This is a genomic window from Candidatus Phytoplasma mali (genome assembly GCF_000026205.1).
In the GTDB taxonomy this organism is placed as follows: Bacteria; Bacillota_I; Bacilli_A; order Acholeplasmatales; family Acholeplasmataceae; genus Phytoplasma; species Phytoplasma mali.
Genome location: NC_011047.1, coordinates 57,672 through 173,014 on the forward strand (window position 1 = coordinate 57,672; position 115,343 = coordinate 173,014).

A 115,343-nucleotide genomic window follows, 5' to 3' on the forward strand; every position below is an offset into this window, starting at 1 on the left:
GAGATGCTTTAAACTTATTAGATCAAATTAGTTCCTATGAAACAGATTTAATCACAGTTACATGTGTTCAAGAAATTAAGGGTGCAGTAGAAGAATCAAATTTAATCAAATTATTACAATATACATTTAATAAAGATTTAAATTCAATAATATCTTTATTAGACAAAATTAATAATGAAGGTAAAAATATTTTAATTTTATTTAATGATTTAATTATTATTTTAAAAAATTGTTTATTAGAAGAATTATTATCGCCTCATGATAAAAAAATTAAATTAGAAAATTTTTCTTTAGAATTAGCAAATTATGTTTTAAAAACTTTAATTGATTATCAACAAAATTTAAAAAATAGCGATTTAAAAGAAAGTTTTTTAGAAATAATTTTTATTCAAATGTTATCATCGAAAATTTTCAAAAATCATGAAAATAAAGTTTTTTTAAATTATAAACAAAATATAGAAATATCACAACAATTACCTTATCAAAAAGAAAAATATCAAAAAAAAATTTTTGATATTTTGTTTAATTCTGATGAATCAAAAAAACAATTAATATTAAATGCTTGGTATAAATTAAAATCATATAAAAATAATACACTCAAAAAAGCAGCTAATTTTTTATTTAAAGGAAAACTAATAGCTGTAGGATTAAACAACGAAATGTTGTTAGTTTATGAAGAGTCTGAAATTTTAGAAAATGTAAAACAAAAAGATATTAAAAAACAAATTTTAACTATTTTAAACAGTAAAAAAAATATCATCAAAGATTTTGTTGTCATTTTACAAAAAAATTGGAAATTATATGAAACTTACTATTTACAACATAAAAATAAAATAGTTTTGTATTCTAATAAAAATTTAACTAAAAATAAAGAAAATTTACTAAATAAAAAAATAAATATTAATAATGAATTAATTTTAAATAAAGAAAAATTACCAAATAATGAAAATCTAAATAAAGCAGAAAACAATTTATCTAATAAATATTTACATAATGAAAAAAAAATAACTGATCAAAATTTACCTAAAAATAAAAGTGTTTTATCTTTAACAGAAAAACTTTTTGATAAAGATATAATAGAAATAAAAGAAGAAATGGATTGATTTAAAAAAGGTTTAAAAATGAGTACAGATACAAACTTTATTAAAAAAATACTTAAATTCCAAATGGAAATTGATAACGTTCGCAGCAAATTAGAAAAAAAAGAGTTTCATAGTGAAATCGGAGATATAATAATAGTGTTACAAGGAACTAGAAAAGTAATTGATGTTCAAATTGTATCACCAATGATTTTAAAAGACAAAGATTTACTACAAGAAAATATTTTATTAGCTTTTAATGATGCTTTAGAAAAAATTGATATAGATTTTAAAAAAATGATTAATAAAATTACAGGGGGTTTTTAATTTTGAAAAATTCGCCAACCGTTGAAAAACTAATAGAAAGTTTTACTTTACTTCCTGGAGTAGGAAAAAAAACAGCTGAAAGATATACATTTTTTTTAATTAATCAAAAAAATAAAAATAAAATTTTATATTTATCAAAGCATTTAAAAGAACTAGTCAATAACATCAAAAGTTGTAATATTTGCGGTTATATTACAGAAAAAAATATTTGTAATTTTTGTTCTGACTCACAAAGAGATCATTCTACTATTATGATAGTGGCTGATAATCGTGATGTTTATTGTTTTGAAAAAATAAATCATTATCATGGTCTTTATCATATTTTAGGAGGATTAATCGATTTTTCTCGTTGTATCAAACCTGAAAACTTAAATTTTAATTCTTTAAAAGATAGATTAAAAACAATTAAAGAAATTATTATTGCCACCAATAGCACTTTGGAAGGTGAAATAACTGCTACATATTCAAAAAAATTTCTTAAAAAATACTTAAAAGATGAAAAAATTAAAATCACAAAATTAGCTTATGGAATTCCAATAGGTTTAGATTTTAATTATCTTGATGAAAAAACATTATGTAACGCTATCAATAACAGAAATAATTTTAAAGGAGAAAATGAATGAAAATTTTAAAACACAAAAATCATTTAGAACTTGCCGAAGAAATTTTAAAAAAAAATAAATTTTCAATGACTATTAATGATTTAATAAATCAAATTTGTGTGATTAATAAAATAGATTCAAAAGATTATGAAAAAATTTCTCAATTATATTTAGATATTACTTTAAGTTCGAAATTTATTTTTTGCGGAGAAGAACTTTGGACTTTAAAAGAAAATAATTTAAAATTATGGGATAAAGATTGTTTTTTTAATGATAAAAAAGATATAATTGAAGAAGAAAATATTGATAGTAAAGATTATTTTTATAATGATGATAATGATGATAGTAGCGAAAAGAAAAAATAATATTAGAAGAAGAACAAGAAGAATATGATGAATACGATAAAGAATTATGGGATATATGAAAAAAAATAAATAATATTTTATTTTTATTCAATTATCAGTATTTTTTTATATGAAAAATGAGGCTATTAAATATGTTGTTAGGAATATATAATTATACAACTATTCTAAGTTATTTAAATTTGTTTATGGGTTTTTTAGGTATTGGTTTGGCTTTAGGCGACAAGTATTTATTGGCTACTATTTGTTTATTAATCGCAGGCATTTGTGATATGTTTGATGGGTTAGTAAGTCGTAGTAAAAAAAATAGAACTATTTTTGAAAAAAAATACGGAATTCAAATTGATTCTTTAGCAGATATCATTAGTTTTGGTTGTTTACCTATTTTTATTAATTATGCTTTAATACAAAATGATGATATTCAAGCACCAAAAAGTTTATTATCAATAAGAGGAGAACCACAAATTTATATTTTATTTTGGTTTATAAGCTCTTTTTATGTATTAGCAGCTTTAATTAGACTTTCTTATTTTAATGCAATCAGTGAAGAAAAATTACAAGATAAAATTCCTAATAATAATCCACAATTTTTTATAGGAATTCCAGTAACTTTTTCAGCTATTATTTTTCCTTTTATTATTTTAATTAAAACCATAATATCAAAAATATTCAAAAGAAATCAAGAAATACTGATTAATTTAAATTATATAATTATTAATATTTATTTTATTTTAGTAATGGTTCTAACCTTCTTATTCGTTTTCCCTAAAATTAAAATTAAAAAACCTACAAAAAAATATATAAATATTTTAAGTTTTTTTTCTTGTTTGGTGATTTTTTTATTAATATTTTTACAATTATTTACAGCAATAGAATAAAATCGATAAATTATGAAAATAGTAAATCGAAAGGGAAAAATTATTAAAAAAGAAGTATCTAGTAAAAATCAAAAATTTTTATATTATAATTTAGAAAAAAATTTTCTAAAAAGATTTTTTTTAAAAGTTTTAACATCTAAAATTATTTCTTTTATTTTTGGTTTATACGCAAAAACACCTTTTTCTAAACTACATATTAAAAAAATCATAAAACAAAATAAAATAGATTTAAATTTATTTGAAAAACAAAAATTTTTTTCTTATAATGATTTTTTTATTCGTAAATATAAAAAAATTAATTTTGAAAAAAATAATAAAATTTTTATTAGTCCTTGTGAATCAAATTTAAGTTTTTATAAAATTAAAAAAAATGATGTTTATCATATTAAAAATAATATTTATAGTCTAAATAATTTATTAAAAAATAAAAAATTAGCTGAAGAATATAAAAATGATTATTGTTTAATTTTTAGATTAGAGCCCAGTGATTACCATCGTTATATTTTTATTGATAATGGTATTTTTAAACATCAAGCTGTTAAAATAAAAGGTAAATTCCATACAGTAAATCCAATTGCTTTTAAAAAATTTAACGTTTTTTGCGAAAATTATAGAGAATATAACGTTTTATTTACAAAAAATTTTGGAAAAATTATACAAATTGAAGTGGGTGGTTTATTTGTTGGAAAAATTTTCAATCATCCATACAAATCTTTTAAAAAGGGACAAGAAAAAGGATTTTTTGCTTTTGGTGGTTCCACTATTATTTTGTTAATTAAAAAAAATATAGTTAAATTTGATGATATTTTTTTTAAAAATACATTAAATAAATGCGAAACTAAAATAAATATAGGTGAAGCAATTGGAGAAAAAAGGTACAGTAAATGAAAAAATTAAAAACTAATAATACTAAATTTATTTTCATTACTGGTGGGGTAATTTCTAGTTTAGGTAAAGGTATTACGGCAGCTTCAATTGGTCAAATTTTAAAAAATAGAGGTTTAAAAATTTTTATTCAAAAATTCGATCCTTATATTAATATTGATCCAGGAACAATGAGTCCTTATCAACATGGTGAAGTTTTTGTAACAAATGATGGTTCTGAAACAGATTTAGATTTAGGACATTATGAAAGATTTTTAGACGAAAATTTATCTAAAGAATCAAGTATAACTACAGGTAAAATTTATAAAGAAGTTATAAATAAAGAAAGAAAGGGAGAATATTTAGGAAATACTGTTCAAGTAATCCCTCACATTACTGACGAAATCAAAAAAAGGTTATTTAGAGCAGCTGAATTTTCCAAAGCAGACATATTAATTGTGGAAGTTGGCGGAACTGTTGGAGACATCGAATCTTTACCTTTTTTAGAAGCAATTAGACAAATGCGTTATGATTGTGGTTATCATAACGTTTTATATATTCATAATACTTTAATTCCTTATTTACCTTCAATTAAGGAAATTAAAACCAAGCCTACACAACACAGTATTAAAGAACTAAGATCATTAGGAATTCAAGCACAAATTTTAGTTTTAAGAAGTCATAGTACTATTTCAGAAAATATCAAAAAAAAAATTTCTTCTTTATGTGATGTAAAAAAAGAAGCTATTTTCGAAAATTTAGATGTAAATATTTTATATCAAATGATTATTAATTTATCTAATCAAGGTATTGATAATTTTATTTTAAAACACTTTAAAATAGAAAAAAAAATATTTTCTTTAGATTTATCTTGTTGGCAAAAACTAATATCACGTATTCAAAATTTAAAAAAAAATATCAATATTGGATTAGTAGGAAAATATGTCCAATTACAAGATGCTTATTTATCAATTGTAGAAGCATTAAAACATGCTGGTTATTTTTACGATGTAAATATTAACATTCAATGGATTAATTCAGAAAATATAAATGACAAAAATATAAAAATAATTTTAGAAAAATGTGATGGTATTTTAGTTCCTGGTGGTTTTGGTTCTAGAGCCACCAACGGTAAATTAATAGCTATAAAATATGCTCGAGAAAATAACATTCCTTTTTTTGGAATATGTTTGGGAATGCAATTAGCAGTTATCGAATATGCAAGAAATGTTTTAAATTTGAAAAATGCTGATTCTACCGAAATTAATGAAAAAACTTCTGAACCAGTTATTAAACCTAAAATAGATAGTCTAAATTTAGGAGGAACTTTAAGATTAGGGTTATATCAATGTAATTTAAAACTTAATAGTAAGATTTTTAATATTTATCAAAATGAAATAATTTATGAAAGACATAGACATCGTTACGAAATGAATTCTAAATATATTAGATTATTTGAAAAAAACGAAAATTTTATAATATCTGGTTTTTATAATAAAGAAAATTTACCTGAAATTATTGAATTAAAAAATCATATATGGTTTATAGGAGTTCAATTTCATCCTGAATTTTTATCAAGACCTTTAAGGCCACATCCTTTATTTAAAAATTTCATTCAAACTATAGTTAAAATTAAAGCATTTTAAAATAAAAAAAAAATACTATTCTAATACTATATTTATTAAAAATAAATATATATTTAGTTAGTATTTTTTTATTTTAAATATTAATATTAAAAATTTATTTCAAATCTAAAGCAGTTTTTATTTGTGTTTTAAATTTTGGGTATTCTTCAATGATAATTTTTATTTCATTTTGAACTGCGGTTTTATTAGTGTCTGCTTTCCAAAAATCGTCGTTATGTTCTACTAATGATTTTTGGTTGTCTGTAATTTTTTTCAATGATTCAACGGCTGAATTATAAGATGTTGTTTTATCGCCTTCAGTAATTTTTGGTGTTATTAATTTATTAGCCAATTCGACCAATTTATTAACTTTTTTATCTATAAATTCTTCTTTAAATTTTTTTCTCTCAGTTGCTGTTTTACTAAAAATGGTATTTGTTTCTGCTACTTCATTTTCAAATGTTATTTTGCTAAGATCATCAAAAATTTCTTGTTTACTTTGTGATGAAAAAGGCCAGAAACTAATAGACCAAGCTAAAATTAAATATAAAACTAAAGCACCAACAACTGAACCAACACCTATAAGTATTTTTTTTTGTTGATTTGCTTCCATTATTTTTTTCTCCTTTTTTTTAAATAATTTTTTATATTAAATTATAATAATCTACTTAGTAAACAATTGTTAATTTAATACACTGTTTATTATAACATAAAACAACATATTAAATTAATTTTTCAAAAAATCAAATAAATATTGCATTTTTTATTTAATTTTTTTAAAAAGTTTATCTAAAATTTGATCAGCTTTATCATTTGGTTCTACGTTTAAAAAATCTTCTTGATTTAATAATTTTTCTATATAATTAACAGAAAATCTGTTTAATTTTTGAGCTTGTTGAATATTTTCTAAAATATTATAATGATTATATTTTTTATTTTGATACCAATCTTTAATAATTTCCAACTCATAAGAAGTTAAACAATTACCTTTAAATTGTTCTATCATTTCAATTGTCTCTGATAACTGATTTTTTTGTTTTTCAAATATTTTTTTATTTTCTTCCTGTAAATAAAGTTGTTTTATTTTATCAAAAGTTTTATCCAAACTAAAAACTTCAATAATTTTATTTCCTTTAGTTTCTGAAAATAAATGAAAAAAATTTTTTTTTATTAATTGCTCTAAAATTTCTTCTAGTTCATTTTTAGAAAAACCAATTTTTTTGGCTAATTCTGATGAAGAAAAAGTTTTTTCTTTATAAGAATTAAATAAAAAAAGTAAAACTGTTAATTCTTTAATATTTAATTTTAATTTATGATATTCTTTAATTAAAATATTTTCAATTAATAAATTACCTTCTTCATAAAGTTTTTTAATCATTTTTTTCTCCTTTAGACAAGATATTCAAAACATATCTAGCTGCATCTTGTTCAGCGGATTTTTTAGTTTTTCCAAAACCACGTCCAACATTTTTTTTTTCTAAAAAAACTTCTGCTGTGAATTCTTTAGAATGATCCAATCCTTTTTCTTCAGTGATATAATAACTAATTGTTTTTTTTTGACTTTGAACTAATTCTTGTAATTGAGTTTTAAAATCAATATTATCAATAATATTGGATAAGCGAGGAATTACAATCAAAATAAATACCTTTTTAGCTATATAATAACCTAAATCTAAATAAATAGCACCAAATAAAGCTTCAAAGGCATTGGCTAAAATAGAGTTATTAATATTTTTATTTTTTTCTCCTTTACCAAGTAAAATATAATTTTGAAGTTGAATACTTTTAGCGTAAATAACTAAAGAATCTTCACAAACAGATTGAGCTCTTTTTTTACTCATAAAACCTTCGTTTTCTTTTTCTTTTTTTGTATATAAATAATCCGCCATCAAAAGATTAATAACAGCGTCACCTAGAAATTCTAACCTTTCATTGTCTTTTTTCTTTAATTTATTTTCATTTGCATAAGAACTATGAGTAATAGACATTTTATATAAAGATATTTGCTTGGGTTTAATTTTTAATTTTTTAATTAGTGTCGATAACATTTAATTTATTATTATCATTAAAATATTTTGATGTTTTATAAATAACATCAGCTTCAATTAATTTTTTACCTTGCAAAATAGCTTTACAAAAAGCATAAGCAGAAGAAGAACCGTGAGCTTTAATTACGATCTTTTTTAAACCTAAAATCATAGCTCCACCTACTTCATTAGGATCAATTTTTTTTTTCATATTTTGAATTCGTTTATGAAAAAATAATTTACTAATAATCTTAACCCAAAAACCATCAGTCAAAATTTTTTTAAAAGCTTTACTTAAATTATTAATAGCACCTTTATAAGTTTTTAAAGCAATATTAGCAGTAAAACCATCACTTAATAAAATATCAGCTGTGGTAGTTAATAAATTTTGTGGTTCTTCATTACCACAAAAATTAATTTTTTTTTCTTGACTAAGTAATTTATAAGTTTCTAATTCTAAACTTCTTCCTTTAGAACTTTCGGAACCTATATTAAGTAATTTTATCTCTGGATTTTTAATATCTAATAATTCTTTAGCTATAACAGTAGCACAAATAGCAAATGATAATAAATTTTCCGGTTTTAAATCAATATTAGCTCCTGCATCTAATAAAATACGTGTTTTATTATCAAAAGAATTATAAATAGGCGAGAAAGCAATTCTTTTCATAAAGTCAAATTTTTTAATAAATAAATGACAAGCTAAAACTAACGCTTGAGAAGGGCCAGCACTAATAACTCCATCTACCTTATTATCATTAGCATCTTTTAAAGCTAAAAACATTGAAGCGTCAGATTTAATTCTCAATTGTTCCCTTAAGTTTTGAACATCCATACTTAAAAAATTATCAGTGTGAATTATTTTTATTTTTTTGGTAATATTTTTAAAAAAATTATTATTTATATTTTCTTTTAATAAAACATCGATTATATTTCGATTTCCATATAAAATAACTTCTAAATTAGAAGTTTTTGATAAAGCCATAATGGTACCTTTAATAATTTCATTTGGTGCAAAATCTCCACCCATGGCATCAATAGCTAATCGAGTCATAACAAAAATATTTACCTCTTTCATTATATTTTTTAATTTAAATTAACTAATTAATATTATTTTTATATTTTAATTAATATAAATCTTCTATATCTTTTTTAGTTTGTTTTAAAATTTTAAAATCTTGCGGTAATCTTAAAAATCTATTTTTAAAATAACCACTTTGTTTAAGGCCTAAAAATTCTCCCGGGCCTCTTTTTTTCAAATCATAGTTACTCAATACAAAACCATCATGTTCTTTTTGTAAAATTTTTAAACGCTCATTTTCTTTTTCAGTAATTAAAAAACAATATCCTTGTTTATATCCACGCCCCACTCTGCCCCTTAATTGATGTAATTGACTTAAACCAAAATAATTAGCACCTAAAATAATAATAGTATTAACATTTGGAATATCAATACCAACTTCTATAATAGTAGTGGCTAAAAGTATACCACATTTATTATTAATAAAATTTTTAATTAATGTTTCTTGTTTTTCTTTATTTTGTTTTCCATGTAAAATATATAAATTATCAATATTAGCCGTTTCTAAATAATCAGTTATTTGGACAATATTAAAATTTTTTTTATTATCTTTAATTGCTGGAACTACTATATAAGTTTGTGAGTTGTTTTGTTGATTTTTTTTTAAAATTTCTAACATTTGCCTTTTTTTAATTTGTTGAGTAATAACTTTTTTATTTAACATTTCATTTTTTTCCACAAAAGAAACTTCAATATTTTCTAAATAAGTTAAAGCTAAGGTTTTAGGAATAGGGGTAGCTGTTAAATAAATAATATTTGCTGTTGGATCTTTAAAAATAGCTTTTTGTTTAATTTCTAAACCAAATTTATGTTGTTCATCAATAATAACTAAACCTAAAGAAAAAAAATCTATATTAGCCAAAATATGAGTTCCAATTATCATTTGAATTTCATTATTTTTAATTTGTTTTTTTAAAATTTCTTTTTTTTTATTTTTAGAAGTTAAAATAACTGATTTTACTCCTGGAAACATTTTATTAAAATTAAGATAATGCTGTTGAGCTAAAATTTCTGTTGGAGCCATCATTAAAACTTGTTTATAAGCAGTAATTACTCCGAAAGCAGATAAAAAAGCTATAATAGTTTTTCCAGATCCTACATCGCCTTGAATTAATCTTTGAACTTGATGTTGTTTTTTAAAATCTTTATAAATAGAATTAATGGTTTTTTTTTGACTCAAAGTTAATTCAAAAGGAATAGTAGTAATAATTTTTTTTACTAATTTAATATTATATTCTAAAGGATCTTTAAATGGCAAATTTTTTTTAATTTGAAATAATTTTTTACTAATTATAAAAGCTTCTTCATATTTTAATCTTTTAAAAGCTAATTTTAATTTTTGATTATTTTCTGGTAAATGTAAATTTTTAAAAGCTTCTATTCGTGTCATAAAATTATATTTTTTTATTATCTTTAAAGGTAAATTTTCTTTAATTAACTGGGGATATTTATTTAATATATATTTAATAATTTTGGTTACATTTTTATCTGAAATATCTTTAAAATTATAAATAGGTTTTATACGAAAATCAATTTCTAAATTAGTACTTATTAAACTAGCTATTATGGTTTTTTTATCATTATAATACTTACCTTTAACTATAATAATTTGATTTATCTTCAATATATCCAACAAATATAAATTATTAAAAGTTATTACTTCAATTAAAATATTATTCTCTAAAAAAATTTTAAAATGAATTCGGAAAACTTTTTTTTTGAATAATTTTGGTAAACTCGCTATTTTACCATAAATCATCACATCTTTTTGATGTTCTAAGTTGTTAATTTCAGTTAAAAGATAATTTTCATATTTTTTAGGCTTTTGTTTTATCAAATCAATAAATTTTTTTATATTATTTTGTGTTAATTTCAAATTTAAAATAAAATTAGAGGAGTTTATTGGTTTATTAAAATAATTAATCACGTTCTAAGCCTCAATATAAAAATTAATATAAATAATTTTTAAAATAATAAAATATTTAAAAATTTTATTTTGATAATTTATATCAATTGAATTCAGATTATTTATATTTAAATTATTTTTAAAAAATATTAATGAAGTTAATTAAAATAAAAAAAATAAATTGTATTATATTTTTTTATTTTAATTAAATTCATTTTTTATTATAACATAATTTAATCATAGTAATTTTTTTAAATATTATAAAAATTATTTAAAAAAATAAAAATCATATGATAAAATGATTATGTATTAATTGTATTAATATTGTTAAAAAATTAATCTAAACAATTGATTATATTAAGAAAATTATAATATTATGTTAATTTAAAATAAATTATTGTTTTTTATAATTTATTTTAAAAAAAAATAAAATTAATAAGATAAAATCATAAAAATAATTTAAATAAAAAAACAAAACAATATAAATCTATTTTTTTAAATAAAATTAAAAAATTATAATCAAAAAATATTTAAAATTTTAATTTTATAAAAGTAAAGAAAGAGAGAATTTAAAAACAACTAAAAATCAAAAAAATATTCATAAACATAAAATAATATTAATTATAATTTTAATCAGTTTATTTTTAATAACTGGTACTTTAATACTAGCAACAAAAGGAAAAAGTAATAACAAACAAAATGATATTGATCAAGAAAATCAAAAAAAAAATATTGAAGTGCCTGATTTTTTAGAAGCTAAACAAGAAGAAATTTTAGGTTTAGAAGTACACGTTGGTTCAACTTTAGAAAATGAAAATAATTTAGATAATTTAAATAATTCAAATGTTGTTACAATAAAAAAAATAAATTCAGAAAAATTTAGTTCTAAAAAAAACAATGAATTAAACTTAAAAAAATTTGAAAAAATAGAAAAAAATAATAAATTAGAAAAATTTATATTCAAAGATAAAATAGTAAAAAGAGAAATAGCTAAACAAATCTATATTCCCAAAAGAGAATTTGTTTTAGAAGAAGATATAATTAAAAATGAATATGAAATTTCTTTAAATCCACAAGTTAAAACAGTTTTAGATGGTAAAAATTTAAAAATAAAACCAATGATTGAACCAAGTGAATGGTTCGTTTTAGAAAAAAATCTTAATGAAATATTAGACAAAAATTTAAAAGTTACATATTTGTTTTATGATGGAAAAGATTTTTTCGAAAATATTAATGAAAACAAAAATCCAAAAATATATTTAATTATATTATATGAATTTTGTTATGATGCATTAAAAAATAATGATGCTTTATTAAAAAAATTGAAAGCATTTAAACCATCAGAAAATAAAATGAATCATAAAGTTACTATTTGTTTAAAAATTACACATGAATAATTAATAAATTAATATTTAAAAATAAAAACTAAGTAAAAAAATATTAAATTAGAACGTTATTAACGTTCTTTTTTTTATTTTAGAAAATAAAAAAAAGAAAAAATATTAATTTGTATTATAATTATCAATTATTTTATCAAATATTAATTAATTTAAAAATTATTTTTTAAATCAAAAAATAAAAGAAATAATTAATATTTTATTAAAAAAAAATTTTAAAATATTATTTTTTAATTTAAAAAACTATAAAAAAGATTAAAATTAAAGTAAATGTATTTAGTAATTAATCATTTTTGTATTACTTAATATATTTATTTTAATTATTTTAAAAATATTACTATTATTTAAAATTTGAAATATTTTTTATATAATTTTTTTTAATTAAAAAATAGTAATAATTTTAAATTAAAAAATAAAAATTATTATAAATAAAAATATAAAACTTGAAAATAATGATGTTATTAAAATTAATTTTTAAAAAAAGTCTTTACAAAAAATTTATTATTCAACTTGAAAATCAAAAATAAACTTTTATCTTTAAATTTTAAAAAATATTTTTAAAATTAATCTTAAAACAAATTAATTCGAACAACAATAAAAATAACGAAAGAAATATAAAATGATTAAAAATCAAAAAAAATTATTAAATTATTTGTTTATTATCATATTTTTACCTTTATTTACTATTAGTTTAATTTATTTAATTTATAATTCATATTCCATAAATGAAGAAAATCAAAATTTTAAAAACTATGTCCATAATATACCTATATTATTAGAAGATAAAAACAGTTTACAATTAATAAACAATAAATTAGAAAAATTAAATAAATCTATTACTACCGAAGAAAAAGTTATCCAAATAAACATTTTAACAGAGCAAAAAACAAAATCAACTGCCGAAATAGAAATTTTAGAAGAAATTAAAGATTTTAAAACTATAAAAGAAATAGAATCAAAAATAAATACATTAAAAATAGATAAAAATAGCATCTCAACTCAAATAGAAACATTAGAAAAAAAATTAACCGCCGAAGAACAAGGTGCTCAAATCAAAAATTTAATAGATTCAAAAACAAAATTAACTGCCGAAATAGAAATTTTAGAAGAAATTAAAGATTTAGAAAAAAACCAAATTGAAAATAAAATTAAAAAATTAACAAAAAATCTAAATGATTTAAAAACTAAAATAAATTTTTTAATTTTACCTAATAAAGATAGAATAAAACATTTTAATGATTTAAAAAAATTAAGAAATAAAAAAATATTAGAAAAAGAATTTTTATCTTTTAATTTAATAGAAAAAAATAATCAAATAAAAGATCTAAGAGAACAAAAAACAAAATTAGAATATCAAATAGATATTTTAAAAGATAATCAATTAGACACAACATCAATCAAAAAAATATTTGAATCAAAAAAAATATTAGAAAAATTAAATTTTGTAACAGAAAGTAAAATAAAATTTTTAAATTCACAAGACCAAGAAGAACAACTAATAAAACTAAAACAACAACAAACCGATTTAGAACATCAAATAGCTATTTTAAATGAATCAGATTTAAAAGATATATTAACAATAGAAGAAATTAAATCAAAAATCAATGAATTAACAGATTTACAAAAAGAAAAAAATATAAAACAGACTGATGAAAAAAAATTTGAAACACAAATAAATTTCTTAAAATCAATTAAAGATGAATTAAAAAATAATAATAATAAAGAAACAATAAAATCAGAATTAGAAATAAAACAAAAAGATTTAAATTTTAAAATAATAAATTTTGAAGAATTATTAGCTTTAAAAGATGAAGATGTTAAAAAATATTTAAAAAACGAATTAGAAAACAATCATCATAAGTTTAACATTCAAATTGAATTTTTAAAATTACACCAAAATAATAATCTTATCGACGAAGAAAATAAAGAAACAACCAAATATGAATTAGAAGAAGAAAAAAACTATTTAGATTTTCAAATACTAAAATTTGAAGAATTATTAGTTTTAACAGATGCATCGGAAAAAAAGTCAAATAAAAATATCTTAGCCCAAAATTTACAAGAATTAACAGAAAAAATGTATCTTTTTAAATCATTAAAAGATTTAAACGAAACAGAAGCAAATTCTAAAAAAACACAATTTGAATTTGAAAATAACAAAATAGAAATTCAGTTATCTATTTTAGAAGAAAATAAAAACTTAGATCCAAAAGATAGAGAAAAAATAAAATATAATTTAGAAGAAAATAAAAAAATAAAAGAAATTTCATTAAAAGAATTAAATAATCAAACAATCAATTTAACCAAATTTATAAAAAATGAACAAAAAAAAAAATTACAAGAAAATGAATTAATTTTAAAATTTAAAATAGAATTTTTAAAAAAAAATACAACTTTAGACCAATTAAATAGAGAAAAAATCAAAATAAATTTAGTTAAAAAAAACAATAATTTATCAGAACAAATAAAATATTTAAAAGATTTGAAAACTTTAACTTCAATGGAAAAAGAAAATAAAGTATTTGAATTAGAATCAGATAAAAAAATATTAAAATCTAAAATAAATACTACCGAAACAAAATTACAATAATAAACAAATGAAATTTTTTAAAAAAAAATAATTTAGTTTATTATTTTTTTTTGTTCAAGTTTGTGATAGTTTTAATTTTTTAAAAAAATAAAAATTAAATTGTCAACATTTTTATTAATCTTTATTAGAAAAGGAATTTTAAAAATAAATAATAATAATATTATATTCACCTTAAATTAAATTTTAAAGACAAAATAATGATGTTTTTTCGTATTAGAATTGAATATTTTAACCTTTAATTTAAATTATTTTTTTATTTTATTAATTTTAGTAATTAAAAAGATTTTTTAAAAATAATAATTTATTTTAGAAAATCGATATTTTTGTATTTTTTTAAAATTAATGAAAAAATAAATAATAAAAGTATTTTTATTTCGAGAATTAAAAATAATAAACCACTATTAGTTTTTTTCGTAACAAAAATTAATAACTTTTTTTGATTTATTAAAAATATGTAGGATCTTAAATTGAAATTTTAGAATTACTTAAACCATTATTTTGATATTGTATACGGAACATACATAAGATTAGTGGTTTGAATATCTAAATAATAAACCTGCTTAATTTTAGTTTTTAAATTAAAAAATTAATTACAATATAGTAAAATTTATCAATACCTCACATTTAAAAATATCTTTAGTTAAGTTACGATTTTGATTTAAAAAATCAAAAATAACATGTTCTAATTCATGACTATTACAATGTTTTTGATGATATTTTTGATATTTTTTTAAATAATCAATTAAAATATTTGGATTATGATTAATAAAACTTTTAAATTAAGTTTCGATTTTTGAAGTTAAATTTAATGGTTTAACTTTATTTTGAATAAATTGGTATTTTAAATTTAATTTTAAAAATTCATTAAAAATTAAAAACGGTTTTAGTTCTAAAATTGCGATTTCTAAAATTGATTTTAATCCTTTTTAAATAAGTTTTAATAATTATAATCTGAAAATAGTACAATTTTTAATTTGTTTAAAACTAGTTAAATATTTTTGTTGATTTGAGGAATTGAATAAATAAAAATTAATTTTATTGTTAGTAAAAATACAAATTAATAAAGTTTTGTTAAATTTAAGATTATTAATATTATGACCAATCATAACTCAGTTTTCAGTACTGAATTTTTGATTTGCTTGATTAATTTGTTTTTGATTTGCTTGTTGTTGTGAATATTGTTTTTGTTTATTAACAATAGTATCGAAATATTTAACTTGTTTATCAGTTAAAAATACTTTATTTTGTTTTTTACCATTATTTTTTTTAAAAAATCCAACTTGTTTACCAGTTAAAAACAATTTAAGCGGTTATTTTTTGTTTGCCATTATTTCACCTCCTCCTTTTTAATAATTTATAGAAAGATAAAGAAAAATAAAAAATTATTTATCTTTATCTTTATCTTTTTTTACTACAGTTTCCTCTGTTGATGTTCTACTTTCTCTTGATATTATTTTTAAAACTTTTGAAGGTGTTAAATCAAAAACAAACCACAAATAAAATAATGTCATAGCACAAAATATACCGAAAAATGTTAAAAGTTGTTTTGTATTTATAAAAACCATTTTTAATCCCCATCCTTTCTTTAATTCTTAAAATTATTAAAAAAAAATAAAAATAAACCAAAAAACCCAAATAATAAAAAAATAGCAGGTAAATACATTTAATATTTACCTACTATTTAAGCACGATTAAATTATATATATATATATATATATATATATTATCAAGGACGCATATTTTTTTTAATAATTCTAATTGTTGTAAAATTATTTTTTTAATATTTTGTAAATCCTCTGTACTTTTAAAAATTAATAAAACATAATCATATATATTTTTTAAAGGGTCAATAGGTCTTAAAAAATATTTAGAGACAATTTTATCAACTTGATTAATAGCGTTATATCTTTTTGAGTCATTATTTTCATCTAACCAATTATCAATCAAATCAATAGCCTCTTTGGTTGTCATTTGTTTATCTTGTTTAAAACTTGTACATAAATCATTTAAAAAAAAATAAAAATCGGCTTCTTGTTCTTTTTGTGTTTTATTTGAAATTTCGACAACGTTATTACCTAATTTACCATATTCTAAAAATTCAATATCATCATCGTCTTTTATTTCTTCATAAAAAGTTTGAGGATAAGCAACATTATCAAAAATAGGTTTATCATTATTAATAATAAATTTATCAACACTTTTAAAATTAGTTTTTTTCTAACAATAACATAACATTTATATTTTTTTCAAAATTATTTTTAGTAACTAATAAATATTTAATTGAATTATTTGAGTAATTTTGTCTAAATAAATTAATAAAAAAAACTTGATATCCGTTAAAGCGACATCAAAGCAATTATTATAAATAATACTAATATTTTTATATTGTATTCTAATCTTTTTCTTTTTATTCATAATAAATGTGGTATTGACTGCTCTTTCTTTTGCTTTATTTCGTTTGTTAAGTGCAATTAATTAGGTAGGCAGCTAACACCACATTAGCACAAAACTAATTAATTCTACTTAACAAATTAACAAAGTAATAACAAAAAACTAAAAAATTAATCTAATTAAAATAATCCCAATTACTTCAATTGTTGAAACTAAACTAATATAACAACCCTCAAAAAAAATTATTTTAGAGATTTGAAAAAGTCAAAGAAAGATTTTCCTACTGATGTAATTATTTGAACTTTAAAAAATTTATAAAATAAAATTCTTAAATAACAGAAAGTTACGATATTAATAGCTATTTGAAAAAATATAATAGTAAGCCAAAAATCCCATTTTTTTTTCATATGTTTTTTAAGATAAAAATAAAAAAATATAATAACAGGCTTTGTCAAAAAAACCGTTACAAATCCAACAAACGCAAAAAATTGAAATTGACTATCAAACAAAAAATCAAAATATCCAGAAGTACTTTCAATCATATTATATTTTACCTTTTTATATCGTTTCATTACTAAAAAAAAATAAAAAAAATGCATGAGGCAAAAAATATATTTTTTGTTTATATCCTCCACCGGCAAATATATAAAAATAAACCAAAAACCCAAATAATAAAAAAATAATAGGTAAATATCATTAAATATTAAATGTATTTACCTATTATTTAAGTACGATTAAATTATATATATATTATTAAAATTAATTTTTTTTTGATTTATTTTTATATTTGAATGATAACATAAATTTTTTAAGATTGCAAACAAAACACTTAAAACAGGAATTTAAAAAATGCCTGCTTTTAATTGATTTAATTTTTTTTAACAATTAATTTTTAATCTTGATAAAAATATAAATTATATTGTTGAAATTCAACGTATTTTAAGGGATTTAATTGATAATCCCTAATAACACGCCGGTCGCCTTGTTTTAAGGTTAAAATGGCGATTTTTTCAAAAATAGTATGACTATCTTTAACAGGAAACAAAGCAAATTTATTATTTTCCGTTAAATAACAATTAATTAAATATTTTTTAATTGGGTTCCGAATTGAGGACTCCACAAAATTATAAACACCATAATAACGACGGTCAACTTGATAACCTTTTAAACTATTGTGGTTAACGATTTCATTGTCAAAACTTTGAAAATAATTAATGGGTGGTTTTTGACAAGCTCGAGAGCTGATAAAAATCCGTTTATTAAATAATTTTAAAATATTATTAGTCGCATTGTTATCCGATTTCGAGATATATTTAGTAATATATTTAATAATTTTTTGCATAAAATTTTTATTAGTAAGTATTTTTTTGGATTAATCACTATACGAATTTTTAAGTTTTTAAATCATAAAGTTTAAAAATTTCATTATATATTTTTTCACTTTAAAAATTTAAGAAAAATTCTTGAACTTTAATTTCAATTATTCAATTTAATTCATTAAACATTTTTGTTCCTTTTATTTTTTTTAAAAAAAAAAATTAACGAAACATTGATCTAATGAATTAAATTATTAATTTTTTAAAAAAGTTTAAATTTTTTAAAAATTATCATTCTATATAATAAAAACCCATATACTCAATTTAGATAAAAAAAAGCTAAACTGTTTATTTTTTTAATAAACAATTTAGCTTTTTTTAAAAGATTAATTTATTTTGTTTTTTTGGCTTTTTAATGGTAATAAAAGCTGATCGCCGCAGTCGTATCGCACACTATAACTCAAACCGCTTAAATATAAAAAAAAATATTAAAAAAATATTAAATAATCACAAGTTATTTTACCAAAATAACTAGTTAATTAAAATTTTTCATTCAATTTTTATTTTAGAAAACACTAAAAAAATATGTAATTATTATCTTTTTAATTTTTTTTCAAAAAAATTCATCCAATTTTAACTTTTTAGAGAAAAAGAATAATTATATAAATATAGCATCTTAAAATCAAAATTAAAATTATTGCCATTCTAAACAAAAAAATCAATTATTTTTCAAAAAATTTAGAACATAAACGCATAAAAAATATAAAAAAAATTAATTTAAATATTAATCATTTATCTTTTTATGATTACTTATAATTTTTTTATTTCTGTTTAAACTCTATTAAAATACGATCAATTTCCACTTTATATAATTTAGATTCAAAAATCATTTTTTGAATAAATTTATCATCTCTAATTACTTCTGTAAATTTATATTCATTATCATTAAAATAAACCAAAAAATAAGCTTTATCGCATTCACTACAAAAAATTTGACATTGAATTTGAACCCAATAATAAATAGGAATAATATCTTTTTTAAAAAAACCTTCCCAAGATTTACTTTCTTTATTAAAAGGACATTTAATTTCTAATAAACTATTAGATTCATTGTGATAACCATCTAAAGAAGCAGAAAAAATATCATTAATAAAAACAGTTGGCACATAATTTTTTCTCATTTTTAAACTAAAAAATAAATTAGCTTTTTTTTCAGTTTTTTTACCATGTTCAATAGCTTCATTAGTTTTAAATTTTATTTCAAAAATCTTTTTTTTAATTAACTCTTCTTTACTTTCGAAAGGATTCAATCCCATTAAACTAGCAACTTCGGAAGCATTAATATAATTTTTACGATGTTCGTGCCATTCTTTAGAATCTTGTTTAAGTTTAATTTCTGTTTTCATAATTTTTTTTATTTTCCTTTTTGTTAAATTTAAAAAAATAATTATTTTTTTAAATTACACGAAATAAAATGATTTTTATTTACTTCAAAAAAATCTGGATCAACTTTTTTATAATTTTTAAAATTAAAAAAATCGAAAACTTTATTTTCAGCGCTAAAAAAATTAGTATCAATCTTATTATTATAATTTAAACCGGTTTTTAAAAAATTAGCAAGTAAAGATTTTGTATAAGGATGTAAAGGATTGTTAAAAATTTTTTTAATATCTGTTTTTTCTACAATTTTTCCTTTATACATAACAATAACATCATCTGATATCTCAGAAACAACACCTAAATCATGAGTAATAAATAAAATAGATGTTTGATGTCGTTTTTGCATAATTTTCATTAAACTTAAAATTTCTTTTTGTACAATAACATCTAATGCTGTTGTAGCTTCATCAGAAATTAAAATTTTAGGTTCACAAACTAGAGCCATAGCTATCATAATTCTTTGACACATGCCGCCAGATAATTGGTGCGGATATAATTCCATAACACGTTCGGCATCATTAATTTTCAATTTTTTTAATATTTCCAAAGTTTTTTGTAAAGCTTCTTCGATTGTCATTAATTGATGACAAATTAAAATTTCTATAATTTGATTTTTAATTTTAAAACTAGGATTTAAACTAACAACTGGATCTTGAAAAATAATAGCTATTTCTTTACCTCTAATTTTCTGCATTTCTTGTTCTGAAAAATCAGAAATTATTTGATTATTAAAAATAATTTCACCTTGATGAATTTTTTGATTTTTAGCAAATAACTTTAAAATAGACATAGCTGTTTGACTCTTGCCTGAACCTGATTCTCCCAAAATGCCCAAAGTTTTACCTTTTTCTAAAGTAAAAGAAACGCCTTGCACTGCTTTAATTATTTTTTTATTAGTTTCAAAATAAGTATGTAAATTATTAACTTTTAATAAACTCATTTTTTTTAATTTTCCTTTTATCTTTTTAATGTACAAGCAATAAAATGATTAGGCTTAATTTCGTACCAATCATTATCATTTAAAAAATTATTAGAAAAAATATAATTTTGTTTTGTTTTTTTTGAAACATTTTTATTTAATATAAAATTTTGATTTTCTAAAGCAGGAATGGAATTAATTAATTTTTTAGTATAAGGATGCAAAGGGTTATTAAAAATTTCTTCTGAACTTGACATTTCTAAAAAACGACCTAAATACATTACAGCAATTCTATCACAAATGTAATTGGCCACTCCTAAATCATGGGTAATAAATAAATAAGTTAAATTATAATTTTTTTTTAATGAATTTAATAAATCTAAAATTTGTGATTGTAAAGTAACATCTAAAGATGAAACTGCTTCATCGCAAACCACAAACTTAGGTTTTAAAATCAAAGAACGAGCAATGTTAATTCTTTGTCTTTGACCGCCACTTAATTCATGAGCATAACGATGATAAAAATTTTTATTTATCCCACATTTTTCCATTATATCTAAAATATTTTTTTTATAAAAAGGATCTTTTTTATTGATAACAATATTATGAATTAATAAACCTTCACCAATAATATCACCAATAGTTAAATAAGGACTTAAAGAAGAAAAAGAATCTTGAAAAATAATTTGTAAATCTTTTCTTAAAAATCTTTTTTCACTTTCAGTTAAAAGTGTTAAATCAATCCCTTTTTCAACAAAAGATTCATATAAATCAAATAAAGTATGATTTTTAAAAATATCTTTTTTTTGTTGAAATTGTTTTTCAATATTTTTTAATTCTTGATTTAATTTTGTTTTGTTAAAACCATCAATTTGTTTTTGAAGTTTTATTTTTAATAACCATAGTTTTTTAATTTCTAATAATTCAGGTGATAAACATAAAATACCTAGTAATTTTAAAAAATGATGATTTTTGACGTCTTTAACATATAATTCTTGTTGGGAAAAATCTTGTAAATTTAAATTTATTTTAGGTAATTGATAAATTATTTTTTTTACATAATAAGGCACAAAATCATCTAAAGTTAAACCATAATAAAAAATATTTCCTTTAGTTGATTTAGACAATTGCAAAATTAACTTACCCAAAGTAGATTTACCAGAACCTGATTCTCCAACAATTCCTAAAGTTTCTTTAGTAAAAATATTTAAATTAATATTTTTATTGACTGTTAAAAAAGTATTATTTTTAGATAAAAAAGCTTTTTTGACAACAAATTTTTTTTGTAAATTTTGAGTTTTTAATAAAATCATATAAACCAAACTTTCTTTAAATATTTTGTTTTTTGGGATCAAAAATATCAGATAAACCATCGCCTATTAAATTAAAAGACAAACTAGTCATTAAAATCATGAAAGCTGGACAAAAAACTAAATTAGGATAAGATTGAATATATTCTTGACCGTCACTTAAAATAGAGCCCCATTCAGGAATGCTTTTATCCAAACCAAGGCCTAAATAACCTAAACCAGCAACTGATAAAATAACAGAAGACATACTAATACTAATAACAATCATTAAATTTGGGATAATTCCAGGTAAGATATGTTTAAAAATAATTCTACTATTACTTGCACCCAAAGCTTTAGAGGCTTTTATAAAATCGTTTTGATAAATCGTCAAAGTGTTATTTCTTACAACCCGAATAAAAGATAAAATATTAAAAATACTTAAAATTATAATTAATTGAGAAAAACCATTATGAAAAAATAACAAAAATAAAATAATAATCAAGATGCTAGGAATAACAATCAAAATATCACAAAAAAAATTAATTATACAATCAAAAATACCACGAAAATAACCAGCTATGATTCCTAAAAAACTTCCACAAAATAAACTAATCGTAACAGAACAAAAAGCTATTGTAAAAGAATTTCTTGAACCAGCCATTAATCTACTAAATAAATCCCGACCTAATCCATCTGTTCCCATAAGGTGTTTAGCACTAATTGGTAAAAAAGGACGAAATTTAGCTTCTAAAGGATTATGTGAAATATTAAATAAAGATAATCCAAAACTCATTAAAATTAAAAAAACTAAAAAAATGAAACTAACAAAAGCTAATTTATTTTTTAAAAAAATTTTAAATTTATTTTTTATTTTTTTTAACATTTTAATCTTAATCTTTTCTATTATAATTTTAATTTAGGATCTAAAAAAGAGCAAATAATTTCTAAAATTAAATTTACACATATAACGAATAAAGAAAGTAAAATAACACAACAAGAAACCACAAACAAATCATTTTGATTAAAATGTTCAATAATTAAACTACCTATCCCACGAATACTAAAAATTTTTTCAGTAATTATTGAACCACTAATTAAGAAACTAAAACTTAAACCAATATAAGAAATAATAGGTATAGCTGCATTTTTTAAAGCATGCTTATAAACAATAGTATTTTTATTTAAACCTTTAGCATAAGCGGTCAAAATATAAGGTTGTTCCAAAGTCTTAATCATATTGATTCTTGTAATTCTTAAAATAGAACCACTTAACGATAAAGAAATCGTCATAATAGGCAAAATCATTTTAGGGATACTATTGAAACCAGACAAAGGCAACCATTTTAAATACACTCCAAATATTACTTTTAGTAAAAAACCAATAATAAAGGTTGGTAAAGAAATCATTATGACTGAAAAAAAAATCATAAAATAGTCTGTTTTTGTATATTGATAAATTGCTGCTTTAATTCCTAAAAAAATTCCTATAAAAGATCCTAATAAAATACTAAAAAAAGATAACTTCAAAGTTTCTTTAAATTTTTTCAAAAATAATGATAAAGCTGGTTTGCGATCACCATAATAAGATTCACCAAAATCAAATTTAGTAAAAATTTTAATTAAATAATTTTTTAATTGTATTAAAACAGGTTTATCTAATCCTAATTTTTTTCTTAAATCAATTTTAGTTGATTCAGAAACTCCTTTATGACCTAAAAGAGTATCTACTGGATCAGTAGGCATCAATTTTAACATTAAAAAAATAATAAGACAAATAGAAATAAACATTATGAATGCATATAATATTTTTTTTAAAATATATTTAAAATTCATTAATTAACACCTAATTACTATTTATTTTTATACATTTATTAACTTTATTTATATTATAAACAGAAATTATTAAAATTTAATTTAATAATTTCTGTTTGAAGAATTAATGTATTTTCTTAAATAAAAACATTTTTTAGATCTATTAAACCTAAATAACTTTTAATATCTTTAATTTCTGAATTAAATAATATTTGATTTGCTCCGGATTTTTCTCCAATGATAGGATAAACAGGCATTTTTTGAGATAATATTTCCCCTATTTTTTTAAGTCTTTCTTGTTTAGAAATATTTGGATCTATTTCATCTATATTTTTGATTAATGATTCAAATTCGGTATCTTGAAAAAAAGGAATTTTATCAAAACCTTCTGATTTTGGTTCTGAAACGTAAAAGTATGCTTTTATGTCTCCAGAAGGATCAATATTATCCCAATTATTACCCAAAAATACAATATTATGTTGAGAATCGGGGTTTTGACAAGATTTCAACATTAAATTGAAATCTTCCATTTGAGAATCTACCTCAAAACCAACTTCTTTTAAAACAATTACTATTTTTTCCGAAATCCTTTTGTGAACGCCAGATAGTTGAGAAGATTGTATGAATTTAATTTTTTTATCTGTTGGTGCTAAATTCTGAACTTTCATTTGGGTATCTTTAAAATTCTCTTGTGGATCTCTTAAAGAAATTTTTGGCTCTTTTTCATATCCTATAAAATCTGGATCATGAATCAAATTGTTAGGTACGAAATTATATTCTGGATCTACTTCTAATTCTACAAAAATTTTCTGCATATCTAAACTTTGAGCAATTAATTTTCTAACATTTAATGGTGTAGTGTGACAATTTAACATTAAAATATATGATGAATAACCATGAACTGGCATTTTTTTAACTTTATCATTCAATGATCCGGGAGTAATATTACTAGATTTTATATCCAATGAGATTGTATAATCTTTAGTTAAATTTATTTCTTGTATAGCTGACGCATCATCTGCAAATTTTTTAAAAATAATTCGACTAAATTTATTTTTAATTGATTGATCATAAAAATCATTAAAGCGTTTTAAAACAACGTCATCTGCTTCGTTTACTTTAAATTCTGCTAAATAAAAAAAACCTAAACCTATCGTAAATCCATTGTTTGCATCTTTTGTACACGCTTCTTGGTTTAATATATAAACACGAGATAATTCCAACAACATATTTGATGTATCTAAATTATCTTTATAATAAATTTCAATTACATTATTATGGTCATCGCATTTTGAAGCAATTTTATCAATATTTAATTTATTCAATATAACATTATTTGGATCTTTTTCAAGACCCCTTTTAAAAGTAAACAAAATATCAGAAGGTTTTAAGGTTTTATTATTATGAAATTTAATATTAGATTTTAAAATAAATTTCTTTCCAACAATAATATTATTTTCCGAGATGTCTTCGACACTATCAACTAAACCTCGTATTTCGTATTTTTTGGTATCATAATTATATTTTGTTAAACTTTCGTGTATTATATCATGCATACGTAGATCATATAAGTTGCCTGATTTTGAATAACAATCAGAATTATCAATTAATGACTTTTGGTAAATAATTAAATCTTTCTGAGAAGATTCATTAGAAGAAAAAAATAAATAAGCACCAATCCCTAAAACTAAAAATAATAATAAAATCATTATAATTATAAATTTATTATTTTTAATTTTAGATACATAATTTTTTAATAACATATTATTTTATAATCACCATTCCTATTTTTTTATTATTATTTTAAATAACTTAAATTTAAAAATTTTTATTAAAAAATTTCATAAATTTAAACTTATTATCACACTTAAAAACCACACCTTTTATTTTTTATTTATAATTATATTAATTTAATTATATTATTGTACGTTATCATAAATTAAAAATAAAATAAATTAATATGATAAAAATAAATATGAATTAAAAAATCAATAAATAAAAAAAAATAATTTAAAATTATTTTGTGTTTACTTTAATTTTATCATTAAAAATTAACTTTAAATATTAAATTAATATATAAAATTATAATAAAATTTATATTTTTTATACTTAAATTGAAAAAATCAAAATTTTAAATAAAAACTTCATTAAATGAATAAGAATTAGTTAATTTATAAATCCTAACAACAATTTTATTAGCCTTGACATCGCTATTAAATTCTTGAAATTTAAAATGTTCAACTAAATCATTTAATTTCATATTACTAGTAATAAATAATGGTTTTTTATTTTCTAAACGATAATTTAATAAAGAAAATAAAATATCATCACGAAAATTAGAATTCATTTGTTCAGATCCCAAATCATCCAAAAATAAATAAGGTACTTTTTTTAAATAATTTAATTTGTTTTCTAAAACTTCATTATGCCATGAAATAATTTTAAATTGTCTAACTAAATCAGACATAAGAACAAAGATAAAAGGTATTTGTTGTTTAATCAATTCCTTAGCAATAATTTTTAAAAAATATGTTTTGCCAGTGTTAAAAGGTCCGTGTAAAAAAAAACCTCTTTTGTTTGATAATAAATTATTTGAAATTTTTTTAAAATCTTTTAATAAAATTTCTTTTTTAGATTCGTTAATTTTAAAATTTTCTAAAGAAATATCATCAAAATTTAAATCATAATTAAACCAATTGTGTTGATGTTCTAATTTTTTTTCAAATTCCATTTGATGTGTTTGTTTAGTAGATACCATAACAGTATGAAAAAAAGGTTCGGTTTTTAAAATTAAACGACTTCCAAAAATATTTTTTTGTTTTTTGCTTTGAATATAATTATACACTAAAATAACATCATTATCATTAACTTTTAATTTTTTGGTTTCTTCATCTTCGGAAATAACTTTTCTTAATTTTTCTAAAAAAGTCATAATTTAATTTTCCTTATAATTTGAATTTTTGGATTTGTCATCTTCTAAAGATAATTCTTTTTGTACATTTTTCAACCAATCTGGTTTATGTTTTTCATATTTTTTAACTTTTTTAATATTTTTTTCATCTTCAATTAAAAAATCATAAGCATCTTCTGTAGAAATAATACCTTGTTTGAACCAATTTTTTAAAACTGTTTCCAAATAATTAACAGTTGGTAAAATTCCTTCTTTAAATTTTAAAATATATATTAATAAAGCATTAATCATACCAGTTTCAACATTATTTCTTTCTATTAAACTAAAAACTGTTTCACTAACGCTAGAACGATAATTATTTTGACAATATTTTTTAATAATTCTTTGGGGTGAAACGTTTTTTAAAAAATTAATCATTTCTTCTTCATCACTATTATGTTTTTTATAAAAAATATTTTTAGTATTAGAATATTTTTGATAATTTTTTTTATTTAAATTAATCTTTAACATATTTAAATTTACAACGTTTTTATCATTATTTTTAAAAGTTAAAACATAAAGTTCCGCTAAAGCTTTAGGAGTTAAGCCGTAAATAAAACTTAACTTTTTTAAATAATCAATAGTATTCCACTCCACTAAAATAGGTTTTTTACAACGTTCTGGCAAAAAATCTAAAAAAATTTCATAATCAAAATCACTTTCAAAAAAACCTTGAACTGAATTTTTTTTATTTTTAAACAACATATAATCTTCTTTTAAATTCGTTTTTTTAAATTCATAAATATCTTGAAATTTTTTACTAATATTTTTATATTCCTTAGTGCTAATTTCATCTACTTGAAAAAAATTAACTAATAAAGTGTAAACTTTAATTCCTATTTCACTTAATAAAAACTCTCCTAAAATAGGATCTTGTAAAAAACATTGATATTCTAAGGGAGAATTTAAAACATAAACTATTTCTTTAGTGTTTTTATAAGTACTTAATAATCCAAAAGCTTCTAGTTTATAACTTAATTCTAAAAAATCATTTTCGCGAATATTTAATAAATCAAACAAAAATAAATATTGATAATTTTTAAAAAATCCTAAACTCTGTTTTAAAGACAAAGAATAAAATGTTTGATAAAGTCCAATTGCTTCTAAACCAATCAAAGGGTTATATAATAAATTTAAAACTTGGCAATCTTTAGAAGATAAATTAATATGATTTTTAATTTGAAAATATTTATTTAATGACAAAATCAGCACATCCTTTTACATTAATTAAATTTTAATTTGACAATTAGAACAAAAATAAGTCCCACGTCCTCCTAATTTAATTTTCATAATTGGTTTACAACAAACTAAACATGATTGTTTTTCTTTACCGTGAACTAAAAGTTTTTTTTGAAAAGAACCTTGAATGCCTAAAGAATCAAACGTGTTTATACTTGTTCCACCTAATAAAATAGCTTGTTTAAAAATTTGTTTAGAGTAATTTAAAATTTTTTCTGTTTGTTCAAAAGTTATATCACAAGAACGATTAGCTGGATGAATTTTTGATAAAAATAAAACTTCATTTGCGTAAATATTTCCTAATCCCGCGATTATTTTTTGATCTAGTAAACTATTCTTAATTGATTTCTTTTTATTTTTCAAAATTTGATAAAAATCAAAAGTTGAAATTTCAAATGGTTCTAAAGCTAAATGTTCTAATTTACTAGATTGTAAATAATTTTTTTGTTCATAAACTATAAAACGACCAAATTTACGAGTATCTTTAAATCTCAAAGAAATATTATTTTCCAAAAATAAAACAAAATGTTCGTGTTTTACAATAATTTCATCAGAAGGTTTAAAATAAAGTTTACCTTCCATTCTTAAATGACCTACCAAAACTAACTCATTACTAAAGAAAAAAATCAAATATTTACCTTTTCTAGTTAAATTTAAAATTTTTTGATTTAAAATTTTTTTAAAAATATCTAATTTACCTACAATAGGTTCATATAAAACTTTTATATTAATGATTTTTTTATCTATTAAATTTTTTTTTAAAGATCTAACAACAACTTCTACTTCTGGTAATTCTGGCATTTTCTATTAACCTAAATAATAATTTTTTTTAAAATATTGTATTTAAACTATATTATCTAAAATATGTTTTATTTTTTTGTAATTTAAAAATTAATATTTCTAAATTCATTTCTTTATAAAAAGCTATTAATTCTTTTAAATCAACATCTTTTATCTTAGTATCTAATAAACCAAAAGGCAAAGGAACTGATAAATCAATAGTTAATAATAAACGATTAAAAAAAACTTTTTCTTTAAATAATATTAATTTATCTTTAATAGAAGGTTTAATAATATTTAAAGAAGAAAAAATATTTTCTAAATTAGAAAATTTTTGTAATAGTTTAGTAGCTGTTTTAGGACCAATACCTAAAACTCCTTTTATATTATCAGAACTATCACCAACCATGCTTTTAAAATCAATCATTTGACATTCATTCAAACCATATTTAGACAGCAAACTAGTTGGATTATAATATTCAACTTGAGAAATTCCTTTCTTCATTAAACAAACAGTAATATTTTCATCAACTAATTGTAATAAATCTTTATCACTTGAAAAAATTTCTACTTTTATATTTTTTTTACTAGCTTTTTTAGCTAAAGTACCAATAATATCGTCAGCTTCATAACCAATTTGTTCATAATGTTTAATTCCAGAAAGTTCTAAATATTGTTTAATTAATGGAATTTGACTAATTAAAGTTAAAGGTGTTGGCGGACGCCCTTTTTTATAATCCGCATATATTGCATGTCTTTTAGTTAAATGATGTGCATCGAAAGCAATAAAAATATAATCTTTACTTTTGGCAATAATTTTTTCTAATATATTTATAAAACCTAGTAAAGCATTAGTATAAACACCTTTTCTATTTTTCATTATATAATTATTAGCATTAATTGTAGCGTAATAAACCCTAAACATCAAAGCATTACCATCTACTAGTACTAAATTTTTCATTTAAATCTCCTGTAATTTAAACTTTTTAATAAATTTTTATTTATCTTTATTTTGATTTAATATTTTTTCTAAAATAAAATTAGGATCTTGTTCTAAATTAATTTTATTTTGTTCAAAATTACCCATTTGTTTAGCTATTTTTTTTTGTTGTTCTAATAAAGAAATTAAATTTAAAACATCTTTTTGTTTAACTCCTGAACCTTTGGCAATTCTCATTCTTCTACGGCTACTTAAAGAAATCAAATTGGTTTTAAATTTTTCTTCTTTAGTCATACTTTTTATAATAGATTCAAATTTGTTTAATTCAAAATCTTGTAAATTTAAATTACCAAATTTAGAAGATAAACCAGGAATAAGTTTTAATAAGCTACCAATCGAACCAATTTTTTTTAACATTTTTAATTGTTTTTGAAAATCATAATAATTATAATCATCATCTAACAATCTATCTATCATTTTTTTACCTTGTTTTTTATCTATATTATCAGTTACTTTTTCTATGACTGTTAAAATATCACCCATGCCTAAAAGTCTAGAAGCCATACGTTTAGCATCAAAAAATTCTAAATCATTAATTTTTTCAGAAGAAGACATCAATTTAATAGGCAAGTTCGTAGTAGCTTTAACAGATAAAACAGCGCCTCCTTTAACATCAGCATCCATTTTTGTTAAAATAACTCCCGTGACTTGAAGTTTTTCATTAAAAGTTTTAGCAACGTTGGTAATCTCTTTACCAAACAATACATCAACAACTAAAAAAATTTCTGAAGGATTAGATAAATTCTTAATCATTTTTAATTCTTGAATCATAGCTTTATTAATACTTAAAGTCCCAGCAGTATCAATAATAACCACATCATATTGATTTAATGATGCATATTTTAAACCTTCCGAAATAATATTTTCCACAGTAACATCTTTTTTAAAAAAAACATTAATATTAATTCGGTTACCAATATCTTGTAATTGTTCAATAGCTCCTGGACGATAAATATCACAAGCAATCAATAAAACTTTTTTTTGAAACTTTTTATGTGCTAAAATAGCTAATTTACCTGCAGTAGTTGTTTTTCCACTACCTTGTAAACCTATCAACATAAAAGTTGTTATCTCATTATTATTAGCAAAATTAAGATGAATATTTTTTGAATTTAAAACTTCAACCAAAGTATCATTTAAAATTTTAATTACTTGTTGACTTGGATTTAAACTTTTTAAAACTTCTTGTCCTAAAGCTTTAGATTTAACTTTGGAATTAAACTCTTCTACTACTTCATAATTAACATCAGCTTGTAATAAAGATAAACGAATTTCTTCCATTATCTCTTCAATATGTTTTTCTTTAATAAGTTTAATACCTTTTATTTTATTAATAATTTTTTGAAAACTATTACTTAAAAAATCCACAATGATCTATTTCTCCTTATATTTGTTTTAATTTAAATTTTTGATATTTAAAAAAAATCTTTTAAAAAATTCAAAATATAATTTTTTATTTCGAAAGGAATTAAATCTTCAACATTTTCACCAACACCAATGTATTTTATATCAATATTATATAAATGTTTAATAGTGAAAATTAATCCTCCTTTAGAAGAACCATCCAATTTAGTTAAAATAACACCATTTATAAAAACATTTTTTTGAAAAATAGATACTTGATCGATGCCATTTTGACCCATCATAGCATCCAAAACTAAAAAAGTTTCTTGTGGTTCATAATTTAAAACTTTTAAGATAACTCTTCTGATTTTAGACAATTCTGACATTAAATTTAATTTATTTTGTAATCTACCTGCTGTATCACATAAAACAACATCATAGTTTTCTTTTTTTGCTAATTGAAGTCCCTCAAAAATAACATTAGAAGGACTTTTAGCTTGTTCTTTGAAAAAAACTGTACTTTGAGTTCTTTGACCCCAAATTTTTAATTGTTCAATTGCTCCTGATCTAAAAGTATCGCCTGCAATCAAAAGAACTTTTTTTTGTTTATTTTTAAATTGTTGAGCTATTTTACCAATAGTAGTAGTTTTACCAACACCATTTACGCCTACAAATAAATAAACCTCAGGTTTAGGAAAAAATTCATTTGACAAAAAATTTACTTTGTTTTGATAAATTAAAAAATCATCTTTTTGATACAATTTCAACATTGTTTCAAAAATTATTGATGATAAATTTTTTGAATATATTATGTTTTTTTCTTTTATTTGTTTTTTAATCTCAGTCATTAAATAAATAACAGTTTCAGTTGATATATCTGTTTGAATAAATAAAATTTCTAGTGATTTTAATAAATTATCATTGATTTTAGAATTTAAATTTAAAATTTTTTTAAAATTATATAAATCATTTTTATTATGATTAAAATTAATTTTATGTTGTGTTTCTTTTTTTTTAAAAAAATATTTATTTAAAAAATCTAACATAATTTAAATACGCTCCGTAAAATTTTTTTCATTATTTATATAAATATTATTTTTGATAATATTTTTTTAAATTTACTATATTTTTACATTTAGGAAAACCACTACAACCTAAAAATTCACCATAACGTCCTTTTTTTATAGATAAAAATTTATTACATAAAGAGCATTTTTGATCTGTAATTTTAGGAACTATTTTAGTTATTTTTTTATCAGCAATATCATATAAATTTTTAAAATCGCAATAAAAATTTTCTAACATATTTTTTTGGGTAATTTTACCTATAGCTATCTGATCTAATTGTTTTTCAATTTGTGATGTATATTTAACATTAATAATGTCAGAAAAAAATTTTTCTAAAATATTTTTAGTTAAAATCCCTTGTTTATTAGGAACAAATCTTTTATTTTCTAAAATTACATAAAATCTATCTTTTAAAGTTTTAATAATTTTAGAATAAGTTGATGGTCTACCAATATTTAATTTTTCCAAAGTTTTAATCAAAGTAGCTTCAGAAAAACGTGTTGGAGGGGTGGTAAAACATTGCTCATTAATAAATTCTTTAGGATAGTATACTTCTTTTAAAGAAAAATTAGATAAAATTTTATCTTTGTTATCAATATTTAAAACTTTTTGATAACCATCAAATTTTCTAACTAATCCTTCCAAAATAAAAGTATAATCAACAGATTGAAAAAAAACTTTAGTATTTTCAAAAATAGCATATTTCATTAAACTTGACAATGTTCTATAATAAATTAATGAATAAATTCGGTATTCATCTTTTTTTAAATATTTCTTTAAACTTTCGGGAGTTTTATTAATATTTGTGGGGCGAATAGCTTCATGAGCATCTTGAGAATTTACATTTTTTTTTTGTTGATAAGAACCTAAATAATTTTCGCCATAATTAGATTTGATAAATTTTTGTGTATTTTCTATAAAAGATAAAGACATCCTAGTAGAATCAGTTCTCATATAAGTAATTAATCCTGTACGTTCTCCTTCAATCTTAATTTCACCTTCATAAAGTCTTTGTGCTATCATCATTGTTAATGCTGAAGTCATATTCAATTCATTAAAAGCAGTTTGTTGCAAAGTAGAAGTGATAAAAGCAATAGAAGGATTCTTATAAACGGTTTTTTTATCAATATGCTTAACCATAAAAGATTTACCTTTAATTTTTTTTAAAATTTCATCAACTTCTTCTTTTTTTATTTTTTTGGAATCATTAATGAATAAATCTACTTTAAAATTTTCAAAAATAACTTTAATTAAATAATATTCTTCTGGTATAAAATTATTTCTGTTAATTTCTAAATCTACAATTAATTTTAAAGCTACTGATTGTACTCTACCAGCAGATTTCGAATGGAAACGCTTAACTAATTTAGATAATTTAAATCCGATAATACGATCTAATATCCGTCTAGTTTCTTGAGATGATACAAGCATTGTATTAATTTTTTGAGGATTTTTCACTGAATCAACAATAAAATTTTTAGTCATTTCTCTAAAAATAATTCTATTTTTAGATGTAGGATCTAAATTTAAAATTTTTGCTAAATGCCAAGCAATCGATTCGCCTTCTCTATCAGGATCGGTTGCCAAAAAAACTTCTTTACCTTTAGAAGATTGAATTAATTCTTGAACAATTTTTTTTTTATCAGCAATAACTTTATAATTAGGTTTAAAATCATTTTCAATATCAACTCCTAAACCATCTTTACCAGTGAAAGATAAATTTGTAACATGGCCTTTAGAAGATAAAACTAAAAATTCTTTATTTAAATAATTATAAATAGTTTTCGCTTTAGCAGGAGATTCAACAATAATTAATTTTTTCATTTTAATAATAAACTCCTTATAATTTTAAAAAAATACTAATCAAAAATTTTTGTTTAAATGATTAATTTTAGATTGATAATAAAAATCTAAATCTAAATTAATGTTAATTAAACATTTATCGCGTATTTTTTTTAAAATCATATAATAAATATTAATAATATCAATATTTTTACAAATAATTGAAGACTTATATTTATTCATTATAATTTCAAATAAATTATCTTTTTCTATTTCAAACATACTTAAATTTAAATATAATTTTAAATAGTTACAATAATATTTTTTTAAATAATTTAAAGTATATTTAAGTAAAATTTCTAAAGGTAAAATTGTATCTTTAATTGCGCCCACTAAAGCTAAAGACATGCCTGTTTTTTCTTCTGTAAATTGGTGCCATAAAACTCCAGGTGTATCTAATAATTTAAAAACATTCTTATAATTTAACCATTGAAAATTTTTAGTCAATCCAGGAATATTTGCAGTTTTAACAACTTTTCTATTTATCAATTTATTAATTAAAGTTGATTTACCTACATTAGGTATACCCACAACCATCATTTTTAAAGGATTGTAAAAACGTTTTTTTTGATATTTAATTAAAGATAAAGCTTTTTTGTAAATAGATTCAACATTAAAACCTGTTTTAGCATCAATTTCTAAAATATAAAATCCTTTTTTTTTATAATAATTCAAAAAAAAATTATTTTTATTCAAATCACTTAAAGTTTTCTTATTAAATAAAATTATACAAGTTTTATTTTTGACAATTTCAAAAAGTTTTTCATTCATACTAGAAATAGGAACTCTAGCATCTAAAATCACTAAAACAACATCTACCAATATTAAATTCTTTTTTATTTGTTCCAAAGTTTTTTTCATATGTCCTGGAAACCATTGTAATTTATTCATAAAATAACCGATCTTGTATTTGATTTATTTTTTTTAATTTTAAATCATTATTTATTCAAATTATTTTCTATATTTGGATCTATATTTTTTAATTCTATTTCTTTTAACAATTTTATTAAATCTTTTTCTGATGTTTCTTGATATGAAAACATTTTTTTACTATAAATTTTATACATTTCTTCACCAAAAATTATAATAATAGACTCACCTAATTTAGAAAAAATAATTTGCATGCTTTGTTCTAAAACAAGCTTTTTAAACCAATAAAAAGGGTTAACTAAATTAATAACATTACTAAAAGTATTAATTTTTTTTTTAGTTTTTTGATAACGTTTAATAATAGATTTTTCTATAAACATTTTTCTTAAAACAAAAATTTTTCTCAAAGTCATATGACGAAAAAATTTTAAAATTCTATTTTCAAACAATTTATCTAATCTTTTATTAATATATTTAAATAAAAGCAAACTTTCTTCAATAGTTAATTCAAAATAAGGATATGGTGAATTAGGATAAAAACCAACTACTATTTCATAAGATAAAATTTTTAAATTATTTAATAATATATCCATATATTCATCTTTATTAATTTTAATTTCAGTTTTAAATTTATCAGAAAATTTTTTAATTAAAATTTTAGCCTCTTTTTGAGTTAAATTAGTTTCAGTAACAGATGATTTTTGTATCTCATTTTTAATTCTTTTTAAAAAAAATAAAAAATAAAACAAGATACAAAAAATAATACCAGTTATAAAGCCAAAAAAATAATGCAATAAAGGAAAAAATTTATTTATTAAAAAATGAATAAACCCATCTAGAATATTCTTCATTTTAAAACCTCTTTTAATTTATAATACTTTAAAATATATATTTATAAATTATTTTTTATAAAAAAATTTATTAATTATCAAAAAATATAATATTTACGAATCATATATTTTATTTATAATTAATTTTATCTTAAATAAAAATATAAAATAATTAGTTGATATTAAAAATATCATATTTTTAATTAACGATATAAATAAAAAAATAATATATACAAAAAAATAATTAATGAAAAATTTATCTTTTAATTAATTAAAAAATAATATTATTTTAAAAATAAAAAAACAAAGAAAAATTAAAATTATGAAAAAAATTAAAAATAAAATTATTTTTTGTTATAATTTAATTTTTTTTGTTCTTGAATTTTCTCAATAAATTTTAAATAATTATCATAACGCCAATCAGGAATTAAACTTAATTTTAAAGCTTTTTTAACACCGCAATTTATTTCTTTAATATGAGAACAATCTTTTTTAAAATAACATTTATCAGAATATAATAAGAAATCTGGGTAAAAAAATTTTAACTCTTCATAATCAAAAATAGTTAAATCTAATTTAGAAAAACCAGGAGTGTCAGCAATATAACCGCCATTAAACTCATATAATTGAGCGTTTTTAGTTGTATGTTTACCTAAACCTAATTTTTTTGAAATTTCTTGTGTTTTTAATTGTAAACTAGGTTTTAAGGAATTTAAAAATGTTGATTTCCCAACGCCAGTTTGACCAGCTAAAACAGTAATTTTATTTGAAAAAATATCCATTAAATGATGAGTACTATTTTTATTTTTACTATTTACATAATAAATTCTATAAAAATTTTCGTAATAAGATATTTTTTTTTGAATAATTAAAAATTTTTTTTTAGTTATTAAATCAATTTTAGTAAAAATTAAAATTATTTTTAATTTATACTTATTCAAAATTAATAAAAACTTATCCAAAAGTCTAAATTGAAATCGTGGTTTATATAGTGAAAAAACTAAAATAACTTGGTTAAAATTAGCAATATTAGGCCTATTCAACTCATTATGGCGTTCCAAAACTTCCGAAATCAAATACCTATCTAAATAATTTTCATAAATTACAATATCTCCTACTTTAATTATAAAAAGTTCTTTTTTATGAGTATCATAATTTTTTAATTTACCTTTAACTTGAGCAGTAATTTTATCCTTAGTTTCTATATCGCTAATTAAATAATTACCCATGAAAAACTTAATTACTAAAGCTTTTTTCAAAAAAATCTCCTTATAAAATAAATTATCTTTATTATAACAAAATTAATATATATAATAAATTTTTTATTTTTATCGAACTTGAATTTTATATTTTTCATAAAGTTTATTTTTAATTTTTATCATAATATCATCTACTTTTATTTTATTTAAATTACCATCAAGATCATTAAAAATAAAACCAATAGTTAAAGAATATTGATGAGAAAATAATTTATCAGAATAATAAACATCTAATAATTCGAATTTAAAAAATAAAATTGAAATAAATTCTTTGATAGTTTTTGAAATATCAGAAAAATCATATTTTTTATCAATAATAAAAGATAAATCACGTCTTATAGAAGGAAATTTACTAATTTCTTGATAATGATTAACTGTATTTTGATTTAAAATTTCATCATTTAAACTTATTTCTAATAAATAACTTTTTGTTAATTGATATTGTTTGTTAATAAAACAATTAGTTTCACCCATAAAACCAATTTTTTGATTATTAAAAATAATATTAGCTTGTATACCTGGACAAAAACTATGATAAATATTAGTTTTTTTTAATTGTAAATTTATTTTTAAAAAGAAAGCAATTCTCTCTAAAATACCTTTTAAAACAAAAAAAGAACTATTAATATTATTTTTATGCCAACCAGAATTAATAAAATTACCACTTAATCCTAAAGCTAAATTTAAATATTCACTTTCGGGAAAATAAACTTTGCCTATTTCAAAAAAAGCATTATCAACATTATTACGTTTTTGATTATAACTCAAAACCTCTATAAAACTAGCAATTAAATTTTGTCTTAAAATAATTTTATCTTGAGATAAAGGATTTAAAAGTTTAACTTTGTTTTTGTTATAAGGAAATAATTGAGAAATTTTATCACTAACTAAACTATAAGTAATAATTTCACAAAAACCAATATTTTGTAATAAATATCTTAAATTTCTAATTTTATTTTGCTTAATAGTTTTAAAAGTGACAGTATTTAAAATATTATCATTATTCACGTAAACATTATGATAACCATACATTCTTAATAAATCAGAAATAACATCTTCAGGAATATTAACATCATAACGTCTTAATGGTGCAGTAACATAAAATACTTGATTTAAATCATTAAAAACAAAAGAATTAATATCAATAATAATTTTATATTCTAATAATTTTAGAAATTTTTCAATTTGTGACCATAAAAAATTAATACCAGTTTTATTACGAATAAAATTTAAAGATAAAGTAATTTTAGGATTTTTTCTTAATTTTATTTTTTTAGAAACTATATTTTTAGTTATTTTGGCATTAGTTATTTCTTGTAAAAGTTGACAAGCTCTTTCTAAAGCTTTAACTATTAAAGTTTGATCAATACCTCTTTCATAATATAAAGAAATATTAGTTGATAATTTTAATTTTTTACTAGTTTTAGAAATTATTTTAGGTTCAAAATAAGCAGTTGTTAAAATAATATTTTTAGTATTTAAATCAATATTATTATTATTTAAACTTATAATACCTGCTAATTCTATAGGAATATTATCGTTAGCAATAACCAAATCTTCAGAATTTAAAACATATTCTTTGTTATCAATAGTAGTTATTTTTTCATTTAAATTAGCATTTCTAACTATAATTGATGAGTTTATTAATTTATCAGCATCAAAAAAGTGTATAGGCACACCATATTCAATTAAAATTAAATTAGCAATATCTACTAAATTATTAACTGGCAAAATATCTGCTTTCAATAAAATATTTCTGATCCATAAAGGTGAAGTTTTAATTGTTATATTTTCAATATATCTCACATTATATTCATAACAATCTTTATTTTCAATTTTTATTTGAAAATAGTTTAATTTAGATATTTCTTGATTTTTAACAATTAATTGTTGTTCTAAAAAATCATTTTTTTGTTTAGAAACTGCATTTAAATCTTTAATAAAGCCTATGTGAGAATAAAGATCTACTCTATCTGGAGTTAAACTTAATTCTAACATAAAACCCTTTAAACTTAAAAATTTTAAAACATCGCTACCTAATTCAAGATCAACGTCATCAGAAAAATAATAAATACCTTTTTTTTCTGTTGAAGTTAAATATTGATTAGAAATACCTAATTCAGTTAAAGAACACAACATACCATCAGAATTAATATTTTGAATTTTTTTAGTTTTAATAAAAGATTTTAACCCTTCTAAATAAGAACCTTCTTGAGCTACAATGACTTTTTTTCCTATAATTAAATTATTATAGCTACAAATAATATTTAACAATTTATGAGCAATATCAACTGTAACTAAATACAAATATTTAGAATTAATAATTTTTTCAAAATTTAAAATTTTTCCTATTATTAAATTATGATTTTTAGTTAAAAAATAAAACTTTTCCACTTCGGTAATATGATTATTAACTAAATTAGTGATATCTTTAGGAATAATTGATAAATATTTTTTTATAACATTTTCATTAATTTTCATTTTTAATCTACCTTGTAATTTAATTTTATTAAAATTGTTTTAAAAAACGAATATCACTATTATAAAAACTTCTTATATCTTCTATTCTATATTTTAACATAGCAATACGTTCAATTCCAATACCAAACGCAAAACCTTGATATTTTAAAGGATCATAACCACCATTAACAATAACTTGAGGATGAATTAAACCAGCTCCTAAAATTTCTAAATAAAATGACGGTTTTTCTTTTGGTGTTACTAATAAATCAACTTCTATGCTTGGTTCTGTAAAAGGAAAGTATGAAGGACGAATTCTAATTTCTGGTTTTTTATTAAAAAAAGTTTCTAAAAAAAATAAAATGTGTTGTTTTAAATCCTTTAAATTAATATTTTTATCAATAACAAAACCTTCTAATTGCATAAATTGATGACTATGATTAGAATCATCATTATCTCTTCTAAAAACTTTTCCCGAAGAAATAACTTTTAAAGGTTGGGATTTTCTTGCCAACATAGATTTAACTTGTACCGAAGAAGTATGAGTTCTTAATAATGTTTGTTCATCAATATAAAAAGAATCTTGCATTGCTCTTGAAGGATGTTCTTTACCCATATTCATCATGTCAAAATTATATAATTCTTTTTCTAATTCTAATCCATCATGAATTTCATAACCTAAAGATAAAAAAATATCTTCTATTTGTTCTATCACTTGATTTAAAGGATGTATACTACCGCAAGGTAAAAAAAAACTAGGTAATCCAACATTAATATTTTTTTGAAAATTAATTTCATCGTAAGATTTTTGTTTTAGTTTTTCCTTAATAGTTTGTAGTGCTAAAATAATTTTTTGCTTTAATAAATTTATTTTTTTACCAAAATTTTTTTTTTCAATTAAAGAATTGTTTTTTAAATGATTCAAAAAATCTTTAATTAAACTTTTTTTACCTAAAAATTGTATTTCTAAATTAATTACATCATCTAAAGTTTTAACTTCTTCCAATTTTTTTTTAAATTTATATTCAATTTCTAATAATAAATTATTTAAATTTTGAATTTTTGGTGTAATCATATTTTAAAAACCTCTTTATTTTTGATAAACTCAATTTGAAATTAAAAAAAACTCAAAAATTAATATATAAATAATTTTGAAAATATTTTAATCATTCATCAGATAATGAATTTAATAATCCCATGCTTTCTATTTTAGAAAAAATAGTCTTATTAACTTTCGAACGTTTTAAAAAATCTTTTTTTGTGAAAGGTTTTATTTTTCTTTCTTCTATAATTCTTGAAGCAGCTACCGGTCCTAATCCATCTAAAGTTATAAAAGGCATTAATAATCCTTGATTTTTAACTAAAATAAAATTATTTTTTTCTGATTTATTTAAGTCAATAGGAAAAAATTGAAATTTTTCTTTTCTATTTCGAAACTCTTTAGCTACTTTTAAAATACTTAATAAATTTGCTTCTTTAGCGCTATTTTTAATATTATTATTTAAAAAATTAATTTTATTTTCGATTGCATTATATTTATCACTAGTCATAGTATCATAATCAAAATGATCAGCTCTTTTGGAAAAATAACCACTATAAAACAAAAGTGGTTTATGAAATTTAAACCAAGCAATTCTCATGGCCATAATAACATAAGCAACAGCGTGAGCCTTAGGGAAAAGATATTCAATTTTTTTTGCAGAATCAATATACCAATCTTCAATTTGATTTTCTTTCATAATCTTTTTATATTCAGACCATTGTTCTTTATTTTGAGAAGGAAGGCCTTTACGAATAAACTCCATAATTTCAAAAGCTTTTAAAGGTTCTATTTTTTTTTCAATTAATTGAATCATAATATCATCTCTACAAGCAATAATTTCATTAAATTCACGATGGTTTTTTTCATTATGATCAATTAATTTTTCAGCATTATTAGTCCAAACACCAGTTCCATGTGAAAGACCAGAAATTTTTACTAAATCAGAAAATTTTAATATTGTTTTTTGTGAATCTTTATTAACAATATCTTTTAACATTCTTCTAACAAAAACAGTTCCAAATTCTGGTATTCCTAAAACAGTATAACCTTTTATTTCGTTATCTTCAGAAAATATTTTATAAACTAACTCATCATCTAAAGGAATATCTTGAGCTTTGTTAAAATCAAATTCTTGAGGATTTTTTTCAACATAATCCATTAAAAATTTAATCATAATAGGATCATCGTGGCCTAAAATATCTAATTTTAATAAATTATTCTCGAAAGAATGATAATCAAAATGTGTAGTTTTCCATTCAGAATCTTTATCGTTAGCTGGATATTGAATAGGAGTTATATCATAAATTGAACATTCTTTAGGCACAATAACAATTCCACCTGGATGTTGACCTGTAGAACGTTTAACACCTTGTATTACTTTAGTTCTTCGTGAAATTTCACTTTCATTTAAAAATTGTTGCTTGTCTTTCAAAAAACCTTTGATATAACCATAAGCATTTCTTTCAGCTACTGTTTGAATAGTTCCGGCTCTAAAAACATTATATTTTCCCAATAATTCTTTAATATAATTATGAGCTTTTAATTGATAATCACCGGCAAAATTTAAATCAATATCCGGAATTTTATTTCCCTCAATGCCTAAAAAAGTTTCAAAGGGGATATCATTACCATCTTTTTTTAATTTTGTACCACTACCACAATTAGGACAATCTTTATTAGGTAAATCATAACCAGAATAAACTTTTCTTATTTCATTTAATTCTTGATTTAAATTATTTATTTGAATTTGTAAATTATTTTTATTTTTTTCTAAATTTTTTATTTGTTGTTCTTTTTCGATAGTTAAATTATTTATTTGAATTTGTAAATTATTTTTATTTTTTTCTAAATTTTTTATTTGTTGTTCTTTTTCTTGAGAAATAATTTTAATATCGGTATAAAAAAAACATTTAGGACAAATATAATGAGGTTTTAAAGGATTAACTTCCGTAATTTCTAATAATTTAGCAACTAAAGAAGAACCAATAGAACCACGAGAGCCTACTAAATAACCATCTGATAAAGATTTTTTTACTAATAAATGAGATAGGTAATAAATAGGAGAAAAATTTAAAGAATTTGGATCTTTTTCATCACCATTAATGATTTCAAATTCTTTGTTTATTCTATCTTTAATTAAATCATGAGGTTTTTTACCATATAACTCAGTTAATTTTGAATTTACTATAGATTTAATTTCTAATTTTATACTATCAATATTTAAATTTTCTTTAAAAGCATCATCAGATAAAGAAAAAAGCTTGTTAGGAAAAATTTTAATTTTTTCTATTTTTTGATTTAATATATTAGTGTTAGTAATGACAATTTCTTTAGCTATTTCAGAATCCAAAAAATTAAAAGAATCTAACATTTCTTGAGTAGTTAAAAAAGCATTATCTGGTAATTGAGCAATTTCATATTTAGATAATTTATGCAAACCACCACCTATTAATTTAGCATTTATATAAATTTCACGATAAATTTTTTCATATGGATGTAAATAATGAACATCGCCAGAAGCAATAATAATTTTTTTTTGTTTTTTGGATTCTTGAATAATTTTTAAAATCGTTTGTTCAATAATTTTTTTTCCTTCAATTCCTAATTCATAAATCAAATGATTATAAGATTGAGGCGGTTGAACTTCAATGTAATCATAAAAAGAAATAGCTTTTTTTAAGCTTTCTAAATCATCATTTAAAGCAATTTCAAAAACATTACCGTTATAACAACCACTACCAATCAACAAACCTTCGCGATATTGATGCAATACAGATTTTAAAACTCTCGGTTTTTTATAAAAATTATTAGTTAAAGCATCACTTAAAACTTTAAATAAATTACGATAACCAATTTGATTGCTAACTAAAACATTAATATCATAAGTTCTTTCATATTTAGAAGAAAGTGTGTCACCTAAATCATAAAAAGTAAAAACTTTATATTCATTTTCTAAAAGATTTAAAATTTTCATAAAAATTTCGGTCGTTGCTTTAGCATCATCTTTAGCACGATGATGTTCTTCTAATTTGACTTTAAACTTCGCTGCTAATCTTTTTAAAGAAAAAAATTTCATAAAACTACTAAAATAATATTGTGATAAAGCTAAAGTATCAATAACTGGAAGTAAGGGAAATGAAATATTTAATTGTTTAGATTTTTCAAAAATAAAACTTACATCAAAAGAAGCATTATGAGCTACTAAACATGTATTTTTAATAAATTTCAAAAAATCAGGAAGTACTTGTAAAATTTTGGGAGCATTTTTTAATGTTTCATTTTTTATTTTAGTTAATAAATAAATATTTTCAGGTAAATCTATTTCTGGATTAACTAAAGAATAAAATTGATCAATAACAATGTTATTTTTAATCTTAAAACCAGAGATTTCAATAATTTTATCTCTAACCTTAGAAAAACCTGTAGTTTCAATATCAAAAACAACATATTCCATATTTTTTAAAATAAAATCTTTAAACTCGGAATGCTTATTATGATTAGTTATAAAAATTGGTTTTTCTTCAATAAATTCTAACTCCGCGCCATAAATAGGTTTAATTTTTTTATCTTTAGAATATTTAAAAATTTCAGGATAGGCGTAAATACCATTATGATCTGTAAAAGCAATGGCTTTGTGTCCCCATTCTTCGGCTTTTTCTAAATAATCTTTAGCACTAGTAATCGCATCTAAATTAGACATTTTAGTATGCAAATGAAATTCAATTCTCTTTTGACCGGGATAATCATCTTTTCTCATTAAATAAAAAGGAGTTGTATTCAAAATATTATAGCAGAAGTCTATTTCTTTATCATTAAATGTTAAATTTAATAATATTTTTTCTTTATATATTATATTTTTTTTATCTAAAGAAAAATTAATTTCAATTTCTTTATCTTTTTTTAATTCTGTTTCTAGATTTTTAATCTTTGTTTTATTTTTTGTATAAAATAAAATTTTAATAGAATTATCAGATTGACATAAAAAAAAACTAAATTGATAAGAACCATTTTTACACTTTCTAGACTCAGGAAATAAAATATAACCTTTAATTTTAATTTTATTACCATAATTATCTTTAAATTTTTGTAAATTTTGTTTTTCAAAAGGTAATTCATTAAGATCATATAATAAATTTATATTATCAATATTTTTTTTAATTACATTGGTTTCATCTTTTAAAAAAAATTCTTTTAATTTTAATTTCAAATTACAATTATCTTTAAAAAATTTTTCTAAATTATTGTATTCTTCAGAATTAATTAAAGCTATAAAATCACAAGATTCAACCAAAATTTCAAAAAAATCACCATTTAATATAACATTATCTTTATATTTTTCTAATTTATCTATATATTTAAATTTTAGATAATCTTTAATATCTTCTTTAAATAATTTAAAAATATATTTATATTCATGTTCATTAACATAGCATTTATCAAAAATAAAATAATAATTTATTTTTAAATCATTTATTTGATTATTATTTTCTTTTTGAATAATTTCTTTTAATTCTGTCAAACATTTTGTCAAAGCAACAAAATTATCAATTTTTTGCGTTATAAATAAATTAATTTTAATTTTCTTTAATTTTTCAAAAATACAAACTTTTTTTATATTAATTTTATTAGTATCTAAAATTGAATATTTTTCTACTAAAGAATTTAAAAATTGTGAAATTTTATTAGAAGACATAATTTTATCTCTTTATCATTATCTTTTTATCATTAATATATCTAAAAAAAATCACATATTTTATTATGTGATTGTTATAATATAAATTTATATATAATTTAACTTTAAAATAATTAATAATATTTGGTACTGATAGTCGGATTCGAACCGACATGAGTTTTACCTCGTTTGATTTTGAGTCAAATGCGTCTACCATTTCGCCACATCAGCATAAAAACATAATTAAAAATATAATTAATCACTAATAAATATTATAACATTAAAAAATAATTATTTCAATTTTTAATATTAATTAATATTTAATTAATATTAAAAATTGAAAAAATAAAAAATATTAAAAATTTTTTTTAATATTTGGTGATTTTAAAAGAATTTTATTCATTATAAAACCAATAATCACCAAAGAAATATAAGGCAAAAAAACTCTATTAAAAATATGAATTAAAATATGAGTTTTAATTTGATCTTTAATAAAATCATTTAAAAAAGATATAAAAATTAATATTCCATCAGTTAAAAATAAAACCGAAATAAAAGATAACTTAAATTTTTCTTTTAAAAATTTTTGATAAATATCCATACCACCAGTAGTATATCCATAATTTCTAATTTGAGCCAAAGTGTAACCAAAAATAATTCCACCAAAAACTGCAGAACAAAAAAATTTATTTGTTTGATGATCAATTAAAAATCCACAAAAAAAATCATTAGGAAATTTAAAAAAATTACATAACCAGTCTATCATCATTGTCTTTATTCTATTTATGGATTCAAATTGTTGTAAATAAGATAAAAACATTAAATCTAATATCAATATAAAAACAATTAAACAAGTTTTTAAAAAAACAGTTTTTGATTCTCTAAAAAAACATAAAACTAAAGCTAAAATATTTAATATTACATATAAATTGTAATTATATGAAAAATTAGGAGTATTTAGAATTTGTTGAGGAAATAATTTTTTTAAAATAATACATAGACCATCTAAACCACCATTTACAAAATCGCTTTCAAAAGAAAATAAATTTATTCCTATAGCTAAAATGAAAATATTAATAAAGATAAAAAACCATTTATAAAAATTAATTTTCATTATTTTTTAAACTTTCCATTAATTTAAAACTTTAAAATATTAATAATTAAAATCAAAAAATATTATATTATTATTTTTGAATAATTTTTTTTTATATATTTAATTTTTATTTTATTATATAAATATAAATAAATATTTTAAATATTATATAATTTCTAAATTATTGAAATAAAGAACTAAGAAGAAATTAATTAGAATATATAAAACCGAAGGATTTAACAGATTTATAAACTTTAAAGTTTATAAGTTAGAAATTGATACTATGAAAATTTATGCCGTTCTTAAGTATAAAACTTGTAATTTAGAAAAATATCAATAATTAAAACAAAAGATAAATGAGCAAACTTATAATAAAAATTAATTTAAATAAATAACAATCGTAAATTATAAATTTTGCTCTTTATGTGGCAAATTAAGGGCTTCTTTTCTAATTAGGAAAAAATATGATGTATATACGCGTAGGGTGGCCCCTCTCTAATTTCGATAAAAAAGAATTAAAATATATAATTAACGCTATATATACTTAGAAAATTAATTATAAGATAATTCAATGTAAAATATATGAATTCTTATAATAATAAGAAAATAAAAACCCTCATTTATATTAAGATCAATAATATAAATAAAAAACTAAATATGATTATTATCAAAAGTTTAATTTTAAGAAATTTATTTAAAACTAAATGAGTAATATATGAAATTTTTTAAAAAAATAATAATATTAGTTATTTAATTATTTCCATTATTGATGATTATTTATGATATTAAAAATTTTGTAGATGATTTTTTAATCGCTTTTCGATAAACATCTAAAACTTTTTTAGCGAAATCTTCAGAATTATATTTTAAAATAGATAATTTAGCTTGTTGTGATAATGTTTGACATTTAATTGGGTGATGATATAAATCAGTTAAAATATTAATTAATTCTTTAGGTGAAGTAAAGAAAAACCCATTTTTACCATGTAATAACACATTTTCTAAAACTGCATCATATCGAGCTACCAAAGGTAAAGAAGCAGCTAAAGCTTCTATATATGTTAAACCTTGAGTTTCAAATAAGGAAGCACTAAGGAAAACATTTCCTAATTGATAATATAAACCTAATTCTTTGTAAGGTATAAAACCTACAAAAATTACATGTTCAATAATATTTAATTTTTTTACTTGCTGTTCTAATTTATTCCTAATAGGACCATCACCAATAATTAAAAACTTACTAAGAGGATTATCTAAAATAAAAAAACTAAAAACTCGGATTAAGTAATCAACTTCTTTTTCTTCGGATAAACGTCCAACATATAAACATACAAACATATTGGTTAAATTCAATTTTTGTCTTAAACAAGTGATTTTATCGGATGCATAATTTTCACTATAAAATTGAGAAAGATTTAACTGAGTCGGAATAATATGATAATCGCCTTTAATTTTATACTTATTTTTACAATGTTGTAAAGTTTTTAATGAAGGTAAAATAACAACGTTGGATTGAGAAATAAATTTATAATGTAATTTTCTAATTTGTCTAAAACCAAAATTTTTAAAAAATTGAGGCCATTTATAAAAAACTTTATTTATTAATAGATCATAAAAAGAGTGTAATGTATAAACAGTGCTGATTTTTAGTTTCTGGTGAGCATAAAGTCCTAATTTACCCATACTGAATTCTGTATGAATATGAATTATATCTAAATTCAGTTCAGCAATTAAGGACAAATATTTTTTATATCGTAAAATAAAATAATATCCTGAAAATTGTTTTAACGGAATTCGTATTCCTGGCAATCTAATAATATAAGATTGAGATATTTTAACTTTTTTTGAATTATCAACAGTTATAATATAAACTTCATGTCCGAATGATTCTAAAATTTCTTTTAAAGCTTTAGCGGAAACTATAACTCCCCCAATAAGAGGTTCATAACCATCTATAAAAAAACCTATACGCAATTTTTACTTTCCTTCTTAATTATTTTTAAAATATTAATAATATAATATATTTTTTTTAAAAAAAATATTTTATTTTTCTTTCTAATCTAATAATATAAACTTTTTTAAATAAAAGTAAAAATAAATTTTTTTCTAATACAAAATTAATTATAACTAAAAAAATGTTTTTTTTGAGATTATTAAATGTTATAATGTTATAATTAAGTTTAGTAAAAAAAATATTAAATTCAAATAGGAAAAAATATCCAAAATAAAATTATCAATAATTGACATCAAAATATTTGTTAATAAGAGGAAATCAATATGTTTTTAAAAAAATCTTTATACAACAAAAAAACTCCAAAAATGAAAATAACTTTAATATTGAATTATTTAATAATTTGTATTATAGGAATGTTCCAAGGTATTAAACAAGGCATACGAGATAAAAGAAATTTTTTTTCTATAGGTTTATTTACTCGCCAAAATAGTATAATATTAAATATTTTTCTTTCACTATGTTTGAATAAAAAATTCCAAAATTCTAAATATTATTTATATTCTAGTTTTATTTTATTAATTAATAATTTAATTATTTTTTTTATTTGCTTTTGGGAAACTAAAAAACCTCATTGTTATTTGTTAGAACATAAAATAATTCCTTTAATGTTTATTTTATTTTATTTTTATTTCAACAAAAAAATTATTAATTTAAATCATTCTTATATTGGTTTAATTTATCCTTTTTTTTATTTAGCCATCATTATGTTATTAGGAACTTATGATAAAAATTATTATCCTTATAAAATGTTCAATGATTTTGCATTTTTTTCGCAAGATCATTTTATAATATTGAGAATTTTTCTATCATTAGTAATGATATTATTAAGTTTATGGTTAATTATTATTTTAAAAAAATCAACTCAAAAAAAAACATAAAATATTTATCATTTAAATAGAAAAAATATTTTATATCTAAATATATTGAAATAATTTTTTCTATTTAAAATAAAAATGATGAAAGGTTTTTTATATGTTAATGATAAAAAATAAAAAAAATATTCCAATAATTAAAAAATATATATTTATATATTTTTTAATTATTGGAACACAATTTATTAGTTATTTCTGTTTAACCAAATTAATAGTTTTTTTATATTATTCTGGGAAACAAAATAATAGTAATCTTTCATTAATTGGTTTTATAAATAATAATAATATACAGTTACAAAAAATTTTAAATTTAGGATTTTGTGATGAAAATGGTAAATTCCCAGATCATGATTATTTAAAATATCTAATTTATATATATTTAGGAATTATTTATTATTGGTATTTGGTTCTACCGTATTTTTTTTATCAATATTTAGATAAAAAACAAAAAAAACAATTATATGATTTATTTATTAAAACCTTAATTATTTCTTATATCATTTTTATTATATTACCAATTAAAAGCCCTGAAACAAATATAATTTCGTCTCTAGAGTTTCCAAAACAACCTAATATTAGAAACAATTTAACTAATAATCTTTTAAATTTCACTTATCAAATAGATAATGATAGAGTATGTTCATGTCCTAGTTTACATGTTTTATTTACTTATATTAGTTTTGTTATTTTTCGTTCTAATAGTAAAATTCCAAAATCAATAATCTATGGACAACTAATTTTAACTATTTTAGTGTGGGTTTCAACTTTCGCCTTAAAACAACATTTTATTATCGATGGGATAATATCTACTATTTTAACTGAAATAGTTTTTATATTATCATCAAAAAAAACAAAAAATAAAATAACTAATTAATTAAATTATTTAATTTTTATAATAAAAAATAAAATTTATTTTAGTTAATAATAAACAATAATTGAAAAAAATATTATAAAATAGAAGGTAAAAAAATTTATTTTTTACCTTCTATTTATAATAAACCCAAAATATTAAATTTATTTTATATATTTTATGATTAATAAATAGTTTTTTTTATATTTTAATTCTTTCTATACAGTTAACTAGTGAAATATAACTGGTATTTTACCTAATATAAGATTTCATAATTATGAAAAAAAATCAATAAACAAATATTTAAATCATAATAAAAAAATTTAAAAATTATAGTTAGTTTAGATAATTTTCTTATTTTATAATACATCGGGATCATTTAATTAATTATCTATTTTTTTAGTAACAATATTAACATATATATATATATAAAATTAAAAATGTTAAATAATTTAAATTATTCTGTTTCTTAAATAATAACTTTTAAATTAAATAAATTATAAAAATAAAAATAATTAAATTAGGTTTTTATATATGAATAATATTTAGTTTTTTTTCATTTTTAAATTTTAAAGACGTTGGTTTAGCTGTCATATAACAAAATTCTCTAAAAATTTCATTTTTTAAATGCTCTTCAGAAATTTCAATATCAAAATCATCTAAAGTTAAATCAGTAAAATTAAATTCGGTTTTTATTTGTGAAATAATTTCTTTTTTAATATTATTACTTTCTTGTAATATTGTTGGTAAATTCGTTAAATATTTTTTTGATATATTAATATTTTTATTTGCAATGTTATTCAAGTCAATTTTGATATTTTGAATAATTAAATTTAATATTTTTTCATTTTTAAATTTTAAAGATGTTGGTTTAGCTTTAATAATAATCTTATTTTCTTCTGTTGTAAGTTCAATATCAAAATCTTCTAAAGTTAAATCATTAAAATTAAGATCTTTCTTTATGTTTGAAAATATTTTCTTTTTAATATTGATATCCTTTTTAATTAAAATTTCTTCATCTATTTCAATATTAAAAATATCAATATTAACTAAATCTTTTCGATTATCTATTATTGAATAATTTAAATCAATTTCTTCTTTAATTATAAGATTTTTTTCCTCTGCTTTTATATTTATAATTTTATTTTTACTATCAATTTTGATTTTAAAATCTGTTGAAGAAACATTTTCCAAATTCAATCTTTCTTTAAATATTTTAATTATTTTATTTTTTATTTCAACTTCATTATTATCGCTTAAATTAATTGCTAATTTAGGTAATTTTAAAGCTGTTAAACTAATTCTTGGATCATCAATGATAAAAATCAAAAAATGAGAATTTTTTAAATATTTATTATTTTCATTAGCTATTATATTGATGGATTGTTGTCCAATATTAATGTCAAATGTTAAATTTTCTTCATTTACATCATTTAAATTAATTATTTTTTTAATTTCTAATAAAGTTTTTTCTTTAATATATTTTTTAACACTTGGATCATGATAATTATCTGTCGGAATATCTCGATAATCTAAAGATATTTGTTGTAAATTTTTTAAATTTGTTAAATCAATTTTAGTTTTTTCTAATTTCAAAGAAAATTGTTTTTTATTTTTATAATTATTAGATTCCTCTACAGCTTGAACTGTTATTTTTTTTTCTGAATTTTTTATAATTTTAAAATCAGAAATAGTTAAACTATTCCAAAGAGAATTAATTTGTGGTTCTAATGATTGAATTTGTTCTAAAACTTTTTGTTTAAATAAATCATCATTATTTAAATTTTCTTCCTGAATGACAATATCAAAATCTTTAATGTTTATTAAATCTATTCTATCATCTATCATTTTAAAATTTAATATTTTTGCATTTTGAAAATTTAAAGATGTTGGTTTAGCTTTAATAATAATTTTGTTTTCTTCTATTTTAAGTTGAATATCAAAATCTTCTAAAGTTAAATCATTAAAAAAAGAATGTAATTCTTTAATTTTTAACAATAATGATTTTTTTATTTCTTCAATATTATTTTTATTCTTTTGACTTAAATTAAATAAAATTTGAGGCAAGTCGTTTATATTTTTTCTTTTATCAATTATTAATAAAGATAAAGTTGTTTCATGTTTAAAATTTAAAGATGTTGGTTTAGCTTTAATAATAATCTTATTTTCTTCTGTTTTCAGTTGAATATCAAAATCTTCTAAAGTTAAATCTGAAAAAAAATCATTTTGAAGCAATTGTTTCCAAACTTCTTCTTTATTTTTTTCATAATTTTGATAATTTCTTTTTTCAATTGTAATAATATCAAATTGATTTATTAAAGAGTCTTCTTTTTGTAAATCTTTTCTAATGGAATAAATTTTATCATAAGTAATAGAAAATTCTTTTTTATTTTTAAAATTTAAAGATGTTGGTTTAGCTTTAATAATAATTTTATTTTCATTTTTTTTTATTTCAACATCAATTTCATTTAAATTTAAATTAATAAATTTTGCTGAATCATTTTGTATTTTATTTATAAATTTTTTAAAACTATTGCTATAAATAGATAAATCTTGCTCATCCATAAAAATATAATCAATTTTAATATCTGCTAAATCTGTCTTCAAAGAAAATTTTGCAAGATGAAAAATTTTTTGATGTTCAAAATTAGTGGATGTATCTTTAGCTTGAATAAAAATTTTATTTTTTTCTTTATCTAAACTAATATCAAAATCATCTAACGTAAAATTAAAAAAAAGAGGTTCTGTAACTTTTATTTGGTCAAAAACTTTTAATTTAATTTTATAATTAAATAATAAATCATCTTCTGGTATATAAATCTTATCAATATTAATACTTCGCAAATCTTTTTTATTTAAATTGAAGATAAAATTAAATTTTTTTTCATTTTGAAAATTTAAAGATGTTGGTTTAGCTTTAATAATAATTTCATATTCTTCTAATAAAATTTCAATATCAAAGTCATTTAAAGTTAAATTGAAAAACAAAATATCTAATTTTTGTATTTGCGGAAGAATTTCCAACTTAACAGCCGATGCATTCATTAAATTTTGTTTACTAATTTTTAAACTATTCATTTCAATGTTAAGTTGTTGTAAATCTTTTTTCTCTTTTTTTAGTATCAAATCTAATTTTTTATGATTTTTAAATTTGAAAGACTTTGGTTTAGCTTTAATAATAATTTTATTTTCTTTTGTTTTAAGTTTAATATCAAAATCTTCTAAAGTTAAATCACTAAAAAAATAATCTGATTGTTGAATTTGTTGAAGAATTTCAAATTTAACAACATCTATGTTTTCTAAATTTTGTTCATTAATAGAAATATTATTAAGTTTAATGTATTTTAAATTTGTCTTAAGTGTTTCCGTTTTGTAATCTAAAATTTTTTCATTTTTAAAATAAAGAGATTTTATGTTAGGTTTTACTATAATTTTATCAGATGATGGAAATTCAATATTAATTTCTTTAGAATTAAAATTATCAATTTTATTTTTTTGTTTAATTTTTAAAATAATTTCATCAATCAAATTAAAGTTTTTTTCCAGAATTTTTTCTCCAGATATTAAAACTTTTTCATTTATTATTTCTGATAAATCTTTTCTATTATCTATCTTTTGCCAATTAAAAATTTTTTCATTTTTAAAATTTAAAGATGTTGGTTTAGCTTTAATAATAATCTTATTTTCTTCTGTTTTCAGTTCAATATCAAAATCTTCTAAAGTTAAATCTGAAAAAATATAATAATTTTTTATTTTAGATAAAATTTCTTTTTTTATAAATGATGAAGAAGTATTTATAATATTGCGAGGAATTAACCAAATATTGTCAATAATAATATTAGATAAATCTTTTCGATTATCTAAAATTTCCCAATCAAAAGTTTTTTGATTTTGAAAATTAAGGTTGGTGAATTTAGATTTAATTATAATCTTTTTTTCTGGTAAATTCATTTCTATGTCAATATCTTCTGGCGTTATATTAAGCATTTGTGGTTCTGTTTTTAATTGTTCAATAATTCTTTCTTTTACAACAAATATATCTTTCGATAAATCTTCTAAATTGGAAAATAATTTTTTTGTATTAATTGTATTAATTTTTATTGGTAATTTTAATAATTCTTTCAATAATAGTTCTTTTTCATTTTTAAAATTATAAGATGTTGGTTTGGCTTTAATAATAATTTTATTTTCTTTTGATGAGGCAAAATCAATAAAAACATCACCTAGACTTAAATTTTGAAAATAAGAATCTTTTTGAAGTTGTGGTAAAATTATCCGTGATTTTATTTCATCATCAATTTTTTTTTGATTTATGTTTTCTATAAAAATATAATTCAGATTCAATTTGGATAAATCTTTACGGTAATCTACAATTTCAAATAAAAAAGTTTTTTTATTTTCAAAATGATTAGATGTTGATTTAGCCTTTAAATCAATAGAATTTTGATCCCTATTAAATTTAAAATCTATCTCTTCTAATAAATTTATATTTTCTAAAGAAATATTTTTATAAAATGTTTCGGTTGTTTGTTGAAGATGTCTTGAAAATTCTTTTATAAATTCTGTTTGAATTTGATTATCTGTAATTTCTTTTTTATTATGTTTATCATTATTTAATGTTAATAGATTTAAATATATTTTTTTGTCAAATTTCAGATTTGATAAATTAATAATTTTGTTATTATTTTTAGCAAATAAAAATAAATAAATAATAACAGATATTATAGTTATTAATATAATAATATTTCTTTTATTAAAAAGAACTTTTGTAAAATTAATCATTTTTGTATCTTTATCCTTTAAAAGTAATCGCGATAGAATTAAGGGGAGTTAATTTTTTAAAATACTACCCTTTACAAATATCTACGCTAATGAGATACCAAGCAAGTTTCCAAGCATAAGGTTTTTATATTATAATTTGAAGTTTTTTTATTCTATAAATATTAATTTCTATAAAATATTTTACTTATATGTTATAAATCTCTTTTCATCAAAATTAGACGAATTTGAAATCTTTTCTTCTAAGTAGGAAAAATTATTAGCTTTTTGATTAAAGGAAATTTTTACAACTAATAAATTGTTAGCTTAAAAAATTAAGAAGAAAATTGTAAGTTTCCATATTTCTCTCTTATTTCCATCTATAATAAATTTTTTTATCCCATCATAAATTATCGGTTTAATATCATTATAAATTTTCATAATATCAATGTTCATTTCATAAACCTAAAATATTTTTAAAATTACAAAATTTTCAAAGATTTGCTAAATATAAGTAGTTTTTTCTTAGTCTTTGTGTATAATAATACCCTCTTTATTAGATAGTTATATATTTTTTCCTTTTATAATTATAAAAGTTTTTTTACACATTTTTTTAAGAAAATATATTAAAATTTTCTAAAAATTAATTTTTAATTATTCAAAATTACTACGTTTTTTTACTTTAATTTTTACTTTTTATTACTATTTTTATCTTTTTGAATATAAAAATTACTACCCTTAATACTTTTTATAAGCAAAATAATGATAGAACTTTGCTTTACTGAAATGAAAAAGATATTATGTAATAATAAAAAAATTATATATATATATATATATATATATATGTAAAAATTATTTTTCATCTCAATGAGTTATTATATTTTAAACATATATTTTATTAGATTGATAATTTTAAATATTATGATTAAAATTTATTTAAACATTCTAAGATCAAAAACTTAAACTATTTTTTTCTAATTGTTCTTATTAATCTACTTTTAATCTTAAATTAATAATTTTTTCATCATCCAATTTGATTATTTAATTTAATTCTAAATTATTTCGTTTTTAGAAACAAGAAAATATAATATAGCATTATCGCCATTATAATCAAAGAACTTGTTTCAAATAAGAATTATTTAAATAATAATTTTAGACATCTTTATAAATTATTGATAAGAAGTAAAATTTTTTTTATGATACACATAATTATAAAACAAAAAAACATAATTTTAAAATTTTTTTATATCATAATAAATAATATAATATTAATATAGTAGTTAATTTTTTTAATAATACATATAATTATAAAACAAAAAAACATAATTTTAAATTTTTTTTATATCATAATAAATAATATAATATTAATGTAGTATTTAATTTTTTTAATAATTAAATTATTATAAAATCAAGAAAGGATGTATTTTTTTAAAAATAAAAATGAAATATATAATAAAATCAAAAAAAAAAAAAATTTGTTTTAAAAATAATTATTAAAATATTTTTTTATATAATTATTTTTTTAAGTTTTTTTTATTTTTACAATTTTATAATTAATATAAAAGGCATGCCAATTTATAATCTTAATAATAAAAAAAATACTTTGGTTCCTGATTTTCCGATTTTAATAACTACTGATGATATTAAAAAAAATCTTTTTACAAATAATCAAATTGAAAAATTAAGCGTTAACGTTGCAGAATTAAAAAAAGTTGGTTTAAAAGTGAGCGATTTTAAACATTCAAGTGTGAAAGCGGATGATTTAAGAAAAATAGATAAAGATCCACAAAAACAAACTTTATTTTATACTATAAAAGAATTAAAAGAGGCGGGTTATAATTTAAAAGAAATCAAAGAATTAACTAAAGATAAAGTTTCTAGTGATGAAAAAGCTTTTAATTTAATAGATTTTAAAGAAGCTGGTTTTAAAGCGGATGAATTAAGAAAAACAGATACCACTCCACAAGAACAAACTTTATTATTTAATCTAAAAGAATTAAAAGAGGCGGGTTATAAGTTAAAAGAAATCAAAGAATTAACTAAAGATAAATCTTCTAGTAATGAAAAAGCTTTTAATTTAATAAATTTTAAAGAAGTTGATTTTAAAGCTAAAGATTTTAAAGAAGCTAGTTTTAATGCAGATGAATTAAGAAAAACAGATACCGATCCAAAAAAACAAACTTTATTATTTAGTCTACAAGAATTAAAAGATGCAGGTTATAAGTTAAAAGAAATCAAAGAATTAACTAAAGATAAATTTTCTAGTGATGAAAAAGCTTTTAATTTAATAAATTTTAAAGAAGTTGATTTTAAAGCTGAAGATTTTAAAGAAGCTATTTTTAATGCGGATGAATTAAGAAAAACAGATACCGATCCAAAAAAACAAACTTTATTATTTAGTCTAAAAGAATTAAAAGATGCAGGTTATAAGTTAAAAGAAATCAAAGAATTAACTAAAGATAAATTTTCTAGTGATGAAAAAGCTTTTAATTTAATAAATTTTAAAGAAGCTGGTTTTAAAGCTAAAGATTTTAAAGAAGCTAGTTTTAATGCAGATGAATTAAGAAAAACAGATGCCGATCCACAAAAACAAACTTTATTATTTAGTCTACAAGAATTAAAAGATGCAGGTTATAAGTTAAAAGAAATCAAAGAATTAACTAAAGATAAATTTTCTAGTGATGAAAAAGCTTTTAATTTAATAAATTTTAAAGAAGCTGGTTTTAAAGCGGATGAATTAAGAAAAACAGATACCACTCCACAAGAACAAACTTTATTATTTAATCTAAAAGAATTAAAAGAGGCGGGTTATAAGTTAAAAGAAATCAAAGAATTAACTAAAGATAAATCTTCTAGTAATGAAAAAGCTTTTAATGTATTAAATTTTAAAGAAGTTGGTTTTAAAGCTGAAGATTTTAAAGAAGCTGATTTTAATGCGGATGAATTAAGAAAAACAGATACCTCTCCACAAGAAAAAACTTTATTATTTAGTCTACAAGAATTAAAAGAGGCGGGTTATAAGTTAAAAGAAATCAAAAAATTAACTAAAGATAAAGCTTCTAGTGATGAAAAAGCTTTTAATGTAATAGAATTAAAAAAAGTTGGTTTTAAAGCTGAAGATTTTAAAGAAGCTGGTTTTAATGCGGATGAATTAAGAAAAACAGATACCACTCCACAAGAAAAAACTTTATTATTTAGTCTACAAGAATTAAAAGAGGCGGGTTATAAGTTAAAAGAAATCAAAAAATTAACTAAAGATAAATCTTCTAGTAATGAAAAAGCTTTTAATGTAGGAGAATTAAAAAAAGTTGGTTTTAAAGCTGAAGATTTTAAAGAAGCTGATTTTAATGCGGATGAATTAAGAAAAACAGATACCACTCCACAAAAACAAACTTTATTATTTAGTCTACAAGAATTAAAAGAGGCAGGTTATGATCTAAAAGAAATCAAAGAATTAACTAAAGATAAAGCTTCTAGTAATGAAAAAGCTTTTAATGTAGGAGAATTAAAAAAAGTTGGTTTTAAAGCTGAAGATTTTAAAGAAGCTGATTTTAATGCGGATGAATTAAGAAAAACAGATAAAGATCCACAAAAAAAAACTTTATTATTTAATCTAAAAGAATTAAAAGAGGCGGATTATAATCTAGAAGAAATAAAAGATTTAACTAAAGATAAAGCTTCTAGTGATGAAAAAGCTTTTAATTTAATAGATTTTAAAGAAGCTGGTTTAAATGCGGATGAATTAAGAAAAACAGATACCGATCCAAAAAAACAAACTTTATTATTTAGTCTAAAAGAATTAAAAGATGCAGGTTATAAGTTAAAAGAAATCAAAGAATTAACTAAAGATAAATTTTCTAGTGATGAAAAAGCTTTTAATTTAATAAATTTTAAAGAAGTTGATTTTAAAGCTGAAGATTTTAAAGAAGCTATTTTTAATGCGGATGAATTAAGAAAAACAGATACCGATCCAAAAAAACAAACTTTATTATTTAGTCTACAAGAATTAAAAGATGCAGGTTATAAATTAAAAGAAATCAAAGAATTAACTAAAGATAAATTTTCTAGTGATGAAAAAGCTTTTAATTTAATAAATTTTAAAGAAGTTGATTTTAAAGCTGAAGATTTTAAAGAAGCTATTTTTAATGCAGATGAATTAAGAAAAACAGATGCCGATCCAAAAAAACAAACTTTATTATTTAGTCTACAAGAATTAAAAGATGCAGGTTATAAGTTAAAAGAAATCAAAGAATTAACTAAAGATAAATTTTCTAGTGATGAAAAAGCTTTTAATTTAATAAATTTTAAAGAAGCTGGTTTTAAAGTAAATGAATTAAAAGAGGACGATTATAATGTAGAAGAATTAAAAAAAGTTGGTTTTAAAGCTAAAGATTTTAAACAATCAGATTTTAATGCGGATGAATTAAGAAAAACAGATGCCGATCCACAAAAACAAACTTTATTATTTAGTCTACAAGAATTAAAAGAGGCAGGTTATAAGTTAAAAGAAATCAAAGAATTAACTAAAGATAAAGCTTCTAGTCATGAAAAAGCTTTTAATGTATTAAATTTTAAAGAAGTTGGTTTAAAAGCGGATGAATTAAGAAAAAAAGATATTAATCCACAACAACAAACTTTATTATTTAGTCTAAAAGAATTAAAAGAGGCGGGTTATAATCTAAAAGAAATCAAAGAATTAACTAAAGATAAAGCTTCTAGTCATGAAAAAGCTTTTAATTTAATAGATTTTAAAGAAGCTGGTTTAAAAACAAAAGAATTATATGAAATTGGTTATAATGTAGAAGAATTAAAAAAAGTTGGTTTTAAAGCTGAAGATTTTAAACAATATGCTTTTAATGCGGATGAATTAAGAAAAACAGATGCCGATCCACAAAAACAAACTTTATTATTTAGTCTACAAGAATTAAAAGATGCAGGTTATAGATTAGAAGAAATCAAAGAATTAACTAAAGATAAATTTTCTAGTGATGAAAAAGCTTTTTCAAAAAGAGAATTAGAAAAAAATTTTATTTTTTCTAAAGTTAATGAATCATATAACATTTTATATTTATTATTTGTAATAAGTATTTTTTTCTTATTAAGTTTTTTTGTTATAAAAAATAAAAAAACTTCAATTTAAAAAAATAAATTATTTAAAAATTTAAATTATAATATTTTTGAATTTTAAAATAAATAAAATATAAAAAAATAAAATAAAAATATCTTAAAATATGTAAAAAATAATCTTAAAATAAAAAAAAGTATTATTTAAAAACTTTAGAATTTTTTTAAAATTTAATAATTTAAAATATTAGATCGATATTTATCGATCTTTTTTTTGTTTTAAAAAGAAAGAAATGAAAATAAAAAATGTTTAAATTTAATAAAATAATAAAATAAAAAATAAAGTTAAAAAATAAATATTATATAATTTAAAATGACTAATTTTTTGAGAAATAAAGTAAAATAGAAACGTCAAATTAAATCTAAATTATACAAATAAAACTAAATTGTTTATTAAAAAATTAACAATTTAGTTTTATTTATGATATAGAAATGAAATATATTATTATATTCAGTATTTATTATAAGGAAAAATCAATAATTTAATTTTATGCAAATAAAGTTTATAAAATTACCAAAAAAAAATTTTATAAAAAAAATAACTAATATTAAAAATAGAAAAATACATAAATTAATATATGCAACGGAACAAACAATGGAACTACTAAAAAACACAAAAATAAAATAAAAAATCGTTTATTAAATTTAATTGAATAATAACTAAAAAAATATTTTGTCAAATTTTTATTAAAACTAACTGAATTATTTTTTTAGAAAGTTATTTTCCCTTTCGAGAATTTTTAAATTTAATTTCTTATTTGTTATTAAACCAGAAAAAATAAAAGTCAAATTAATTGATTTTTGAAAAAATTTAAAAAAAATATACTTAGAATTTACATAGGTAAAATTTTATTAAAGAATTTTAAAAGTTTAAAAATTAGTGATAATAGGTTGTTTAAAAAAAAATGACTCTCAGTTTGAGAGTCATTTAATATTTTTTATTAATTAATCTTTTGGGTTTGATTTTGGTTTTGGCGTTTTCGCTTTTAATTTTTCATAATAAAATTTACTAATTGGAAAATAATTATGGGAATTAATAGTTTTATTAAAATCTTTTTCTAAAAAACGGAAAATCCCTAATAATTGAAATAATTTTACATAAAAACACCAAAAACAAGCATATCTTTCACAAAAAAAATATATTGACATTAACATACCTATAATAATTAAAAACCACATTGATATATAATAAATGTGATTATAAATTGGATTTTGATTGATTGCGGGCTTAAATTTCGGAATTAAAAACACTATAAATGTAGTTAAAGCAATCCAAAATGTTAATTGAAAGAATTTTCTTAAAAAATAATTTTTTTCCCCAGGTAATTCTTTACCATATATATCTGATTTATAACAATAATACATATCACCTTCAATAGGAACATCTGGTAACGATTCACCAAAATCAATATTATTTAAGGTTTTGGCTTTATGAGGATCTTTATAAATAAATACTGTTCCGCGTATTATTTTAAAAGAAATATAACTTAATATTCCAATTCCTATAAAGCATGAAATAAAACTAAAAATCCCATATATTATTTTGTTTTTCATAAAATCAACATGACTGCTTTTTAATTCTAGTAAAGTAATAAACAACATAGAACTTAAAATTAAAAAGACGATGATATCTTTAATTATTTGTTTGTATTGAATAATAATAACCTCCCTTCTTTATATATTTTTTATAATTCAAAAATATTTTTTTAAAATAAAAAACGGAAACCTTTAGTAAAAGTGTCATAAGCACCGTAACAAATATCTTGAACTGTATTAACGGTTGCGTCACCAACACCTTTAATGACTGAAACGGTGCCTCTACCAATATTATCTGCGAAATCTAAAGGATCTTTTACTTTTTTATAATTATCTTGATTAAAAAGGTTTTTACCTACCTCATTAAAAACGTTAACGGGATAACTTTTTGCTTTATTTATAGTTTCCCAACCTTCCCAAATTCCTCTTAATAAATCACGAGCTACTGGAACATCGTCCATTACAGCGGTCACATTCATTGCAAAATCTTCAAAATTGCTAATATATGAACTGGCAATTTCTAAAGCGGCAGGATTATTTTTTTCGAAAATATCAACTACTAAATCTGCTAATTTTTCACTTACAACCCCAGCAGCACCAGTAATTAAAAAATTACCGAAAGATAACTTATTAATAGTTTTTTTAGATACTTTTTCAGCAATTTTTGTCATAATTTTTTTAATAGTTATTTTTTTGTTTTTAATATTTTTAACACTTGGCACTTTATCTGACGCTTTATCTGTTATAGCGGAAGCAAATTCTACTGCAAGATTACCTTTAGCATGTCTTGCTTTTGAAATATCATGATGTTGTAATACATTCACATCTTCTCTTATTTTCCAAAAACAATACATATGGGGTGAACCATTACCTAACCATCTTAAATCCACAAAATCATAATTGCGATCTCTCTTGTATCTGGTACCACCATCAAAATAAACGGCTAGAATGTCTTCTTCATCCTTAATAGACCAATGAATAGATCCTTCTGGATTAGCATTATATGATGAAATATTGCTGACAGAACCATTAAAATTAGGATTAATATGGGTTTTAATCTAATTTAGAACTGTATTTTCATCAGCATCAGATTCTAACATGATGTGAATAATTTCTGTTTGTCTAATAGTTCTTTCTAAAAATTCATTCTCACGCAAGCCAAAAATTTGATTATTAAAAAAAAATAATAAACAAATAGTGATTAATAAAATAATTTTTTGAAAAAAAGCAAATTTATTTTTTAACATCATATAATGAATATAAAACCTCAAATTATTTTTGATATTTTACAAAACTATGTAAATAATTAAAATAAAATTTAATAAATAATATAATTTAGATAGTAAATTCCTTCTTAACTCGTTTAATAGTTTATTATATGATATAACTCCAATTTAAAGGTTATCCATTTTTTTGGTTCATTTTTTGGTTCCTTGTTGTCATTTGTGAGAGAAAAATAGAACCGTTAGAAGTACCAAAAAAAAATTATTTATTAAATTTAACTATATGATAAACAAAAAAAATATTTTGTCAAATTTTTTAAAAATAATTAATTGATTTGACTTTTATTTTTTTCTGGTTTAATAACAAATAAGAAATTAAATTTAATAAATGATTTTTTTTTATTTTTGTGTTTTTTAGTAGTTCCATTTTTCTGGTCAACTGCAATAATTGTTTTTTTTATTTTTTTTTCATAAAGTAATTGAATTAATAACAATTATAATCTTTATTTTACTTAAAGTTTTTTTAACTTTTTTTATTAAATTTATTCAAATAATTTATTTTTTTGATTTTATTATCTTTTAGAAAAAAAACCTAAAAACGTTATTATTAAATAAATTATCTAATTGAAATTAAAAATTATAAAAATTTTGATTTAATCTTTGTTATTATTCATAACAATTAATAATTAAATAATGGTTTAAATTTATAATAAGAATAATAACATCAAAATACTACTGTTAATTCCAATAAATCTTTAAATTAAAAATTAGATAATTACAAATAAAATCTAGCGTCAAATAAAAATTCACTAAATTTATAATTTAATAAAGATATTTTTTGAAAATCATTAGTTTTTAATTCATCATTATTAAAATTTTTACCAAAATAATAATAAAATTTTTATAATAATTTCATTAATTGAAAAATTATTGGAAAAATTTTTCAATTAATGAAATTTTCAAAAATTTTTTTAAATTTATAAATAATATTTTTTTTCATTTTATTAATTTATTTTAATATTTTCTATATATAGAATTTTTCTTATAGAATATAACCTAATCCTAATTTTTGCTTAACTTGTAATAATTGTTGATGAGCTTGTTTTTGAACTTTAATAGTGCCTTTTTCTAAAATTTTTTTTATTTGTTTATCATTGATTTTATCTATTTTTTTTTGAATTTTTTCAAGTTCTTTAATAACAGATGCACTGACTTTTTGTTTTAATTTTTGATAAGAATATTTTTTAAAATAATCTTCTATTTTTTTAATTTCCATATTTTTTAAAATACCATAAATATTTAAAAGGTTTGAAATTCCTGGTTTTTCATTTATATCATAAAAAATACAATTATCTGAATCGGTAGTAGAACGCATAATTTTTTTATGAATAGTTGAAGCATCATCTAAAATATAAATACATCCCGAATCATGATTGCTTTTGCTCATTTTTTTTGTAGGATCTAAAAGTGATTTAATTTTATTACCTAAATAATTTAATTTAATTTCAGTTGGAATTTTAAAAACATTACCATATAAATTATTAAAACGTTCAGCTATTTTTTTAGTTAATTCTAAATGTTGTTTTTGATCTGCTCCTACTAAAACATAATCAGCATTATATAATAAAATATCTGCTGCCATTAAAGCTGGATAAGTAAGTAAAGCTGTTCTAATTGGATTTTTTTTACTAGCTTGAACCAATTTAGTTTGTTTATAATTAATCATACGACTCATTTCACCAACATAAGAATTAGTTTCCATTAAATAACCTAAATAAGGATGTTCTTTGATATCTGATTGAACAAACAAATTAACATTTTTTAAATTTAATCCTGAGGCTAAATAAATTTTAATAATTTTTATAATTTGTTCTTTTAAAATTTGTGGTTTTTGAAAAATAGTAATAGCATGTAAATCAGCTATAAAAAGATATATTTCTAAATTAGAATTTTTTTTTAATATTTCAGTCAAGGGTTTTATAATACCTAAATAATTACCTAAAGTAATATCACCACTGGGTTTAATGCCTGTTACTAATATTTTTTTAGAATTATCTTTATTTATTTTTAACATAAAATTAAACCTTTCTATAGTGAGGTGAAATAAATCTTTTAAAAAATAAATCAAAAAAATCAAAATATATTTATTAAAAAATTTATATTTACATTAATTTATAATAATTTTTTAAAAAATAAAGTTTAAAAATATAAACATATTATTATATAAAATAATAAAAATTAATCTTATCAAATAATTAAACAATTTTATTTAAAAAAATTTTAGTTTGTTGAAAAATATTATAAAATTCTTGACATATAGCTAGCATATTATCAATAAAATTTTTATTTTTTTCAATTTCTTGTATTTTTAAATTTTTATCATTTTGATAAACTAAAAAATAAGCTTTTTTAGCTTGGGAACAATATATTTGTGCTTGAATTTGAGTATAATATATCATTGGTATTTTTTCTTTTTCAAAAAAACACTTCCAAGTGTTAGTTTTAAAAGAAATAGGACATTTAATTTCTAATAAACTTTTAGTTTTATCATTCCAACCATCTAAAGAAGCAGACATAAAATCTTTAACACAAACTATTGGCAGAAATTGTTTTTTTTTATATTGATTAAAAAAAAATCTAGCTTGCGGTTCTAGTCTTTTTCCATGCCTCATTGCTCCATTCATTTCTTTTTTTTTGCCAAAAATTTTTCTTTCTAAAATTTCTCGACGACTTTCAAAAGGATTTAAATTCATAATTGTTGCTACTTCTGAAGCATTAATATAATTATTCCTATGTTTATGCCATAAAGAAGTATTTTGTTCTAAATCTATCTTATTCATTTTGTAATAATTTAAAATTCTCCATTATAATTTTTTATGATGTTAAATTACTTAAAAAAATAAAAATTATTTTATATGTTATAAAAAATATAATATTAAGAAAATGATATAAATAATAAATACTTTAATGTTATTTTAACATAAAAAAATAATAATTATAATTTAATAAAAATAATATTAAAATTTATGTTTTTATAGTCATTATATTATATAATATATATTATTATAATCTATATTAAAATAAAAATAATTAATAATCAAAATAAACTAATTATAAGAAAAAACATATAAGACAATAAATATTTAAAAAATTAATAATTGATTAATGTATTTTAAATTTTTAATTTTATTGAATTATATTAATAATATATATTAAAAAAAAAATTTACAAAAACAAATTAAGGAATTAAAAAAATGAATAAAAGAAAATTAGGCATCGTTGTAGACTCTGCTTGTAATCAAAGTGAAATCAAAAAAATATTTCCCGATGTATCAATAGTACCAATTCAAATCATTATAGAAAACAAGATATATGAAAAAGATGATATAAAAAATAAAGATTTATTAGAATTTATGAAACAAAAAAAAAAAATAAAAACTAGTCAACCGAGTCCTAATTTATTTTTGGAAGCTTTTCAAAAACAATTAAATTTAGGTTATGAAAAAATATTTTGTTTTACTTTATCTAAAAAACTTAGTGGCACTAATAACAGCGCTAATGTTGCTAAAAATATTTTAAATAATCCAAATGTTACTATCTTTGATACAAATAATATAGGTCCTGGCACTGATTATATTTTAAGAAATTTAAAAAATCATATAGATAATAATGATGAATCAGAATACGAAGACATTATAAATAAAATTTTTAAATCAGCTGAAAAAAATATATGTTATGTTTATGTAGATAGTTTAAATTATTTACTAAATCAAGGACGTATTAGTAAAGTTAAAACTTTTATAGGTAATTTTTTTAAAATTAAACCTATAATAGAATTAAAAAATGGTGTTTTATCAATTAAAAAAAAAGTTCGTAGTTTAAAAAAATGTTTTGAATATTTGATAGAAAATATTAAAGATTATCATAACCAACATCAATTTATAGAAATTTATTTTCAATATTTAAATAAAAATGAACATATAATTGAATTTGAAAAAAAATTAAAAACTTTAAAAAATGATAAATTAAAAATTTATAATTCCGAATATTGTTCTTCCATTAGTATTAATTTAGGACATGATTCTTTCGCAATATCTATGTTTATAGACCAATTTCCTATAAAAAAATAATAAATATTGAAAAAAATATTTAATTTTAAAACATAAGAAACTTATTAAATGACGTATAAAACATCAAAACAATATATTATAAGAAAAAACATATAAGACAATAAATATTTAAAAAATTAATAATTGATTAATGTATTTTAAATTTTTAATTTTATTGAATTATATTAATAATATATATTAAAAAAAAAATTTACAAAAACAAATTAAGGAATTAAAAAAATGAATAAAAGAAAATTAGGCATCGTTGTAGACTCTGCTTGTAATCAAAGTGAAATCAAAAAAATATTTCCCGATGTATCAATAGTACCAATTCAAATCATTATAGAAAACAAGATATATGAAAAAGATGATATAAAAAATAAAGATTTATTAGAATTTATGAAACAAAAAAAAAAAATAAAAACTAGTCAACCGAGTCCTAATTTATTTTTGGAAGCTTTTCAAAAACAATTAAATTTAGGTTATGAAAAAATATTTTGTTTTACTTTATCTAAAAAACTTAGTGGCACTAATAACAGCGCTAATGTTGCTAAAAATATTTTAAATAATCCAAATGTTACTATCTTTGATACAAATAATATAGGTCCTGGCACTGATTATATTTTAAGAAATTTAAAAAATCATATAGATAATAATGATGAATCAGAATACGAAGACATTATAAATAAAATTTTTAAATCAGCTGAAAAAAATATATGTTATGTTTATGTAGATAGTTTAAATTATTTACTAAATCAAGGACGTATTAGTAAAGTTAAAACTTTTATAGGTAATTTTTTTAAAATTAAACCTATAATAGAATTAAAAAATGGTGTTTTATCAATTAAAAAAAAAGTTCGTAGTTTAAAAAAATGTTTTGAATATTTGATAGAAAATATTAAAGATTATCATAACCAACATCAATTTATAGAAATTTATTTTCAATATTTAAATAAAAATGAACATATAATTGAATTTGAAAAAAAATTAAAAACTTTAAAAAATGATAAATTAAAAATTTATAATTCCGAATATTGTTCTTCCATTAGTATTAATTTAGGACATGATTCTTTCGCAATATCTATGTTTATAGACCAATTTCCTATAAAAAAATAATAAATATTGAAAAAAATATTTAATTTTAAAATATAAAAAATAAGAGGCTTATTAAATGACGTATAAAACATCAGAACAATATATTATAAGAAGAAAAAAAATTGATCATTTAAAAAAATTAAAAATAAATCCTTTTGGAAATAAATTTATCCGTACTCATTGTATAAAAAATATTATAGAAGAATTTCAAAATTATGATAAATTAGATTTAGTAAAAAAAAATGAACAAGTTACTATAGCTGGACGAATAATTTTAAAAAGAGAACAAGGTAAAGCCGGGTTTTTACATTTACAAGATTATCATTATAAAATTCAAATTTATATAAAATTAGATTTAATAGGTGATAAAGCTTTTGAATTATATAAAAATTCGGATTTAGGTGATATTATTGGCATTAGCGGTATATTATTTAAAACTAAAACTAATGAATTAACTATTAAGGCTAATGACTTTATACATTTAACAAAAGCTCTATTACCGTTACCTGATAAATACAAAGGATTAAAAAATAAAGAAATTATTAGAAAACGTCGTTATATTGATTTAATAATGAATTCAAAAACACGTGAAATTTTTTTTCTTCGTAGTCAAATTATTAAAAATATAAGAAATTTTTTTGATAATAAAAATTTTTTAGAAGTAGAAACACCTACATTACAATCCATTTTAGGAGGAGCAACAGCAAAACCTTTTGTAACATATCATAATGATTTAGAAAGTAATTTTTATTTAAGAATAGCAACAGAATTATCACTAAAAAAATTAATTGTGGGTGGTTTAGAAGCAGTTTATGAAATTGGAAAAGTTTTTAGAAATGAAGGAATTGATGCAAGTCATAATCCTGAATTTACAAGCTTAGAAATTTATTTAGCTTTCGCCGATATGAGAGATATGATGAATTTAACTAAACAATGTTTAAAAGATGTTTGTAAAAAAACTTTAAAAACTTTGGAATTTAAATATCAAAATCATATTATTAATTTTAATAAATTTGAAGAAATACATATTTTAGATGCTATTAAACAAAAAACTGGAATTAACTTTTGGAATGATATGAACTTAGAAACTGCTAAAAATTTAAGTTTGCAACATCAAATAAATATTTTACCTCATTTTAGTATAGGACATATCATCGAAGCTTTTTTTGAAAAATATGTTGAAAAAGAATTAATTCAACCTACATTTATTTATGGCCATCCAATAGAAATTAGTCCTTTAGCAAAAACTAATCAAAAAGATAAAAGATTAACAGATCGTTTTGAATTATTTATAGTAGGAAAAGAATTTGCAAATGCATTTAGCGAATTAAATGATCCTATAGAACAAGAAAAACGTTTTTTAAATCAATTAGAACAAAAAAAATTAGGAAATCAAGAAGCAAACGAAATGGATCTAGATTTTATTGAAGCCCTAGAATATGGTATGCCACCTACTGGAGGTATGGGTTTGGGGATTGATAGATTAGTAATGCTTTTAACTAACGTAGATAATATAAATGATGTAATTTTATTTCCACACTTTAAAAATCAAAAAAAAGAAGATGTATAATTTATATTTAAATTATATTACAAGAGGGAGGTATTTATTCATAAATGAGGGGGTATTTTTATTGTCAAAGTTATTATAATTTATTAAAAAGTCTTAATTCATTAGAAGATATTGTTAAAACAGCAATAAAAAATAATTATGATTTTGTATCACTAAGCGATGATGAAAATTTATACGGTATGATAGAATTTTTAGAATTATGTTATAAATATAAAATTAAACCTGTTATAGGTATTAAAATAAAATTAAATTTAAACAAAAAAAATGAATTTTCAAAAAATAATAAAAAAATAGAAATTTTAGTTTACGCTAAAAATGATATAGGAATTAATAATTTAATTAAATTATCTAACATAATTAAAGCAGAAAACAAAGAGGTATATTTGCAAGATTTACAAGAATTACAGGAAGGAATTTTTGTAATTATTTCCATTCTAGATAAATTTTTTTTTGAAAAAGTTAATAATTATTTTTTATCTCCAACAGATGCAAATAAAGAAATAATTGAAACAATATTGCTAAATTTTAAAGAAAAAATAAAAAATTTTTATATCGGTATTTCTTTACAAGCTAATATTAATGTTGACATGATTGAATATGGAATAAATGATTTATCAATTATATCGCCCGATTTAGAACAAATCGAAGATAATATAACATACTTTGCAGATAAATTAAAAATAAAAATTTTACCTACTCATAAAACAAAATATTTAGAACAAAAAGATAATATTGTATATGAACAATTAATTAAATTGAATACTGATAATAAAAATGAAAAAAATAATCAAAAATTAAACTTTAGTTTTTTGACAAAAGAAGAATTTATTTTAAAATATGATAAATTCCCAAAATTAATGTTAAATTTACAAGAATTAGTTAGCAAAATTAATTATTCTAATAATATATTCGATGATAAATTTCATTTACCAAAAATTAATAAAGATGTTTTATTAGATTCTTCAAAAATTTTAAAAAAAAAAACTTGGGAAAATTTTAAAAAAAAAATAAATACAAAAGAAAATAAAATTTATTCTGAATATGTAAAAAGATTAAAACATGAATTAAAAATTATTTCTCAAATGAAATATGAAGATTATTTTTTAATTGTGGCTGATATTATATCTTATGCTAAAAAAAATAATATTTTAGTTGGACCCGGACGAGGTTCTTCAGTTGGTTCTTTAGTATGTTTTTGTTTAGATATTACTGAAATCGATCCTTTAAAATATGACTTAATTTTTGAAAGATTTTTAAATCCTCAACGAACAAAAATGCCAGATATTGATTTAGATTTTCCTGATAATCAAAGAGAAAATGTTATAAATTATGTAAAAAACAAATACAAAAATAATAATGTTGCAAATTTAATTACTTTTTTACATTTTCCTATGAATTTTTTAATAGATAAAATAGCAAATAATTTATATGGTTATACAAATACAGATAACCTAAAAAAAAAAATTTCAAAAAAAACATTAGATAAAACAGATTATAAAGGTAAAGAAATTGAACGCATAGCAAATATAATAATAAAAATACCAAGAACTACAGGTACTCATATTTCTGGCATTATTTTAAGTCAAGAAAATTTATTAAAAACTCTTCCACTTCAATTAAACAATAACAATAAACAAACAAATTATCAAACACAATTTGAAGATAAAAATTTACAAAAAATTGGTCTATTCAAAATAGACTTTTTAGGAATAAAAGCTTTAACTTTAATGAACAAAATTTTAAAAAAAATTAAAAATTTAGAAATAAAAAACATTCCATTAGATGATATAAAAACATATAATTTATTAAAAGAACAAAAAACTATAAGTATTTTTCAATTAGAATCAACAACAGCTAAAAATGTTTTAAAAAAAATTCAACCATGCAAATTCTCAGATTTAATAGATGTTTTAGGGTTTAATAGACCTGGAACAATAAATTTTATTAATGAATATATAAGAAATAAAAACACAAATATTAAAAAAGTTTTTTTACATCCTTTAATTCATGAAATTTTAAAACCTACTCATGGAGTTATTATTTATCAAGAACAAATAATGCAAATAATTATTAAATTTGCAAACTATAACTTGATAGAAGCAGATAACTTTAGAAATGCCATAAGTAAAAAAGATCAATATTTCTTAATTAATGAAAAAAATACTTTTATAAAAAAAAGTATGGAAAATGGAAATTCAATCGAAGATACGAATAAAATTTATGATCATATTTACAATTTTGCTAATTATGGTTTCAATAAAAGTCATAGCGTTGCCTATGCTTTAATAACTTATCGTATGTCTTATTTAAAAACTAATTACCAAAAAGAATTTAATTTAGTATTATTAAACCAATTTGCAAAAAATAATGACTGGGAAGCAACCAATAATTTCATAAAAGAAATAAAAACAGAAATGAAATTTATAAAACCTAATATTTTCAACAGTTCAAATCAATATAATGTTTTATCTGAAAAAAAACTAATTATTCCTTTAATCTCAATTAAAGGGGTTGATAATAATTTTTATCAAAACTTAATAAAAGAAAAAGAACAAAAAAAATTTGAAAATTATGAAAATTTTAAACAAAGATTAAAAATAAGTTTAAATTTAAATAAAAACGAAAATTTATTAGATAATTTAATTTTTTCTGGAGCTTTAGATATTTTTGGTTTAAATCGTAGAACTTTATATGAATATAAAAACATAAATAGTGAACGACCTAAAGAATATGAAGAATTTTCAAAAATAAAGTTAATTAATGAAGAAAAAAAAGCATTTAAATTTGATTTATCTTTAATTAAATAATAAATAATATTTTAAAAAAAGGAATAATTTATCATTATGAATAATAATTCTCAATCTCAATTTAGTCCCATTAAACAATTTTCGAAAAACAATATACCTTTATATAAAAAAAGTATTTTTCGCATTTTATGTTCAACACTTATTTTAACTATAATATTAATAGGAATTGTTGTTTCTATCAAACTACCTAACGCAAAAAAATATTCTATTAAAGATTTAAATCCTTTTGAAAATGATATAAATCAAAATTTAGAAAAAACAGAACCATCGGAAGAAACTAGAATAAGGATAGAATCTATTTTAATATTTATGTTTTTAGGAGCTTTAATTTTAGGTTTGAAAAAAGGAACTATAGGTATTACTTTAGGATATTTTACTGGCGCAACAATAGGAATGTTAATTGGTCTTTTTTTCCCAGTGTTGATTTATTTTTTAGAATTTTTAATTCGTCAAATTTTATTTTTATAATCAAATAAAATTTAAAAATATTAAAAATAATTAATTTTAATATTATATTTTTATATAAAAATTATTAATAATAAAATTAAAAATTAATTTAAATATTTTTTTTTAAAAATGAACTAATAAATAAGTCTAAATCACCATCAATAACGGATTCAATTTGATATGATTCAACATTAGTTCTATGATCTTTTACCAACTGATAAGGATGAAAAATATAACTTCTAATTTGATTACCCCAACTAATTTCTTTTTGTACTCCTTGAATTAATTTTAAATTAATTTCTTGTTTTTTAATCTCTCTTTGAAACAATTTAGTTTTTAAAATTTGTAACGCCCGTTCTTTATTACGGGTTTGACTGCGTTCATTTTGACAATTAATTACAATATTAGTAGGCAAATGTGTTAACCTAACTGCTGAATCAGTAGTATTTACGTGCTGTCCACCAGCTCCGCTGCTTCTAAAAACATCAATTTTTAATTCTTCTTCTTTAATTTTAATTTCAATATTTTCATTAATTTCAGGTAAAACATCACAAGAGGTAAAAGAAGTATGCCTTTTAGAATTTGAGTCAAAAGGTGAAATTCTAACCAAACGATGAACTCCTTTTTCAGACTTTAAATAACCATAAGCATATACACCTTTAATTAATAAAGAAACACTTTTTAAACCAGCAACATCGCCTACTTGATAATCTAAAACTACGATTTTAAAATTTTTCTTTTGAGCATATTTTTGATACATTCTCAAAAGCATTTCGCACCAATCTTGCGATTCAATACCACCCGCGCCAGGATGTAAAATTAAAATAGCATTTTTTTTATCATAAGTTTGATTTAATAAAATATTAATTTCAAAATCTTGAATATTTTTTTTTAAACTTAATAATGTTTGTTCTAAAAATAAAAAATCATCGGTATTTTCTTTAGTTATTTTTAATAAAGATAATAAATCTCGGTATTCTTCATGAAATTTTTGCATTTTATAAATTTTTTCATTTAAAGATTTAAATTCTTGATTAATTTTTTTAGCTTTTTCGAAATTCTCCCAAAAATTAGATAAATTAATCAAATGATTTAAATCTTTTAAACGTTTTTTTTGTTTATTTAAATTCATTCCAATTTCTAAATCATCTAAAATTTTCTTTAAATTATCTAAAATCAAATTAATTTCATATTTTTCCATTAATATTTATTCCATATCTAATTAATTATTTATAATTTTAATAAATTTAAAATAAAAAAAATAATTACAATTAAAAACTTTATAAATTTCAAAACATTAAATAGGAATTTTTAATAATATTTTAGTAATATCAAAAGAAATTTGTTGTATCATTTGATTAAATAACAATCTACCTTCTTTTTGATAAGAAATCAAAGAGTTTTGTTGTCCATAATTCAAAAAACTTGCCCCTTTTCGTAAATACTCCATATTATTAATATGTAAACTCCAATGATAATCGATGATTTTTAAAATTTTTAATCTTGTTCTTTCTATAAAATTTTGTTGATGTTCAGAAATTAATTCTTTAGGTGGTAATAATAAAATATTTTTAGCTTTATTTTGAACATAATCAATAATTATTTTTTCAATATTAACATTTTTATTATTTTCTATTAAATGTTTGATTTCTGATAAATATAAAACATTTCTATTAAAAAAATGTAATTCTAAATAATGAATTAAATCTTCTAAATAATTTTGTTTTTTAATATTTATATTAGAATTTTTAAAATAATAACTAATTTGATAATTTAAAGTTTTTTCTACTAAATTAAAAACTAATTTTTTTATTTCATCACAAAATAAAACTTCTTTTCTTTGTTTATAAATAATTTCTCTTTGAATTCTTAAAATATCATCGTATTTTAAAATATATTTACGATAATCAAAATTACTGGATTCAATCTTTTTTTGAATATTAATCAAAAATCTAGTTATTAATTTAGAAGAAGTCATTTTATTTTCTGAAATATTAATTTTTTTCAACAATTCTATAATATATTGTAATTTAGAACCACCAAAACGTTGTAATAAATCATCTTCGCCAGAAATAAAAAAACGAGAATAACCAGGATCACCTTGACGACCTGCTCTACCTCTTAACTGATGATCAATCCTTCTTGATTCGTGTTTTTCAGTACCTATAACAGCCAAACCGCCTAATTCAATTACACCTTTACCCAAAATAATATCAGTTCCACGACCTGCCATATTAGTAGCAATAGTAACAGAACCTTTAATGCCGGCTTTAGAAATTATTTCTGCTTCTCTTATGTGATTCTTAGCATTCAAAACTTCATGTGTAATATTGTGTTTATGTAATTTTTTAGAAATTTGTTCTGATATTTCAACAGTAATAGTACCTATTAAAACAGGTTGTCCTTTTTTATGTCTATTTTTAACATCTTCAATTAAATATTTCCATTTTTCATTTAAATTTGTAAAAATAAAATCTGGATCATCTATTCTAATCATAGGTTTATTAGTTGGAATTTCTATTACTTCCATATTATAAATATTACGAAATTCATCTTCTTCGGTTTTAGCTGTTCCTGTCATTCCAGATATTTTTTTATAAAGACGAAAAAAATTTTGATAAGTAATAGTGGCTGAAATAGTAGTCTCAGGTTTAATAGTAACTCTTTCTTTAGCCTCTAAAGCTTGATGTAAACCATTACTAAATTGACGACCTTTTAAAATTCTACCCGTAAATTCATCAATAATCAATATTTGATCTTTAACAACTAAATAATCTTTATTGTTGTGCATTAGAAAAAAAGCTTTTAAAGCATTTTTTATACGATGTAATAAAGGAGCATGATTAACATTATATAAATTATTTATTTGAAAAAAATTTTCTGCTTTATTTATACCTTTTTCAGTTAATTCAATAGTTTTAGTTTCTAAATCAATTATATAATGATTGTTTTTTAAAGTTCTTACAAAACGATCGGCTTCACGATAAATAAATTCAGTTTGCCTATTTTGATTTGAAATTATTAAAGGAGTTCTAGCTTCATCTATTAAAATAGAATCAACTTCATCAACAATAGCATAACCATAATCTCTTTGCATAACTAAATTTTTACAATCAATTTGCATATTATCTCTTAAATAATCAAAAGATAATTCACTGTTTGTAGAATAAAGAATATCACAATCATAAGCTTGTTTTTTTTCTATATTATTTTTATTTTTAGTATTTAAACCAACAGATAATCCTAAAAAATTAAAAACTTTACTTATAATGCCTTCAGCTTCACGACTAGCTAAATACTCATTAACAGTAACAATATGTACACTTTGACCACTTAAAGAATTCAAATAAGATGGCATAATAGCAGTTAAAGTTTTCCCTTCTCCAGTTTTCATTTCTGCTACATTACCTTGATGCAATATAATAGCTCCCAAAAGTTGTACATAATAAGGTTTCATTCCAGTAATTCTATAACTAGCTTCCCTAGCTAAAGCGTAAGCCTCAACTAAAAGTTCATCTAAATTTTTTTTTTGACAAAAAATATTTTTTAATCTTAGAGTTTCTTTTTTGAAATCTTCATCTTTTAATTTTGTCATTTTTTCATCTAATTTATTAATTTGATCAGCTAAAATTTTAGCTTTTTTTAAATATTTTCTAGAAGAATTAAATATTTTTTTTAAAATATTAAACATAAGTTTTATTCCTTTTTTTTGGTTTTTTTAAAAAATTAAATTAAAAAAATATCAAATAAATTAATATTTGATATTTGAAAAAATTAATATAATTATCTATTTAAAATAACTTCAATAGGTTTTTTTCGAGCAAAATTATAAATAGGATAAAAAATACTAATAAATACAATTAAAAAAGTAATTACGACAATATTTAAAAATGCAATGCCTAAATGTAAACAAAAAATAATGTTTTCTCTAAATGAAATCAAGTCATCCTTCATTTCACCGATGATTGATATTGATTGTGCTGATATTGATGATGTTACCCATTGATTGAAAACACCAATATAAGTATCACTAATGATGTTTATAATATTTTTAATAAAAAAATTTTTAAAAGGAATGAAATAAAAAAACAAAATCCCAACAATAGATATTAAACTAGCAATAACAAAACCTTCACTAAAAAAAATCTTAAACACATCTCTACTTCTAGCGCCTAAAGCTCTTAAAATTCCAATTTCTTTTTTTTTAAATTGAATACTTTGTTTTACAAATCGACCAACAGTAAAAAAAACAGTTATAAAAACAATTAAAAAAATAAACAACATATTTCGAAAAATATTAGTTATAAATAATTTAAAAAATTCTATAATTTCTTTAATGTCATTTTTAATGTGAATTATTGAAACGTCTTCTAATGAAACTAATTTTTTTGCATGAGTTTGTAGATTTTTTAATGATTTCACACCAAAAAACGCAGCAGTCGTAAAAATTTGGCAATATAACATCAACGCAGATATTAATAAAAAAAATATTAAAGCAATTTTTTTTTCTTTAAAATAACTCATGCCCATTTTAAAAGCTATTTTAAGGGGTAAATAACTACCAATTTTAATCATTTCTCGATGTTCGTGGGTATTATCATTCGCCACTTGATTAGTCGCTATAAAAGAAGCTTTAAAGTCATTTTGGTTTTGGTTTTGCATTTGAAGCAAAATTTCTGGGGTAATTTTTTGTCCAATTTTGAAACTTTTCGGATTAAAACCCTGTTGAGGAGATGGAGAAACATTATTTTTTGATAAGTCTGATAACACTTTTCCATCTTGTAATTCAATAACCCTTTGACCATAACGATAAGCACTTTCCGCATCATGACTAACAATAATCACTAACTTATCCGCAGATAATTTTTTAAAAATTTCTAAAACCTGTTTGCCTGTTTTAGAATCTAGATTGCCGGTGGGTTCATCGGCTAAAATAATGGAAGGATTTTTAATAATAGAACGCGCAATAGCGATTCTTTGTTTTTGACCGCCAGAAAGTTGATTAACTTTTCTCAATTCAAAACCATCTAAATCAAAATCTTTTAATAATTTCTTAATCATAACTGGATCAGCTTTTTTACCTTGTAAATGTAAAGGTAAAGCTAAATTTTGCATAACATTCAGATCTTCAATTAAATTAAAATCTTGAAAAACAAAACCGACACTACCATTACGATAATTATCAAAATCACTTTGTTTAAAATTAACAGTTGAATTGCCATTGATTAATATATCACCATGATCAAAAAAATCTAAACCACCTAATAAATTTAATAAAGTAGTTTTACCCGAACCAGATTTACCTAACATAAAAATTAATCCTTTATCAGGTAAATTTAAAGATATTTTTTTTAACACATTAACCGGCATTTGAGATTTATTAGCAAAATTTTTAGTTAAATTGACTATTTGAATCATAAAAAATATTTTCTCTTACTTTCTTTTGACATTTAATTGATTTAATTTTTGATTATTATTTATATTAATAATCAAAAATTAAATCAATCAAATATAATATACTTATAATAAATATGATAAAAAATATAAATTATTTTATTAAAAAAATTAAAAAAAATAATAAATATATTATATTAATTCTATCAAATTTATTGATTTTAAAAAAAATTAAAGTTATTTAACATTTTTTAAAATAAAATTTGTTATTTCGACTATTCCTTCTTTATTTTTATTAGAAATCAAAAAAAAATTATCACAAGAAATATTAAAATTATTAAAATTATTTTGAATTTTTATTAATTGTTGTTGAATTTTTGTTTTATTAATTTTATCTTTTTTAGTAAAAACTAAAACGATTTCAAAACCATTTTTTATTAAAAAACCACAAATATTAATATCATTTGCGTTTGGGCCTACTTTAAAGTCAATTAAATATAAAATTTTTCGATAATTTAAATTATTTTTTAATAAATCAAAAATAATTATTAAAAAATTTTTTTTAATTTGTTTACTTATTCTAGCATAACCATAACCTGGGGTATCTATTAAATAAAAAAAATTATTTAATAAATAATAATTTAAGGTTATAGTTTTTCCGGGATTTTTAGAAACTCTAGCTAATTTTTTTTGACCAGTTAAATTATTAATAAAAGAACTTTTGCCAACATTACTTTTACCAATTAAAATTATTTCTGGATGTTTAATTAAAGAAAAAGTGTCTTTAATTTGTGCAATACTTTTAATAAAAATTGCTTGTTTTATCATTTAATCAACCTTATTCTTAAAATAATAAAATCAATATACTAAAAAATAAAATAAATGTTTTTTAAAAATAATAAAAAAAATGTTAAAATATTATGGTTTTAATTATTACAATAATAAAATATGCAAAATATAAATAAAATTATTACTGGAAATAAATTATATAAAAGGAGAAACTAGTAATTGTTTTTTAAAAAACATAAAATAAAAAAATATTTTTTATCTTTATCAATAATTGCAATTATATTTATAATAATTTTTCAAATGATTTCTATAATTATCTTGAAAAAATATAATAAAATAACAATATTCGAAAAATTATTCACTAAAAAAGAAGTAAACGACACAAAAAATATTTATCACGATTCATACGCTCAAAAAAATAAAAATGATTTAAAAGAAATTATTAATATTGATTTTAAAAAAAATATTAAAAATAAAATTAATAATAATGTTTTTAATTTTTTAAAAATTCAAAAACAAATTTGTCAACAAAAAAAAATTGAAAACGATATTTTAAAAAAACATTGTAAAAATAATTTCATTCAAAAAGATATTTTTTATGATGAAAAAAATACCAATAAGATAATTTATATTTATAATTTTCATTTAGAAGGTCAAACAAATTCTAAAGCTGTAATTGAATTACTAAATAATTTAGGTAAATTTGGAATGGATATTAAATGGGAAAATTTTAAAAATAATTGTTTTTTTGAAGGTTATAACAAAAATATTTATGAAAATTGTAAATTTAAATTAAAACAAAATCCTGTTGGTTTACAAGCTTTTTATTTTTATGATGAACAAGAACGTGAAGGAATTAATAATGAATATAATTTTTATGAATTATTCTTACAACATAAAAAAGAAACAGAAACAATTTTTTTTCTTTTTTGGCATAATAAAATTAATTATAATAACTTTTTTTTACCTTTAATAAAAATTTATAAAAATTTAAATATATCAAATGATAAAATTTTAAATTTTAATATAAAAGAAATATCTTTATTAGATTGCTTACAACAAAAAGAACAAGAAAATTTTAACTTGCAATCAAAAATAAATTTTTTAATGAATATGATAATCCAAAGTACTAACGATATTAATCAAAAACAAAAAGAAATTAATGTTTTAATACAAAAAAATAAAAAAAATCAAGCAGAAATATTTTTATTAAAATATGATAATAAATTTTTATCTAACGACAACAATAATTTAAAAACAAAAAAAATAAAAACCCAATTACAAACATCAAATTTACAAAAAAATAAAGAATTTTTTATTATCCAAAATTTAATAAAAGAATATGATGATAAAACAGCAATTGTTGAATATCAAGAAGCTTTGGAAAAATATAATCAATATATATGTTATTGGAAAATAGAAGCTAATATAAAACCAAATATACAATATAATTTTACTGAATTTTTAAATATTTTAACACAAACAGAAAATGTTTATCACAATATCATACAAGATAATAAATCAATCATTATTACTATATTTAAAAATAAAGATATTTATGATCAAAAAATATCACAAGAAAAAATTAAAATTTTTAAAATAAAAAAAATAAACCAAAATTCAGAAATTAAAATTAATAATACTGTTTATAACCAAATGTCTGATATTAAATTTCAATCCAACGTTTTTTTATCTTTAGAAAAACCTTTATTAAAACCTCATAATCAAGAATTTAAGTTTATTAATAAATATTTTAAAAATAATGAATGCGAAAATGAATCTAATAATACATTAATTCCAAAAGAAACAAATTATAATAAATCATTATCCAATAATTATAATAATAAAAAAAATATGGCAATAATTGATATTTTTTTAATCAATAAAAAAGATTTAATAAAAAATCAAATAACTAAAAATAGATTAAGCAACTATAGCTTAACTGCTCCTTGTTATACGAATCAAGAAGGAGAAAATTCATTATATTTTTTTATTAAAGATCCACCAATTAATTTATTAGCTGTTGTTTTTGATAAAGGAAATAGAGATGGGAAAGATGATACTTATACTTTAGAAGACCTAAAAAATATGGGCTATGAAGCTGAAAAAATGTATATTTTTTGGAAACAAAATTAAAAATAATATATAAAAATAAAACGCATTAAATTAAATTTTATATTTTAAATTAAAAAATGATAATAATTTTATTTATAATTTTTATAAAAATGTGATAAAAATAAAGTCACAAAAAATAAATTAGCAACAACTCAAGGAGAAACTTTATTTTTTTTATAAAAAGTTTTCCAGTCTTTTAAAAATACAATATTAAACCATTATTTTGCTTTTTTATAATATCCTATTTAAAATATTCAAGTAGTATAATTAATTTCTGTTAAATAAAAAATTAATAATAATAAACATTTATTTTCTCGTACTAATTTAGGATATTTTTTTAATAATATTTTAAAAATGGTAAACATTTATTAAAAATTACTGAATAACAAGATAAAGCTTCTCCTCTAACGCCTAAAATTTTTAATTTTTTAAATATTTGTTCAATTTTGGAATAAAAATTTAATTTTTGAAAATCATTAATAAAAGGTTTAGTGATTTTTTTTAATTAAAAAACTCCAAAGTTTAAAAGATATTTTATAAAAAAACTATATAATGAAATATAATAAATAATTTAAAAAACGAAAATTAAACACCTTTATGAGTGTTAAAATTATTAGTAACTTTAAACATCATTTTTTATTTTTTTTAACCTAATTTCTTAAAGATAAAATCTAAATTAGGATTTTCATGATTAAAATATAAATTTCTTGAAATTAAAATTTAAAAGTTTTTATATACATATCTAAATGGCAACAGAATCTCTTTTTTAGAAACTAAGTCAAAAAAAGGATAATTTAAAGGATTCTATTTCAAAAATAAATTAAGTATTCTTTTATGAAATACTTATTTATGCAGAAAAAAATTTCTTACTCATTTATAAAATTATATACATAACAAAATAATTAATAATAAATAAAAAAATTAATATTTATAACCCATAAAAAATAGGATAAGTTATACTAGCAAAAGCAACTATCAAAGCACCACCTATACGAGTTGAAATCTGAGCAAATGAAATTAATTCCATTAAATTAGCAGCAGATAAAATATTAATATTGCCAGCACCACCAATACTATTAAGACAAAGTCCGGCTGTTATAGAAGATTCTACAGCATAAAAATTTAAAAAATGACCTATTACTCCAGCAGTTAAAGATACTGTTATTACAGAAACCAAACATGTTAAAAAGAAAGGAAAAGTTAATGCATCTAAAGCCGTTTGGATGTTTAATGTAAAACCTAAAATAACTAACAAAGCAGAGGTGAAAAGAGTAGTAACTAATTTAGAAGCTTGCTTAATACATTCCATAAAATGTTCATTAATTAAATTAAGTAATTTAATAATAATAACAACTAAAACTAAAAAAACAATAGATTCTGGTAAAAATTTATGATATTTTATATCTATAATAGATTTAAATATTGTTCGTAGCAAAACAGTTAGAGAATGAAAAGAAAAAATAACTATAAAACCAGTAGTAATGCTATTATAATCAATTTGTTTTGATAATATTTGTTTTTTTGGAATTTTTTCATTTTGTAAAGATGCCTCATTATTAATTTCTAAATTACCATTACCATTATATTTAGTATTAATAAAGATTTTTTTAATAATACCAGCTGCAAAAATACTAAAAATACCGCCTACCAATAAAGCTGGAACAATATGTCCAAAAACCTTATCAGCATCACAACCAATTACAGAACTATAAGATTCTCTCAAAGGCATAATCCCTGCAGTCATACCACCACTCGATAAAGGAACAAAAATATAATAAAGCGTATCAGTAAAATTACTATAACTACTTGTTGCTACACCATGAATTCCTATAATGGGTTGATAACCCATCAATCCTAAACAATAACCAAATAAACTAGTTATCAAAGCTCCCGAAATTAAAGAAATAATAACTAAAGGGAAAAATTTTTTAAAAGCACTTTTTAATAAATTATTATCCATGCTTAAAAAACTATAAACAATTAAAGACGTTACAAAAAAAGAAGAAAATCCAAATCCTTTGTCACTATTAAAATTTTTAAAATTCGTAATAATAATTTCTCTAAATTCATGAATACTTCCTTGATTTGTATTAATAAAAGAATTAACAATTTGTAAAGAAACAAGAATAGAAGGAATTAAAATACATAAAATAGAACCTCCTCCAATGTCTTTTAAAAAAGGTATCTTACTGCCTATAAATTGTAAAATTCCAGCAAAAGTCATTGCAACCAATAAAGATGTCATTAATGAATGCCATGAATCAATGTTTGAATTTTGATTATTTTTATTAAAACCAAAATAAATTTGAAAAACTAAAATTAACATAATAATGATTAAAACAGGTAAATTAAATCCTAAAATATTTGATTTATATTTGGAAAGTTTTTGTAAATTTTTTTTATCATTCATTGTGATAAAATAAAACTCCTTTTATTGAATTTATCAATAATTATTAAAATTATTATATATAATAATAATTAAATTATGTTTTGATATTATAATGATTATAAAAATAAAAAAATATATTAAAATAATTATTTTATACAATTATATATTATCAAAATATTATAAAAAATTTCAATTAAAAGTAAAATTTTAAATTAATTGGTTATTAATTTCCCATAATGATTGAAATATATCATCTTTTTTACTTTCCAAAACTTCTGTAAAAGGATAAGAAATAATCTTATTATTTCTAATTCCTAAAGCAATATTAAAAAAATTTTTTCTAATCATTTCGATGGAATAAAAACCCATTAAAGTTCCTAAAATACGATCTTGAGGTAGAGGAATTCCGCCTTTTTGAGTATGACCTAAAATAGTTATTTTAGTTTCAAAACCACTAACTAATTCAATTTCTTTTGCTAAAACATTAATATCAAATTGACGTTCTGTTAATATTACAATTGCATGACTTTGTTCTTGATTTCGAAAAGATTGCATTTTTTTTAAAACATTTAGTTTACTATTATTATATTCAGGAATAATAACTAAATTATTTTCGTTACAAATAGAACTATAAAGAGCTAAATCACCTTTTTGTCTACCCATAACTTCTACTAAGGTACATCTTTTATGTGATTTAGAAGTATCTTTAATTTTATCAATAGATTCAACAATAGTATTTAAAGCTGTATGAAAACCAATAGTAAATTCAGTACCTGAAATATCATTATCAATAGTTCCTGGTATTCCAATACATTTAACACCAAAATCAATTAATTTTAAAGCACCTTTATAAGAACCATTACCGCCGATAATAATTAAAACTGAAATATCTTTATTTTTTAAATTTTGAACTGATTTTTGAATAATATTTGTATTTTCTATAAATTCAATAAAACGTGAAGTCCCTAAAAAAGTACCACCCATTCTAATAATATTTTCTACATCTTCTAATTTTAACAAATCCATTTGATTTTGATATAAACCTAAATAACCATATTTAATTCCGTAAATTGATATATTATTTTGTATGCCAACTTTAACGATACTTCTAATAGCTGCGTTCATTCCTGGTGAATCTCCGCCTGACGTTAAAACAGCTATATTCATATTATTTTATTATCCTTTTCTAAATCTTAATTAAATTATTCATTTTAAAAAAATCATAAATTTTATCTTCATCAATATGTGGAGCAATGATATTAGCATTTTCTTTAATTTGATTATATTTAGTATTACCCATAGCAATACCAATATCAGCATATTTAATCATATCAATATCATTATAACCATCACCAACACAAATCAACTGGTGTTCTGGATATATTTTTTTAATTTTTTTAATTCCGTAAAATTTATTAATACCTTTTAAAACTACATCAACACCACCATCATTCCAATAAAAAAATTGAAATTGTTTATAATTATTAATAAAATTATTAATTTTATTAATATTTTCATCTACAATCCACATCTGATAAACATTATTTGAAAGATAAAATTTATCGTCTAAAATATTCATTTTCGTACTAAAGAAATTTTTTAATTTTTCTGTAATAAATAATAAATCTTTTTTATAAAGAACAGCTTCTTGATACAAACCCACCATTCCTGTATGTAAACCTGAAGAATTTGCTTGTTTTGTAAAATATAAAACCTCTTCTTTGGAAAAAAAATTTTTATCAATAATCTTATCATTAATAATAACTACACTTCCATTTAATAAAACTAAATGTTGAAAAAAAGGCAATAATTTACCTAAAACATTTAATCTTTTTTTATTTCTACCTGTAGCAATACTTAAAATAACATTAGGATCTTGAGACAAAACTTCAATAGTCCTAATAGTTTGAGGCCAAATTTTCTTATATTTAGTACTAAAAAGTGTATTATCAATATCAAAAAAAAATATTCTTTTTGTTTTTATTTTTATCATATATCATCATCTTCTAATTTTATTTTTATAAACTTAAATATTATAAATGATTTATTAATTATTATTTATATCTGTTTTCTTTAATTTTTTCACAAATTTAAAAAATAAATATATAATAAAAAATAATAAAATTAAGTTAGAAAAAAAATTAATAAAGCCATAACCTTTCCAACCATTTTCAGAACTATTCCAACCAAGTGGCGGTACAACCAATAAACAATTACTAATGTCAGTTCTTCTAAATAACAATATCAAAGGAATTCGAATTAAAATTCTACAAAAATTAAAATACATATCTAAATTAGGTTTTTTAAAAGCTACAAAACTTTTTAACAAAATACCTTGAACAACAACAGTAAAAAAACCCGAAATACAAGAAAATAAAACAAAAAAATTAAGTTGTGCTGCATTTTGCATATAATTGCGTGAAGAATGATTGCTAAATATAAAATTATTAAAAAAACTTAATAATGAAACGCCATAAAAAAAAGCAAAAAAAGTATAAATTAAACCAAAAACAAAATTTATTATAATAGAAAGGTAAATACATTTTAAAGAACGCAAAATATTTTTATTTCCTAAATTGGCTGAAATAATCAATATAGAACTTTCCTCTAAAGAAAAACCAAATTGTAAACCAAAACCAGCTATAAAATCAGCTACTGAAATAGTAGTTAAAGAACCTGGTGCATAAAAATCAGGACGGCCAATTATTAAAAGAATAATTAATTTACCTAATTCATAAATAAATTTACTTAAAAAAATAGGATAAAATATTTTAAAAATTTTTTTTAAATAAGAAAGTTGTTCTCTAACGCTATCTTTTGTTTCTAAATCAATTAACTTTTTATTATTTTTATCTATTTTAAATAATATCATTAATTTAAACAAAAGCAACAAATTAGATATTGTCATCGCAAAAATAGTAGATAAACCTAAATGAAACATCGCTAGATCTGTGTCTTTTAAAAAAATAAATAAATAATTAAAACCAATTTTAAAAATTAAAAATAAAAAATTAGAAAAGTAAATTATTCTAATATTACCTTTTATCCTTAATAAACCTAAAAAAACACTATTAATAGACATCAAAATTCCTGAAAACATTAAACAATAATAATAACCTGAAATTTCTTTCATATCACTGCCTAATGTTTCGTTATGAGTAATATACGATAAAATGATTGATTTAAAAAAAATACCTAAAAAAGCCAAAAAACAAGAAGCAAAGATAACCATTTTTAAAGTATTTTTTATCAAAATATATACTTTTGAATAATTACCTTTGCCATATTCACGACCTATTACAACAGTAGAAGCTATAGCTAAACAAACTCCAAAATAAAAAAAAATTTGTTTAATAGAAGTTAAAATAGGTAAAATATCTGTAATTTTATTTGTTTTTTGTTTAGAAATTGCAGTAAGTGTATCTATTTGAGATGGTAATAAATTAAAAACTATATTAGTTAAAGCAATTGGTATTGCTAAAATTAAAATAATCTTCAATAAATTACCTTCTAAAATCATTTTTCTTTTATTTTTTTCTACTAATGTTATATCTGTCATTAAATTAATTAAAAAATCCTCTCTTAATAAATATTAAAAATAAAAATTTATATTTCGATAAAAAGATTAATTATTTAAAATCTTATTTTTATCTTTTAAAAAATCTTTTAAAAATATTTTATCAATTGTCATCATATTTTCTATTGGTAAATCTTTTTCATGAAACCATTTTAATTCAAGAACTTCTTTATTTAATTTTGTAATTTGACCTTGTGTTTTAGTAACTATAAAAGCCATTACTATGGGATAAACAATATCACCATTAGGATAAATAATTTTAAATTCCTTCCCGGAATATGTTTTAAAAATATGAATTTTTAAAGTATCTAAACCAGTTTCTTCTTTTAATTCTCTAATAGCTACTTCTTGGCCTGTTTCACCTAATTCCATAGATCCACCATGAAGACCCCAAATATTAAAATCTTTTCTCAATTGAAGTAAATATTTATTTTTTTCATAAACAATAATAGAGGCTCCAGGGCTAAATAAAGGATCTTTACCAATTTTTTTACGTATTTTTTTAATATAACAACACATATTAATAATTTCCTGAAACCTTTCTAAATTTTTTAAAATTTGAATTTAAATATTAAAAAAAAATTAAATTTTAAAATAAAATAATATATAATAAATATTTTATTAAATATTAAAATTAAAAAATTATTTATTTTTTTAAAAATATTCAAATTATATTAATTATACTAAAAAATTTTATATATAAAAAATAATATTATTGAAAATATTAAATTTTATTAACAGAACCAAATAACCTTATTTTTTTTTTAATAATATTTTTAATAGCTAAAAATCCTGGTTTAAATAATTTGCTCAATTCAAATCCTCTATCATTAAAATCTTTATTATAAAAAATATGTTCTCTTGTGGCTTTAGCGAAAGCCAACTGGCAAGCAGTATTAACATTAATTTTTGCAATTCCTAAAGAAATAGACTTTTTAATCATTTCATCAGGAATACCAGTACCTCCATGTAAAACTAAAGGTTTTTTATTAGTGATTTTATTTATTTTTTCTAACACTTTAAAATTTAGACCATTCCAATTTGAAGAATATTCTCCATGCATGTTGCCTATGCTAACCGCCAACATATCAATATCTAATAAAGACATTAAATGACATTGTTTAGGATCAGAAAAATCACCTTGAAAATTAAAGTCATCTTCTTCCTTACCAATACCACCAATTTCTGCTTCTAACAAAACATTTTTTTGACGACATAAATTTATAATTTCTTTAGTTTTAGTTAAATTTTGTTCAAAAGAATAACCAGAAGCACTAAACATAATAGAGTTAAAATCAGCTTCTAAAGCTTGTTTTACTCCTTCAAAACTGCCGTGATCTAAATGTAACAAAACAGGAACAGATATTTTATAAAATTCATCTAAAGATTTAACCATATTAAAAACTGTTTTAAATCCTCCCATGTAATCGGCAGCTTTTTCAGAAACACCTAAAATAATAGGAGATTTTAATTCATTTGCTGTTGTTAAAACAATTTTAGCCCATTCTAAATTATTAATATTAATTTGAGCAATACCATAACCTTTTTGATATGCATTTAATAAAAATTTTTTATTAGCGGTTAACATTTTTTCTCCTCAAAAAATAAATAAATTTTAAAATTATTTTTAAATTAATAAAAAAATAAAAAATCATTAAATTTGTTTGAATTGACTTTGATAAAGTTGATAATAAAAACCCTTTTTCGATAATAGTTCTTGATGATTACCAATCTCTTCAATTTTACCATCTCTCAAAAATAAAATTTTATCAGCATTTATAATAGTAGATAAACGATGAGCAATAACAAAAGAAGTTCTATCATTAAGTAATTTTTTTATAGCTTGTTGTAATAATAATTCTGTTCTAGTATCAATAGTAGAAGTAGCTTCATCTAAAATTAAAATACTAGGATTTCTTAAAATAGTTCTTGCAATAGTAATCATTTGCTTTTCGCCTTGAGATAAATTATCAGACTCTTCGTTAATCATTGTATAATATCCATTTGTTTTAGAATCAATAAATAAATTAATGTTAGCTTTTTTAGCGGCCGAAAACACCTCTTCATCTGTAGCTTGATTATTTCCATATTTAATATTTTCAAAAATTGTTCCATTAAAAAGCCATGTATCTTGTAAAACCATGCCAAAAATTTTTCTTAAATTATCTTTTTTAAAATTATTAATATTAATGCCATCAATAGTAATAGAACCTTTTTCTAAATCATAAAAACGCATTAATAAATTAATCAAAGTTGATTTACCTGAACCAGTAGGACCAACAATAGCAATCATTTGACCGCATTTAACTTCAAAATTAATGTTTTGTAAAATTATTTTAGTTCCATAACTAAAAGAAACATTATCAAATACAACTTTATTTTTAAAATTATTTAAAATAAAAGGTTGCTCTGATTCTGGAGATTCCTCTTCTTCTTGTAAAAATCTAAAAACTCTTTGAGAAGCAGCTTTGGCTGATTGAAATAAAACAGACATTTGTGTTAACTCACTAATTGGACTTTCTAAACACCAAACATATTTAATAAAAGCCTGAAAAATGCCTAATTTCAAAGTTGTATAAGAACCCATAAAAATCAAAGTAATTTGATTGTTAGAGTCACTCATTAAAAAACTTCCTAAAACAGATACTAAAACTACAATTAAATATGTAAAAGATTTAATAATAGGCATTAGTAAACCAGATAGTATATTAGATTTAAAAATTAATTTTTGTAAATTATTATTTTTTATTTGAAATTCTTTTATTACTTTAGATTGTTGATTATAAATCATAATTTCTTTATAACCAGTATATTTTTCCTGTAAAAAACCATTATAATCACCAAAAGTTTCAAATCTTTGAATAAAAATATTTTGTGATTTCTTAGAAAGTTTATAAATAGTAAAAAAAGATAAAGGAATAACTAATATAACAATTAATCCTAATCGCCAATTAATAGAAAACATCCAAAATGATGAAGCAATAATAAAAAAAGAAGAATAAATTAAAGTAGAACAAGTTTGTTGTAAACTATTAGAAATAATTTCAATATCATTAGTCATTCTACTCATAATATTACCTAAAGTATTTTGTTCAAAATAACTTACTGGCAATAAATGAATTTTTTTTTGAATATCTTGACGTAAATATTTAATTCCTTTATGAATAGAAGTAACTAACAATTTATTATAAAAAATGCGTAAAATAGCAACAACAATATAAAATAATAAAGTTAAAACAAGAAGAAAAATAATGTCTTTCGTTGTAAAACTATTTTTGCCCAATGCTATTTGACGTACTTTTTCAATAATAAATTTACCCTCCCATAGAGGTAAACACGAAGCAATAAAAGCAGAAATAAATATTAAACAAAAACTAATAATTAATTCTTTTTTAAAAGATTTAAAATAATAAAAAATTTTATTCATTTAAAACTCCAATAAATGCTGCGAACGAGCAAGTTCTTTATAAAATTCACATCTTTGTATCAACTCTTCGTGTTTTCCTATATCTAAAATTCTACCTTGATCTAAAACAATAATTTTATCAGAATTTAAAATAGAACTTAATCTTTGAGCTACTATAATCACAATAGAGTTTTTTTTCATTTCATAAAAAGCTTTTTTTAATTCATAATCTGTTTTATAATCTAAAGCAGAAAAGGAATCATCAAAAATATAAATATCGGGTTTTTTAACTAAAGCTCTAGCAATTGCTAATCTTTGTTTTTGACCACCAGAAAAATTATTGCCAAATTCACTAACAAATTCATTTATTTTTTCAGTTTTAGATTCAACAAAATCATACGCTTGAGATATCTTAATAGCTTCTAAAATATTTTCATCAGAAGCATTTTCTTTTCCCATATAAAGATTACTTAAAATAGTACCTTTAAATAAAAAATTTTTTTGTGAAACAAAACCAATTTTACTTCTCAAATCATCAATATTATAATCAAAAATATCAATATCATTTAACTTAATGGTGCCACTAGTAACATTATATAAACGAGGTATTAAATACATTAAAGTTGATTTTCCAGAACCAGTAGGACCTACGAAAGAAATTATTTCATTTTGATAAAAAATCAAATTAATATTATCTAATATTTTTTGATTAGAATTAGGATAACTAAAAATAACATCTTTGAATTCTATTTTTTTAATATTTTCTTTAATTTTTAAATTAACATCATTATTTTTAATAATAATTTTATATGATAAAATCTCTTCAATTCGTTTAACTGAAACTAAAGTTTTTGGAAACATCATAAACAATAATAAAAAATTCAATATAGAAAACAAAACATGAAATTGAAACTCTATACACTTAAATAAATTTCCTAAAGTAAAATTACCCGAACCTGTTGATAAATAATGTGTCCCAAAACCAATGGTTAAAATAATTGAAAAATTTACTAAAAAATAAAAAATAGGGTCAATTAAAACCAAAAAATTAAATAATTTTATAGAAAAAATACTATATTTAGTATTACATTCTTCAAAACGTTTTTCTTCATGTTTATCTTGGCACAAAGATCTCACCACTTTAAAACCAGTTAAATTTTCTCTAGTTATTAAATTAAGTTTATCTAATTGTTTTTGTTGTTCAACTGATAAATAATAAGTTTTATTTACCATAAAAATAATCATAAAAATCAAAAAAGGTATAATACATAAAATACCAAAAACTAAATGGTAATTAATCCTACATATCATAATAAAACTGCATAATACAATAATAGGTGCTACAATTGCAGCTCTATAAAAAGTAGACATAAAACTCATTATTTGATAAACATCTGATGTATTACGATTCATGATAGATGAAATACCAAATTTTTGCATTTCATAAGGAGAAAAAGTTTGGACTTTTTTAAAAATATCCATACTTAAATCATTAAAAAGTTTGGATGAAACAAAAGAAGAACAAAAATTAATAAGTAAATTACCTAAAATACCAAAAACTACTAAAATTAAAAATATTAAAAAAAGTTGATCATAACCAATTTTATCCTTACTTTGATGATCAATAATAAACTCACCAATAACAAAAGGAATGCCAATTTCACAAAAAGATATCAATAAAGCAGCTAAAATATTAAATAATAATAAAATTTTATATTTTTTTAAATATTTCCATATAATTTTCATATTTTATAACATTAATTCTTTCTTTTGATACATTATTATTTATTTCATTTTATAAAATTAAACAATAAAAATTAATTAAAATCACTAAATTTACTATTTTAATAACTTACTCAATTCTATCATTATTAAAATTTATTTTTATAATTTGTTATAAATAATAAATTAATTAAATAAAATAGAATGAAAATAAATTTATTATTTAAATTCAACATTTTTTAATAATTTTAATAAAGCTTCCCAAGATAAAATAGCACAATTAACTCTACTTTTAATATTAACCAAAAATTGAAATAGTTGAAAATCAGAATTTATATTATCTAAATTAAATTTTTTACCTTTTAACATATTAATAAAATTATTAGAAATTTTAATTACTTCTGATATATGTTTATTTTTTAATTCATTCGACATAAAATTAGCCGAAGAAATACAAATAACACAACCTTTAATTTCATATCTAAAATCTATAATCATATTACTTTTAACTTTAATTTGCAAAAAAATATAATCATCACCGCAAAAAGGATTTTCATGTTTTAAACAAAAATAACTAGAATCAGATAATAAAATTTTATTTTGTTTTTTATGATAATATTTTAATATTAAATTACGGTATATTTCATAAAATTTCGTCATTTTTAAACCTTTTGAAAAAATTTATAATTTTTTTTAAAGCATTAATCAATAAAACAACATCATTTTTATTATTATGTATACCAATAGAAATTCTTATTACGCTCGTTTGTTTAATTTTTTTTAAAATTAAGTCAGCGCATAATTTGCCAACCCTAACACAAATATTTTCTTTAGCTAAAAAAGTAACGACATCATGAGCATTAATATTTGTTAAATTAAAAGTAATAATATTATATGAATCAGGATTATAAATAATAATATTCGAGAACTTTTTTAGTTGTTCTATGGCATATTGATAAATTTTACGCTCATGATCAATAATTTTCTCAAAACCAATATCGTTAATAAATTCTAAAACTTCTTTAAAAGATATAATAGATGAAATATTATAAGTTCCTGCTTCAAATTTATTAACATTAAATTTGTATGAAAAATCATTACTATCAAATAATTCAATAATGCCACCACCAAGTAACAAGGGTTTAAGTAAATATAATAAATTATTTTTAACAAATAAAATACCTAAACCAAAAGGACCATACATTTTATGAGCCGAAAAACAAACAAAATCAACATCTAAATCACGAACATCTAAACGAAAATGGCTAACATATTGGGCTGAATCTAAAATTACTAAAGCATTACTGCTATGAGCTAAATTAGTTATTTCTTTAATAGGGGGTTTATAGCCTAAAACATTAGAAATATGAGTTAAAATAACTATTTTAGTTTTTTTATTAAAAACTTTTTTAAAATTATAAAAATTAATTTGATTATTATCATTTAAAGGAATAAAAACTAATTTAGCTTTAGTCTGTTTTGAAATTCTTAGCCAAGGTAAAAAAGAAGCATTATGTTCTAATTCTGAAATAATTATTTCATCTCCTTCTTTTAATAAATGAGATAATCCAAAAGCCAACATATTTAAAGATTCAGTTGTGCTTTTAGTAAAAATAATTTCTTCTGAACAAGAATTAATAAAATAAGCTGTTTTTTTTCTAGTTTTTTCAACTAACAAAGTATTATGTTCACTTAAATCATAAAAAGATTTAGTGCTAACGCCATTATTACAATAAAAATTTTCTAATGCTATTATCATTTTTTTTGGTTTTAGAGAAGTAGAGGCGTGATCAAAATAAACCAAATTAGGATTATTGTTAAAAATAGGAAAAAGGTATTTAAAGTCACTTTTTATCATTTTATTAAAAATCCCCCTCTCCTTATAGAAATTTAATATATTGATATTTAATTAATAATTAATAAAATTTATTTTTTGAAAATCTATTTAAAAATGATTAAAGCGTTAAATCTTTTACCTTTTTTTAATAAAATATATTTATTAAATAAAGAGTGTTTGATATTTAAAATTAATTCTGTGTCATCTACTATTTGATCAAAAATTTTAATAGCATGGTTAGAAATTAATTCTTTAGCTTTATTTTTTGAATTAGTTAATTTAGTAAATACTAAAGCTTCTAGTAAAGAAATTTTATCATTAACCTCAATATAATTTAAAGTATATTTCAAAAAATAAAAACTTTGTTCGCTTAATTGATCTTTTTTTCCTACAAATAAAGCTTGGTTAGTATTAAAACAATTTTCAAAAATTTTTTTTCCATGAATTAAAGTAATTATTTCCTTAGCTAAAATCTTTTGAGCTAATCTCTTTTGAGGGTTAACGATATTTTCTTCCTTTAAATTAATAATTTCTTTTTTAGATAGTAAAGTTAAAGATTTTAAATAATTAACTACTTCTTTATCTTCAGTATTTAAAAAATATTGATAAATTTTATAAGGAGAGGTTAATTTTTGATCTAACCATAAAACACCATCTTCACTTTTACCAAATTTGGTACCATCGGATTTTAATAATAATGCATTTGTCATGCCAACAGGTTTATCATTATCTTTAATTTTATTTATTTTTCTAATTAATTCCAATCCACTAGTAATATTTCCCCATTGATCAGAACCACCAAATTGCATTATAACATTTTTATGTTCAAATAAATATTGAAAATCTAAAGATTGTAAAACCATATAAGAAAATTCAGCATACGAAAGTCCTTTTTTTAATCTATTAGCAATTACTTCCTTAGAAAGCATATAATTAATGTTAAAAAGTTTGCCATATTTTCTTAAAAAATTAATAACATCTATTTTTGAAATCCAATCATAATTATTAACAATTTCAAAAGATATAAAAGATAAAATTTTTTTAAATTGCAAACTAATTTTATTAAAATTATCTAAAATTTGACTAGGATCTAATAATTTTCTTTCTTCTATTTTTTTGGGATCACCAATAAAACTAGTTGCCCCGCCCAATAAAACAATAGGAAAATGACCTTTTTTTTGTATCAATAAAAAAGTAATAATTTGAACCAAATGGCCTACAGTTAAAGAACCAGCTGTAGCATCAAATCCACAATAAAATTTAATCTTTTTATTACCATCTAACAATAATTTTGCTCTTTTTTCATCGCTACATTCAGTAATTAAATTGCGCCATTTTAATTCTTCAAATAAAGACACATAAATTCTCCTAATAATTTAATTAATAAATTACTTGAATATCAATAAAAATTAAAAGTGAGTTTTCGACTCACTTTTATAAAATATAAATAAAAATACAATCAATCAAGTTATTTCAATAACTTATAAAATAAAAAATATAAAATTAATTTTAAATTATTTTAATTATAACAATTATAACATAAAAATTAAAATTTTATTTTAAAATATAAAATAATTAATTAAAAATAAACAGTTTAAAAAAAAATAAAAAATTTTTGTTAGTTAAAACTTCTACTAACAAAAATTTTTTTATTAAATATATAAATTAAAGATATGTTTGGTTAATTTTTAATATCTTATTATTAAAAAATATATTTTTTTTATTTTTTATTTTCATCCAAAAATGATTGGGAATTTCAAAAATACTTTCATTAGATAAATGTTTAATATTACCAACATATTTACTGTAAATGTTAAACTTTTCATGTAATATTTTTAATAATAAAGCGGGATTAATCATATCTTTTTTACCCAAATTAATACTTAAAGGTAACATATTACGAGAAGAACTAAAATTTTTATTAACAAAATTATTTTTAAAATTATTAGTTTGAGAAATTTCTTGATAATTTCTTTTTATTGGCATTATAAGGTTTAATAATGCTTTTATAATTTGTTTATTATCAAAATTATCTAATAAATTTTTTATTAATTCATCATTAATATCTTCTTGCGGATTATTTTTAATCATTTCAAAAATTTTTTCTTGAAAATTTTTTAATTTTTTTTCTTGAATATCTTTTACCTTAGGTATGGTTTTAAAAATTAATTTTTCTTTTAAATAATTTTCTAAACTTTTCAATTGGGATAATTTACTTGGAGCAACAAAACTATATGCTAAACCTTTTAAACCTGCTCTCCCAGTTCTACCTATACGATGAACATAAATTTCATTTTGGCGGGATAAATCATAATTAATAACCATAGTAATAGAAGAAATATCAATACCTCTAGCTGCAACATCAGTAGCTATTAAAATTTTAATTTTTTGATTACGAAAATTATTCATAACTTGTTGTCTTTGATTTTGTTTTAAGTCACCATGAAGAAAATCAACTGAAAAATTATTTTCTTGTAAATAAGCGTTAATTTCATCAACATCTTTTTTTGTATTTGCAAAAATAATAACTGAATTAGGATTTTCTAAATCTAATAAACGAACTAATAATTTTAATTTATCAAATTCTTTAACTAAAAAATAAAATTGTTGTACTGAACTAACAGCAATGTTTTTTTGATAAACTTTTAAAACTTTAGGATTATTTTGATATTTATTAGCTATTTTTTGAATAGTAGGCGGTAAAGTAGCGGAAAATAAAACTGTTTGTCTTTTTTTTGGTATTTTTTGTAAAATAGTTTCTAGTGCTTCTTGAAAACCCATATTTAACATTTCATCAGCTTCATCTAAAGTTAAAATTTTTAATCCTGAAAAATCAATTTTTTTTCTTTCTAAAAGATCGATAACTCTCCCAGGGGTTGCAATAATTATATGAGGTTTAGTCTCTAATACTTTAAATTGTTTAATATAAGATTCACCCCCATAAATAACAGCGATTTTTATTTCTACATAAAATTTAATTAATTTTTTAAATTCTTGAAAAACTTGGAGAGCTAATTCTCTCGTTGGACACAAAATTAAACTTTGTGTTTGTTTTATATTAAGATCAATTTTTTCAATAATAGGTATTCCAAAAGCAAAAGTTTTACCTGTACCAGTTTGAGCTTGACCGATTATATCATAACCTTCAATCATTTCACTAATTACTAAATTTTGAATAGCGGTAGGTTTTAAAAAATTTAATTCTTTTAAAGCTTTTTGTGTTTGTGGTAAAATATTAAAGTTTTCAAATAAAATATCCATTGTTACCTCTTTTTTATATTTATAAAATGTATTTTTTTATCTTTAATAAAGATAAATTTAGTTTACACCTTTATTTATTATAACAAATTAAAATAAAAAAATGAAGTAATTTTAAAAAACTATCTTATGTAAGATAGTTTTTTATCAATTTCTATTTCTAAACAAACATAAACAATAAATAAATTGTAAAATAGTTTAAAAAATATAAAAAAGAATAATTTGAAAACCAAAAGTTAATTGTTATTAGTATTTCAATGGTAACCATGAATTAATAATTAGTTCAATGTTTACAAAATCAATAACCAAACTAAAAATAATAATGATACCAAAAAAAATTAACCGCTTGTTCTTTATTATTATTTGTAATAATAAAGATTATATTCAAAATCATAATAAAAATAATTGAAATAATGACAAATAAAAAATATTTAAAATAATCATAAAATAAAAAAATATTATTTTACTATCTGTTAAAATATTTGTTTTATTTTTTGTAAAAATTTGGCTTTTTTGCTGCATAAATAAAAAAAAAGATGTTTTTTTATTTTAAAAATAAAAGTTAAATTTTTTGATTTTTATTATCAATAATATTAATATCTTTAATAAAATTTTCAAACGTTTCATCAAATTGTTGATTAATTAAAGTTTCGATTAATCTTATTTGCATCGATTAAATTTTTCATATTTAACACTCCTTTTTATTAATTTTTAATTAATTAATAAAATAATTTAATTATGCAAATTTTTGATTAAAATTTTTGATGGTTTTTTAAAATTCGGTAAATTTAAAAATATTATTACTTATTTGAGAAATTAATTTTTTAGTAATTTGAATAAAATTTTTAATTCGCGATTATATTTTTTTTTTTTTTAGTTTCGAAATCTTCAAAATAATAATTTAAATAATTTTTATTAAATTTTTTATTAATTAAATTTTCTACTAATTTTTCACATTCTAAATCAGATAATGATTTAAATTCCAATATATAAATCTATTTTTTTTATTTAAAATTAATTAATATTTTTTTTATTTTAAATTTTTTTAATCATTTTTAATAATATATTTCCCCTCTTTTTTTGTGTAAATTTTTACTAAACACAATCAATCAATAAATAATAAAAAGATAGGTGATTCTTTTTAGCAAACTATTTATCAATAGATTCTATGTGATAAAAATTAACATATACTCAATTTAGATAACAAAAAAAGCTAAAATGTTTTTTTTAATAAACAATTTAGCTTGTTTTAAAAGCGTAATTTATTTTATTTTTTGTGTTTTCTGGTAATACCAAAAAGCGGGTCACTGCAGTACACAGAGATGCATAATTTTGAGTACAACGATTAGCATAAAAAGAAGCAGACATTTCTCTAAATAATTATTATTTTTTGTATAAATTCTATTGCGATTGTATCAAAAGATTGTACATCTAATAATTTATTTACTAAACCTTCTTTTAGTAAATATATTTCTAACACAATAATTCCACCTAAAAAAGAAACTTAAATGCCTTTTTTGTAACATTTATTTTTTTAACATAATTAAAGAATCTTTAATAATTAAATTACATCGATTGATAACAAAAGTCTCTAAAAGTATTTAAAACTACTTTTTAAATTCTTTTTTCAAACTGTATAATAAAAGGAGTTTTGATCGAAATATTAATTTTTTTCTGTATTAATTTCGATAGTTACAGAGACATCACTTGAATATCAATAAACACAAAAAGCCATTTTTTTTATTAAAATAGGAACATTATTTTTACATGCAATCACAACAACCTCTTTTATAAACTATTTTTTTGACTTTTTCAACATAATTTTTAGCTAAATCAAAAATTTCTTGATCTGTAGTTTGAATATTTGCTCCTCCTAATTTACCAGTTATACCAACTGCATAAACACCAGCATCAAAATAATCATCAATATTATCTAAATAAATGCCACCAGTAGCTAAAATTTTAAAATTATTAGGAAAAGGATTTGAAATTAATTTTAATGTTTCTATTGATAAAGAAACAGCAGGGTAAAATTTTAATAATTGTGCGCCTTTTTGATAAGCTTGATACATCTCATTAACAGTCATAACCCCAGGGGCATATAAAATATCATTTTCTAAAGACCATTTTAAAATTTCCTTTGTAAAAACAGGTGATACCAAATATTGAGCTCCAGCCTGCACAGCTTTTTTTGCTTCTTCTAAAATTAAAACGGTTCCTGCTCCAACAATTACTTCTGGATATTTTTTTCTAGTTTCTGTAATTATTTGATAAACATTTGGAGTAGTTAAAGTTATTTCTATAAATTTAAAACCACTGTTAATAGTATTTTGAATTATTCTTTTAGCATTATCAGAATCATTAGTCCTAATTATTACAGACAAAGGATCCTCATTTAAAAGACGTAAATGTTTTTTTATATTCTTCATTTTATTAAATTTCCTCTATGATATTATTCTTAAAATAAATTATTACAATTTTATTTTATAATATTTTTTTAAATTTAATAAAAATTATTGAACTTTTTTTATTTTTTCATTTAATTAAGTTAAATGATTTTATTTTTTTAATTTTTATTTAATTTTATAAAAAAAAAACCTATAAAAGCGTTCTAATTAAATAAATTTATTTAGTTTTTTTCAAAAGTCTAAATTTTTGTTAAAAATCTAATATTAGTAATTATAAAAACCAAAATTATAAAAAATATTAAATGGAGGCCCTGAACGGATTCGAACCGATGATCAAGCTTTTGCAGAGCCATGCCTTACCGCTTGGCTACAGGGCCTAATATTCATAAATATAACATAAAAAAAATAAAAAAAAATATAAATATATTAAAAATGATTATTATAATTTTACTTAGATTTAATTTTATTTTTCTTTTATCATAAGTATTATATTAAAAAAAAAAAATATTTCCAAATATTTTAAAATAAATAAAAAACTATATTTATAATAATAAATATAGTTTTTTATTTCTTCTCTTTATGAATAGTATATTTACGTAAAAAAGGGCAATACTTTTTAAATTTTAAAAGAGGTGTAGATTTTTTTTTATCAGTATGATAATTTTCTCTACCACATTCCATACATATTAATTTCACTAAAACACGCATATTACAATATTTTCCTTTTTAAAAAAAATTTTATAAATATTTTATTTTAATCATATTCGCTTAAAAAGTGTTTTTTAATAAATAAAAAAATATAAGTAAAAAAAGTAGTTAAACTGAATAAAATTCCTATATATCTAGAAGTTTTTTTATATCCTATATATTTAAATTCAACTATTTTCAATTGCTTATGCTTATCAGAAGATGGAATTGTTTTTCCTTCGAAGGGAGAGAAAAAAAAATAAGGATAATATTGAATAGGATCTTTTTTAATTTCTTGCTTCTTAAAAGAATTTTCAATAAAATTAAAGTAACCATAAAATAAAAAAAATAAAGCATAAATACTAGGATGAATTAAAGCAATCCAAATATTTTTATAAGAAATTGTTTTTTTTGTATAAACAAAATAAAAAAACAAAAAAAATATTGGATTAATAGTATGTTCTAATTGAGATAAAAAATTTTTTAAATTTGGGTGGTGATAAAATTTTACAAAACTGCTTCCTTTATTAATAATAAAATGATAAATCATACCAGTCATCATAATATCAATCAAGCCAATAAAAACTAAATAAATATACCAATCATAATTTTTTGTTTTAAAAAAATATAATAAATAAATGATAAAAATTAGTATATTACTTTGTTTAGTGAAAAACCAAATTAATGAAATAGGAGTATCAAAAGGATAAAAACCTTTGTCATATTTAAATTGAGTTGTTTTATCTGTTTGATTATAAGATCTATTATTATTGATTGTTTTCTCAAAATCTTTAATAATTTTAATATCTTGTAAATTACAAATATTTAAAAAAAAACTAAGAGAAGCAAATAAAACAAAAAAAAATAATATATGATTCTTATATTTATATTTTAAATATAAAAACTTTTTAAAAAACATTTATTAATTCCTTTAATATTGATATAAATTTAATTATTAATTATTAATAATTAATAGTAAAAATATAAATTAATTCTTTTTATTTTTTGAAAATACAGGTTTAATAACGTTTTGATTTAAAGATTCCGGATAGGGATAAGATTTTTCTCTCATTTTTTTAAATAAAACATAAATAACGCCTGATTCAAAATCAATACGAGTAACTACCCCTATTTCTTTTTCATTATCAACTTTTACTTTTTCACCTATTAAAAAAGTTTTTTTATTATCTAACACTAAATTATAAAACCTTTCTATTAAAAATTTTTTAAATCATCATTAAAAATAATTATAACTTCATAAACAATATTTAAAAAATAATAGATCAATTTTTAAAATAAAATAAACTTTTTTAAAAAATACAAATTAAATAAAAATAAATAAAATTTATAATTTTTTTTTAATTTGAATAAAAACATCTTTAAATCTTTTACTCATTTTAAAAGAAGGAATTTTTTTAGCAGGAATTTTAATTATCTCTCTTGTTTTTGGATGTTTTCCTTCACGCTCACTCCTTGTTTTTACACAAAAAGTACCAAAACCAGTAATCAAAATTTTTTCGTTTTGTAACAAATTTATTCTGATAACATCAATAACAGCGTTTATAATTTTTTTTCCTTCTTTTTCAGTAGTTTCTAATTTATCAGATAACTGCTTTATAAATTCAATTTTATTCATTAAATAAAATTCTCCTTTATTTATATTTTTTTATATATAAAACTATCAAAATAGATTATAACATAAAAAATATTTAAATTCAAAAATTATTAATAAAATAAAGCAATTTTAAAATATTTTTTCTAATTTTAAAGGTCTTTTTAATAAATTATTCAATATTATTTTAATAGACTTATAATTAAAAATCATTTGATAAGCTTCTTTTACTATTGGCAAATCTATTTTTTTTTCTAAAGACAAATTATAAAAAGCTTTTAAATTATTAATTCCTTCAATTGATTGAGAAGAATTTTTAATAATGTCTTTTATCTCCATACCTAATCCAATTTTTTTACCTGCTTGATAATTTCTGGAATTCTCATTAAAAGCAGTAACTATTAAATCTCCTAATCCTGTTAATCCAAAAACAGTTTGTTTATCACCTTTGAAAAAATCAACTACCTTTGCCATTTCTAATAAACCTCTCGAAATAAAACCAGCTTGAAAATTATAACCAAAATCAAAACTATCTAAAACACCACTAATTAAAGCTAAAACATTTTTAAAAGCGCTACAAATTTCTACACCATATAAATCATTTGAAGAATAAACTCTTAAATAATTATAATTATAAAAAATTTTTTGCACCTTACAAGCAAATGAAAAATCCAAAGATGCTGCCACTAATAAAGTTAATTTCCTTAAAATAACATCTTCAGCATGAGATGGACCCATGACACAAGCATAATTTTTAATATTTTGAATTGTTATTTCTTCTTGAACAATTTGATAAATAATTTTGTAATTTTCAATTTCCATACCTTTAGAAACATTAATAAAATATTTAGGTTGTGATATAATTTTGTTAATTTTTCTTAAAGTTAAACGCATAACTCTAGTTGGTAAACATAAAACAATAAAATCTGAAAATTCTAAAGTTTCGCTTAAAGAAACAGTAGCTTTTACATCTTTTAAAATCTGATTAAAAATCGGATGTATGCCATTATTAATTTTATTAACGTATTCTAAATTTATCTCATTAATTAATATTTGATGATTATTATCAGTTAAAAGTTGAGCTAAAGTCGAACCCCACGCTCCTCCGCCAATAATAGATATTTTCATAAGTCTTTTATTTCCTTTGGTTTAAATATAATTTTTAATGGAACTCCTTCTAAATTTAAATTTTTTCTAAATTGATTTTTTAAAAATCTTTCATAAGAAAAATGAATAAATTTAGGATTATTAACAAAACAAACAAATTCTGGAAATTTATTTTTAGTTTGGGTAATATAATTAAATTTCGCTTTACCTTTATTAAAAGAAGATATTGAATGTATTAAAACAGACTCTTGTAAAATATTATTTAAAATATAATTGGAAAATTTTTGTGTATAATTTAAAAAAATTTGGTTCAAAAGATTCAATAATTTTTCTTTTTTATTTTTATTTTCATTTTTAGCAGATAAAAAAACAATAGGAACATAATTCAAAAATTGAAACTCATTTCTAATTTTATTTATAAAATATTTAGTTTGATCATAATCTTCTGTTTTTATTAAATCCCATTTATTAACAATAATAATACAAGCTTTATTATATTCTAAAATTAAACCTGCTATATTTTTATCTTGTTCAGATATACCTCTATCAGCATCTAAAACTAAACATGCAATATCAGAACGTCCTAAAGCACTTAAAGCCCTTAAAACACTATATTTATCTTCTTTTTCGTAAATTTTTCCTCTTTTTTTGATGCCAGCCGTATCAATTACTTGATAAATTTTTTCCCCTTTTTGAAAAAAAGTATCAACAGCATCAGTTGTAGTTCCAGCAATATCGGATACAACCATTCTTTCTTGTGATAAAATCATGTTAGTTAAAGTAGATTTACCTACATTAGGACGACCCAACAAGCAAAATTTAATAACTGAATCTTTTGAAAAATATTCTTTCTTGTGATGAAAAAAAATTATTTTATCTAATAAATCACCTATACCAATTCCATGATTGGCACTAACAATCTGAATATTTTTAAAACCTAAAGAATAAAAATCATAAGTATTAGATAATAAATCTTTATTATCAATCTTATTAATTACTAAAATAACAGGTTTTTTTGTTTTAAGTAAAATTTTAGAAATATAAATATCACCTTGATTTCCAAAAATACGTCCATCAACAACAAATAAAATTAAATTAGCTTCATCAATTGCTAATTGAACTTGATATTTAATTTGTTTTAAAAAAGGAGTATTTTTAATTTCTATACCGCCTGTATCAATAATATCGAAACTTTTTGTTAACCAATCTGCTTGAGCATAAATTCTGTCTCTAGTAATTCCAGGTTTATCATGAACAATTGATAAACGTTTTTTCAAAATACGATTAAATATACTGGATTTACCAACATTAGGTCTGCCTACGATAGCAACTTTAAAATTCATTTTGATTTAATAATTTCTTTTTATGTAAAATTAAATTATGAATTTGATTAACTGTTTCGATAATATTAATGTCTGTGGTATCTAATAAAATAGCGTCTTCAGCTTTTTTTAAAGGAGAAATAAGGCGGTTAAAATCTTTGTGATCGCGTAATTTAATATTATTAGTTATTTTTTGTAATTCATTAACACTTTTGTTACTTTTAAATTCATTTACTCTACGTAAAATCCTTTGTTCAATATTGGCTGTTAAAAAAATTTTTAAATCTGCATTTGGCATTACTATAGTCCCGATATCTCTACCATCCATAATTAAATAAGGATTGTTTTTTATAATTTCTTGTTGCAATAATAAAAGTTTTTGTCTAATAAAAGGTAAAGAAGCTACTAAAGATACTTTATTATCGATTTCTATTCTTTTTAGTTTTATCTCTAAACACATTTTTTGATAATTGCAATAAATATGATTTTTTTCATAATAAATATTGCAATTATTTAATAAAAGTTTTAAATAATTTTCTTCAGTTATTTGTGCCCAATTTACTTTATTTTTAATCAAATATAATGTAATAACACGAAACATTAAACCAGTATCAATATGAACACAATTTAATTTTTCAGCAATTAATTTACAAATGGTACTTTTACCAGATGCCGCCGGCCCATCAATAGCTATTTTAAATCCTTTCATAAAAAACTCCTTAATGAATATTTAATTTTTAAAAATATTTTAAAATTTTAAGTTTTTTAATTTCGTGAATTTTTAAAATACGATACTGACCTTTTTTTATTCCTTTAATTGTTAAAAAAGCATATCGATAACGAATTAATTTTAATATATGGAATCCTAATTTTTCCATCATCTTTCTTATTTGATGATTCTTTCCTTCTGTAATAATAATTTGAAGCCAAGTAGAAGGTTTGGGTAACAACCTTTTTTTTAAAATTTTAATTTTTTTCGGTACTGATAAATAATTTTCATCAATAATAACTCCTTGTTGAAGTTTTTTTAATTCTAAACTGCTCAAACAATAATTAATTTTTACATGATATTCTTTTTCAATCAAAGAAGAAGGATGTGTTAATTTTTTAGTCAATTGTCCATCATTAGTAATTAATAACAAACCTGTAGTATTGAAATCCAATCGACCAACAGGATAAATCCTCTTTTTTTCGGTATCTTTAATTAAATCAATAACTGTTGGTCTATTTTTTTCATCTTTAACTGTAGATATACAACCGCTTGGTTTATTAATTAAATAATAACAATTTTCAGAATTTTTAATAATTTGATCATCTACCAAAATAATGTCTTTTTTGGAAACTTTTACTCCTAATTTAGTAACTAATTTACCATTAACTTTCACTCTTTTTTCTAAAATTAATTTTTCAGATTTTCTTCTAGAAGCCACATTAGAATAAGATAAAATTTTCTGTAATCTTTCCATTGAATACCTTTATATTTGAAGTTTTTTTATTAATTTTATTAATAAACTATTTATTACAGCGAGAAACATAAAGTCCTGTTTGTGTATTGACTATAATTTTTTCACCTTGTTGAATAAATAAGGGGACTTTAATCACCAAACCTGTTTCTAAAGTTGCATCTTTATAATAATTAGTTTTAACATCTTTTTTTTCAATAAATTCAGTTTTTGTAACTGTTAAATTTAATTTCTCCGGTAAATTAATATCTAAAATTTCATAATCATTATAAATAACAACATCAACTATAATTCCTTCATATAAATATTTAATTTTATTTTTTATTTTTTGTTTTTCAATTTCAATTTGTTCATAATTAGCTATATTAATAAATATATATTTATTTCCATCTATATAAAGAAATTGAATTTTATTTTTATTAATAAAAGCTAATTCTACTTTAATTCCAGAATTAAATGTATTATCAATGATACTTCCAGTTCTTAAATTTTTTAATTTACATCTTACAAAGGCAGCACCTTTACCAGGTTTAACATGTAAAAAAGAAACAATTTGAAACAAATTATTATTAAATTTAATTGTTTGACCTGTTTTAAAATCATTAGTACTAATCATATACAGCTCCTTTTAAAAAATTTTTAATTATTTGAAAAGTTTTAATTTTTAATTTTGAATCTAAAACATTAATTACGTTAATTTTCATTTGATTTTTAAACCAAGTTTTTTGTTTTTTTGCATAATTCATTGTTTTAGAAATAATTAATTTTTTAGCTTCTGTTAAATTAATTTTTTTTTCTAAAAAAAGTTTTATTTCACGATATCCAATAATATTAAAATTAGCATAAGGATATTCTTGTAAAATTTGTTTAGTTTCCTCAATAAAACCCATTTTAAACATTTTTTCTAATCTTTCAATAACTCGGGCTTGTAAAATATTTTTATCAATATCTAAATAAATAGTTAAAATGTCATAAATAGGATTATTTTTATATTTTTTTTGAGATCTTAATTTATCAGAATTTAAATCTAAATAAGCGCTTACTACTCGACGTGGATTATATTTATCAAAAACTAATTTTGGATCTTTTTGTCTTATTTCTCTTATCATAAATTCCATATCATCAACATCATAAACTTTTTTATCATTTTTGTAAATAATAGAAGTGTTTTTTTTATTCGATAACTCATAATTAAATAAAGCAGATTTAATATATAATCCACTTCCACCAACTAAAAATGGTAAACGAACATTTGATATTATTTTTCTACAATCTCTTTGAAAATCATAAATAGTATAAACTTCATCTGGTTCTTTTAAATCCAATAAATGATGTTTAATACTTTTTTGCTCTGCGAAAGTAATTTTAGCAGAACCAATATTATATTTTTTATAAATTTGTACAGAATCAGAATTAATAATTTCACCATCAAATTTTTTTGCTAAATAAATAGAAAGATCAGTTTTACCAGAAGAGGTAGGACCAGTTATTACTATTACTTTTTTCAAATCTAAATTCCTCAAAATAATTTTATTATTCTTGTAAATTAATTTTTTCAATTTTTTTACTACTATCTAAAGTTAATAAAACTCCGTTTAATTGTCTTTTTCCGATAGCATTGGGTTTGGATATTTTAAGACTTCTATCTAAAAAAGATCTAATCATAGGTTCTTTTTGTTTACCAATCACACCCTCAGAACAACCAGTCATACCAACATCAGTAATATACAAAGTTTTTTTAGGTAATATTCTATCATCGTTTGTTTGTACATGAGTGTGAGTTCCTACTATAGCATCAATTTTACCATCAAAATGATGGGCTAAAGATATTTTTTCACTAGTTGCTTCAGCATGAAAATCTAAAAAAGAAAAATTATATTGTAACTTACATTTGTCTAAAATATTTTCAATTTTTTTAAAAGGACAAGATAGTTTATCATCAATAAATACTCTGCCTAATGCATTAATAATCAAAACTTTTTGTTCTTTGCAATTAATAATCTTATAACCAATACCAATATTTACTAAATCATTAATTGGTTTAACAATATTAGTATTATCAATAAAATTTGTTAATTCAGGATTATCCCAAGTATGATTGCCCATAGTTATTGCATTAACACCACTGTTAGTTAAATTTTTATAATTTTTATAACTTAGACCACGACCTTTATGAGCGTTTTCAGCATTAGCAACAATTAAATTAGGCTTATAATTATTTTTTAAAAAACTCATTTTTTCTTTTAAATAATCTATTCCTTGTTGCCCATAAATATCTCCGATAAACATTATTTTCATTTTAAACAAAAATTCCCTTTCTTAAATTAATTTTTAAATAAAATAAATGAATTTTTTTATAATTTAAATTTTTCAATAACTCTTATTTCTCTAATTACTGTAACTTTAATAATACCTTTATAAACAAGATTTTCTTTAATTTTTTTTTTAATCAATTGAGCAATCATAAAGGTATTAAAATCATCAACTTGTTCAGATTTAACAATAACTCTAATTTCTCGACCAGCTTGAATAGCATAAGATTTTTCTACGCCTTCAACATTATTAGCTATATTTTCTAACTGTGTTAACCTTTTAACATATTTTTCTACAGATTCTTTTCTAGCGCCTGGTCTGGCAGCACTTAAAGTATCAGCTATCATCACTAAAATCGCAATTATAGTATCGGGTTTTTTATCTTCATGATGCGAAGCAATAGCATCAATTACTTCTTGACTCTCATTATATTTATTAGCCAAATTAATACCAATTTCAACATGACTACCTTCATTTTCATGATCTAAAGCTTTACCAATATCATGTAAAAGTCCGGCTCTTCTAGCTAATAATTCATCCTCACCAATTTCAGAAGCTAATTTACCTGATAAAAAAGCTACCTCTATGGAATGTTTTAAAACATTTTGACCATAGCTATTACGAAAATAAAGTTGTCCTAATAAAAACAATAATTCTGGTTCTAATTCGCCTATATTAGTAGTAAAAACAGCAGATTCACCTTGTTCAATAATAAAATTATTTAATTCTGAAGTAACATTATCTATGATTTTTTCAATTCTATTAGGATGTATACGCCCATCAGATATTAAAATTTCTAAAGTTCTTTTAGCAATTTCTCTTCTGATCGGATTAAAACAACTAAGCAATATTATATTAGGAACTTCATTAATAATAAAATCAACACCTGTTAAAGATTCTAAAACTTTAATATTTCTACCATCTTTTCCAATGATATGGCCCTTCATTTTATCATCTGTAATATGAATAATATTTACATTATATTCATTAGTAACATCATACGCGTATTTTTGCATGGCTGAACATAATAACATTTTAGTTTTTTGTTGAAAATTATTTTGAATTTGTTCATATTTATCTTTAAAATGAATTTTTATGTCTTTGTTAACAGAAATTTTAGTTTTTTCGATAATAATTTTATATGCTTCCTTTTCTGTTAATAAAGCAATAGATTCTAATTTTATTTTTTGTTTTAAAATGATATCTTGAATATTTTTTTCTAACTTTTCTAAATTGTCTTTAATATCATTAATATTTTTTTCCTTAATTTTTATTTCTTTTTCTTTTCTATTTAAATATTCTGTTCTGTTACTCAACAATTCTTCTCTAAAAATAATTTTATTTTCTAAATCAATAACAACTCTTCTTTTTTCAATTAAATCAAACTCTAATTCCTTTTTTAAAAAATAAATTTCTCTTTTGGCTTCTGTTAATATTTCTTTTTTTTGTTTTTGCACTTCTAATAACTGATTATCTTTATAATCTTTTATTTCTTTAAAAATTTTGCTAATTTTTTTTTTATTTAAAAAAACATATACAAAAATTCCTGTACAAATTCCTAAAAAAAACATTAAAAAAAGAATTAAAGCAAAAAATGTATTATTATCTCTTGTCAACATATTTATCAAAGCACACGAGTTATCTGACGACATGTATATTATTCTTACACCTTTCAATAATTAATAATTGGAATAAATAAATTATAATATTAAAAAATTAAATTATTAAAAATATTAATAAATATAATTTTACTAAAAATATTTAATAATACTATAAAAATTAAAATTTAAAAAATATTTATTAAAAAATAAAAAATAATAAAAGCTAGAAATTTAATTATTTCTAGCTTTTAAAACTTATTTATTTAAATTTATTTTTTTTTATTTTTTTTTATTTTTACTTTTTTTTCATTATTGTCAGTATTTGAATTTTCATTTTTTAAACTAACTTTTTTTTCATTATTGTCAGTATTTGAATTTTCATTTTTTAAACTAACTTTTTTTTCATTAACTGAAGAATTATTTTGTTTTATTTTATCAGTTTTATTATTTATAAAATAATTTTTTATATTTTTCATATAAGACATAAAGTAACTAATAGCTGCATTACCAATTTCTTTCTTTTTTTGTGAAATATAATGTTGAGATTGTGAAACATCCGTACTATTATTAATAAAATTATGTGAAATATTTTCTTCTAATGATAAATTACTTAAATCATCTTTAAATAAAAATGTTTTAACTTTTTGCCAAAAAAATAAATAAAAAAATAATAAAAAAATAAACAAAGAAAAAATTAAAAAAAATTTTTTGAAATCATTCATATAAAATTTATTTATAACCCTTTTTGCATTTTTGTTGTAATATTAATAATATGAATTAATCTTGTTAAATAATACAAAATATAAAAAATGTAAATACTAAAAACATTAAAAAAAAATTAATTTAATTTAATATTATTTAGTATTATAAATCATTATAGCATAAATTTATTTAAACTATATAAAGATATTATAATTATTTTATAAGATTTTAAATTACATTTGATTTATATTTTAGAAAATATTTATTTATTAACTTAATTTTTTATTTCTTTTATTATTGATAAAATATTTTTTTACTCTTAATGTATTTGAATAATTTAATATAAAAATTATTGAGATTATTAAATATTTATTATTTTTAACATAATTGTTAATTATAATTTTTTTTAAAAAAAAATTAAATAAACCGTAAAAAATAATTTTATTATCAAATTGTAAGTATTAATTTTGTTTTACAAAATAAATTTAAAAATTAGTTTCTTAAAATCATGCAATTTATTATAAGTATGGTACAATAATAATATAATATAAGTCGTATTTAATTAATTTTAGAATATTTTTATTAAAAAATTAAAATGCTAAAACACTATAGTTTAGAATTAAGATTAATTTCGAAATAGAGAAATAGAGAAAGTAGGTCAAATTTAATATGAATGATAAAATTTTAAACTATTTACATTTACACACAGCGCTGTCATGGATAAAAGAACATCCAAACATGTTTTTAATATTTTTAATAATAATTCTAATTTTTTTAGGAACTTTATATCATATTTTAAAAATTATATATAAAGCTATAAGTTTTTTTTTAAATATGATATGGAAACTCTTTATTATGCAATGGAAATCCGAAAATAAAAATAAAAAAAAACAAGACTTAATTTCAGAATATGTAGAAAATAACAATAATAAAAATAATTTTAATAATAATTTATCATTAATAGAAATAAAAACTTTAGAATTATTATCAAAAGAAAATAATAATAGTAATTATCATAATTTAGAAATAGAACAAAAATTAAATTTTCAAAAAATTGAACAACAATTAATGATAAAAGATATGGAAAATAAATTACAACAAAAATTATTCGAAATGGAAATACAACAAAAAATTGATAATTTAAAATTAAGTACAGAAAATACAAATAACGAAAATAATCAAATAAATAAAGATAAAATTAACTTAAAATTAAACAAAGAAATTATAAAACATTTGAAAGAAATGAAACAAGATATAAAAGATATTCATTTTTCTCTTATAAACGATAAAAAAACAAAAACTTATTATAACGTCGAAGAACAAATTTTATATATTAATCCATATGATTTATTTAATTCAGAAGAAGATCAAAATAAAATATATTTAAAAAATTAAATATTAAATATTTTTTTAACTTTATATTAAATTAATAATAAAAATTACTATATTCTTAAATAATTGATTCTATGATTATGATATAATATAAAAAAGGGGTAAGAGTTAAATATGAAAAATTATTCTTTTACATTTGACATACCACAGTTAAGAAAATTAAAAAAAATTTATAAATCTTTTTTAATAGAAAAAGAAATCAATAATAATAGCATTTATTTTTTTTTAAAAAAAGATAATATACAAATGATAGCTTATAATAATGGAACTTTTTTTATAAAAGGAGAAAATATCCAAGAAGAAATATTAAATATTAAAGAAATATTAAATATTAAAGATTATAGCGCGATTGGTTCGGATGAAGTAGGAACAGGAGATGTTTTTGGTTCTATTGTAGTTTGTTCTTCTTATGTATCTGCAGAAAATATTCCGTTTTTAGAAAATCTTAACATAAAAGATTCTAAAAAATTAACAGATGAAAAAATTATTCAATTAGTTCCAAAAATAATTAATAAAATAACTTATTCTTTAATTTCTATAAATCCTTATAAATATAATATTTTAACTAATAAAGGTTTTAATTTAAATAAAATTAAGGCAATATTACATAACGATATGATTTTAAAAAATTTAATAAAAATAAAAAAAAATGTCAATGTTATTTTAGACAAATTTACGAGTTCTAAAAATTATTTCAATTACTTAAAAAATGAAAAAAAAGTATATAAAAAAATTTTTTTTTGTAACAAAGCAGAAAAAGTTCATATTAGCGTAGCTGCAGCTTCTATAATTGCACGTTATGCTTTCTTAAAAAATATTTTTGCTTTAAGTAAAAAAATAGGAATAAATTTAAAATTAGGTGCTTCGACAGAAGTAGATAAACAAATAAACTTTATATATAAAAAATACGGAATGAATATTTTAAAAAAAATCGCAAAATGTAATTTTAAAAATATAACAAAACAATTTATTAAAAACTAAATATCATAAAAATTTTAAATTAAAAAAGGTAATAAAATTAAAAAATGAATAATGATACTATTTTTACTCAAATAATTAATAGACAAATTCCTAGCTATATTATTTATGAAGATAATAAAGTAATTTCTTTTTTAGACATAAATCAATTTACGAAAGGACATACTTTAATTGTAACTAAACAAGAGTACACTAACATTACTGAAGTACCTGAAAACACATTTTTACATTTATTTAAAATAGTACAAAAAATAAGTAAAACTTTAATTAAAACTTTAAAACCTAAAGGATTAAATATAATTAATAACAATGGTATTATTGCTGGACAAACAATTTTTCATTTTCATATACATTTATTACCACGTTTTAATGAAAAAGAAATTATTTTTAATTTTAATAAAAATAGTAAATTAAATTCAGAATATTTTACAAAAATACAAAAAAATATCATCAATAATATTAAATAAAAAAAAAATTTAATAGCGTAATTTTTTTATTTAATTATATCAGTTCTCATATAAGAACGCAAAACCTTGGGCACAGTAATCGTGCCGTCTTTATTTTGATAATTTTCTAAAATAGCAATTAATGTCCTACCTATAGCCAAACCAGAACCATTTAAAGTATGTACATATTTATTTTTTCCTTTATTTTTAGAATAAAATTTAATATTAGCTCTTAAAGATTGAAAAGATTCTGTATTGCTAATTGAAGAAATTTCACGATAATTATTGCTACCAGGCAACCAAACTTCTATATCATAAGTTTTAGAAGCACTAAAACCTAATTCATGTGATGGTAACATAATTACCCGATAAGGTAATTCTAATTTTTGTAATACTGATTCGGCATCTTGTAACATATTTTCTAACTCTAAATAAGAATCTTGAGGTTCGGTAAATTTAATTAATTCTACTTTATTAAATTGATGTTGTCTTAAGATACCTCTTGTATCTTTTCCAGCAGTCCCTGCTTCTTGTCTAAAACAAGTTGTAAAAACAACGTAATTTAATGGTAAATTTTTTTGAGATAAAACTTCATTACGATGTAAATTAATAGCTGGAACTTCACCAGTAGGATTCAAATACCAATTATTACTATTTTCTAATCGATAACTATCATTCTTAAATTTTGGTAATTGTCCTGTACTAAACATAGATATATCATTAACAATAAAAGGTGGAATTATTTCTATATAACCTTTTTCACTATGTAAATCCATCATAAACTGTATTAAAGAACGTTCTAAACGCGCACCCAATCCTTTATATACAATAAAGCGACTTCCAGTAATCTTAGAAGCTCTATCAAAATCTAAAATATTTAAATTTCTCCCTAAAGTAACATGATCTTTAATATTAAAATTAAATTTTTTAGGAGATAAATATTTTTTAAAATTTATTTTATTATTATCTTTTGAAAGTAAAATTACTGATTCGTGAGGTAAATTAGGAATGTTATTTAAAATTTCTGAAATTTCAGAATCTGTTTTTTTAAAATCATTTTCCAAAACATGAATTTCATTTTTTAAAAATATACTTCTTTCAAAAATATTTTCAGTATTTGTTTTATTTTGTTTTAAAATAGATATTTCTTTAGAAATTTTATTTTGTTGATATCTTAATGTTTCAATATTAAATATTAATTTTTTTTTTTTAATATTTAAAACAAGTAATTTATTTAAATATGAAAAATCACCTGTTCTAGTATTAAGTTTTTCTATTACTTTTTCTATATTTTCAATAATAAATTTTAAATTTAACATAATTTACCTTTTAATTATATTTAAAAAAATTTGTGAAAAAAATAATTTATTTAATTTATATTATTAACTAACTTAGATAAATTCGATTTATGTCTAGAAACAAAATTTTTAGAATATACCTTTTTTGAAATACCTTTATCTAATTTTTTATATGATAAATTTAATAATAATAAAGCTTCTGATTTATTTTTATTTTCAATTGCTTTATTTAATTTTTTAATAGCTGTTTTTACAGATGATTTAAAAGAAACATTTTTTAATCTACGTTTTTCATTAGTTTTATTACGTTTAATTTGTTGTTTAATATTTGCCATAAAATTCACTTCCTGTAATTTTTTAATTTTTAAAAATCTAGTAAAGATTATATATATACGTATTTTATTTTACATTTAATTCTAACAAATAACAAAAAAAAAATCAAATGTATTTAAATAAATGTGTTAAAAATATTAAATTTAATAATAAATATTTAATATATTTTAAAAATAATTTAAATATTAATATAAAAAAAAATTTTTTATTCTATTATGTTAAAATATATTAATAGACACAATAACATATTATTTATCAAAATAATCTTATAATTAATTTCTAAAAAAAATTTTAATAAACGGAGTACTTGTATAAATGATTGCAAATTCAATCACTACTTTAAGAATAATTTTGATTATTATTATGTCTTTTTTCCTATGTCTAAATGATGAATTTTTAAAATTAAAGGATGATGGACAAGTCCCAATTATA

At 19.9% G+C, this 115,343-nt stretch carries 93 protein-coding genes and 2 tRNA genes (2 of these 95 cut by a window edge); 22 read left to right on the top strand and 73 right to left on the bottom strand.

All coding sequences use genetic code 11. The annotated features are described in order from the left end of the window. The 7 genes from dnaX to ATP_RS00250 form a co-directional block, all read left to right on the top strand. Positions 1 to 1,103 carry the 3' portion of a DNA polymerase III subunit gamma/tau gene (gene dnaX / locus ATP_RS00220; protein WP_012504201.1) on the top strand. It extends 640 nt beyond the left edge of the window, so the window shows 1,103 of its 1,743 coding nt (coding positions 641-1,743); its start codon lies beyond the left edge, outside the window; it ends in the stop codon at positions 1,101 to 1,103. Between the two features lie 18 nt (positions 1,104 to 1,121). Beyond that, positions 1,122 to 1,406: a YbaB/EbfC family nucleoid-associated protein gene (locus ATP_RS00225; protein ID WP_012504202.1), complete on the top strand. Its 285-nt coding sequence runs from the start codon at positions 1,122 to 1,124 to the stop codon at positions 1,404 to 1,406. Between the two features lie 2 nt (positions 1,407 to 1,408). Further along, positions 1,409 to 2,029, top strand: a complete 621-nt coding sequence (recR, locus tag ATP_RS00230) for a recombination mediator RecR (protein ID WP_012504203.1) — start codon at positions 1,409 to 1,411, stop codon at positions 2,027 to 2,029. Further along, on the top strand, positions 2,026 to 2,373 hold the full coding sequence (gene rpoE, locus ATP_RS00235) for a DNA-directed RNA polymerase subunit delta (RefSeq protein ID WP_012504204.1): 348 nt from the start codon (positions 2,026 to 2,028) through the stop codon (positions 2,371 to 2,373). Before recR ends, rpoE begins: the two co-directional genes overlap by 4 nt. A gap of 131 nt (positions 2,374 to 2,504) precedes the next feature. Next, entirely contained in the window at positions 2,505 to 3,248 is a 744-nt protein-coding gene (locus ATP_RS00240; RefSeq protein ID WP_012504205.1) for a CDP-alcohol phosphatidyltransferase family protein, read from the top strand. Positions 3,249 to 3,260: 12 nt separating this feature from the next. Then, positions 3,261 to 4,136 carry a phosphatidylserine decarboxylase gene (locus ATP_RS00245; RefSeq protein WP_012504206.1) on the top strand — a complete coding sequence of 292 codons (876 nt, stop codon included), beginning with the start codon at positions 3,261 to 3,263 and terminating at the stop codon, positions 4,134 to 4,136. After that, positions 4,133 to 5,758: a CTP synthase gene (locus tag ATP_RS00250; protein ID WP_012504207.1), complete on the top strand. Its 1,626-nt coding sequence runs from the start codon at positions 4,133 to 4,135 to the stop codon at positions 5,756 to 5,758. Before ATP_RS00245 ends, ATP_RS00250 begins: the two co-directional genes overlap by 4 nt. Positions 5,759 to 5,852: 94 nt before the next feature. On the opposite strand, the gene ATP_RS00255 is transcribed toward ATP_RS00250, so the two are convergent. The 5 genes from ATP_RS00255 to ATP_RS00275 form a co-directional block, all read right to left on the bottom strand. Beyond that, on the bottom strand, positions 5,853 to 6,350 hold the full coding sequence (locus tag ATP_RS00255) for an immunodominant membrane protein (RefSeq protein ID WP_012504208.1): 498 nt from the start codon (positions 6,348 to 6,350) through the stop codon (positions 5,853 to 5,855). A gap of 150 nt (positions 6,351 to 6,500) precedes the next feature. After that, a complete protein-coding gene (locus ATP_RS00260) occupies positions 6,501 to 7,115 on the bottom strand; it encodes a DnaD domain protein (RefSeq protein ID WP_012504209.1) in 615 nt (204 codons plus the stop codon). Then, entirely contained in the window at positions 7,108 to 7,785 is a 678-nt protein-coding gene (gene rnc / locus ATP_RS00265) for a ribonuclease III (RefSeq protein ID WP_012504210.1), read from the bottom strand. Before rnc ends, ATP_RS00260 begins: the two co-directional genes overlap by 8 nt. Further along, a complete protein-coding gene (plsX, locus tag ATP_RS00270) occupies positions 7,766 to 8,818 on the bottom strand; it encodes a phosphate acyltransferase PlsX (RefSeq protein ID WP_012504211.1) in 1,053 nt (350 codons plus the stop codon). Before plsX ends, rnc begins: the two co-directional genes overlap by 20 nt. Before the next feature lie 73 nt (positions 8,819 to 8,891). Further along, the gene (locus ATP_RS00275) at positions 8,892 to 10,682 is read right to left on the bottom strand and encodes a helicase-related protein (protein WP_231834337.1); all 1,791 of its coding nucleotides are present in this window, start codon (positions 10,680 to 10,682) and stop codon (positions 8,892 to 8,894) included. Between the two features lie 806 nt (positions 10,683 to 11,488). On the opposite strand from ATP_RS00275, the gene ATP_RS00280 reads away from it, so the two are divergent. After that, a complete protein-coding gene (locus ATP_RS00280) occupies positions 11,489 to 12,148 on the top strand; it encodes a hypothetical protein (protein ID WP_012504213.1) in 660 nt (219 codons plus the stop codon). A 619-nt stretch (positions 12,149 to 12,767) separates the two neighbouring features. Then, positions 12,768 to 14,738 carry a hypothetical protein gene (locus ATP_RS00285; protein WP_012504214.1) on the top strand — a complete coding sequence of 657 codons (1,971 nt, stop codon included), beginning with the start codon at positions 12,768 to 12,770 and terminating at the stop codon, positions 14,736 to 14,738. Positions 14,739 to 15,847: 1,109 nt separating this feature from the next. Here the strand turns inward: ATP_RS00285 and ATP_RS00290 are convergent. From ATP_RS00290 to ATP_RS00420, 27 genes are all read right to left on the bottom strand, one after another. After that, a complete protein-coding gene (locus ATP_RS00290) occupies positions 15,848 to 16,039 on the bottom strand; it encodes a hypothetical protein (protein WP_012504215.1) in 192 nt (63 codons plus the stop codon). A gap of 81 nt (positions 16,040 to 16,120) precedes the next feature. Continuing rightward, positions 16,121 to 16,303 carry a hypothetical protein gene (locus tag ATP_RS00295; protein WP_012504216.1) on the bottom strand — a complete coding sequence of 61 codons (183 nt, stop codon included), beginning with the start codon at positions 16,301 to 16,303 and terminating at the stop codon, positions 16,121 to 16,123. A 112-nt stretch (positions 16,304 to 16,415) separates the two neighbouring features. After that, positions 16,416 to 16,709, bottom strand: a complete 294-nt coding sequence (locus tag ATP_RS00300; RefSeq protein WP_148208574.1) for a hypothetical protein — start codon at positions 16,707 to 16,709, stop codon at positions 16,416 to 16,418. A gap of 662 nt (positions 16,710 to 17,371) precedes the next feature. Beyond that, positions 17,372 to 17,671: a hypothetical protein gene (locus ATP_RS00305; protein WP_041186053.1), complete on the bottom strand. Its 300-nt coding sequence runs from the start codon at positions 17,669 to 17,671 to the stop codon at positions 17,372 to 17,374. A 350-nt stretch (positions 17,672 to 18,021) separates the two neighbouring features. After that, the gene (locus ATP_RS00310; protein ID WP_012504218.1) at positions 18,022 to 18,471 is read right to left on the bottom strand and encodes a hypothetical protein; all 450 of its coding nucleotides are present in this window, start codon (positions 18,469 to 18,471) and stop codon (positions 18,022 to 18,024) included. 795 nt (positions 18,472 to 19,266) lie between these two features. After that, a complete protein-coding gene (locus ATP_RS00315; protein ID WP_012504219.1) occupies positions 19,267 to 19,851 on the bottom strand; it encodes a lambda-exonuclease family protein in 585 nt (194 codons plus the stop codon). A gap of 41 nt (positions 19,852 to 19,892) precedes the next feature. Then, positions 19,893 to 20,825 (bottom strand): ABC transporter ATP-binding protein, encoded by a 933-nt coding sequence (locus ATP_RS00320; RefSeq protein ID WP_012504220.1) that lies wholly within the window; start codon positions 20,823 to 20,825, stop codon positions 19,893 to 19,895. Between the two features lie 17 nt (positions 20,826 to 20,842). After that, positions 20,843 to 22,117, bottom strand: a complete 1,275-nt coding sequence (locus tag ATP_RS00325) for an ATP-binding cassette domain-containing protein (protein ID WP_012504221.1) — start codon at positions 22,115 to 22,117, stop codon at positions 20,843 to 20,845. A gap of 16 nt (positions 22,118 to 22,133) precedes the next feature. After that, the gene (locus tag ATP_RS00330) at positions 22,134 to 22,979 is read right to left on the bottom strand and encodes an ABC transporter permease (RefSeq protein WP_012504222.1); all 846 of its coding nucleotides are present in this window, start codon (positions 22,977 to 22,979) and stop codon (positions 22,134 to 22,136) included. 20 nt (positions 22,980 to 22,999) lie between these two features. After that, complete coding sequence (locus ATP_RS00335; RefSeq protein ID WP_012504223.1) at positions 23,000 to 23,929, bottom strand: ABC transporter permease; 930 nt, start codon at positions 23,927 to 23,929, stop codon at positions 23,000 to 23,002. 116 nt (positions 23,930 to 24,045) lie between these two features. Next, positions 24,046 to 25,671, bottom strand: a complete 1,626-nt coding sequence (locus ATP_RS00340; RefSeq protein WP_012504224.1) for an ABC transporter substrate-binding protein — start codon at positions 25,669 to 25,671, stop codon at positions 24,046 to 24,048. 368 nt (positions 25,672 to 26,039) lie between these two features. Further along, a complete protein-coding gene (locus ATP_RS00345) occupies positions 26,040 to 26,840 on the bottom strand; it encodes an ATP-binding protein (protein ID WP_012504225.1) in 801 nt (266 codons plus the stop codon). Positions 26,841 to 26,843: 3 nt separating this feature from the next. Further along, positions 26,844 to 28,061 carry a DnaD domain protein gene (locus ATP_RS00350; RefSeq protein ID WP_049821838.1) on the bottom strand — a complete coding sequence of 406 codons (1,218 nt, stop codon included), beginning with the start codon at positions 28,059 to 28,061 and terminating at the stop codon, positions 26,844 to 26,846. A 24-nt stretch (positions 28,062 to 28,085) separates the two neighbouring features. Then, the gene (gene mutM, locus ATP_RS00355) at positions 28,086 to 28,898 is read right to left on the bottom strand and encodes a DNA-formamidopyrimidine glycosylase (RefSeq protein WP_012504227.1); all 813 of its coding nucleotides are present in this window, start codon (positions 28,896 to 28,898) and stop codon (positions 28,086 to 28,088) included. A 52-nt stretch (positions 28,899 to 28,950) separates the two neighbouring features. Further along, positions 28,951 to 29,838, bottom strand: coding sequence for a 5'-3' exonuclease (locus tag ATP_RS00360; RefSeq protein ID WP_012504228.1), 888 nt, complete (start codon positions 29,836 to 29,838; stop codon positions 28,951 to 28,953). Positions 29,839 to 29,874: 36 nt separating this feature from the next. Continuing rightward, complete coding sequence (gene ffh, locus ATP_RS00365; RefSeq protein ID WP_012504229.1) at positions 29,875 to 31,245, bottom strand: signal recognition particle protein; 1,371 nt, start codon at positions 31,243 to 31,245, stop codon at positions 29,875 to 29,877. Between the two features lie 47 nt (positions 31,246 to 31,292). Continuing rightward, the gene (ftsY, locus tag ATP_RS00370) at positions 31,293 to 32,267 is read right to left on the bottom strand and encodes a signal recognition particle-docking protein FtsY (RefSeq protein ID WP_012504230.1); all 975 of its coding nucleotides are present in this window, start codon (positions 32,265 to 32,267) and stop codon (positions 31,293 to 31,295) included. Positions 32,268 to 32,313: 46 nt separating this feature from the next. Continuing rightward, a complete protein-coding gene (topA, locus tag ATP_RS00375; RefSeq protein ID WP_012504231.1) occupies positions 32,314 to 34,113 on the bottom strand; it encodes a type I DNA topoisomerase in 1,800 nt (599 codons plus the stop codon). 39 nt (positions 34,114 to 34,152) lie between these two features. After that, a complete protein-coding gene (gene ylqF, locus ATP_RS00380; protein WP_012504232.1) occupies positions 34,153 to 35,022 on the bottom strand; it encodes a ribosome biogenesis GTPase YlqF in 870 nt (289 codons plus the stop codon). Positions 35,023 to 35,069: 47 nt separating this feature from the next. Beyond that, a complete protein-coding gene (locus tag ATP_RS00385) occupies positions 35,070 to 35,852 on the bottom strand; it encodes a hypothetical protein (RefSeq protein WP_012504233.1) in 783 nt (260 codons plus the stop codon). A 323-nt stretch (positions 35,853 to 36,175) separates the two neighbouring features. Next, complete coding sequence (rsgA, locus tag ATP_RS00390; protein WP_012504234.1) at positions 36,176 to 37,090, bottom strand: ribosome small subunit-dependent GTPase A; 915 nt, start codon at positions 37,088 to 37,090, stop codon at positions 36,176 to 36,178. Positions 37,091 to 37,159: 69 nt separating this feature from the next. Further along, the gene (gene pheT / locus ATP_RS00395; RefSeq protein ID WP_012504235.1) at positions 37,160 to 39,571 is read right to left on the bottom strand and encodes a phenylalanine--tRNA ligase subunit beta; all 2,412 of its coding nucleotides are present in this window, start codon (positions 39,569 to 39,571) and stop codon (positions 37,160 to 37,162) included. Positions 39,572 to 39,599: 28 nt separating this feature from the next. Further along, positions 39,600 to 40,625: a phenylalanine--tRNA ligase subunit alpha gene (gene pheS, locus ATP_RS00400; protein WP_012504236.1), complete on the bottom strand. Its 1,026-nt coding sequence runs from the start codon at positions 40,623 to 40,625 to the stop codon at positions 39,600 to 39,602. A 91-nt stretch (positions 40,626 to 40,716) separates the two neighbouring features. Further along, positions 40,717 to 45,285 carry an exonuclease domain-containing protein gene (locus ATP_RS00405; RefSeq protein ID WP_012504237.1) on the bottom strand — a complete coding sequence of 1,523 codons (4,569 nt, stop codon included), beginning with the start codon at positions 45,283 to 45,285 and terminating at the stop codon, positions 40,717 to 40,719. Between the two features lie 124 nt (positions 45,286 to 45,409). Then, positions 45,410 to 45,495: transfer RNA gene (locus tag ATP_RS00410), tRNA-Leu, on the bottom strand. 124 nt (positions 45,496 to 45,619) lie between these two features. After that, positions 45,620 to 46,378, bottom strand: coding sequence for a YitT family protein (locus tag ATP_RS02735; RefSeq protein WP_012504238.1), 759 nt, complete (start codon positions 46,376 to 46,378; stop codon positions 45,620 to 45,622). 756 nt (positions 46,379 to 47,134) lie between these two features. After that, a complete protein-coding gene (locus ATP_RS00420) occupies positions 47,135 to 48,331 on the bottom strand; it encodes a glycosyltransferase (RefSeq protein ID WP_012504239.1) in 1,197 nt (398 codons plus the stop codon). 303 nt (positions 48,332 to 48,634) lie between these two features. Here ATP_RS00420 and ATP_RS00425 point away from each other — a divergent pair, with 303 nt between their 5' ends. Both ATP_RS00425 and ATP_RS02740 read left to right on the top strand, forming a co-directional pair. Further along, positions 48,635 to 49,249, top strand: a complete 615-nt coding sequence (locus ATP_RS00425) for a hypothetical protein (RefSeq protein ID WP_012504240.1) — start codon at positions 48,635 to 48,637, stop codon at positions 49,247 to 49,249. 100 nt (positions 49,250 to 49,349) lie between these two features. Continuing rightward, positions 49,350 to 50,117 carry a phosphatase PAP2 family protein gene (locus tag ATP_RS02740; protein WP_158300317.1) on the top strand — a complete coding sequence of 256 codons (768 nt, stop codon included), beginning with the start codon at positions 49,350 to 49,352 and terminating at the stop codon, positions 50,115 to 50,117. A 504-nt stretch (positions 50,118 to 50,621) separates the two neighbouring features. Here ATP_RS02740 and ATP_RS00435 read toward each other — a convergent pair. Beyond that, the gene (locus ATP_RS00435; protein ID WP_012504242.1) at positions 50,622 to 54,875 is read right to left on the bottom strand and encodes a ligand-binding sensor domain-containing protein; all 4,254 of its coding nucleotides are present in this window, start codon (positions 54,873 to 54,875) and stop codon (positions 50,622 to 50,624) included. A gap of 1,543 nt (positions 54,876 to 56,418) precedes the next feature. On the opposite strand from ATP_RS00435, the gene ATP_RS00440 reads away from it, so the two are divergent. After that, positions 56,419 to 59,991: a hypothetical protein gene (locus ATP_RS00440; RefSeq protein WP_012504243.1), complete on the top strand. Its 3,573-nt coding sequence runs from the start codon at positions 56,419 to 56,421 to the stop codon at positions 59,989 to 59,991. A gap of 929 nt (positions 59,992 to 60,920) precedes the next feature. On the opposite strand, the gene ATP_RS02745 is transcribed toward ATP_RS00440, so the two are convergent. The 6 genes from ATP_RS02745 to ATP_RS00465 form a co-directional block, all read right to left on the bottom strand. Further along, the gene (locus ATP_RS02745; protein WP_012504244.1) at positions 60,921 to 61,577 is read right to left on the bottom strand and encodes a hypothetical protein; all 657 of its coding nucleotides are present in this window, start codon (positions 61,575 to 61,577) and stop codon (positions 60,921 to 60,923) included. A gap of 104 nt (positions 61,578 to 61,681) precedes the next feature. Then, on the bottom strand, positions 61,682 to 62,401 hold the full coding sequence (locus ATP_RS02750; protein ID WP_012504245.1) for a hypothetical protein: 720 nt from the start codon (positions 62,399 to 62,401) through the stop codon (positions 61,682 to 61,684). A gap of 168 nt (positions 62,402 to 62,569) precedes the next feature. Further along, on the bottom strand, positions 62,570 to 62,761 hold the full coding sequence (locus tag ATP_RS00455; RefSeq protein ID WP_041186054.1) for a hypothetical protein: 192 nt from the start codon (positions 62,759 to 62,761) through the stop codon (positions 62,570 to 62,572). Positions 62,762 to 63,060: 299 nt separating this feature from the next. Continuing rightward, entirely contained in the window at positions 63,061 to 63,228 is a 168-nt protein-coding gene (locus tag ATP_RS02875; protein ID WP_012504247.1) for a hypothetical protein, read from the bottom strand. Positions 63,229 to 63,776: 548 nt separating this feature from the next. Beyond that, positions 63,777 to 64,808, bottom strand: a complete 1,032-nt coding sequence (gene trpS, locus ATP_RS00460; RefSeq protein ID WP_012504248.1) for a tryptophan--tRNA ligase — start codon at positions 64,806 to 64,808, stop codon at positions 63,777 to 63,779. A gap of 181 nt (positions 64,809 to 64,989) precedes the next feature. Then, positions 64,990 to 65,574, bottom strand: a complete 585-nt coding sequence (locus tag ATP_RS00465; protein WP_012504249.1) for a lambda-exonuclease family protein — start codon at positions 65,572 to 65,574, stop codon at positions 64,990 to 64,992. 414 nt (positions 65,575 to 65,988) lie between these two features. Here ATP_RS00465 and ATP_RS00470 point away from each other — a divergent pair, with 414 nt between their 5' ends. From ATP_RS00470 to ATP_RS00490, 5 genes are all read left to right on the top strand, one after another. After that, positions 65,989 to 66,864 (top strand): DegV family protein, encoded by an 876-nt coding sequence (locus tag ATP_RS00470; RefSeq protein ID WP_012504250.1) that lies wholly within the window; start codon positions 65,989 to 65,991, stop codon positions 66,862 to 66,864. Positions 66,865 to 67,083: 219 nt separating this feature from the next. Further along, a complete protein-coding gene (locus ATP_RS00475) occupies positions 67,084 to 67,959 on the top strand; it encodes a DegV family protein (RefSeq protein WP_012504250.1) in 876 nt (291 codons plus the stop codon). Between the two features lie 55 nt (positions 67,960 to 68,014). Beyond that, positions 68,015 to 69,508 carry a lysine--tRNA ligase gene (gene lysS / locus ATP_RS00480; protein WP_012504251.1) on the top strand — a complete coding sequence of 498 codons (1,494 nt, stop codon included), beginning with the start codon at positions 68,015 to 68,017 and terminating at the stop codon, positions 69,506 to 69,508. A 44-nt stretch (positions 69,509 to 69,552) separates the two neighbouring features. Continuing rightward, a complete protein-coding gene (dnaE, locus tag ATP_RS00485; RefSeq protein WP_012504252.1) occupies positions 69,553 to 72,315 on the top strand; it encodes a DNA polymerase III subunit alpha in 2,763 nt (920 codons plus the stop codon). Between the two features lie 36 nt (positions 72,316 to 72,351). Further along, positions 72,352 to 72,783, top strand: coding sequence for a hypothetical protein (locus ATP_RS00490; RefSeq protein WP_012504253.1), 432 nt, complete (start codon positions 72,352 to 72,354; stop codon positions 72,781 to 72,783). An 88-nt stretch (positions 72,784 to 72,871) separates the two neighbouring features. On the opposite strand, the gene prfB is transcribed toward ATP_RS00490, so the two are convergent. The 4 genes from prfB to yihA form a co-directional block, all read right to left on the bottom strand. Continuing rightward, complete coding sequence (prfB, locus tag ATP_RS00495; RefSeq protein ID WP_012504254.1) at positions 72,872 to 73,963, bottom strand: peptide chain release factor 2; 1,092 nt, start codon at positions 73,961 to 73,963, stop codon at positions 72,872 to 72,874. 96 nt (positions 73,964 to 74,059) lie between these two features. Further along, entirely contained in the window at positions 74,060 to 76,453 is a 2,394-nt protein-coding gene (secA, locus tag ATP_RS00500) for a preprotein translocase subunit SecA (protein ID WP_012504255.1), read from the bottom strand. A gap of 92 nt (positions 76,454 to 76,545) precedes the next feature. Continuing rightward, entirely contained in the window at positions 76,546 to 78,180 is a 1,635-nt protein-coding gene (locus tag ATP_RS00505; RefSeq protein WP_012504256.1) for an ABC transporter ATP-binding protein/permease, read from the bottom strand. Positions 78,181 to 78,393: 213 nt separating this feature from the next. Further along, positions 78,394 to 78,984 carry a ribosome biogenesis GTP-binding protein YihA/YsxC gene (yihA, locus tag ATP_RS00510; RefSeq protein WP_012504257.1) on the bottom strand — a complete coding sequence of 197 codons (591 nt, stop codon included), beginning with the start codon at positions 78,982 to 78,984 and terminating at the stop codon, positions 78,394 to 78,396. A 180-nt stretch (positions 78,985 to 79,164) separates the two neighbouring features. Here yihA and ATP_RS02755 point away from each other — a divergent pair, with 180 nt between their 5' ends. Next, positions 79,165 to 81,081, top strand: a complete 1,917-nt coding sequence (locus ATP_RS02755; protein ID WP_012504258.1) for a hypothetical protein — start codon at positions 79,165 to 79,167, stop codon at positions 81,079 to 81,081. A 907-nt stretch (positions 81,082 to 81,988) separates the two neighbouring features. On the opposite strand, the gene ATP_RS00520 is transcribed toward ATP_RS02755, so the two are convergent. From ATP_RS00520 to ATP_RS00650, 28 genes are all read right to left on the bottom strand, one after another. Then, on the bottom strand, positions 81,989 to 83,470 hold the full coding sequence (locus tag ATP_RS00520; protein ID WP_012504259.1) for a 2-hydroxycarboxylate transporter family protein: 1,482 nt from the start codon (positions 83,468 to 83,470) through the stop codon (positions 81,989 to 81,991). 186 nt (positions 83,471 to 83,656) lie between these two features. Next, positions 83,657 to 84,616: an ATP-dependent 6-phosphofructokinase gene (locus ATP_RS00525; protein WP_012504260.1), complete on the bottom strand. Its 960-nt coding sequence runs from the start codon at positions 84,614 to 84,616 to the stop codon at positions 83,657 to 83,659. Positions 84,617 to 84,635: 19 nt separating this feature from the next. Next, a complete protein-coding gene (locus tag ATP_RS00530; RefSeq protein WP_012504261.1) occupies positions 84,636 to 85,442 on the bottom strand; it encodes an HAD family hydrolase in 807 nt (268 codons plus the stop codon). A 54-nt stretch (positions 85,443 to 85,496) separates the two neighbouring features. Next, positions 85,497 to 87,008 carry an MATE family efflux transporter gene (locus ATP_RS00535; RefSeq protein WP_012504262.1) on the bottom strand — a complete coding sequence of 504 codons (1,512 nt, stop codon included), beginning with the start codon at positions 87,006 to 87,008 and terminating at the stop codon, positions 85,497 to 85,499. A 66-nt stretch (positions 87,009 to 87,074) separates the two neighbouring features. Beyond that, positions 87,075 to 87,545, bottom strand: a complete 471-nt coding sequence (locus ATP_RS00540) for an NUDIX hydrolase (protein ID WP_012504263.1) — start codon at positions 87,543 to 87,545, stop codon at positions 87,075 to 87,077. Between the two features lie 205 nt (positions 87,546 to 87,750). Further along, positions 87,751 to 88,614, bottom strand: coding sequence for a ketose-bisphosphate aldolase (locus tag ATP_RS00545; RefSeq protein WP_012504264.1), 864 nt, complete (start codon positions 88,612 to 88,614; stop codon positions 87,751 to 87,753). Positions 88,615 to 88,680: 66 nt separating this feature from the next. Further along, entirely contained in the window at positions 88,681 to 90,453 is a 1,773-nt protein-coding gene (locus ATP_RS02905) for an ABC transporter ATP-binding protein (protein WP_012504265.1), read from the bottom strand. Further along, complete coding sequence (locus ATP_RS02910; protein ID WP_012504266.1) at positions 90,454 to 92,178, bottom strand: ABC transporter ATP-binding protein; 1,725 nt, start codon at positions 92,176 to 92,178, stop codon at positions 90,454 to 90,456. Between the two features lie 195 nt (positions 92,179 to 92,373). Next, positions 92,374 to 92,814 (bottom strand): Fe-S cluster assembly sulfur transfer protein SufU, encoded by a 441-nt coding sequence (gene sufU, locus ATP_RS00560; protein ID WP_012504267.1) that lies wholly within the window; start codon positions 92,812 to 92,814, stop codon positions 92,374 to 92,376. Continuing rightward, on the bottom strand, positions 92,798 to 94,012 hold the full coding sequence (locus tag ATP_RS00565; protein WP_012504268.1) for an aminotransferase class V-fold PLP-dependent enzyme: 1,215 nt from the start codon (positions 94,010 to 94,012) through the stop codon (positions 92,798 to 92,800). The genes sufU and ATP_RS00565 overlap by 17 nt, the downstream gene beginning before the upstream one ends. 83 nt (positions 94,013 to 94,095) lie before the next feature. Next, positions 94,096 to 95,349 (bottom strand): tyrosine--tRNA ligase, encoded by a 1,254-nt coding sequence (gene tyrS, locus ATP_RS00570; RefSeq protein WP_012504269.1) that lies wholly within the window; start codon positions 95,347 to 95,349, stop codon positions 94,096 to 94,098. A 307-nt stretch (positions 95,350 to 95,656) separates the two neighbouring features. Further along, a complete protein-coding gene (locus tag ATP_RS00575; RefSeq protein WP_012504270.1) occupies positions 95,657 to 97,252 on the bottom strand; it encodes a DEAD/DEAH box helicase in 1,596 nt (531 codons plus the stop codon). An 842-nt stretch (positions 97,253 to 98,094) separates the two neighbouring features. Next, positions 98,095 to 98,235 (bottom strand): hypothetical protein, encoded by a 141-nt coding sequence (locus tag ATP_RS02880; RefSeq protein WP_158300318.1) that lies wholly within the window; start codon positions 98,233 to 98,235, stop codon positions 98,095 to 98,097. Positions 98,236 to 99,012: 777 nt separating this feature from the next. Next, on the bottom strand, positions 99,013 to 99,678 hold the full coding sequence (locus tag ATP_RS00580; RefSeq protein ID WP_012504271.1) for a bifunctional 4-hydroxy-2-oxoglutarate aldolase/2-dehydro-3-deoxy-phosphogluconate aldolase: 666 nt from the start codon (positions 99,676 to 99,678) through the stop codon (positions 99,013 to 99,015). Positions 99,679 to 99,960: 282 nt separating this feature from the next. Continuing rightward, positions 99,961 to 100,034, bottom strand: a tRNA-Cys gene (locus tag ATP_RS00585). A gap of 187 nt (positions 100,035 to 100,221) precedes the next feature. Next, positions 100,222 to 100,365, bottom strand: coding sequence for a 50S ribosomal protein L33 (gene rpmG, locus ATP_RS00590; RefSeq protein ID WP_041186055.1), 144 nt, complete (start codon positions 100,363 to 100,365; stop codon positions 100,222 to 100,224). A gap of 46 nt (positions 100,366 to 100,411) precedes the next feature. Further along, on the bottom strand, positions 100,412 to 101,263 hold the full coding sequence (locus ATP_RS02760; protein ID WP_012504272.1) for a hypothetical protein: 852 nt from the start codon (positions 101,261 to 101,263) through the stop codon (positions 100,412 to 100,414). Positions 101,264 to 101,332: 69 nt separating this feature from the next. Further along, complete coding sequence (locus ATP_RS00600; RefSeq protein ID WP_012504273.1) at positions 101,333 to 101,539, bottom strand: hypothetical protein; 207 nt, start codon at positions 101,537 to 101,539, stop codon at positions 101,333 to 101,335. Positions 101,540 to 101,689: 150 nt separating this feature from the next. Further along, the gene (locus tag ATP_RS00605) at positions 101,690 to 101,980 is read right to left on the bottom strand and encodes an HU family DNA-binding protein (protein WP_012504274.1); all 291 of its coding nucleotides are present in this window, start codon (positions 101,978 to 101,980) and stop codon (positions 101,690 to 101,692) included. A gap of 108 nt (positions 101,981 to 102,088) precedes the next feature. Beyond that, positions 102,089 to 103,084 (bottom strand): NAD(P)H-dependent glycerol-3-phosphate dehydrogenase, encoded by a 996-nt coding sequence (locus ATP_RS00610; protein WP_012504275.1) that lies wholly within the window; start codon positions 103,082 to 103,084, stop codon positions 102,089 to 102,091. After that, complete coding sequence (gene der / locus ATP_RS00615; RefSeq protein WP_012504276.1) at positions 103,081 to 104,406, bottom strand: ribosome biogenesis GTPase Der; 1,326 nt, start codon at positions 104,404 to 104,406, stop codon at positions 103,081 to 103,083. Before der ends, ATP_RS00610 begins: the two co-directional genes overlap by 4 nt. Next, positions 104,396 to 105,094 (bottom strand): (d)CMP kinase, encoded by a 699-nt coding sequence (gene cmk, locus ATP_RS00620; RefSeq protein ID WP_012504277.1) that lies wholly within the window; start codon positions 105,092 to 105,094, stop codon positions 104,396 to 104,398. Before cmk ends, der begins: the two co-directional genes overlap by 11 nt. 28 nt (positions 105,095 to 105,122) lie before the next feature. Beyond that, positions 105,123 to 105,851 carry a pseudouridine synthase gene (locus ATP_RS00625; protein ID WP_012504278.1) on the bottom strand — a complete coding sequence of 243 codons (729 nt, stop codon included), beginning with the start codon at positions 105,849 to 105,851 and terminating at the stop codon, positions 105,123 to 105,125. A gap of 46 nt (positions 105,852 to 105,897) precedes the next feature. Beyond that, positions 105,898 to 106,464, bottom strand: a complete 567-nt coding sequence (gene efp, locus ATP_RS00630; protein WP_012504279.1) for an elongation factor P — start codon at positions 106,462 to 106,464, stop codon at positions 105,898 to 105,900. Next, the gene (gene miaA / locus ATP_RS00635; RefSeq protein WP_012504280.1) at positions 106,457 to 107,356 is read right to left on the bottom strand and encodes a tRNA (adenosine(37)-N6)-dimethylallyltransferase MiaA; all 900 of its coding nucleotides are present in this window, start codon (positions 107,354 to 107,356) and stop codon (positions 106,457 to 106,459) included. Before miaA ends, efp begins: the two co-directional genes overlap by 8 nt. Positions 107,357 to 107,381: 25 nt before the next feature. Continuing rightward, complete coding sequence (locus tag ATP_RS00640) at positions 107,382 to 108,146, bottom strand: TIGR00282 family metallophosphoesterase (RefSeq protein ID WP_012504281.1); 765 nt, start codon at positions 108,144 to 108,146, stop codon at positions 107,382 to 107,384. A gap of 56 nt (positions 108,147 to 108,202) precedes the next feature. Continuing rightward, the gene (gene rny / locus ATP_RS00645) at positions 108,203 to 109,813 is read right to left on the bottom strand and encodes a ribonuclease Y (RefSeq protein WP_231834338.1); all 1,611 of its coding nucleotides are present in this window, start codon (positions 109,811 to 109,813) and stop codon (positions 108,203 to 108,205) included. Positions 109,814 to 110,031: 218 nt separating this feature from the next. Further along, entirely contained in the window at positions 110,032 to 110,484 is a 453-nt protein-coding gene (locus ATP_RS00650) for a hypothetical protein (protein WP_012504283.1), read from the bottom strand. Between the two features lie 835 nt (positions 110,485 to 111,319). Between ATP_RS00650 and ATP_RS00655 the strand changes: the two genes are divergently transcribed. The 3 genes from ATP_RS00655 (at position 111,320) to ATP_RS00665 (ending at position 113,301) form a co-directional block, all read left to right on the top strand. Further along, on the top strand, positions 111,320 to 111,859 hold the full coding sequence (locus tag ATP_RS00655; protein ID WP_148208577.1) for a hypothetical protein: 540 nt from the start codon (positions 111,320 to 111,322) through the stop codon (positions 111,857 to 111,859). Between the two features lie 111 nt (positions 111,860 to 111,970). Continuing rightward, a complete protein-coding gene (gene rnhC, locus ATP_RS00660; protein WP_012504285.1) occupies positions 111,971 to 112,837 on the top strand; it encodes a ribonuclease HIII in 867 nt (288 codons plus the stop codon). A gap of 44 nt (positions 112,838 to 112,881) precedes the next feature. Next, complete coding sequence (locus ATP_RS00665; protein ID WP_012504286.1) at positions 112,882 to 113,301, top strand: HIT family protein; 420 nt, start codon at positions 112,882 to 112,884, stop codon at positions 113,299 to 113,301. A gap of 26 nt (positions 113,302 to 113,327) precedes the next feature. Here the strand turns inward: ATP_RS00665 and serS are convergent, their stop codons facing one another. Both serS and rpsT read right to left on the bottom strand, forming a co-directional pair. Next, on the bottom strand, positions 113,328 to 114,599 hold the full coding sequence (gene serS / locus ATP_RS00670; protein ID WP_012504287.1) for a serine--tRNA ligase: 1,272 nt from the start codon (positions 114,597 to 114,599) through the stop codon (positions 113,328 to 113,330). 50 nt (positions 114,600 to 114,649) lie between these two features. After that, positions 114,650 to 114,913 (bottom strand): 30S ribosomal protein S20, encoded by a 264-nt coding sequence (gene rpsT, locus ATP_RS00675; RefSeq protein ID WP_012504288.1) that lies wholly within the window; start codon positions 114,911 to 114,913, stop codon positions 114,650 to 114,652. 313 nt (positions 114,914 to 115,226) lie between these two features. Between rpsT and ATP_RS00680 the strand changes: the two genes are divergently transcribed. Further along, positions 115,227 to 115,343, top strand: the start of a protein-coding gene (locus ATP_RS00680; RefSeq protein ID WP_012504289.1) for a CDP-alcohol phosphatidyltransferase family protein. The gene runs 540 nt beyond the window's last position; the window shows 117 of its 657 coding nt (coding positions 1-117); the start codon lies at positions 115,227 to 115,229; the stop codon falls past the right edge of the window.

Coding starts and splice junctions, on each gene's coding strand:
- ATP_RS00610 (WP_012504275.1), bottom strand. CDS start 103,084: ATGAAAATATCTATTATTGGCGGAGGAGCGTGGGGTTCGACTTTAGCT.
- ATP_RS00475 (WP_012504250.1), top strand. CDS start 67,084: ATGAATAAAAGAAAATTAGGCATCGTTGTAGACTCTGCTTGTAATCAA.
- ATP_RS00240 (WP_012504205.1), top strand. CDS start 2,505: ATGTTGTTAGGAATATATAATTATACAACTATTCTAAGTTATTTAAAT.
- ATP_RS00405 (WP_012504237.1), bottom strand. CDS start 45,285: ATGTCTTCTAATAAAATTTCACAATTTTTAAATTCTTTAGTAGAAAAA.
- ATP_RS00640 (WP_012504281.1), bottom strand. CDS start 108,146: ATGAAAATAATGTTTATCGGAGATATTTATGGGCAACAAGGAATAGAT.
- ATP_RS00260 (WP_012504209.1), bottom strand. CDS start 7,115: ATGATTAAAAAACTTTATGAAGAAGGTAATTTATTAATTGAAAATATT.
- trpS (WP_012504248.1), bottom strand. CDS start 64,808: ATGTTAAAAATAAATAAAGATAATTCTAAAAAAATATTAGTAACAGGC.
- ATP_RS00435 (WP_012504242.1), bottom strand. CDS start 54,875: ATGATTAATTTTACAAAAGTTCTTTTTAATAAAAGAAATATTATTATA.
- ATP_RS00310 (WP_012504218.1), bottom strand. CDS start 18,471: ATGCAAAAAATTATTAAATATATTACTAAATATATCTCGAAATCGGAT.
- ftsY (WP_012504230.1), bottom strand. CDS start 32,267: ATGTTAGATTTTTTAAATAAATATTTTTTTAAAAAAAAAGAAACACAA.
- ATP_RS00545 (WP_012504264.1), bottom strand. CDS start 88,614: ATGTTAACCGCTAATAAAAAATTTTTATTAAATGCATATCAAAAAGGT.
- rny (WP_231834338.1), bottom strand. CDS start 109,813: ATGTCGTCAGATAACTCGTGTGCTTTGATAAATATGTTGACAAGAGAT.
- sufU (WP_012504267.1), bottom strand. CDS start 92,814: ATGACGAAATTTTATGAAATATACCGTAATTTAATATTAAAATATTAT.
- prfB (WP_012504254.1), bottom strand. CDS start 73,963: ATGGAAAAATATGAAATTAATTTGATTTTAGATAATTTAAAGAAAATT.
- ylqF (WP_012504232.1), bottom strand. CDS start 35,022: ATGAATAAATTACAATGGTTTCCAGGACATATGAAAAAAACTTTGGAA.
- ATP_RS00425 (WP_012504240.1), top strand. CDS start 48,635: ATGTTTTTAAAAAAATCTTTATACAACAAAAAAACTCCAAAAATGAAA.
- rnhC (WP_012504285.1), top strand. CDS start 111,971: ATGAAAAATTATTCTTTTACATTTGACATACCACAGTTAAGAAAATTA.
- ATP_RS00625 (WP_012504278.1), bottom strand. CDS start 105,851: ATGGAAAGATTACAGAAAATTTTATCTTATTCTAATGTGGCTTCTAGA.
- ATP_RS00385 (WP_012504233.1), bottom strand. CDS start 35,852: ATGAAGAATATTCTAGATGGGTTTATTCATTTTTTAATAAATAAATTT.
- ATP_RS00300 (WP_148208574.1), bottom strand. CDS start 16,709: ATGACAACCAAAGAGGCTATTGATTTGATTGATAATTGGTTAGATGAA.
- ATP_RS00225 (WP_012504202.1), top strand. CDS start 1,122: ATGAGTACAGATACAAACTTTATTAAAAAAATACTTAAATTCCAAATG.
- plsX (WP_012504211.1), bottom strand. CDS start 8,818: ATGACTCGATTAGCTATTGATGCCATGGGTGGAGATTTTGCACCAAAT.
- ATP_RS00330 (WP_012504222.1), bottom strand. CDS start 22,979: ATGTTAAAAAAAATAAAAAATAAATTTAAAATTTTTTTAAAAAATAAA.
- serS (WP_012504287.1), bottom strand. CDS start 114,599: ATGTTAAATTTAAAATTTATTATTGAAAATATAGAAAAAGTAATAGAA.
- ATP_RS00650 (WP_012504283.1), bottom strand. CDS start 110,484: ATGAATGATTTCAAAAAATTTTTTTTAATTTTTTCTTTGTTTATTTTT.
- ATP_RS00295 (WP_012504216.1), bottom strand. CDS start 16,303: ATGGTTTTTATAAATACAAAACAACTTTTAACATTTTTCGGTATATTT.
- ATP_RS00520 (WP_012504259.1), bottom strand. CDS start 83,470: ATGAATGATAAAAAAAATTTACAAAAACTTTCCAAATATAAATCAAAT.
- der (WP_012504276.1), bottom strand. CDS start 104,406: ATGAATTTTAAAGTTGCTATCGTAGGCAGACCTAATGTTGGTAAATCC.
- ATP_RS00580 (WP_012504271.1), bottom strand. CDS start 99,678: ATGAAGAATATAAAAAAACATTTACGTCTTTTAAATGAGGATCCTTTG.
- ATP_RS00490 (WP_012504253.1), top strand. CDS start 72,352: ATGAATAATAATTCTCAATCTCAATTTAGTCCCATTAAACAATTTTCG.
- pheS (WP_012504236.1), bottom strand. CDS start 40,625: ATGATTACACCAAAAATTCAAAATTTAAATAATTTATTATTAGAAATT.
- ATP_RS00575 (WP_012504270.1), bottom strand. CDS start 97,252: ATGGATATTTTATTTGAAAACTTTAATATTTTACCACAAACACAAAAA.
- rpoE (WP_012504204.1), top strand. CDS start 2,026: ATGAAAATTTTAAAACACAAAAATCATTTAGAACTTGCCGAAGAAATT.
- ATP_RS00540 (WP_012504263.1), bottom strand. CDS start 87,545: ATGTGTTGTTATATTAAAAAAATACGTAAAAAAATTGGTAAAGATCCT.
- rpsT (WP_012504288.1), bottom strand. CDS start 114,913: ATGGCAAATATTAAACAACAAATTAAACGTAATAAAACTAATGAAAAA.
- ATP_RS00455 (WP_041186054.1), bottom strand. CDS start 62,761: ATGATGTTAAAAAATAAATTTGCTTTTTTTCAAAAAATTATTTTATTA.
- ATP_RS00255 (WP_012504208.1), bottom strand. CDS start 6,350: ATGGAAGCAAATCAACAAAAAAAAATACTTATAGGTGTTGGTTCAGTT.
- mutM (WP_012504227.1), bottom strand. CDS start 28,898: ATGCCAGAATTACCAGAAGTAGAAGTTGTTGTTAGATCTTTAAAAAAA.
- ATP_RS02910 (WP_012504266.1), bottom strand. CDS start 92,178: ATGAAAATTATATGGAAATATTTAAAAAAATATAAAATTTTATTATTA.
- ATP_RS00335 (WP_012504223.1), bottom strand. CDS start 23,929: ATGAATTTTAAATATATTTTAAAAAAAATATTATATGCATTCATAATG.
- ATP_RS00535 (WP_012504262.1), bottom strand. CDS start 87,008: ATGACAGATATAACATTAGTAGAAAAAAATAAAAGAAAAATGATTTTA.
- ATP_RS00315 (WP_012504219.1), bottom strand. CDS start 19,851: ATGAAAACAGAAATTAAACTTAAACAAGATTCTAAAGAATGGCACGAA.
- ATP_RS00530 (WP_012504261.1), bottom strand. CDS start 85,442: ATGATAAAAATAAAAACAAAAAGAATATTTTTTTTTGATATTGATAAT.
- ATP_RS00665 (WP_012504286.1), top strand. CDS start 112,882: ATGAATAATGATACTATTTTTACTCAAATAATTAATAGACAAATTCCT.
- ATP_RS00245 (WP_012504206.1), top strand. CDS start 3,261: ATGAAAATAGTAAATCGAAAGGGAAAAATTATTAAAAAAGAAGTATCT.
- ATP_RS02735 (WP_012504238.1), bottom strand. CDS start 46,378: ATGAAAATTAATTTTTATAAATGGTTTTTTATCTTTATTAATATTTTC.
- cmk (WP_012504277.1), bottom strand. CDS start 105,094: ATGAAAGGATTTAAAATAGCTATTGATGGGCCGGCGGCATCTGGTAAA.
- topA (WP_012504231.1), bottom strand. CDS start 34,113: ATGAAAAAATTAATTATTGTTGAATCTCCTGCTAAAGCGAAAACTATT.
- ATP_RS02760 (WP_012504272.1), bottom strand. CDS start 101,263: ATGTTTTTTAAAAAGTTTTTATATTTAAAATATAAATATAAGAATCAT.
- ATP_RS00655 (WP_148208577.1), top strand. CDS start 111,320: ATGCAATGGAAATCCGAAAATAAAAATAAAAAAAAACAAGACTTAATT.
- ATP_RS02905 (WP_012504265.1), bottom strand. CDS start 90,453: ATGAATAAAATTTTTTATTATTTTAAATCTTTTAAAAAAGAATTAATT.
- ATP_RS02745 (WP_012504244.1), bottom strand. CDS start 61,577: ATGTTGTTTATTACTTTACTAGAATTAAAAAGCAGTCATGTTGATTTT.
- ATP_RS00605 (WP_012504274.1), bottom strand. CDS start 101,980: ATGAATAAAATTGAATTTATAAAGCAGTTATCTGATAAATTAGAAACT.
- ATP_RS00285 (WP_012504214.1), top strand. CDS start 12,768: ATGATTAAAAATCAAAAAAAATTATTAAATTATTTGTTTATTATCATA.
- lysS (WP_012504251.1), top strand. CDS start 68,015: ATGACGTATAAAACATCAGAACAATATATTATAAGAAGAAAAAAAATT.
- ATP_RS00565 (WP_012504268.1), bottom strand. CDS start 94,012: ATGATAAAAAGTGACTTTAAATACCTTTTTCCTATTTTTAACAATAAT.
- ATP_RS00250 (WP_012504207.1), top strand. CDS start 4,133: ATGAAAAAATTAAAAACTAATAATACTAAATTTATTTTCATTACTGGT.
- yihA (WP_012504257.1), bottom strand. CDS start 78,984: ATGATAAAACAAGCAATTTTTATTAAAAGTATTGCACAAATTAAAGAC.
- pheT (WP_012504235.1), bottom strand. CDS start 39,571: ATGAAAATTAATGAAAATGTTATAAAAAAATATTTATCAATTATTCCT.
- dnaE (WP_012504252.1), top strand. CDS start 69,553: ATGAGGGGGTATTTTTATTGTCAAAGTTATTATAATTTATTAAAAAGT.
- secA (WP_012504255.1), bottom strand. CDS start 76,453: ATGTTTAATATTTTAAAAAAAATATTTAATTCTTCTAGAAAATATTTA.
- ATP_RS00505 (WP_012504256.1), bottom strand. CDS start 78,180: ATGATTCAAATAGTCAATTTAACTAAAAATTTTGCTAATAAATCTCAA.
- rpmG (WP_041186055.1), bottom strand. CDS start 100,365: ATGCGTGTTTTAGTGAAATTAATATGTATGGAATGTGGTAGAGAAAAT.
- ATP_RS00525 (WP_012504260.1), bottom strand. CDS start 84,616: ATGAATATAGCTGTTTTAACGTCAGGCGGAGATTCACCAGGAATGAAC.
- ATP_RS00470 (WP_012504250.1), top strand. CDS start 65,989: ATGAATAAAAGAAAATTAGGCATCGTTGTAGACTCTGCTTGTAATCAA.
- rnc (WP_012504210.1), bottom strand. CDS start 7,785: ATGTTATCGACACTAATTAAAAAATTAAAAATTAAACCCAAGCAAATA.
- ATP_RS00465 (WP_012504249.1), bottom strand. CDS start 65,574: ATGAATAAGATAGATTTAGAACAAAATACTTCTTTATGGCATAAACAT.
- ATP_RS00305 (WP_041186053.1), bottom strand. CDS start 17,671: ATGATTGAAAGTACTTCTGGATATTTTGATTTTTTGTTTGATAGTCAA.
- ATP_RS00360 (WP_012504228.1), bottom strand. CDS start 29,838: ATGAAAAATTTAGTACTAGTAGATGGTAATGCTTTGATGTTTAGGGTT.
- ATP_RS02740 (WP_158300317.1), top strand. CDS start 49,350: ATGATAAAAAATAAAAAAAATATTCCAATAATTAAAAAATATATATTT.
- efp (WP_012504279.1), bottom strand. CDS start 106,464: ATGATTAGTACTAATGATTTTAAAACAGGTCAAACAATTAAATTTAAT.
- ATP_RS00320 (WP_012504220.1), bottom strand. CDS start 20,825: ATGAGTTTATTAAAAGTTAATAATTTACATACTTATTTTGAAACTAAT.
- ATP_RS00345 (WP_012504225.1), bottom strand. CDS start 26,840: ATGACTTTTTTAGAAAAATTAAGAAAAGTTATTTCCGAAGATGAAGAA.
- ATP_RS00340 (WP_012504224.1), bottom strand. CDS start 25,671: ATGTTATTAAAAAATTATGTATCTAAAATTAAAAATAATAAATTTATA.
- ATP_RS00325 (WP_012504221.1), bottom strand. CDS start 22,117: ATGATTTTATTAAAAACTCAAAATTTACAAAAAAAATTTGTTGTCAAA.
- ATP_RS00440 (WP_012504243.1), top strand. CDS start 56,419: ATGCCAATTTATAATCTTAATAATAAAAAAAATACTTTGGTTCCTGAT.